Source organism: Aliiroseovarius sp. xm-d-517 (assembly GCF_013283135.1).
In the GTDB taxonomy this organism is placed as follows: Bacteria; Pseudomonadota; Alphaproteobacteria; order Rhodobacterales; family Rhodobacteraceae; genus Aliiroseovarius; species Aliiroseovarius crassostreae.
On sequence record NZ_WBXT01000001.1, the window covers coordinates 2051586 to 2165809 of the forward strand.

Below are 114224 nucleotides of genomic sequence, written 5' to 3' on the forward strand. Positions count from 1 at the left end.
TGTGGAACTGTCCAAAGGGGGCGATGCGCTGAAGGACTGGCTGGGACAGGTTACCAAATACGGCTTTGGCAAGGTCGTGAACGGCCCTGTGGAAAGTGGTGCGCTGTTCAAAGTGGTCGATCTGTTCGGCTTTGTCCGTGACACAAATTACGGCAAGCATTTCGAGGTGCGCACCGAGGTAAACCCGACAAACCTTGCCTTCACCGGGTTGGGTCTGCAAGCCCATACCGATAACCCCTACCGTGATCCCGTACCGTCTGTTCAGGTGCTTTATTGCCTCGAAAGCTCGGCCGCTGGCGGAGAAAACATGGTGGTCGACGGGTTTGCCGCTGCCCTGCGTCTGCGCGACGAAAACGAAGTCTATTTCAACGTTCTGGCGGATCACTGCGCCCGGTTCGAATATGCGGGGGAAGAGGGGGTGTGCCTGACCTCCCGCCGTCCGATGATTGAACTGGCCCCGGATGGGGAGTTGATTGGGGTGCGTTTCAACAACCGCTCGCTCGCCGCTGTGACCGACGTGCCGTTTGAAAAGATGGCCACCTATTACGCCGCCTATCGCCGCCTGGGTGAAATCATCGACGACGAGGCAATGGAGGTGACGTTCCGGCTCGACCCCGGCGAAGGGTTTGTGGTCGACAACACGCGTGTATTGCACGCCCGCAAGGGGTATTCCGGTGAAGGCACCCGCTGGCTGCAGGGCTGCTACTCCGACAAGGACGGGTTGCGCTCGACCTATGATGCGATGGTGCGGTCCGAACAGAAGGAGGCCGCAGAATGAAGCCGGATATCGACCAGCTGACGCCTGAAAATATCGTCGAATTCATCGGTGGGATCTTTGAACGCCGCGGCGGGGAGGAGTATCTTGGCGAACCCGTGACCATGGCCGAGCACATGTTGCAGGGGGCAACGATTGCCGAGCAGAATGGACAATCGGAGGAGATCATCGTGGGCGCCCTTTTGCATGATATCGGGCATTTCACGTCGGAATTTGGCACCTATCATCCGGATGACACCGAGGACCGTCACCACGAAGATGCAGGCGCCGAGGTGCTGGAGCGGTTTTTCCCGAGTGTGATCACAGACTGCGTGCGCTATCACGTGGCGGCCAAACGCTACCTGTGTGCAACCAAGCCTGAATATTTCAAACGCCTGTCGCCTGCTTCCGCCCATACGCTGGAACTGCAGGGCGGGCCGATGAATGAGGAAGAGGTGGCAGAGTTTGCGGCCAACCCGAACCTCAAGGAAATCATCGCAGTGCGCTATCTGGATGAGGCGGGCAAGCGCGACGATATGGAGACGCCGGATTACTGGCATTTTGCGCCGATGGTGCAACGTATGGTCGACCGGCATTGTGGATGAGGCAGGCTGGGGGTTTCACACCCCCAGACCCCCGTGAGGTATTTTTGGCAAGAAAAAAAGGGCGGGGTGTTGTCCCGCCCTTCGTCATTTTTGATGTATGGTCAGGATCAGTCGATCACGCGCACCGCGCCTTTCGCCGCGGAAGACGCCAGCATTGCATAGGCTTTCAGCGCCTTCGAGACCTTGCGCTTGCGCGGCTCGGCGGGTTTCCAGCCCTTGGCATCCTGTTCCTTGCGGCGCGCGGCCATTTCCTCGTCCGAGATGGCGAGATTGATGGTGCGGTTGGGGATGTCGATCTCGATCTTGTCGCCGTCCTGCACCAGACCGATGGCACCGCCTTCAGCGGCCTCTGGCGAGGCGTGGCCGATGGACAGGCCCGAGGTCCCCCCCGAGAAGCGACCATCCGTCAGCAGCGCACAGGCTTTGCCCAGACCTTTCGATTTCAGATAGCTGGTCGGGTAGAGCATTTCCTGCATCCCCGGCCCACCGCGCGGCCCTTCGTAGCGGATGACAACCACGTCGCCTTCCTTGACCTTGCCGGTCAGGATGTTGTTCACGGCGGCGTCCTGGCTTTCGCAGACATGGGCCGTGCCGGTGAAGGTCAGGATGCTTTCATCCACACCGGCGGTTTTCACGATGCAGCCATCTTCGGCGATATTGCCGAACAGAACGGCCAGACCGCCATCTTTCGAGAACGCATGTTCAGCCGAGCGGATCACGCCGGTTTCGCGGTCGGTGTCCAGTTCCTTGAACCGGTTTTCAGTCGAGAACGCCTTGGTGGTGCGCACACCGCCGGGGGCTGCTTTAAAGAGCTGTTCGGCCTCGGGGTTATTGGCGACCTTGATGTCCCATTTGGCAATCGCCTCGCCCATTGTGGAGGAATGCACGGTCGGCACGTCATTGTGCAGCAGCCCAGCGCGCGAGAGTTCACCCAGGATCGAGAAGATGCCACCGGCACGGTGCACGTCTTCCATGTGGACGTTGTGGATGTTCGGCGCAACTTTGCACAGGCAGGGCACTTTGCGCGACAGACGGTCCATGTCGGTCATGTCGAAATCAACCTCGCCTTCGTTGGCGATGGCCAAAAGGTGCAGAACCGTGTTCGTGGACCCGCCCATAGCGATGTCCAGCGACATGGCGTTTTCGAACGCTTCAAAAGTTGCGATTTCGCGCGGCAGCAAGCCTTTTTCTTCACCCTGATAGTGACGCTTGGTGATCTCAACGATCTTGCGGCCCGCTTCCAGAAACAGGCCCTTACGGTCCGCGTGGGTCGCCAGCGTCGAGCCATTACCCGGCAGCGCCAGCCCCAGCGCCTCGGCCAGACAGTTCATCGAGTTTGCGGTGAACATGCCCGAACACGACCCACAGGTCGGGCAGGCGTTTTCTTCGATATGCTGGACCTGCTCATCGGTGAAGCTGTCATCGGCGGCGGCAACCATCGCATCCACAAGGTCGATCTTCTTGGCGTCCAGATCGGCAATGTCGATCTTGCCCGCTTCCATCGGACCACCAGAGACGAAGATCACCGGAATATTCAGGCGCATAGCGGCCATTAGCATTCCGGGGGTGATCTTGTCGCAGTTCGAGATACAGACCATCGCGTCGGCACAGTGCGCGTTGACCATATATTCCACGCTGTCCGCGATCACTTCGCGCGATGGCAGGGAATAGAGCATCCCGTCATGGCCCATGGCAATGCCGTCATCCACCGCAATGGTATTGAATTCCTTGGCCACACCGCCAGCCGCTTCAACCTCGCGCGCAACCATCTGGCCCAGATCCTTGAGGTGGACGTGCCCCGGCACGAACTGGGTAAAGCTGTTCACGATGGCGATGATCGGCTTGCCAAAATCGTCATCCTTCATCCCGGTCGCGCGCCACAATCCGCGGGCACCCGCCATGTTACGACCATGGGTCGACGTTCTGGAACGGTAAGCTGGCATGTTTTCTCGCCTCTTGCAGTCAATTCTTCGGCACAGGGATTAGCACTGATGACCGGATGAGGCCAGCGCGGAGTTGTGGCCTTTGCCTTGTTTTCCAGCGCCAAACTGCCCGATCAGAGGGCCAGCCCCGCACGCCGCCCGTCGTAAAAGGCTGCGGCGGCATTGCGGGGCGCATGGGCGTCCCCGATCAGAACCGGTTCCAACCCCATTGCCCGCAATTCCTGCTTCAGACCCATGCCGACCCGTTCCGCAGTGGCAAGCACAAGGCTGTTGGCTGGGATCCGGCAGGTCTCTCCGGTCAGGATACTGACACAGTCGGCCCCGCAGACAGCCCCAATGACATCCCCCTGATCCGACCAGCCCGTCACCACGGTTTCGGTTACAAAGCGCACGCCAAGCCGGGCCAGTTGCTTGCGTGCCGGAAGATCGGCGGCAGATCGGAGCAACTCTTTGCCCACCACCGGGTCCGGGGTGACAATGGTCACGTCATGACCGTCCTGGGCCAGCTTCCATGCGGTGCCAATACCGCGCCAGTTGCCCCCTTCGTCCAATACGATCACGGCCTTCCCCAGACGGGCATCGCGGGCCATGACATCCTCGGCACTGAACACATTTCCCCGCTCGATACCCGGCAGGGTGCCGACATGTGCCAGCCCCTTCTGAAACCCGTTTCCAGCCGGAACAGAGCCTGTTGCATCGACAATATGGTCCGCGCCGAACGCCGCAACCTCAGCCGCATCCAGATAGGTGTTGTAGCGGATCTCGACACCCAGCGCGGTGAGCTGGCGTTGATACCAATCGATCAGGTCGCTGATCTGCGCGCGCCGTGGTTGCAGCCCTGCCAGCCGAAACTGTCCACCCAGCGCCGGGCCTGCTTCGGCCAAGGTGACCCGGTGCCCGCGTTCCGCCGCCACACGGGCACATTCCAGTCCGGCCGGACCAGCCCCGACCACAAGCACATTGCGTGGGGATTGCACCTTACTGAATCGATCCCCGCCCCATTCATGCTCGCGCCCGACCGACGGGTTGATCAGGCATGAAATCCAGTAATCCCGCCCCCGCCGCCCCCAGCATTGCTGGTTGCACGACAGGCAGCCACGGATATCCTCTGCGCGATCTTCTCCCGCCTTTGCCACCAGATGCGGATCGGCAATCTGCCCGCGCACGATGGAGACAAGGTCCGCCTCGCCCGCGCCCAGAACCGTATTGGCATTTTCCGGGGTTCGGATATGGCTTTCTGCCGTGACCAGCGCGTGTTTGATGACGGATTTCAGCCGGGCTGCCAGATCCACGCCGAGCTTTTCGCCATAGAGAAAAGTGGGCATCAGCTTGTAGAAATCGAAATACCCACCCGACCCGCAGGTGACATAATCCATCAGTTGCTCCGCATCATGCAGCGCGACAATTTCGGCGGTGTCTTCGCGGCTGAGGGCAGCCTCGACATCCGGTTCATCGGCAACAGACAGCCCGATGATGAAATTGTCGCCACAGGCAGACCGGATGCGTTTCAGGATCTCACGCGAAAACCGGGTGCGATTTTCCAGCGACCCGCCCCATTTGTCCTCTCGCTGGTTCGAAAACGGGGTCCAGAACTGGTCAATCAGACAATGATAGGCGGCCCAGACTTCGACCCCGTCGAAACCTGCCTTTTGACACCTGACGGCCGCATCGACGAAAGACTGGATGGTCTCTTCGATCTCAGCTTCGGACATGGCATGGCTGCCATCATTGTCGTGATAGCTTGGCCCGCCCGAAGGTGACCAGTTGGCGTGCCAGGAATTGTCCCAATCCCCATGCGCGCCCACATGGTAAAGCTGCTGGATCATCACCGCGCCATGGGCCTGCCCCACCTCGGTGATCCGCCTGAAATGGGGGATCACCTCATCCGTGGAGGGGCGAAAATTGCCACGGGTCAGCACCGCTGCCGGATGCACCGGCATCGGCTCAACCACAATCATCGCAGCGCCCCCGATGGCGCGTTCGCGGTAATAGGCCAGATGCTGATCCCCGGGCAGGCCGTCTTGGGACATATTGGTGGTATGCGCCCCGAACACCACGCGGTTTTTCAGCGTCTTGTGACGCAGCCGAACCGGTTTGAAGATATGGGGGAAAGGCATTGGCGCACTCCGGTTTCCGCGTCAGAGATCCTTGACCAGCCGCAACGCATCATAAATCGCGGCATGGCAATTGCGTGCGGACACGGCGTCACCGATGCGAAACAGCTGGAACTTGCCCTCCGGGTTGCGCCGGAGCGTCTGCGGGCGCCCTTCGATCAGCGCCTCCTGATCAACCGCCCCCCGGTTCGAGCTTTCCTCGCGCAGTGCGAAATAGAGCTCATCCATCGGCAAGGTGCCATAGTTCACAACAACCTGATCATATTGCGCCGTGCGGGTGAAATCCGAATAATCAGTGCCGATCGTTGCGGTCAGTTTGTTGCCATCCCTGGCCACATCCAACAGGCGGCGGGTGACGGTGAAGGTAACGTCCTTGTCCTGAAGCGCGCGCATATAGGGCACGAGGTTCATCGCCATGATGTCCGGTGCAAAGGTGCGGTCCGGGGTCATCACCTCAACCCTGGACCCGGCATGGGCGGCCATTTCTGCGGCCTGAAGCCCCGGATGATCACCGCTTTCGTCATAGATCAGCACATGCTCTGCGGGTTTCACATCACCCGCGATAATGTCCCATGCGGTGACCACATTGGCTGCGTCTCCACGCTGTTCGAACAGTTCGGTATTGGGCAGACCACCTGTGGCGACAATAACCACATCGGGATCCAGTGCGCGCACATCCTCGGCCTCAGCCCAGCTGTTGAACCGAAACTCCACGTCACGGGCGGCACATTGCGCCATGCGCCAGTCGATGATCGAGATCATCTCGCGACGACGTGGGGAAAGCGCAGCCAGGCGCAGCTGCCCTCCGGGATCCGGCTGCGCTTCGAACACGATGACCTCATGGCCGCGCTCAGCTGCAACCCGCGCGGCCTCCAGACCGCCGGGGCCGGCACCGATGACAACCACTTTCTTTGTCTCATCTGCGGGCGTAACCTCATGCGGCATGGTCAGCTCGCGCCCGGTGGCAGCGTTGTGGATGCACAGGGCCTCACCCGCGCCATAGATCCGGTCCAGACAATAGGTGGCACCGACACAGGGGCGGATGTCATCCTCGCGCCCCTCAATGATTTTGCGCACCACATGCGGATCGGCCATATGCGCGCGGGTCATGCCGACCATATCAAGCTGGCCCGAGGCAATGGCGTGGCGCGCGGTGGCCACATCGGGAATTTTCGACGCGTGAAACACCGGCAGGGTGACCGCCGCCTTGACCCGCCCGGCAAAATCCAGATGCGGGGCATTTTTCATCCCCTGCACCGGGATCATGTCGGTCATGGCCGGGTCGGTATGGATGCGCCCCCGGTTGATATTGAGGTAATCCACATCGCCGTTTGCCTCGAAGATCCGGGCGATCTCCAGCCCCATCTCTTCGTCGACACCACCGGCCTGCGCCTCGTCAGGTGCAAAACGCACGCCGACAACAAAGTCGTCACCCACCCGTTTGCGGACAGAGGCGATGATGTCATTGGTCAGGCGCAGGCGGTTTTCCAGCGTCGCACGCCCGTAAGGACCGTCCAGATCATTGGACAGGGGCGAGATGAACTGATCAAGCAGATGGCCATGGGTCATGATTTCAACCCCGTCCATCCCGCCCGCTTTCATCCGCTCAGCTGCGTCGGTGAAATCAGCGATGACATTCTCAATGTCCCAGTCTTCCGCAAGTTTCGGAAAAGCATGGTGGGCGGGTTCACGGTGTTTGGTCGAGGACACGGCAGGCAGCCAATCCCCCTTGGCCCAATGGGTGCGCCGCCCCAGATGGGTCAGCTGGATCATCACCGCGCAGCCATGTTCATGGCAACCGTCAGTCAGCTGCCGGATCCACGGCACCACTTCGTCCTTATAGGCGAGGATATTGTTGAAAACCGGCGGGCTGTTGCGCGACACCGCCGCCGACCCCGCCGTCATCGCCAGAGCCACCCCAGCCCGGGCGCGTTCTGCGTGATAGGCCGCATAGCGTTGTTTCGGCATCCCGTCCTCGGGGTAGGCCGGTTCATGACTGGTGGTCATGATCCGGTTTTTCAGGGTCAGATGTTTCAGCTGAAAGGGCTGCAGCAGCGGATCTTTGGACATCTGTCTCTCCTCAATACCACATGTCGGCCATCGCGGCCTTTTTGCGCGCCATGAAGTCACACAGCGCGTCGTTCACGGCGTCGTCCAAGGGCGGCGCTTCGTAGTCGTTCAACAGCTGTTTCCAACGCTGGTTGGCGCGGGTTGCAGCATCAATGCCGCCCTGTTCATCCCATGTTTCCCACGGCTGGTTGTCATCCAGCGCACTGTCATAATAGGCGGTCTGATAGTGGCGCAGGGTGTGGGCGGTTGAGAACAGATGCGCCCCCGGCCCGCCTTCGGCCAGCGCCTCAAATCCAAGTGTGTCCTCGTTGACCGCAATCCCGTTCAGGTAGGCGTGCAGCGCACCGCACATATCGGTGTCCATCACGAATTTCTCGTATGACATCGACAACAGCCCATCCAGAAAGCCCGCCGAATGCAGGATGAAATTGGCCCCGCATTGCACAGCGGACATCATGGACATCATGGATTGCTGCATCGCCTGTGCATCCGGCAATTTCGAGGTCGAGAAATTGCCCGCGCAGCGCAGCGGCATGTTCAGGCGCCGCGCCAGTTGCCCCATCACCAGTGACCCCAGTGCCGGCTCCGGTGTTCCAAATGTGGGCGAGCCAGAACGGAGCGACATCGAGCTGAGGAAACTGCCAAGGATCGCAGGCGCGCCTGGCCGCTCCAATTGCGTAAGAGCTGCTGACACCATGGTTTCCGCCAGGCATTGCGCAATCGACCCCGCCATGGTCAGCGGGCTGACCGCGCCCCCCAGAAGGAAGGGCAGGTGGATGGACCCCTGCCCCGCGCGCGCATAGGCCCGGATGCCCTGCGTTGTGACCCCATCCATCACCATCGGTGAGGTGGTGTTGAAATTCCCCATGATCACGCAGTTCTGATCCACGTAATCAGAGCCAAACAGGATGCGGGTCATCTCGATGCTGTCTTCGGCCCGTTCTGGCGCGGTGATCGAACCAAGAAAGGCGCGATCCGAGTATTTGATGTGGCTGTAAACCATATCCAGATGGCGTTTGTTCACCGCGATATCGGTGGGTTCACAGATCGTGCCGCCAGAATGGTGCAGCCAGGGTGAGCTTTGCCCAAGCTTGATCAGGTTCTGAAAATCCTCGATCGTGCCATAGCGCCGCCCCTTGTCCAGATCCATCACGAAGGGCGAGCCATAGGCGGGCGCGAATACCATCGCATCCTCGCCGATCTCGACATTGTTTTTCGGGTTGCGCGCGTGCTGGGTGAATTTGGACGGCGCGGTGGACAGGATCTGGCGGACCATGCCCGGTGCGAATTTCAGGTTCCAGCTCTCGGCGGTAAGCTCTGTCACCTCGGCCCCGGCCCGGCGGAACATCTCTACCGTGTCCGGGTCTTCACGAAACTCGATGCCGATCTCTGACAGGATGCGCTCAGCTGTCTGTTCAATCTCGACCAGCGCCCCCTCTTCCAGAAGGTCATAAGTCGGGATGCCCCGCGTGATGAAGGGCACCTCAAGATGCGGATTCTGGCCGGGTTGGCCGCTGCGTGTTTCGCCCGCACCCCGCTTTCGCCGCCTGCTTCGCACCGGCGCTGCGCTTTGATCAACCATGGCGTCCTCCCATTCGCAAAGGTGTATAGACAGTAGCGTCATTAAAATTGACACCTGTGTCAAGAAATACTAAATTCAGATCATGACAAAGTTGGAAAGCTCCAAGCGCCAGGGGGCAGAAAATGCCTGGCTATCCGCCGCATATGAGGTCCTGACCGAAAGTGGTGTGGAGGCCGTAAAGGTTGGTGTTCTCTCGAAAAAACTGGGACTTACGCGGTCCGGGTTCTATTGGTATTTCAAGGATCGCGAGGCGCTGCTGGACGCGATGATCGCCCGGTGGGACGCAAAAAATACCGGCAACCTGATCCGGCAGACCGAAGCCTATGCCGACACGATCACCGAAGCGATGCTGAACCTGTTCGAGTGTTGGCTAGACGCGGACCTGTTCGATTCCCGGCTGGATCTGGCGATCCGCAACTGGGCCCGCAACGACCCCGACCTGCAACGCAAGATCGAACATTCAGACCGCCTGCGCGCCCGCGCCATTGCCGATATGTATCGTCGGTTCGGATTTTCCGACAAGCAGGCCGAGGTGCGCAGCATGACGGTTCTGTATACCCAGATCGGCTACATTTCGATGCAGGTCAGCGAGGCCCTTGAAGAGCGCATCAATCGGATGCCGGATTATGTAGAGGTATATACGGATAAAAAACCCTCTGACCGTGAATTCGCCCGCTTCAAATCCAAGTATTTCCCAACCTGACCCTAACCTTTTGAGCAATTGCGCCACCGTTTTTTCCCTCCTACGAGCACATGATGAGGAATACAGGGAAAAGATGGCTTTTCCCCGCCACAAAGCTAAGATCAACCCCAAGGCGCTATGGGGTGATGGCTGACGGACAGGACAAACAAACGGGCCAAACAAACAGGGCAGACAAACAGGGCAGGCAACGGGGGATGCGATGCGGAAACTGATACTGGGGATCTGGCTCCTTACCCTCGGGCTGTGCCAAGCGGCGCTGGGGGATACTCCGAAAATGGCGCGCCAGCTGACCATTGATGATGGTCTGTCGCAAAGCACCGTCCACGCGATCTACCCGGCGCATGATGGCCGGATGTGGTTTGCCACCGGGGACGGAATCAGCATTTTTGACGGTGCCCGGTTCAGCTATTTATATCGCAGTGAAACCCCCAATCATGGCTTGCAGACAAACTATATCTTTGGGCTGAAAGAGGATCTTCAGGGGCGTATCTGGGTTGCAACATTGGGCGGTGGCGTCAGCGTCTACTCCCAATCTGCGGAGTTTCTGACCGGGTTTCGCGCCCCGGATGGCGCTGCCCAAACCACCCTTCTGAATGACACCTATGACTTTGCGTTCAAACCGGATGGCGCCGTATGGGTCGCCACCGGGGCGGGTGTTGTGAAACTGCCACCAGATCGGGTCAACGCTGCGCTGAAGGCCGCCCCTCCTTCGGGAATGCTTCCGGTGATTGACGCGGAAGACGTTATTGACCCCAATGCGGCCCTGCGCCTTTTGCACCTTAAGGACGGTCGCCTGCTGGTGGGCACACAGGCTCGGGGATTGCTTCTGATTGATGATGAGGGCGACAATATTCGCCCCATTCGCCGGGACAATTCCGACCTGAGCGGTGATCGGATCATGGCCTTGTTCGCAGATGATCAGGACCAGGTCTGGATCGGCACCGAAGAGGGGGGGCTGAACCTTCTGGACCCGTCCAGCCTGACGGTTAGCCAACCGATCAGCCTGCCCGACAATGATGTGGAAAGCATCAGCCAGGGGCAGGATGGGCGTCTTTGGTTTGGCACCTGGTCACATGGCATCTTTGTGCATGATCCTGTCACCGGCGACACCGTCAATTACCGGGCACATCCGGGTCAGCCCCTTCGCCTTGGAAGCGACACGGTCATTGCCCTGACCGCAGGAAAAATGGGGCGCATCTGGGCGGGAACCTATGACCGCGGCGTCAGCAACCTGTCGCAATACCCGGATCCGTTTGAAACCTATTTCGCCAATCCCGAAGGGGATGCGGGGCCTATCTCTGCCACGATCTGGTCCATGACCGAGGGGGTGGGGAAGTCACTTTGGGTTGGGTCCAAAAAGGGGCTCGACCGGCTGATCCGGGACGAAAAGCGGTTTGAACGCGTGGATCTGGGCAAGGGCGACCAGGATGTGCGCGCCATCCTACCCCTGGGGGATCACCTGCTGCTCGCCCTTCGCCGCCACGGCCTGCACCTTTACGACTGGCGCACGAAAACCCTGACCCCGGTGTCGGAAGAGGGCGGAAACGCGCTGTTCCATGACCGGTTCGTCCGGCTTTTGCTGCGTGATCAGCACGGACAAATCTGGGTCGGCACCCATTCTGGCGTTTTCACGCTGGACGACAACCTGCAACCGATCCGCCACCTCCACAAAGACAATGGCGCCCTGCCCCACAGCCGCACCCGCGGCCTGTACGAGGGCCCAGAGGGCAATATCTGGATCGGCACCAGCGGAGGTCTGACCCGGTTCAACCCGGAAACCGGTGAGACGCAAACCTTTTCGGGGGCGGCCTATTTCGATGACAATGACGTGCGGGCGATCTATTGCCTGCCCGATGGGCGCATGCTGGTTGGCACCCAGGCTGGCATAACCATCCTGTCAAAGGACATGAAGCGTCTGGACCGCATCGGGCGCGCGGATGGGTTGCCGAACGAAACCATCTACAGCCTTTTGCCCGACCAGCAGGGGCAGATCTGGATCACCACCAACAATGGGCTGGCCCGGTATTCCCCGAGCGACGGAGACATTGCGGTTTACAAAAGCCGCGATGGGCTGCAAGGGGCCGAGTTCAATTTCAACGCCTATACCGCTTTACGCGATGGCACCCTGGCGGTTGGCGGTGTGAATGGTCTGTCTCTGTTTCACCCCGACTTGCTGCAGTCCAATCATATGCCGCCACTTGTCAGTTACATCCAACTTGACGAACAGGGTAGGCAGATCACCCCAGCCCCGAATTATGAAAGGGTCTCACCCGCCACGCTTGATATGGCGATTACGGTGGCGCATTACACCGATCCTGTTGCCAACCGGCTGCGCTGGCGCCTGGATCCGGTGGATACCCAGTGGCAGGAGGCCACAGGCTCTGTGCACAAACTGCGCCGTGAAAACCTGCAGCCCGGATCTTATGATCTGCGGTTTCAGGGGATCAGCGCCGGCAATGTCACAGGACCGGAACAGGTTCTGAGCTTTTCGGTCTCGGCCCCCCTTTACCTGCGCTGGTATGCGTGGGTGGCATATTTACTGCTCTTGGTTCCCGCAATCCTGTTCATCCCATGGCTGCGCAACCGGGCCCTTCAGCAACGCACATCCGTGCTGGAAGCCATGGTGCAGGAGAAAACCCGCAAACTGGTTGCCGCCGACAAGGACCGGGCGCAGTTTTACGCCCGTGCTGCCCATGAAATCCGCACCCCGATCTCATTGATCAAAGCCCCCCTTCAGAGCATCGAGAAAACCGCCAAGCTCAGCCCGCAAAACCAGAAACTCCTGACGCTGGTCACCCGCGCCGTGGCCCGGCTGACGCAGCTGAGCGAAGAGATGTCAGAAGGAAGCAGGCAGAACAGGACCGATCCCAGCCAGCATGTCATTGCCAATCTGGATGGGGTGATCGAGCCGATTCTGTCCCTTTACCAAGACAGTGCCGCCCTGCATGGCGTTCGCTTTCAGACAGAGCTGGGCAATCTGGGGGTCGCCACAGTTGACCTCGAGGCGCTTGAACTGATCACCCACAACCTCCTGTCAAATGCAATCCGGCATACGCCAAGAGGGGGCGCCATCGAGGTGCAGATTGCCCTTGAAAACCAGGTATTGAAGATGAAGGTCAGCAATACCGCAAGCCTGTCTGAGGAGTTTATCAAAACCCTTCAGGGGCACCTGCCAGAAGATCAGAACGTGCCAACCCGTGGCGGTGAAATTGTGGGCGCACTGGTGCAGCGCAGCGGAGCTGATATCCTTGCAGCGCCTGATCCGGCGACAATCACTCTGCGGTTTCCTGCGCGCCATACTCGCCCAGCGCATACGCAGGCTCGTAACTCGGATGGACCAGACAGCGAAACGCAGCCCCAGATCCTGATCGTTGAGGATGACCGCGAGCTGCGCCATTACCTGACGGGTGCCCTTGGGGAGCTGGGTAAAATACACAGCGCGGCCTCCTGCAGCACCGCGCGCCGCATGGTGCAGAAATATCCGCTTCACCTTATTATCTGCGATGTCATGCTGCCCGATGGCAGCGGGTTTGACCTGATCCGCGAGATCAAGGAATGCCCGGAGACATCCCATATTCAGGTGCTGTTTCTGACCGCGCTGTCAGGGGACCATTCGATACGCGAGGGTCTGTCGGTCAGTGCCGATGATTATCTGACCAAACCTTTCGACATCGAAACCCTGATCGCGCGGATACGTCTGCGGCTGAACAATTACGACGCAATCCGCACACATGTGCGCGCGCAACACACACAACATGATGCGCCACTTGAGAATGTCGAACTTGCGCCCGCCGACGAAAGATTGCGGGGTCAGATCGAAGCCCATCTGGTCGCCCATCTCGATCAGCCAGATTTCTCTGTGGATGATCTGGCACAGCTGTGCGCCCTCAGCAAACGCAGCTTGCAACGCAAGCTGACCCTCCTGTTCGGGCAAAGTTTTTCTCAGCTTCTGTCCCAGCGCCGGGTTGAACACGCAGCCACCCTGCTGCGCAGAGGCATGGCGGTCAAAGAGGTGTATCAGGCCTGTGGCTACACCCACCCCTCCAGTTTTGCGCGCCGTTTCCGCCAGATCTGGGGGATGCAACCCAGCGAGTTCAAGAAGGGTGGCGACGGAGAAACGCAACAATCCGCGCCAGAAAAGAAACGCAACGCGCCTGATGTTAAACATCCATGAGTTGAACGCTTTCACCGTCGGCCACCATGACCTACCTATACCGTATCGGCGGTTTGCCAATTGGGGATGGACTTGCCCACTCGCATGATGGGCATTGATCGCGAAAGAGCTTCCGGGGTGTGAGTGACCCGGAGTATTTGAGCACCATCTGCCCTGGACCCCTAAAAGATTTCCTATTCGGGTCCAGGGAAATTCTCCTGCCACGGCATTTATATCTTGTGCGGCACTTTCCTGTCTCAGGTGAAAGTCGAAACGTTTTCGCGCCTGAAAACAGCATCTGGACAAAGCCAGTAACACCATGCTTGATGTCGAAATCACGGATCAGCGGCTCGTGGATTTCCGCAAGCAAAGCAAGCCCCATGCACAAGATGCTAGGATTGACATGGCACATCCCTATATTCTGTTTGCCCCAAATGGCGCCCGTCGCACCCACAGCGATCACCCTGCCCTTCCCGTCACATTGGATGAGATCGTTGCCACCTCTGCTGCCTGTCACGCGGTTGGGGCACATGGTGTTCACCTGCATGTCAGGGATAAGGACGGCACCCATTCTCTGGATGCGGGACGTTATCTTGAGACAATCACGGCGATTAAGGACACTGCCCCCGGGCTTGATATCCAGATCACCACCGAGGCTGCGGGCCTGTTTGATGTTGCGGCCCAACTGGCCTGCCTGAAACAGGTTGCGCCAGAATGGGCGTCGATCTCCGTCCGCGAAATTGCCCGCGACCCCAGCCTCGCAGAGCAGGTCTATGGGGCGTGTGCAGCGCAGGGCACACGGGTTCAGCATATCCTCTATGATACCGACGATGCGGCATTGCTGGCGCATTGGCAGGCACAGGGAATTGTGCGCGCCGGGCAGGTTGACCGCCTTTTGGTGCTGGGACGCTATGCAACCGGGCAAATCTCGCGCCCTGCTGATCTGGAACCGTTTCTGACAAATGGCACACCCAAAGACCCCTGGATGGTCTGCGCATTTGGCCCGCAGGAACATGCCTGTCTCACCCGTGCCGCCCATCTTGGCGGCGACCTTCGGGTGGGTTTTGAAAACGGGCTGACCGACGAACACGACACCCCCTGGGCTGACAACGCAGCATCGGTTGCCGCCCTGATATCCCGCCTGAAAGGAGATGTGGCATGAGCCAGAAAAGCCACGTATTTCCCCGCCACACCCAAGCCACCCTTCCCACCGCCATGACCGGGGACGGGGCCTATCTGATTGACGACAAAGGTCAGAAATACCTTGATTGCGGCGACGCCGCCGTGTCCTGTCTGGGGCATTCAAACCCGGCGGTAATCAAGGCGGTTCAGGAGCAGGTAGAGAAAATCGCCTTTGCCCATTCCGGCTTTATGACCTCAGAACCCGCCGAGGCATTGGCAAGGCTGCTGATCCAGCACGCCCCCGGCGCTCTCGATCGGGTCTATTTCGTGTCCGGTGGGTCAGAAGCCACCGAAAGCGCAATCAAGCTGGCCCGGCAGTATTTCCTTGAAATCGGTCAGCCGGAACGGCGCCGGGTCATTGCCCGCAAACAAAGCTATCACGGCAACACGTTGGGCGCCCTGTCTGCGGGGGGCAATGAATGGCGCCGCGCCCAGTTCGCCCCGCTTCTGGTCGAGATGAGCCATATCGCACCCTGTTACGAATATGTGGGCCGGAAGGATGGCGAAAGCAGCTTTGACTATGGGCAGCGTGTCGCCAACGAGCTTGAGAGTGAAATTCTGCGTCTTGGGCCGAATAGCGTGATGGCGTTCATGGCCGAACCGGTGGTCGGCGCCACGCTTGGCGCGGTTCCCTCCGTGGACGGGTATTACAAGCGCATCCGCGAGATCTGTGATCAATATGGTGTGCTGCTGATCCTGGATGAGGTGATGTGTGGCATGGGGCGTACCGGACATCTGTTTGCCTGCGACCATGACGGCATCGCCCCGGATATCCTGTGCATCGCCAAGGGGCTGGGGGCAGGGTATCAGCCAATCGGAGCGATGCTCTGCACCGACAAGATATATGCCGCAATCGAAAACGGATCAGGGTTTTTCCAGCACGGGCACACCTATCTGGGCCATCCGGTCGCCACCGCGGCGGCCCTGGCGGTGGTGACAGAGCTGACCAGCCGTGACCTGCCCGCGCGCGCGGCCACAATGGGCGATAAGCTGCAGGCTGCTCTGGAAGCGCGCTTTGGCCAACACCCGAATGTGGGCGACATCCGGGGGCGCGGATTGTTCCGTGGCCTTGAACTGGTCGCTGACCGTGACACGAAAACCCCGTTTGATCCGGCAATGGGTGTGGCAGGCAAAATCAAGAAAGCGGCCTTTGCCGCTGGATTGATCTGTTACCCGATGTCCGGCACCCGTGACGGGAAACATGGCGACCACATCCTGCTCGCCCCGCCCTTTATCATTACGGAAGAGCAGATTGACGAACTGGTCGAGAAACTTGCGACAGCCTTTGACACGGTGCTGTAAACCTAAACCGGAAACCGTCTCCCACCGGTGAAATACAAAAGTGGGTTCGATTGACCAGGAATGGTTTTGCGCCTTGCGCAACGCCGATCAAGCGGTTAAACGAACCCCGGCTGCCTCAATAGCTCAGCTGGTAGAGCAGGTCCTTCGTAAGGACAAGGTCGGGGGTTCGAGTCCCTCTTGAGGCACCAGTTTTCCAAACATTCCAATCCTGAACGCCCCTTGATGTGTGGCACAGGTGATTAGGTGCGGTCAGGAAATATCCGGGAACACCGCAGTCTTTTTCACCGTCCCGTAAACAAAACTCGTATCAATCGAGGCGATCCCACCGATCGGGTGGATGCGGTTGCGGATAAAATCTTCATAGGCCTGCAGATCCGGCACCAGCACCCGCAGCTGATAGTCCATCGCCCCGGTCATCACGTGGCATTCCAGAACTTCGTCGATCAACCGCACCCGCTTTTCGAAATTCTGCACGTCCGCCTCGTTGTGGCGCTCCAATCGCACCCGCACAAAAACCGTGATTGCCAACCCGTAGGCCGAGGCATCCACATCGGCGCTATACCCCTGGATCACACCGCTGGCCTCAAGGTTGCGCACCCGGCGCAAACAGGGGGACGGCGACAGGTTGACCTTTTCCGCCAGATCCTGATTGGTCATTCGCCCATCACGCTGAAGGGTCCGAATGATTTGTCTATCTTTACGATCCATACACCCTCTCATTGGCAGATAATGCCAATACTATGCCCTTTTTTGGCAATATTTGCAATCCATCACCTGTAGAACAGGCGCATTATAGCTCCAACCCAAAGAGGAGCCAATCATGATCAACACCCCCGGCTTTGCCACCCGCGCCATCCACCACGCTTATGACCCGCAAGAAAATGACGGTGCTCTGACCCCGCCGCTTCATCTGACCTCAACCTTCGCCTTCGAAACAGCGGAAGCCGGAGGGGAGATGTTTGCCGGTGAGCGCCAGGGGCATATCTACAGCCGGATTTCAAACCCGACCTGTGACCTCTTGGAACAACGCATTGCCACACTGGAAGGGGCCGAGGCTGGTCTGGCCCTGTCCTCGGGTATGGGGGCCATCACCGCCGTGCTCTGGACCCTGCTGTCACCCGGAGACGAGGTGATCGTGGACAAGACACTTTACGGCTGCACCTTCGCCTTCATGCAGCACGGGCTGGCGAAATGGGGGGTGACAATCACCCATGTGGACATGACCGACCCGGAAAACCTGCGCGCCGCGATCTCAGAGCAGACCCGCGTCGTCTATTTCGAAACCCCGGCCAACCCGAACATGCGCCTTGTGGACATCGCCGCGATGTCAGAGATCGCCCATGCCAGCGGGGCCAGCGTGGTGGTCGACAACACCTATGCCACCCCCTTCCTGACCCGCCCGATCGAAATGGGCGCCGATATCGTGCTGCACTCGGCGACAAAATACCTCGGCGGACATGGCGATGTGGTGGCCGGGCTGGTTGTCGGCACGCTGGAACAGATCACCGAGATCCGTCTGGTCGGCATGAAGGACATGACCGGAGCCGTGATGGCGCCGTTCAACGCCATGCTGATCCTGCGCGGATTGAAAACATTGGCGCTGCGGATGGAGCGTCACTGCGCGTCGGCGCAGGTTGTGGCGGCGTATCTTGAGGCGCATCCGGCCGTACGCGCTGTGCATTTCCCCGGGCTGGAAAGCTTTGCCCAACATGAGCTCGCCTGTCGCCAGATGGCGCAACCCGGCGCGATGATCGCCTTTGAGATTGACGGCGGCATGACCGGGGGGATTGCCTTTATGAACGGGCTGAAAATGATCCAGCGCGCCGTCTCTCTGGGCGATGCTGAAACGCTGATCCAGCACCCGGCCTCGATGACCCATTCGACCTATACGCCGGAAGAACGCGCTGAGCATGACATCTCGGACGGGCTTATCCGACTATCGGTTGGTCTGGAAGAGGTCGCGGACATCCTGGCGGATCTGGATCAGGCCCTGCCTCCGGCGGTGATGCAGGCGGCGGAGTAATCCGGGTTAAGGCGTGCGCGCATAGCCAGCCTTGACCTGCCTGATCGGGATCGAGGACTGGATCGACGCCACGCCCTCAACCTTGGTCAGGCGCCCCACCAGAAAAGCCTCGAAATCGCGCAATCCGGTGGTCGCGACCCGCATCAGGTAGTCGCGATCCCCGGTCATCAGCCAGCAATCCACCACCTCGGGAAAGCTGGCGAGGGCGGTCTCGAACTTCACCAGCGCCTCATCGATCTGCTTGTCCAGCTGGACCGAAACAAAGACCGAGACATCGAACCCCAGCGCGGCTTCGTCGATCCGGGCACCGTAACCAGTGATGATCCCGACCTGCTCCAACCGCCGGACCCGGCGGGCGGTGGGGGTCGGGCTGAGGCCGATCCCGTCGCTCAGATCCTGAACCGAGATACGGCCATCGGCACTCAGCCGACGCAGGATCTGAATGTCAAACGGGTCAAGCTGAACGGTATCTGCCACGATGGCTCCTGAACTTAGTGATTTCCGCCATGATCGGTGGAAATTGAACCCTAAATCGCCGGGACGCTTCAAAGCAACCCTGTTATCCTGAGACCACCCCATCCAACGCATGTGGCTCAGGCCAAGACCAAAGGACCACGCTATGACCGAGCAAACATCAGCGCGTATTCAGCAGCTCAAAACCATTGAACAGCGCCTTTTGTGGCTGTCCCACTGGATGATCCACCATGCAAATCACATCCGCCCCAAGGCAGATGGGATCAAGGTCGGCGGCCATCAGGCCTCTTCCGCATCGATGGTGTCGATCATGACGGCGCTTTATTTCTCGACCCTGAAGCCCGAGGATCGGGTGGCGGTGAAACCCCATGCCTCGCCTATTTTCCACGCGATGCAATATCTGATGGGGAACCAGACCCGTGAGAAGATGGAGAACTTCCGCGGCTTTGGTGGGGTGCAAAGTTACCCCAGCCGCACCAAGGATATTGATGATGTGGATTTCTCCACCGGTTCCGTTGGTCTTGGCGTGGCGATCACCTCTTTTGCGTCGATCATTCAGGATTACATCACCGCGAAATCCTGGGGGTCGGATGCCCCGATGGGCCGCATGGTGGCCTTGGTGGGGGACGCCGAACTGGACGAAGGCAATATCTATGAGGCCCTGCAGGAAGGGTGGAAAAACGACCTGCGCAACACCTGGTGGATCATCGATTATAACCGCCAGTCGCTGGACGGGATTGTGCGCGAAGGGTTGTTTGAACGGATCGAAAAGATCTTTGACGCCTTCGGCTGGGACGTGGTGCGCATCAAGCATGGCGCCCTGCAGCGCGCAGCCTTTGACGAGCCCGGCGGCGACAAGCTGCGGGATTGGATTGATGCCTGCCCCAACCAGGAATATTCCGCGCTGACTTTCATGGGCGGCGCGGTCTGGCGCAAGCGGCTGATGGACGATCTTGGCGATCAGGGGGATGTCACCGCCTTGATCGACCGGCGCAGCGACGAAGAGCTTGCCGCGCTGATGGAAAACCTCGGTGGCAACTGTGTTGAAACAATGGCCAACACGTTTGCCGCCATCGACCATGACCGTCCCACCTGTTTCCTTGCCTATACAATCAAGGGCTGGGGCACTCCGATTGCGGGTCACAAAGACAATCACGGCGGGTTGATGAACAACACCCAGTTCGAGGCATGGCAAAAGCACATGGGTGTGGCCAAAGGGGAGGAGTGGGAGCCATTTGCAACGGTCGCACAACCGGAAGAGCTGCGTCAGTTCCTGTCAAACGTTCCCTTTTTCGCAAAAGGGATGCGTCGCTATCACGATGACAAACTGCCAGTGCCTTCCATCGGGATCGACACCTCGCGCGAGATCTCAACCCAGATGGCATTCGGCAAGATCCTTGATGATCTGTCCAAAGGGGACAGCCTGCTGGCCGACCGGATCGTCACCACATCCCCCGACGTTACCGGCACAACCAACCTTGGCCCCTGGGTAAACCGCCGCAAGCTGTTTGCCCGCAGCGCACAGGCTGATGCCTTCATCGAAAACCGCATCCCTTCAACCGCCAAGTGGGAGTTCACCCCTGACGGTCAGCATATCGAGCTGGGCATTGCCGAAATGAACCTGATGTTGCTTCTGGGGGCGGCTGGCCTGTCGCATTCGCTGTTTGGCAAACGCCTTATCCCAATTGGCACGGTCTATGATCCGTTTGTGGCGCGTGGCCTCGATGCGTTGAATTACGCCTGCTATCAGGATGCGCGTTTCATTCTGGTCGGCACCCCTTCGGGTGTGACGCTGGCCCCGGAAGGCGGCGCGCACCAGTCGGTTGGATCACCGCTGATCGGCATGTCTCAGGACGGGCTGGCCAGTTTCGAACCCGCCTTCGCCGATGAGCTTGCCGTGATCATGCAATGGGCCTTTGACTATGTTCAACGTGATGGCGAGGGCGATCCCGATGAACGCACATGGCTCAGGGATGAAACAGGCGGGGCGGTCTATCTGCGCCTGACCACAAACCCGATTGAGCAGCCCGGCAAGCGGGTGGACGAGGCGTTCCGCCAAGGCGCGATCGACGGGGCCTATTGGCTGCGCAAGCCGGGTCCGAACTGCGACGTGGTGCTGGCCTATCAGGGGGCGGTTGCACCCGAAGTGATCAAGGCAGCCGGCATGATCGGCGAAACCCGCAGGGATATCGGCGTGCTTGCGGTGACATCTGCCGACCGGTTGAACGCAGGCTGGACCGCCGCCCAGCGCGCTCGGTCGCGCGGCAACCGTGCAGCCCAGTCCCATATCGAAACACTCATGTCCACTTTGCCCGCGCATTGCAAAATCATCACCGCTATTGATGGCCACCCTGCGACCCTGTCCTGGCTTGGGTCCGTCGCCGGACACCAGACCATCCCGATGGGGGTCGAACATTTCGGTCAGACCGGCACGATTGGCGACCTTTACCGCCACCACGGTATTGATGCCGCGGCCATCGTGGAAAAGGTGAATGGGCTGACGGCGGGAAAATATGTAAAGCCCGCCTGATAAATCCTATCGACAAAAAACAGAAAAGGCGCGGGGTCCCGGACCCTGCGCCTTTTCCCTGTCTCAGGTGAACGTCGAAACGCTTTAGAGCGTTTCCACATTCGGCTGAGTTCAAATTCCCTGCCTCTCGCTGCGCTCGAACGGGATTTTGAACACGCATCTGTTTCAACGTCTTGTGGAAACGCTTTAATGAGATTTCTCGGTTGATACGTGATCAGAGGGCGTTGCCACAACCTCCCCCTCCAGGGGCATGTCCGGTGTAGTTTCCTCTGGTTCAGAAGCAACCTCGCTCACCCTCTCCACCTCGAACGGCCCATCTTCACCGACAATCAATGGCATCATGTCCGCACCACCGGACATCTGCCCTTCGGTTTCAGGTGCCTTGCTCCAGGACAGCGTGTCAAACCCGCCGCAATTGCCACAGACCGGCGCCCAGTCAGCATGGATGTGATTACATTTGTCACACACCCATTGCGGGCCGCGCGGCGCGGTCAGCGCACGGGCCAGAAGGGCACGCACGGTCTTGTCTTCGGCGCCTTCCCCGCGCTCAATCGCGGCCAGAAGGGTCAGCACCCGCTGCGTGGGGGCATTCTCTGACAGATTGCCCAGCGCCTTGCGCGCAGCGACATAATCACCGGCGGCCAGGTTCAACTCGGCCACCAGCATCCGTGTTTCCGCATCTCCCTCACGATGTTTGGTCAGGGCGCGGAACCGGTTCAGTCGGGCTTTCGGGCTTTCATCCGGCTCAATCTCGGCAAAGGCGGCGGCAATATCCGGGTGAGGCTGGGCGGTCCAGGCTTTTGTCAGCACACGGGTGGCGTAACGCGGCTTGCCCTGTTCGACATAGGTTCGTGCCGCCATGACAGCCGCGGGCACAAGGTCCGGCGACAGGCGGTTGGCCTCAATCGCAGCCTCACGGGCCTCGACACTTTTGCCCTCAGCCAACACATCTTTTGCCTCGGACAGGGCCAGCACAGCATCCCGTCGCTTATGCACGTCACGCGGCAGGTTTCCGGTTTTCAGCTTTGTGGTCAGGGTTTTGCGCGCACCGCTCCAATCCCCCTCAGCCGCCTGCATCCCCAACAGAGCATCCTGCGTGCCCACGTGGCGCGGCTTCAGCGCCAGCGCCTTTTCCGCAAGCCGCATGGCGGTGGCCGTGTCACCTTCTTCAAGCTTCTGCTTCATCAGCCCGCGCACGCCGACAAACTTGGTGCGTTCATCCGTCAGAAGTTTTTTGTAAACCTGCGTGGCTTTGCGCTTGTCCCCGGCCATTTCCGCCGCCTGCGCGGTAAGAAGGTTGGTCAGTTCCGGTCGGCGCAGATATTTTTCGGCCCGGTTGGCCTTTGCCATCGCGGTGGCACTTTCGCCAGAGGCAAGCGCCATCATGCCATCTGCCAGCGCCTCATAACCTTTCTTTTCGCGAGACCGATCAAAGTAGCGCGAAATCGCGGTTTCATCGCCATTCAGGAACCGCAGCACGGCGCGCAGCAATCCGAAAAGGACAATCACCAGCCAGACCACGACAATCAGCACGCCAAACAGGATCACCGCCTGCAACGGACCAAGGTTGAGCTCAACCCCGGCGACGGCAACCTGAATGCCGCCATCGAGCTCCAGCAACGCCCCTGCCCCAAGGGTCAGGCCTGCAATCGCCACGACGAAAAGGATAATCTTGAAAAGAGACCAAAGCATCGGCGTGTCCTTATTTGCTGTTCACGAGCTGGGCGAGCGCATCACCGGCAGTGAGCGCATCCTTGCGGGTGGTGGCGGCGGCGATCCAATCGCCAAGGGCGGGCTGCCCGGCCTCGGGCATGGTCGCAAGTTCGGCCAGTGCCGCTTCAAGCTGACCAGTTTTCAACGCCGCTTCAGCCCGCGACAGGATCGCGTCGGGGTCTGTCCCCTCTTTTGGCGATAGCGACCGGGTGCCCAATTGAAGGCGGAAGAATGCCGATACACGGTCCATCTCACCGGCGGCGACAGCCGACCGGACCGAGGCATCAAGTGCAGCGCGCGCCGCCTCGGGGAAGGCGGATTGCAACGCCACCAGCGTCGGCACACCTTTTTCCGCCACCCCTGACAGCGCCTCTGGCGCCTCAATCCCGGCCTGCTGGCTCAGGTCAAACAGCGCATCGCCAAAGGGGCGGCCGGTATCCAGCGCCGCCAGCACACGCGCCAGCGCGGCCCGCGCCCCCGCTGCCTTGGCGGCTTCGGCGGCGGTTTGTTCCAACGTTTTTGCATCCGCTCTGGCATCGGTGATTTTCGCCAGCTCCGCATCCAGCATCTGCCGCATCTGCTGAAGCTCCCGCTCATACGCGGTGGCGGCCGCAGCGGCGGCTTCCATCCCGGATCCCTGTGGCAGTTTTTCAACCGTGTGCAGACGATTTTCGAGCTCTGAAAGCTGGCTGCTCATCGCTTCCAGCTGCGTGCGAAGCTGGGCGAATTCGCCCGAGATCTCTCCCCGCGCCACGTCAAGGCTGTTATCTGCCTGAAGAGAGGCCAGGGTCTCTGCCTGTTGGCGGCTTGCCGCTTCCAGTGCCTCAAGCTGCTGTCCCTGCGTCGCCAGGGCGGTGGCCAGCGGGTCTTCGACAGGTCCCATTACAAACGGCCACTGATCCGGGTAGCGCGCCGCGCCGAACCCGATCACGGCCGCAATCGCTCCTCCGAACAGCAAGGGCAGGACGGTGTTGGAGCGGCTCGGTGCGGCAACAGGTGTCTTTTTCTGATCCGAGGGCTGCTGATCCGAGGACGCCTTGGGCTTCTCCACTGCAGATTTCTCATCCTTTTCAGCGGTCGCCTGCGGCATGTTTTTGGCAGGGGAGAGGCCCGAGGGTTTGGCAATGGGTTTGGAAGGAGTGGTGCCCTTTGCCTCATCCGGCTTCGGTGCCACCCGTTCACCCGCAGCCTTCTCGCCGACCGGCTTTTCAACATCATCACTTTTCGAGGATGGTTCCTCGCTGGATGTGGTGGATTTGGCTTGGGGCTTTGTCGGAGTTTTTGACGGGTTGGCGGGTGTTTTCGCACCCTCCGCTGCCTTGGCGCTGCTTTTGGTCTGGGCTTTGGAAGGTCCCGATGAGGTTGTTTTTTCAGGTGTAGCAGATGATTTGACCGTTTCCGCAGCTTTCTCTTCAATCACAACGGCATCTTCGACGGATTTCTTTACTGTCTTGCCCGCTTTGGCATCCGTCGCCTTGGACGCGCCTTTCGCAGGTTTACGGGAATTGGCCAATGTCTGAACCTCTCGAATCTCACATTTCAAATGAAGCAGGATCGCGCTTCATCAGATTAGCCCGCGCCCACCGGACCCTCAAGCAACCTTACTGCCAAGCATAGGGCAATCAAGTGTGACGCAGGGATGCGACAATCCTGCTCACCATCTCTGCCTGTGTCGGAGCGGGGCAAATATCAATCAGGTCGCGGGCACTCCGCCCCTCCTGCCAGGCCTTTGCAACCGCATCACTCATGGCGATCACCGTCACACCGGGTCGGTCCTTGGGTATTTCTTTTGCAACCAAGCGCGCTGAGCGGGGGGAAAAAAGGGGAAGGATCACCCGGCGCTCCCCTCTAATCAGATCCAGAGCGGGTTTGGAAAGGGGGCGGTGCACCTGGTCATAAACCACCCGCTCTTCACATCCGAAATGCGCCGCCAGATCGGTTGAGACATGCGCACCGCGCAGGTAAACCATTGGATATTCTGGATTTAAATCTTTCCGCATCAAGCTGTCGGCATCTGGAGCGATACAGTCCACACGCGCCCCGGACGCCGCAGCAACACGGGCGGTGCGCGACCCGACACAATAGGCCCGTTTATCCGAGAGATCCCCGCGCACGCCATGAACCGACGTCAGCAGGACCGATGCGTATCGGGACAGATCCGGCCAAGACCCCACCGGCACAATCTCCAGAACCGGTGACATCACCGCCGGGATCGCCCCCCCAAACGCGGCTTCACACTCGGCCAAAACCCGCGTATTGCCCGGTTCAGGACGTGTCAGCAGCAAAACGGGAAGGTCGAAGCGGTCTGGCGACATGGCGGGCCTGTTGTCTCCTCTTTGATAGGGTGTTACCCCGACACCAGATTTATCGCAACTCTGCCTGCCAAAAGCCTGTGCAAACGGAAAGATGCCGTGATGACAAAACCGCTGACACTTCTCGGGTTGGAAAGCTCTTGCGATGACACGGCCGCCGCCGTGGTCCGACATGTTCCCGGCGCTTTGCCCGAAATTCTGGCCTCTGTCGTGGCGGGACAGACCGAGCTTCATGCGGATTTCGGAGGGGTTGTGCCAGAGATTGCTGCGCGGGCGCATACCGAAAAACTCGACCTGTGCGTGGAAGACGCCCTGAGGCAAGCCGGGATGAGCCTGGCAGATATGGATGCCATTGCAGTGACCGCCGGACCCGGTCTGATTGGGGGCGTTCTGGCGGGTGTGATGTGTGCAAAAGGTCTGGCAGCCGGATCGGGCCTGCCCCTGGTTGGCGTGAACCACCTTGCCGGACATGCCCTGACCCCACGCCTGACAGACCAGGTGCAGTTTCCCTATCTGATGCTGCTGGTGTCGGGCGGGCATTGCCAGTTTCTGATCGTCAAAGGCCCGGAAGAATTCACCCGCCTCGGCGGCACAATCGACGACGCCCCGGGCGAGGCTTTTGACAAGACCGCCAAACTGCTGGCCCTGCCGCAGCCGGGCGGGCCTTCGGTCGAACGCGAAGCACGGAATGGGGACGAAAAGCGCTTTCGCTTCCCGCGCCCGCTTCTGGATCGACCGGGATGTGATATGAGCTTTTCCGGCCTCAAAACCGCGCTTTTGCGCGAACGTGACCGGCTGGTGGCCGAATGTGGCGGTTTGCGTCGTTCAGATCGCACCGATCTTTGTGCCGGGTTTCAGGCGGCGGTGCGGGACGTTCTGGTAGAAAAGTCGCGTCGGGCCATGGCAGAATATATGACCCTATCCCCCCACACGCCCACTCTTGCCGTCGCGGGGGGCGTTGCCGCCAACAAGACCCTGCGCGCTGGGTTAGAGACTGTTTGTGATGCATTTGGCGCAACATTCCTTGCCCCCCCACTGGCACTTTGCACCGACAATGCGGCAATGATCGCCTGGGCAGGCCTCGAACGGTTTCGCTCCGGTCAAAGCGACGGCATGGCCCTGTCCGCCCGGCCCCGATGGCCGCTTGACCGCTCGGCCCCGGCCATGCTGGGATCAGGCAAGAAAGGAGCAAAGGCATGAGCATCTCTGTTCTTGGCGCGGGGGCCTTTGGCACCGCACTTGCCATATCTCTGGCCAATGAAAACCAGCCTGTCACATTGTGGGCGCGCGATCCCGCCGACATGCAACAGGCCCGCGAGAACAAACGCCGGTTGCCGGGGGTGCAATTTCCCACGCTACTGACGGCCACGGCAGACCTGAACAGGGCCACGGAAGCAGAGATCCTTTTGCTGGCGGTTCCGATGCAAAAACTGTCCTCGTTCCTGCAGGACAATGGGGCGCGTCTGTCTGGTAAAACCCTTGTGGCCTGCTGCAAGGGGATTGATCTTGCAACCGGGCTGGGACCGGCTGAGGTGATCCGCAAGCACATCCCCGATGCCCAGCCAGCCATTCTGTCCGGCCCCAGTTTTGCCGTGGATATTGCCGGGGGGCTGCCCACCGCGCTGACACTTGCAACTGAGAATGGCAAAACGCTGCAACAGGCGCTTTCGACACGCAACTTACGCATCTATCGGTCCTCTGACCTGATCGGCGTCGAAATCGGTGGCGCGTTGAAAAATGTTGTGGCGATAGCCTGTGGAATTGCAATTGGCGCGGGCCTTGGTGAAAGCGCGCGCGCGGCCCTGATGACCCGGGGCTATGCCGAAATGCAACGGTTTGCCGTGGCCCAGGGGGCCCTGCCCGAGACGCTGGCGGGGCTGTCCGGATTTGGCGATCTGGCCCTCACCTGCGCTTCGGAGAAGTCACGTAATTTTGCATTTGGCTTTGCGCTTGGGCGGGCAGAAACCCTTCCGGAGGGCACAACGGTCGAAGGCAAGGCAACCGCCAAGGCAGTGGCGGCCTTGGCACGTGATCAGGGGATCGACATGCCGATCGCTGAGATGATCGTCGCGGTTCTGGACAAACATTTAACAATCAAAGAGGCGGTTGAGGCCCTTTTGGCCCGCCCCCTGAAGGAGGAATAAATCATGCTGGTGGCAGTCATTTGCACAGACAAGGAAGGCGCGATTGAAACGCGCAAAACCAATCGCGACGCCCATGTGGCCTATCTGAAAGAAACCGGCGCGGTTCAGGCCGGTCCGTTTCTGAATGGCGAGGGCATGATGTATGGCTCTCTGATCATCCTCGATGTCGAAGATATGGACGCCGCCCGGGCCTGGGCCGCAAATGACCCCTATGCCAAGGCCGGTCTGTTTTCCGATGTCCGGCTGGAACAGTGGAACAAGGTGATCTGATGCAATACTGGCTGTTCAAATCCGAGGTCTCGACCTGGAGTTGGGACCAGCAGCTTGCCAAGGGGGACGCGGGCGAAGAATGGGATGGTGTGCGCAATTATCAGGCGCGCAACCACATGCGGACCATGAAGATCGGGGATCTCGGGTTCTTTTACCATTCGCAGAAAGACAAGGTGATTGTCGGGATTGTTGAAGTCTGCGCCGAGGCGCATCCCGATAGCTCGACGGATGACCCGCGCTGGGAATGTGTGGACATCAAAGCGGTGCGCACCCTGCCCAGGCCCGTCTCACTGGCGATGTGCAAGGAAGATCCGCGCCTGTCTGACATGGTGCTGGTCAACAACACCCGCCTGTCGGTCCAGCCCGTGACACCCGAGGAATGGGCCATCGTGCTGGAACTTGCCGGAGAGACCCCCTGAGGCCATACTTCCTTTCACGACGCAAACAGGAAGGAAATGCAGATGGGAAGTCTATCCGTTCTGGTGGCCGCCGTGGCGACCTATGCTTTCGGCGCCCTGTGGTACATGGCCCTGGCCAAACCCTGGGTGACGGCATCCGGTGTGGCGATTGGTGAAGATGGCCGCCCGTTGAATGCAGGAGATCCCAAACCCTACATCATCGCCTTTGTCATGGCACTGCTGGTTGCAGGCATGATGCGCCACGTCTTTACGATGGCGGGCATTGAGGGGGCGGGTAAGGGTCTGGTGACCGGTCTTGGGCTGGGGCTGTTCGTGGCTGCCCCGTGGATCGTGAACAATGTGATGTTCTCGGATCGATCCAAGGCACTAATCTGGCTTGATGGCGGATATGCTGCGGGTGGATGCGCTGTCGCGGGCCTTGTCCTCGGCATATTCTGAGGTCTGTTCCGCCCCCACCAAAGCAAAAAACCGGCTTCCGCCGGCCCATAAAAAAAGGAGAGGGACCGCGACCCATCGGACCCTCTCCTTCCACCCCACGTGCTCCCTCAGCACCACACGTGTTCAAAAATCTAAGAGGTCCGACCGTCCTGGTCTTCGTGTATCATCTAGCGGGATTTCTAAGAGAAAATCAATCTCGTTTCACTTCCAAAACTATTCAAAACCAACATGTTATTCGAAGGGTTTGTTAACCCGCCAGCAGATCTCACGACCCGGTTCATGGTCCGGAAAATACGTGACCTCAAAGCTCTGTCCGCGCCCAGCCCCCGCCAACACCCCAGATCCACTCAAAACAGTCAATTTGTGTTATACTCTTCTTTTTTAGAGGAGAAATAACATGTGCGATCTATGTATTATTAACTCCGTCAAGAACCGGATGATTTCACGGAGAGGCTTTTTCAGTTCTGCGGCTGCCCTCGGAGCTGCCGCAGCTGTAGGAGCGTCCCAAACAACACCAGCGATGGCCGAAGGGCACGCATCCGTTCAGGATATGACCTATGAGCTTTCGGAAGAATTTCCGACATATTTCGGGACACCGGGCATATCATCGGAAGCAATGTTCAACTTCGCAGAGCATGGTTTTAACGTGTCGCGCCTGACATTGAACGAGCATACCGGCACTCATATCGACGCACCTCTACACTTCTCGGCGGACGGCGCTGCGGTAAATGAAATCCCGGTTTCTCAACTTATTGCCCCCTTATGTGTCGTGGACATCGCCACGAGGGCCGCTGAAAACGCTGATACAAGTGTGACACCTGACGACATCAAAGCCTGGATTGCTGCACATGGACCCATTCCGGACGGTGCCTGTGTCGCCATGCATTCGGGCTGGGGTACCCATGTCGCAACCGACAAGTATCGAGGAGCCGATGACAGTGGCGTCCAGCATTATCCGGGCTTTCACGTAGAGGCCACACAGATGCTGCTGGAAGAGACCAAAGCAGCCTCACTTGCCTCAGACACATTGTCGATAGATATCGGCGCGTCCACAACATTCGACACGCACTACGCCTGGTTGCCGGCCGGTCGTTTCTGCATCGAAAACATCGCCAACTTGGATCTGGTGCCACCCGCAGGCGCAACGCTTGTTATCGGTGCCCCCACCCATCGCGGCGGATCAGGCGGGCCAGCCCGAATTTTTGCGATGCTGTAAGGTTCGTGTCTCGGGGAAATTGTCCGGGTTCAAAGGCTTGTTAGCGATTAAGGCTACTCGCTTTCGTTAAGCCGGAGGGCCTCAGTGATCAGGAAACAAAAAACGCGGCCCAACTGCTGGACCGCGTGAAAACGTGATATGTGGTGCTCTTAGCTGTAAACCGACTCTTTGCCGAAATGCTTGACCAGCATGTAATAGACCACGGCGCGGTATTTGTTGCGCTCAGAACGCCCATAGGTGTCAATCACCGCATTGATCGCATCCATCAGCTGCGGACCATCGGTCAGGCCCAGCTTTTTGATCAGGAAGTTGTTCTTGACGGTTTCCAACTCGCTTTCCTGCGTGGCTGCGACGGTTGATGCATCGTCATTGTAGATGGCCGGCCCGCACCCGATTGTTACTTTGGTCAGCAGGTCCATATCCGGCGTCAGGCCGCATTTTGCCTTCAGGTCTTCTGCATATTTGGCAATCAGGTCGTCTCTCTTACCCATAATGGCGCTCCTAATAGTTGTTAAAAAGCTTAGCCTCGTCGCCCAAACCTTATGCGGAAAAAACGACAACACAAAGGAAAACATTGCTTGACAGTTCCCCCTATGAATTTGCGCGAATTTCAGCCAGATTTCCCCAAGCCAGTTATTTCAAGGAGGAAAACATGGGCCTGTGGAGTTTTGTGAAGGGCGCAGGTAAAGCGCTGTTCGGGGATGACGAAACGTCAACCGAGGAAACCCTGACCAAGGAAGTGGCTGATCTGGGCATCGACACATCCGGTCTCGACATCAAACTTGATGGCGAAAAAGTCACCGTATCCGGCGGTGAATCTCTGAGCGCGGAAGACCGCGAAAAAGTCATTCTGGCGGTCGGAAACGTCGAAGGCGTGGCCGAAGTGGAAGCGGAGCTCGAGAACGAGCCGGTGTTCCACACGGTCGAAAAAGGGGACACGCTTTGGGCAATTGCCGAGAAGACCCTGGGCAATGGCGCACATTATCAAAAGATCTTCGAAGCCAACCGTCCGATGCTGTCGCATCCTGACAAGATCTATCCGGGTCAAAACCTGCGTATCCCGCAGTAATTTGCCCTCAGGATCCGAAACGCGCGACCGCCCCGCTGGGTCGCGCGTTTTATTTGTCCGGTAATAAAATTACTTCACACATTCAGATGTTGCAATTTTTGCCTTGAGCCTCACGCCATTTCCCTGTCTGATCAGCGCGAATGACCGCAAATACAGAATTCTGACAGGAGATGCTTGCGCATGGGTTATCTGAAATCCACCCCGACCCGCGATGGTTACTTTGGCGAATACGGGGGGGCCATGTTGCCGCCGCCGCTTGAGCCGCATTTCAAGGAAATCCGCGAAGCTTATGACCGCATTTCCAAATCTGCCGACTTCGTCGCTGAACTTCGCCACATCCGTAAACATTTCCAGGGGCGCCCAACGCCGGTGTCCTACCTGAAAAACCTGTCCGACATGTGTGGCGGCGCGCGCATCTACGCCAAGCGCGAAGACCTGAACCACACCGGCGCGCACAAGCTCAACCACTGCATGGGCGAAGGGCTGCTGGCCAAATTCATGGGCAAAACCAAGCTCATGGCCGAAACCGGCGCAGGTCAGCACGGCGTTGCACTCGCCACCGCAGCGGCCTATTTCGGCCTGGAATGCGAAATTCACATGGGCGAGATTGATATCGAGAAAGAAGCCCCCAACGTAACCCGCATGAAGCTTTTGGGCGCCAATGTGGTGCCTGTGGGCTTTGGCGGCCGCTCTCTGAAAGAGGCCGTGGACAGCTGTTTCAACGCCTATGTGCCGCAAGCTGATACCGCCCTTTTCGCCATCGGCTCCGTGGTTGGCCCGCACCCCTTCCCCCTGATCGTACGCGATTTCCAGCATGTGGTTGGCATTGAAGCGCGCGAACAGTTCCTCGAGCTGACGGGCGACCTGCCCGACATGGTCGGCGCCTGCGTCGGTGGCGGCTCCAATGCGATGGGTATTTTCTCGGGCTTCATCGACGACGAAGACGTGGCACTTTACGGTGTGGAGCCGATGGGCACCTCGTCGAAACTGGGCGAACATGCCGCCACCATCACCTATGGCGAAGACGGCGACATTCACGGTTTCCGCACCATGGTGCTGAAGGATGAAAACGGCGAGCCCGCCCCGGTGCACACCGTGGCCTCGGGCCTGGATTACCCCGGCGTCGGCCCGGAACATGCTCATCTCTACCGCACCGGCAAGGCCAACTACACCGCTGCTGACGATAAGGAAGCGCTGAACGCCTTCTACGCCCTGTCGCGCCACGAAGGTATCATTCCCGCCCTGGAAAGCGCCCATGCCGTGGCCTTTGCCATGCGCGAAGCCCCCAAGAACCCGGGGAAATCCATCCTGATCAACCTGTCGGGTCGCGGCGACAAGGACATTGATTATGTCACCGAAACCTTCGGCTTTGGCGATGATCGATAAAGCCTCGGCTCATCCTTTTTTCTTGCAGAAAAATACCTTGGGGTGAGCCTCGAAGAGGCGAGGGGCAAAGCCCCCTCACATAAACCCAAAAAGCAAAGCGCCGCCCCAAGGGGCGGCGCTTTTCCGTTCTAAAACGGCGACGTGATCAATAGCGGTAGTGTTCCGGCTTGAACGGGCCGTCGACGGTGACACCGATATAATCCGCTTGTTCTTTTGACAGTTTCGACAGCTTCACACCGATCCGGTCGAGGTGCAGCTTGGCCACTTTCTCGTCCAGATGCTTGGGCAGGATGTAGACATCATTGTTGTACTCATCGCCTTTGGTCCACAGCTCGATCTGCGCCAGAACCTGGTTGGTGAAGGATGCCGACATCACGAAGGACGGGTGGCCGGTGGCATTGCCAAGGTTCAGCAGGCGACCTTCGGACAACAGGATAATGCGGTTGCCCGAAGGCATCTCGATCATATCCACCTGATCCTTGATATTGGTCCATTTGTGGTTCTTCAGCGCGGCCACCTGAATTTCGTTATCGAAATGGCCGATATTGCCGACAATGGCCATATCCTTCATCGCACGCATATGCTCGATGCGGATGATGTCCTTGTTGCCGGTGGTGGTGATGAACACGTCAGCCGAGGACACAGCGTCTTCCAGCTCCACAACTTCGAACCCGTCCATCGCCGCCTGAAGCGCGCAGATCGGGTCGATCTCGGTCACTTTCACGCGCGCGCCGGCGCCGCGCAGCGAGGCGGCAGAGCCTTTGCCAACGTCACCGTAACCACAGACAACGGCCACTTTGCCGGCCATCATTGTGTCGGTGGCCCGGCGGATCCCGTCAACCAGCGATTCCTTACAGCCATATTTGTTGTCAAATTTCGACTTGGTGACCGAGTCGTTCACGTTGATCGCCGGGAAGGGCAGCTGGCCCTGTTTCACCAGATCATACAGGCGGTGAACCCCGGTTGTGGTCTCTTCCGACACGCCTTTGATTGCATCGCGGGTTTTGGTGAACCAGCCCGGGCTTTCCTTCATGCGTTTGGCAATCTGCTTGTGGATCACCTCTTCCTCTTCCGACCCGGGCACACCCAGATCCTCACCCGCTTCGGCGCGTGCCCCCAGCAGGACATAAAGGGTGGCGTCGCCACCATCATCAAGGATCATGTTCGGCCCTTCGGGGAACATGAACGAGCGATCCAGGTAATCCCAATGCTCTTCCAGCGACTGGCCTTTGATTGCAAAGACCGGCGTGCCACCAGCGGCGATTGCGGCGGCAGCGTGGTCCTGGGTCGAGAAGATGTTGCACGACGCCCAGCGCACATCCGCCCCCAGCGCCACCAGTGTTTCAATCAGAACCGCTGTCTGAATGGTCATGTGGAGCGACCCAACGATGCGGGCCCCCGCCAGAGGCTTTGCCTCGCCATACTCTTCACGCAGTGCCATCAGGCCTGGCATTTCGGTTTCGGCAATATCGAGTTCCTTGCGGCCGAACTCTGCCAGCTTGATGTCTTTTACAATATAATCCTGGGTCACGGGCTATCTCCGGTAACAGTGTTTGGGTCGGCCTACCAACTTATCAGCCAAGTGGCAACAAAACACCGGCACTTCCGGCGTTCACATTGACACAACGCGGTGAAAATGGGATGGCGTCGCTACCTCTATTTCATAAATGTGAGCTAAAAATGACCGGGATCACGGCCAATCGCGCGGCAAATCATCGTCACACAATCCTGATGTGCTGTGACGACAATTACTTTCCCTTTGCCACTTTGCTCGCCAGCCAGATCGCAAAAGCCTATCCCGAGCGCAATTTCGACATCTGCATTCTATACAGCGGCACCTTTCCCGAACATCCGATCATCGAGCAGCTGGATCTGCGCCTTGTGCAGTTCCCGATCCCCGAGGCCTGGCAGGGGCTGGCCACCTCCAAGAAAATCACCCTGGCAGCATATCTGCGGATCATTGCCCCGCGCCTTCTGGCGGATGATTATGACCGGGTTCTGTATCTGGACAGCGACATCTACTATCATCGCGGGGATATTCCCGCCCTTCTGTCCGCTGATCTGGGCGGCCACCCGGTTGCCGCCGTGCGGGACAGTTTTCAGCATCGTGAGATGACGAAACCCATGCGCGAGTTCAAGGCCGCCGGACTGGAACAGACCCGCTATTTCAACTCGGGGATGCTGTTGGTGGATGTGCCTCAATATCTGGCACAGGATATCGACGGGAAAGCCTTTGAATTTGCTGCGATGGACGGCGAAGACATCCGGTTCAAACATGACCAAAGCGCCCTGAATCTCGCCCTGCACAACAATTGGGCCGAACTTTCGCCGGTCTGGAACTGGCCCTGCATTCACCGCACCTACTTCCTGACCCATTTCCTGGACCCCTGCTTTTTCCATTTCCTCAGCGTGCGCAAACCATGGAAAGACAAGACGGGCCTGTATTCCAAGGAACATGTGCGTATTGCGCATGAGCATCTGAGCGCGCATTTCCCGGACCTGGCCAATGCCATGCCTGCCCGCCCAAAACCGGAAACAGCCCTTGGCAAATGGTTGTGGATCTTCATCCGGCAGGTGTGGGACCTACGGCGCATTGCCCCTTATTTCAACCGCTTCGACGGGGATTTCGACATCAAGAAATAACCCCACGCCGGGTCGGTCATCCCCCTGATAATACCCGGCTTGCTGCCCCTCAGCTTGCCACATTGACTCACAACCGTGAAAGTGTGATGCCGGGGCGTAACGCCCCTCTGGGCGAAAGGAGATTTTAATGTCCGGGTTTACCGCCAATCGTCCCGCCGAACATCGCCAGACCATTTTGATGTGCTGCGACGACAATTACTTTCCCTTCGCCACATTGCTGGCGCAGCAGATCTCGGATGCATTTCCGGAACGCCAGTTTGACATCTGCATCCTTTATAGTGGCGATTTCCCGCAACACCCGATCATTGAAACGCTGGGCCTGCGGCTGCTGGAAATCGAAATTCCGGAAAGCTGGCAGGGGCTGGCCACGTCGAAAAAAATCACCCTGGCCGCTTACCTGCGGATCATCGCCCCGCGGCTGCTGGCCGATGAGTACGACCGAATTCTCTATCTCGACAGCGACATGATCTATCAGCGCGGCGATATCGAAAAGCTGATTGCGCTTGATATCGGGGATCACGCGGTTGCCGCCGTGCGTGACAATTACCAGCACCGCGCGCCCAATCGCATTGCCGCGGAATTCAAGGCGAATAACAAAAGCGTCGCCCCCTATTTCAATTCAGGTGTGTTGCTGATTGATGTGCCGAAATTCATTGGGCTGGGCATTGAAGAGAAAAGCTTTGAATGGACCAAAAACCGGGAGAAAGGGCCGCGCGTCAAACATGATCAGCGGGCGTTGAACCTCGCGCTTCATGGTGACTGGGCCGAGCTTTCGCCCGTCTGGAACTGGCCCTGTTTTCACCGCTATTTCTTCCTGACCCATTTCATTGATCCGTGTTTCATCCATTTCCTCAGTTCTCGCAAACCGTGGCGGGATGTGAACGGGATCTATTCGGCGACACATGTCCGGATTATTCACGACCATCTTGCCAAACACTTCCCCGAGGCGGCCAAGGCAATGCCGGAGCGCCCCAAACCGGGGACGGAATTTGGAAAATGGCTGTGGATCTTTGTCCGCCATGCGCTCGATTACCGGCGCATTGCACCTTATCTGAACCGGTTCTCAGGCGATTTTGACGTCAAAACCAAGTAGCCCCTGTTGGCCGAGGGGCGCGTTCCGGGTCCAGGGTCAGAATTTGAGGGCCTTACCCCTCCAGATCAGGCACCTTGGCCTTTTCGGGCGTGACCCCATGCCAGTTGCGTCCAGCGGCAACAATACAGCTTACGCCGTTTGCATTGGTCACGAGGATGGTAAAACTGCCGGTTTCCGGTGAGGACCAGACCTCCAGCAATTCCTTGTGGTTTTGCAACCCACCGCCAACCAGCCCTTCCCTATATTGACCGGACAGCTTTTCAACCAGATCAGGTCTGGGCGCGCAGCTGGGCATGGCATGTGCAGCCGGGATCGGCGGTGCCAGAGAGGCCGCTCCGAAGATCAGGGCCGAGCTTACGAGACGTTTGAACATAACAGTTTCCTTTCCGTATGAACCGGACAAGCTGCACTGTTGTTGATAGTTGTTTACGCCTCTTGGGCAGCCCGCCCATCTGTGGTTTATGTCTGTACTAGATATGGGGATTGCTCCGAAAACCTGCCCGTCGCAGGGCGACACAGTTTCGTGACCTTTCCCTCGCCTGTTTGGAGTATATCAAAAAATGGCTTCAAAACCAAGAGCTTGGCAAAGGATGTTGTCTGGGCGCAGGCTTGACCTGCTGGACCCGACCCCGATGGATATCGAGATTGAGGACATTGCCCATGGGCTGGCATTTGTGGCGCGCTGGAATGGGCAGACCTTGGGGGATTATCCCTATTCGGTCGCGGAACACTCTCTTTTGGTTGAAAAAATCTACGCACGTCTTTATCCGAAGGCCCCCGTCAAATGGCGCCTTGCCGCACTTTTGCATGATGCCCCGGAATATGTCATCGGGGACATGATTTCGCCGGTCAAAGCGGCGGTTGGGGCAGGTTATGGCGATCTGGATGAACGGCTGACCACCGCAATCCACGTGCGGTTTGGTCTGCCCGCGAAAATCCCTGTGACGATCAAGAAAGCAATCAAACGCGCCGACAAAATTTCGGCCTGGCTTGAGGCCACGCAGATTGCAGGGTTTTCGGTGCAGGAGGGCAACCGCCTGTTCGGCACACCAAAGCCAGAAATCATTCATGGGCTGGATATTCAGCTGCGCCCACCCCGCAGCGTGCGTGAGGCTTTCACGGCCCGCCATACGGAATTGTTGCTGCAATTATGATCTCTGTTCGACCCGCCACCCCCGACGATGCCGATGGCATGAGCGCCGTGATCACCCCGATCCTGCGAGGGTGGAACAGCAACCGGCGCGGCGATGCAGAACATATGCTTGAGAACTACATCCAACGTCCTCATTCGATCCGCTGCAGCGTTGCCACCTCCGAGGGGGGACAGATTTTCGGTTTCCAGTCATTGGTCCTCGCCACCAAGGATAACCCTTACGATACACCTGTAGGCTGGGGCATCATCGGCACCTATGTGGCGTTGGATGCCGGGCGGCGTGGAATAGGCCGTGCCTTGTTTTCCGCATCACAATATGCGGCTCTAACCGCTGGATTAGAGACGATTGAGGCCGCAATCGGTGACACCAACGAGCTGGGCCTGGCATATTATGGCGCAATGGGATTCAGGACCTATGCCACCGAACCCGGGCTGATCCGTAAACGGTTTGATCTTTTCTGAAGTCTCTTACGGGGTGCAGATCAGTCCGCTGGAGCGATCCCCGCTCTGCCATCCCACAAACCGTTCGCGGGTGAAGGCCAGAACAAGCGCGCCCCATTGATGCCGCGCGATGACCCCTGACGGGCAACCTTCCAGCAAAAGGGGTTGGTGTGCGCCCAGCTCTCGATCCAGCACCGGGATGACGCCAGATGGCGATCGGCCAAAATCAATGCGTTGCCCCTGTGGCAGAACCAACAGGCCCCCATCATCAGGCACAAGAGTGATCTTCGAAGGGCGGGGCGGAGGCGCAGCCATCTGGCAGGCCGCCAACACTGCAAACATCGCCAGTGCCCATAGGGGGCGCCAGATCACGATCCCTGCGCCGCTTTTTGCGCCTCACGCTCGGCACGCAGAGCACGACGGCGCTGCCGAAGGTATTTGAAATATTCCTTATACCCTTTGCCGTATTCCAACCCGCTTTCTGCCCAGAGCGTCTTTCGCTCCTCCTCGTCCAGATTGACCCAGGACGTGCTGTCGGAAATAAACCCGGCCTCAGCCAGCATCTGCCCCAGTTTGGCAAAATCCGGCTCACCATAGGACAGACGATTCGACTTGGGCTTGTCTTCGGGCACCCATTCCGTGAGCAGCGCATCAAACTTGTGCGAGGTAACCCCGGTGAAACTGTCCACATGCATCTTGAGAAACCCGACTGCGCCATCTTCGCGCCGCAAGATCATGCCGATCTTCTGGTCCTTATGACCAACCATTGCGGCGATGTGAAAGGCGGACCCGTCCAGCCCCAGAATGGTTTTGGCCGCTTTGTATTTTGCCACCTGTTCACGCAGGCTGTGCTGTTCGGGGTAGAACACTTCATACCCTTCATCCCGCATTTTCTGTTCAATGCGGGCCTCGCCCAGCACCCCGCCAAGATGGCTGCGCAAAGCGGTGCGAGAGACATAGAGCTTTTCCGGCCCATCCGGCGCGACATCCTTGGCGAAATGATCATGGATCATGGCCCGCATGGGGGCGGTGCCGTTCGAAATCTCACCCAGGCCGAACCCCTGCCCCGGCACGATCAGCTCTTCCACCTCGGTCGGATCCGAAACGATCCTGATCTCCTTGCGAATACCAAGCAGATCGAAAAAATCGGTCTGAAATCCAACCATTTTCGATTTGTTGCGGGGGCGTTTGGGGATGAAGATGATCCCTTCGATCTCATCTTCAAGCTCGTGATATGGCCAGAGACGACCGGTGCTTTCGACCAGAAAATGGCCAAAATGCATCCACAACACACCGCCCCAGAGCCACTTGCCCTTGAGCTTTTCCTTGGGTTCAGCGGGCGTAGGCTCTTCGGTCAGCGGGCGATAACGCCGCCACAGGGCCCCCTCGGCGACATACTGCCCCCCGGCTTCAAGAATACCTGCGTTCTGGACAAAATTGCTTTCGGTCGCCGGCAGGATCATGGCCTTTTCAACGCGGCGAATTTCGACCGACCAGCCCCCGTCGGGCATGGGCGGCTTCAGTTCAGATTTGCTGCCCATGGACCCTCACATCTTTACTTTGGACTACGCTTTGCAAGTATTCTTTGTAGCGTTCTGCGGTGCATATTCAAGCGCCGTGCGGTTTCAGAAACGTTACGATCGCAAAGTTCATAGACCCGCTGGATGTGTTCCCAGCGCACCCGGTCGGCCGACATCGGGTTTTCCGGCGGCGGCGGCAGCTCGTCTGATTTTGCCAAAAGCGCATTGGTGATGTCATTGGCATCCGCCGGTTTCGACAGGTAATCCGTGGCTCCCAGCTTGACCGCAGCCACGGCGGTGGCAATCGCACCATATCCGGTCAGAACCACCACCCGAGCATCCGGGCGTTTCTCGCGGATCACCTCGACCACGTCCAGACCATTGCCATCCTCAAGCCGAAGATCCACCACCGCATAGGCCGGGGGACGGGCGGTTGCGATGGCCTTGCCAGCCGTGACCGAGCCCGCCATCTCCGGCTCAAACCCGCGTTTTTCCATCGCACGCGCCAGCCGACGCAGGAATGGTTCGTCATCGTCGACCAAAAGCAGCGACTTGTCTTCGCCAATTTCGTAAAGGTCCTGCTCTGACATGGCACCCTCCCTCGGGTCGCTTGCAATCACATGAATTTATGTAGGGGTTTGCTCCGCCGGGGTCAAACTCTCCGCAGCGTTATCAGCTAAGCCGTCAGCGCAATCACCCGTTATTTGGCAGCACCAATGAAACAAGAAACCCGTTTTGCCATGTCCTGAGCGGTATCGTCGCGCTTGAAAAACTCCAAAAACCCATCTTCAGGCGTAACCAGATAGGTGAAGGTTGAGTGGTCCACCAGATAGTATTCCGGATCCCCATCCTGTTTTCGGTAATACGTCTTGTAGGCCTGGCTTGCTGCTTTGACCTGTTCGGGTGTTCCGGTCAGGCCAATCATGTCGGGATGAAGGTAGTCCGTGAAATCACGCACCTCTTCCACGCCGTCACGCTCCGGGTCAATCGAGATGAAAGCCATCTGCGCATCATACCCTTCGGCTTGCAGAAGATCGAGCGCCTCTGCATTGCGGGCATTGTCCAGCGGGCAGACATCCGGACAGAACGTATAGCCGAAATAAACCAGCGTCGGCTTGGTAATCACATCCTTGTCGGTCACCAATTTGCCGTTTTCATCGGTCAGCTCAAACGGCCCGCCGATGGACGCCACCCCGGTGCCCACAGCCGAGGCACGACATTGCGCAAACTTGTCCTCACCCGCCCCGCTGGTCACATACCAGGTTGCCCCCAAAAGAGCGGCCACGGTCACAGCGGCCCCCACTGCATAAACGCGCATCATCGGCCTTCTCCTATCTGCCTGTTCTGCCCCAATCGGCTCGTCACCCCATGCCCCGGAACCGGAAAGCTTCCCCTCCCGTCTCCGATTGCACATTTCAGATACAACACCACATCAAAACGCTTTAACAAGAGTGCAGGATGCCGCAACCCCTTGCCCCAACAAATTTAAGACAGGAGCGCACGCACATGTCTGACCCCTCTCAAACTCCGGGAGTCGCCCCTGTCGGTGGGCAATGGGTTCGCCTGCGCACGCTGATTGTCCTGCGCTGGGCCGCCATTCTGGGCCAGATTGTCGCCATCGTGGTGGCGATCCGGTTTTTCTCACTCGACATCAATCTGCTGCTGGTCGGGATTGCGATCAGCATGGGGGCTTCGGCCAATCTGATTGCATTGGCCTTCTACCCCCGCAATGCCAGGCTGAACGAACAGCAGGCCACGCTCTGGCTGTTGTTCGACACGTTGCAACTGGCCTTCATGGTGTTCCTGACCGGCGGGCTGCACAATCCGTTCATGGTGCTGATCGTGGCCCCGGTGACGGTGGCCGCAACGGCTTTGTCAACACGTTCGACCATGGTTGTAGGGGGCGCGGCCGTGGCGGCGACAACCATCGTGGCCGATTTCAACCTGCCGCTCCAGACCCAGGCCGGCTTTGCCCTGCGTATGCCCGAGATCTTCGTCTTCGGGCTTTGGGTTGCGGTGGTGGTGTCGATCGGCTTCATCGGGCTTTACACCCGCCGCATCTCCTCAGAAATCAAATCCATGTCCGAGGCATTGCTGGCCGCGCAGATGGCCCTGGCCCGTGAACAGAAACTCACCGATCTGGGCGGGGTTGTCGCCGCCGCCGCCCATGAACTTGGCACGCCACTGGCCACGATCAAACTGGTTTCCTCCGAACTGGTTGAAGAACTGGACGGCCACCCCGACCTGATCGAGGACGCCCGCCTGATCAATGAACAGACTGACCGGTGCCGGGACATCCTGCGGTCCATGGGGCGTGCAGGCAAAGACGACATGCATATGCGCTTTGTGCCCCTGTCCGCCCTCATCGAGGCCGCCGCCGAGCCGCATATGGACCGCGGCAAGGAGATCAGCATCTCAATTGAAGGGGAGGAAACGGAACAACCCATTCTGGCCCGCCGCCCCGAGATCATTCACGGGCTGCGCAACCTGATCCAGAACGCGGTGGATTTTGCCTCGACCGCCGTCTGGATCGACCTCAGCTGGACCGACCGCACCATCACAATCCGCGTGATTGATGACGGGCGCGGATATGCCCCGCATTTGATTGACCGGATCGGGGACCCGTTCCTGCGCCGCCGCTCCTCTGATCCGCAGAACCTCCAACGCAGGGAATATGAAGGCATGGGGCTGGGCCTGTTCATCGCCAAGACGCTTTTGGAACGCACCGGGGCGCGGCTGAGCTTTGCAAACGGGGCAGAGCCCTATACCGGGCGGCCACACCCGCGCGAAAAATCCGGGGCCATTGCCCAGGTCAACTGGCGGCGCGGCGATTCGGGTCTTGAACAGAAAGAGAACATGCAGGCCCTTGGCGAAAACCAGCAGTTCCAATAGCGTAAATTCCTTAGAAAAAAGGGGAACGACGCCAAGATTAAACGTTCATTAACCTTCCTCCCGCAAGATTTGGACAGGGTTAACAAACCCCAATCTTGGGACAGGAAAAATGCTGAACTCTCTTATGGCCGCCGCAATGGTGCTGACTGCTTTCTGTGTCGCACTCGCCGCTCTTTATGCTCTTACGCTGACCACCTCAAGGCGACGCAAACCGCTGGGGCAGGTCGCAAATGCGGAGCGTGACACCGCGATTTTCCTGTTTGACGATCAAAAGGTCATCGACGCAACTGAGCGCGGATGGCAGCTGCTTGAATCCACCGAGCGGCCGGGCAATGCAACGGATTGGCAGCAGCTGACATCCCTGTTGCATAGCTACTTCCCTGACCTTGAAACCCGCATGTCCGAACTGGCCGAGTTCGGCGAAGTGGATCTGGCCGCCAAAGATGCCGATTGCCGCCTGCGCGCGCAATGGTGCAACGGACTGGCCCGGATTGAGTTTGTTGAAGAGGCCCATTCCAAAGGTGTGGACTACCATCGCCTGCACGCCTTGAGCGATGAAGTGGCCTGCCTGCGCTCCACGGCAGACAATCTGCCCTTCCTGATTTGGCGCGAAGACGAAAACCGCACGATCACTTGGGCAAATCATCACTATCTGGATCTGGCCGACACCCAGTTTCCGAGCGGGAATGCAAGCTCATGGCCGCCCCGCAAACTGTTTGACCGCCCGCAGCCTGCAGAAGAAATCGACCCGGACCAGCCCCGCCGCATCGCGCTGGCTGACGGGCAAAGCGGACAGCGGAAATGGTATGAGCTGCACGAAACCATTCTGGGCAATGAAACCGTCGTCACCGCCCTGCCGGTTGACCGGCTTGTCAAAGCCGAAAACAGCCTGTCGGATTTCGTCGCCACCCTGACCAAGACATTCGCGCATCTGCCAATTGGGCTGGCCGTGTTTGATCGCAAGCGTCAACTGGCACTGTTCAATCCCGCTTTGACCGATCTCGTCGCCCTGCCGATCGAATTTCTGGTTGGCAAACCCACGCTGTTCAGTTTCCTCGACCATCTGCGCGAAAAGCGGATGATGCCGGAACCAAAAGATTACAAATCCTGGCGCCAGCAAATGTCCGAACTCGAAACAGACGCGGTCAATGGCACCTATGAGGAAACATGGTCCCTGCCCTCTGGTCAGACCTATCGCGTCACCGGACGCCCTCATCCGGAAGGGGCGGTGGCGTTCATGTTTGAAGACATCACTGCCGAGATTTCACTGACCCGCCGGTTCCGGACCGAGCTTGAAATGGGACAGTCAGCACTGGATTGCATCGATGATGCCATCGCCGTGTTTGCCCCCGGCGGCACCCTGGCCATGTCCAACACCGCCTATGCCCGGCTCTGGGGCAATGATCCGGAAACCTCTTTGATGGATGTGACCATTTCGGACGCCTGCATGACCTGGCGCCACAAGTCCCGCCCATCAGATATCTGGGACAGAATCCAGATCGCGGTGTCCAACCATGCCAAGCGCGAAACCCTGGATGGAACATGCCACCTGTTAAATGGGCGCGAAGTGACATGCCGCGTGATGCCCATGGTCCGTGGCGCCACGATGGTCCGGTTTACGCCCTCTGCCAAACTGCCGGCCTCTCCGACGCGCAGCCGCACCCTTCAGCAAAAACACGACACGGCACCACCTTCGCTCACCGCCCCCCGCTCTGCGGTTTGAAACCATAACACCGGGTGAGCCGCCCCCTTGGCGCAATCAGGCTTGCACCCGTTGGGGCACAGACCCATAGTCGCGGCATGAGTATTGCCCACCCGATTGATCACCTTTTCGAAAGTGCCGACCACAGCGCTGCCTTTGCCATCCGCCTTGCCCCGATGCTGCACCCGGGGGATGTGATTTTGCTGCAAGGCGGGATTGGAGCGGGCAAGACGCATTTTGCCCGCAGCCTGATCCAGGCCCGGCTTGATGCCATTGGCATGTGCGAGGATGTCCCCTCGCCCACCTTCACACTGGTTCAGACCTATGAGGACGACCAGACCGAGATCTGGCACGCAGATCTTTACCGCCTCACCCACCCGGATGAGGTTGATGAGCTTGGCCTGATCGACGCTTTTGATGACGCCATTTGCCTGGTGGAATGGCCGGACCGCCTGGGCGATCTGACCCCCGAAAGTGCCTTGCTGATTGACTGGTCCACCACCGATACCGAGGGCGAGCGCCGCGCGCATTTCGCCTGCCCAAGCCCGGATTGGGAAACCCGCATTCGTGAGGCGCTGGCATGACCAGAGACACCCTCAAAGCGGCCTTCCTGAATGAAAACGGGTTGTCGGCCGCGCCCCGCACACCTCTGGCTGGGGATGCATCTTCGCGCCGATACGAACGGGTGACCGACAAGGGCCGTTCTTTGGTGCTGATGGACGATCCCAGTGATACGGGGCAAAGCCTCACGGCGTTTCTTCACATGACCGCCCGCCTGCGCCAGCTCAACCTGTCCGCACCTGAAATCATTGCGGTCGATCTGCCCCACGGGTTCGCCCTGCTTGAGGATCTTGGCGACACGGTTTTTGCCCGAGAAGTCTTGCGAGATCCGACACTCGAATTGCCCCTGTATCTTGCTGCCACAGAGCTGTTTGATCCACTGCATCACACCCCGCCCCCAGAAGGCATCCCCCATTACGGACCGTCCGAAATGGCCCAGGCCACCGACCTCGCCTTTCTGTGGTATCAAGCCGATAAGCAATCGGTCCTGAGCGCGGAAGCAAAGGCGGCAATGTCAAATCTGGAAACGCTGCTTCGTCAGCTTTCTGCCCCAACCGCGCTGTCGCTACGGGATTATCACGCCGAGAATCTGCTGTGGTTACCTGACCGCAAAGGGCCTGCACGGGTGGGACTGCTGGACTATCAGGACGCCGTGGCAACCCATCCGATTTATGACCTGGTGTCCCTGATCCGCGATGCCAGGCGGGATGTGCATCCTGACATCGCCAATCAATGCCTGTCCCATTTTGCCACCATGAAAGACATGTCGACCAAGGACACCCGCTTCGCCGCCGCGCTAATCGCCGTGCAGCGCAACCTGCGTATCCTGGGCATATTTGCACGCCTGTCGCGTCAGATGGGAAAACCGGGATATGTCGATCTGATCCCCCGGGTCTGGCACATGCTGCTGCAAGATCTGGATCATCCCGAATTGTCAGGCCTGAAAACCCAACTGCGCCCGCTGCTCCCTGACCCAACACCCGCATTTCTGACCAGACTGAGAGCCCCATGCCCAACGCCATCATGATTTTTGCTGCTGGATTTGGCACACGCATGGGGACCCTGACCGCGACACGCCCCAAACCAATGATCGAGGTCGCAGGCCGCCCCCTGATTGATCATGCCCTTTCGCTGGCAGAAGGGGCGGGACTTTCGCGCATGGTGGTCAACGTGCATTACCTGCCAGACCAGCTCATCGATCACCTCAGTTCAAAGAATGTTGAGATTTCGGACGAACGGGACGAGATCCTTGAAACCGGCGGGGGACTGCGCAAGGCACTTCCCCTGCTTGGTCAAGGCCCCGTGGTCACGCTGAATTCTGACGCCGTATGGACCGGCCCCAACCCGATCGACACCCTTCTGAGGGCATGGGACCCCAAAAAGATGGATGCCCTTCTGGCGCTTGTCCCCAAGGAGCGCGCCAAAGGGTATACCCGCCCGGGCAACTTTCTGATGCAAGATGACGGGGGCCTGACGCCGGGGGACGGGCTGGTTTATACCGGTTGCCAGATCATTTGCACCGAACGGTTTTCCACCCACCCAAAATCCGCCTTTTCCATGTGGGAGATCTGGAACCAGATGCTTGCCAAGGGCCGCGTCTATGGCGCAATCCACACCGGCGGATGGTGCGACGTCGGGCATCCAGAGGGCATTGAAATTGCAGAAGAATTATTGATCTCAAATGTTTAACCCTTCAGAGTCCCCCCGCCTGTTTGCCCTTCCCCCTGGCGTTGATTTTCCGAAATCCGTGGTCGATGGGTTGCTGGAACGCTGCTCCGGGATGCGCCCGGAAGACATCAGCCGGATCGAGATTTTCGTGAACACGCAGCGCATGCAGCGTCGGGTGCGCAAACTTTTTGCCGATGGAGGAGCACGGCTTCTCCCACGGATTAGGGTGCTCGGCGATATCGGGCGCGAGCTTGATATGGCAGGTCTGCCCCCGGCGGTTTCGCCGCTCCGTCGCCGGTTGGAACTGGCCCAGCTGGTTGGCCGTCTGGTCGAGCAGGAGCCGGATCTGGCCCCTCGCAGCCTGATTTTCGATCTGGCAAACAGCCTGTCCGACCTCATGGATGAGATGCAGGGCGAAGGGGTCAGCCCGGACAAGGTGCACGCCCTCGACGTATCCGACCAATCAGGGCACTGGCAACGCGCGTTGAAATTTGTGTCACTGGTTGAACATTTTCTGGGCGACACCGCAAAGACCTACCCAGACAAGGAAGGCCGCCAAAGACAGGTGATCGAAGCCCTTGTGGCACAATGGTTGGAAACACCCCCTGATCATCCTGTGATCATCGCCGGTTCCACCGGATCACGCGGCGCAACGGCATTATTGATGCGGGCAGTCGCCAAATTGCCCCAAGGGGCGGTGATCCTGCCGGGGTTCGACTTCGACATGCCCGCCTCGGCCTGGGCGCAGCTGGATGATGCGTTGCTTGGCGAAGATCACCCACAATATCGTTTTGCGTCCCTCTTGCAGTCGCTGGACATGTCCGCAGAAGAGGTGCGTTCATGGTCTGCAACTCCGCCGCCCAACCCCACGCGAAACCGGCTCCTGTCCCTTGCTCTGCGCCCCGCACCGGTGACCGATCAGTGGCAGATAGAAGGACCCCGTTTTGGGGATGTTCAAACGGCCACACGCGATCTGACCCTGATAGAGGCCCGATCTCCCCGGCACGAAGCCCTTTCCATCGCATTGGTTATCCGCGAAGCCGTCGAGCGTGACGACCCCATCGCCCTGATCACACCGGATCGCAATCTGACCCGCCAGGTGACAGCTGCGCTGGATCGTTGGGGCATCGAACCGGATGACAGCGCCGGACGCCCCTTGGCCCTGTCCGCACCAGGCCGCCTGCTGCGCCACGTAGGGGATCTGTTTTTGAAGGAGATCACCGGCGATTTGCTCTTGGCAATTCTCAAACATCCTCTGACCCATAGTGATCAGGATCGCGGCAATCACCTGCGCTGGACCCGAGATCTGGAGCTGGAAGTGCTGCGGCGCGGCTTGCCTTACCCCACACCTGACGCTCTGCTCAACTGGGCCACAAAGCGAGAGGCGGATGAAGGCCTGCAGGAATGGGTAAGCTGGATAAATAAGTCTCTACTTCGGCCAATAGACACGAAATCACAGCCGTTAGAGGACTGGGTTGACCATCATATCGCTCTTACAGAAACCATTGCATGCGGCCCCAAAGGTGAAGGCTCAGGAGCACTTTGGGAAAAAGCGGCGGGGCGTGAGGCTCTGAAAAAGGTCACCGAACTGCAGGCCGAAGCCCCCTATGGCGGGGACATGTCCGTGCAGGACTATATCAGCCTGTTTGCCAACCTGATGAACCAGGGCGGAGTGCGTGATCCTGTCACCCCGCACAAGGGGGTTATGTTCTGGGGAACGCTGGAAGCACGGGTGCAGGGCACAAACACCGTGGTGCTGGCCGGGCTGAACGAAGGAAGCTGGCCGGAACCGCCAGCGCCCGACCCGTGGATGAACCGTGTGATGCGCCAGCAAGTGGGACTGTTGCTGCCCGAACGCCGGATTGGGCTGTCTGCACATGATTTTCAGCAGGCGGCCGCCGCAGAAACGGTCTATCTCACCCGCGCCTCGCGGAATGAGGAGAGCGAAACAGTGCCGTCCCGCTGGGTCAACCGTTTGGTCAACCTGCTGGAAGGCATGTCGGAAGACGGGGCAAATGCGCTTGCGGATATGAAGGCACGGGGCGCCAAATGGACATATTGGGCCGAGAAACTGGACACTAAAACAGACCCTATTTCACCACAAAAGCGCCCGTCTCCCCGCCCGCCTGTCAGTGCGCGTCCAACCCGGCTTTCCGTCACTCGCATCTCAAAACTGATCCGGGATCCCTATGCAATCTATGCGGAGCAGGTGCTGAAATTACGACCTCTGCGCCCGCTTCACCAACCCCCGGACGCCCCGCTGCGCGGCACGGTTCTTCACAAGATATTCGAGCGGTTCATTTCTGAACGCCCCGAGGGCGAACACGAAGACGCTGCCAAACAGCGCCTTCTGGCCGTGGCCGAGACCATACTTTCGCAAGAGGCCCCCTGGCCCGCAACGCGCGCGCTGTGGCTTGCCAAGCTCGAGCGGGTTGCCGATTGGTTTGTTCAGGAAGAGGCCAAGCGCCGGGAGGTTTCAAAAAACATCGCCAACGAGGTGAAAGGGCGGATTACCTTGGAGGAACTGGGATTTACCCTCTCCGGCACGGCTGATCGCATTGACCAGAATCTGGACGGGTCACTCAGGATTTATGACTATAAAACCGGCAGCCCCCCCACCGAAAAAGTGCAGAAACACTTTGACAAGCAATTGCTTCTCGAAGCGGTCATGGCGGCTGAGGGTGGCTTTGAAGGCATCGCCAAAACTCCGGTCAGCCACGTTGCTTATATCGGCCTGGGGGCCAAGCCCGGCACCAGTGAAATCCCGCTCAGCCCGCCGGAAATCGAACAGATCCGCGCCGAGTTGGTCACACTTATTAGTGCCTATTACAGCCCAAAACAGGGATATTTGTCCCGCCGCGCGGTTCAGGAGCAGCGTTTTGGCGGCGACTATGACCACCTCGCCCGGTTCGGGGAGTGGGATGACAGCCAGGAAGGCAGTGACGAAGAGGTGAGCCTGTGATGTTCAACGAAGCCACACAGCGCCAGATTGATGCCGCAGATCCCGGCAGCTCCACCTGGCTGTCCGCCAATGCGGGGTCGGGAAAGACACGCGTGCTGACAGACCGGGTTGCGCGTCTACTGCTGGACGGGGTCAGCCCACAGAACATTCTGTGTCTGACCTATACCAAGGCCGCTGCCAGCGAAATGCAGAACCGGCTGTTCAAACGGCTTGGGGAATGGGCGATGAAGGACGATGACGCCCTGCAGAACGCCTTGGCGGAGCTCGGCATCCCCACAGCTGCGCGCGATTTACGCCAGGCCCGTCGACTGTTTGCGCGGGCCATCGAAACCCCTGGCGGTCTGAAAATCCAGACCATCCATGCCTATTGCGCCGGGTTGCTGCGAAAATTCCCGATGGAGGCTGGGGTCTCTCCGCAATTCAAGGAAATGGACGACCGCGCGGCAAAGCTTCTGCGAACGGAAATCATAGACCAAATGGCGCAGGAGCAGCCTGAATTGGTTGCCAATCTCGCTCACTATTATACCGCAGAAGACTTTGATGGTCTTGCCGCGGACATTACCCATAACCGCTCCCATTTCCTGACAAACATATCTGAAAGCGACATTCGGAAATGGTTCGACATTCCCGCCACCCTTACCGAGCAGCAGGTGCTCGATAGGGCGTTCGCACCCGGAGATGGGCTGGTTCTGGAGCGGCTTCTTCCCCTTCTGAACCCGGACAACCGAAATGACGCGGCATCAGCACGGAAATTGGCCGCGATCTTGCCGTTGAAGGCGTCAATTCAGTCTCTCATCCAGCTTGAAACGCTTTTTTTGTCAGAAAAGGGCGCGGGGGCCGGGCGCCCGAAAAAGACCTTTCCCAGTGCCGCCGTCAAGAAGGACACTGGCAAGGATCTGATGCCACATCTGGAGCAGATGATGGAACGGGTTGCAGATACAAAACCTCTCAGATCAGGGCTGTATTCGGCCCTGAAAACAACTGCCCTGCATCAATTCGCCACCCGGTTTGTTGCCCATTACGAATTGGCCAAACAACAACGCGGCTGGCTTGATTTTGATGATCTGATTGTCAAAGCAGGTGATTTGCTGACCGACCCAGCGGTTGCAGCCTGGATCCTCTACCGTCTGGACGGTGGCATTGACCACATCCTGGTGGATGAGGCGCAGGACACCAGCCCGGCCCAATGGCGCGTGATTGACAACCTGTCACGCGAATTCACCAGCGGTCTGGGCGCGCGTGATGACGTCAACCGCACCATTTTCGTGGTCGGAGACCCCAAGCAATCCATCTATTCCTTTCAAGGGGCGCGTCCGGACAAGTTTGAAGAGATGCGGGACAATTTCCGCGACAAGCTTGGGCAGATCGGAAAGCCGTTTCAGGACCTCCCCATGGAGTTTTCCTTCCGCTCTGCCCCGGCCATTTTGCAATTTGTCGACCATGCCCTGCATGATCAGGGTGGGCTGGGGGATGCGTTCAAGCACCGCGCTTTTTTCGACAAACCGGGGCGGGTTGACCTGTGGCCGGTGATCGAACCCGTGAAGTTCGAGGAAACCCGGGACTGGTTCGATCCCATCGACAAGCTGGGGGAAGAAGATCACCGCATTCAATTGGCCCGCAAGATTGCCCGTGAGATCAAAAGGATCATCGAAACAGAGTCTCTTCCCGCGGAAAATGGCGAAACCCGGCCGGTTCATGCGGGGGATTTTCTGGTTCTGCTGCGCAAGCGCAGCGACCTGTTTCATGAAATCATTCGCGCCTGCAAACAGGAAGGATTGCCTATTGCGGGCGCAGATCGGCTGCGTATCGGGGGGGAGCTGGCGGTTAAGGACCTGAAGGCCCTGCTCTCATTTCTTGCCACGCCTGAAGATGATCTTTCCCTGGCCTGTGTGCTGCGCTCACCTCTGGCGGGTCTGAGCGAACAGGACCTGTTCAGGCTGGCACATCCCCGCGGCAAGAACACCTATCTCTGGCGGGCGCTACGGGATCAGCGTGAACACTTTCCGACGCTGGTTCAGATGCTGACAGAGCTGCGGGATGATGCCGACTTTCTACGCCCATATGAACTGATTGAACGGGTGCTGACGCGGTTCAATGGTCGCAGCAAACTTCTGGCGCGTCTGGGGCAGGAGGCCGAGGATGGCATTGATGCGCTGCTTGCACAGGCGCTTGCCTATGAACGTCTGGAAACGCCCAGCCTGACCGGTTTTGTGAACTGGCTTGAGGTGGAAGAGGTCACCATCAAGCGCCAGATGGATACCGTGGATCAACAGATCCGCGTAATGACCGTGCACGGATCGAAGGGGTTGGAAGCCCCGATTGTCATCCTTCCCGATCTTGCCCGCAGTCAGTATCGCAACCGGGACGAGCTGGTTGAGCTGGACGGCGGCCACGCGATCTGGAAACCGTCGACGACAGATCGCACAACAGCGGTTGAGGCCGCCTTGGCGCGCGATCGCCAGGCTCAGGAAGAAGAGGCCACACGCCTGCTTTACGTGGCAATGACCCGCGCGGAGCAGTGGCTTATTCTGGCCGCCACCGGGACAATCGGGAAAGCACCAACCGAGTGGTACAATATCGCCACCGAGGCCATGGAGCGTGCAGGCGGCACGATTGTCGATTTGGGCGAGAACAGTTTCCGCAGGTTCGAACTCGGGCTCTGGCCTGCCCAAGCGGCGGCGCAAACAAAACCAGCACCCCAGATCGAAGTGGCAGACAGCTTGCCGAAATGGGCGACGGAACCCGCAAAGCTTCCCATAGAGGAACTGCCTCTGGTCTCGCCTTCCGATCTGGGGGGAGCGAAAGCCATTTTCGACCCTAATCAGGCGGAACTCGACGAAGAAAGCGCCAAGCAACGCGGTCGGCAAATCCATCTGTTGCTGGAGCATCTGCCGAGTTATGCACCCTCTCTCTGGACCGAATACGCCCAAACCCTTCTGGCCACCGGGGACGACATTGCCCCGCCTGAAGACATTGCAGAAATCCTGAGCGAGGCGCGAGGGGTTTTGACCTCGGCTGAACTGGCACATATTTTCACACCCGACACACTTGCCGAGGTTGAGGTGACCGCCCCGCTGCCCGGATATGACCGGGTGTTGTATGGCATTATCGACCGGTTGATCGTGACCGAGCACACCGTCACCGTGATCGACTTCAAGTCAAACCGGGTGGTACCAGCGTCTGCAGCCGACACGCCCGAAGGGGTATTACGGCAGATGGCAGCCTATCGGGCAGCGCTTTTGCAGATCTATCCACAGCACAGCATTGAGGCCGCGATCCTGTGGACCCATCACGCAAAACTGATGCCGCTTGACCCCAACTTGCTGGAGGAGGCATATCGGCGCCTTGACGTTGGCGGGGCGGCTCCATAGGTTCAGGGCCAACTCGAATTCTCAGGAGATATGACATGGCTACTGTTGCCGTTACCGACGCCACTTTTGACGCAGAAGTGCGCAATTCCGACATCCCCGTTGTGGTGGATTTCTGGGCTGAATGGTGTGGTCCGTGCAAGCAGATCGGTCCGGCACTGGAAGAGCTGTCAGCCGAATATGAAGGCAAGGTGAAAATCGCCAAGGTGAACGTGGACGAAAACCCGAATTCTCCGTCTCAGCTGGGTGTGCGCGGTATTCCGGCCCTGTTCCTGTTCAAGGATGGTCAGGTTGTATCAAACAAAGTGGGCGCCGCACCGAAGGCCGCACTGCAATCCTGGATCGACGAAAGCATCTGATCCAAGTTGATGTCACGTGGAAAGCCCCGCAATTTGCGGGGCTTTTTGTTTTGCGGATCAGGCTGGCACGCCTGCCCCTTCTTTTTGTCCCAGATAGATCTGCACCACCGCACTGATATTCATCATCACGGCATAGAGCAGCCCGGGCACCATCAAGGCAGGTTGGGCCAGAACGGAACCAGCGACAAACATGGCCACGGCCACGTTCTGCAACGACGCCTCGACCATGATGGCGCGCGCCTGCGACCAGCCAAGGTTTGCCGCACGGGCCGCCATCGCAGCCAACGCCAGGGCGCCAAGGTTCAGCGCGACCACGGCCATTCCGACTTCGGCCAGATTGTCCTGCATCGGTCCCCAGTTCTGCACAAAGGTTGCCAGAACCATCGCCGCAAAGATGGCTTTGGCCACCGGCTCCAGCACACGGGCGAAACGCGTCTGCCAAACCCGGGAAACGGCCCCCAATCCCATGCCCAAAAGCATCGGCACAATCGACACTGCCAGCATGGCGCCACTCAGCTTGGCGATACTGGCAATTCCCGAAAATCCAGCCACGTCAAAAAAGGCAAGAACGGCTGGAATAGAGACTGATGCAAGCAGGGTCGTGACAAGTGTCATCCCCGTCGAAAGGGCCAGATCCGCGCGGGCCAGATGGGCAATGTAGTTTGAGGTCACACCGCCGGGCGCCGCCGCCACCAGCACCAGCCCCGCCTGCATGACGGGGGACAGGCCCAACGCCTGGCCAAGCAGATAGGCCAAAACCGGCAAGGTCACCATCTGCACCAGCAATCCGATGCCCAGCGCCTTGGGATTTCGAAAGACCACGGCAAAATCGCGCGGGGACAGGCGCAGACCGACCACCAGCATCAAAAGCGCCAACCCCAAAGGCAAAAGTTTCGCCAGCAGTTCCGTCATCACCCATCCCTTTCTGTGAACATGTTTCGTTTCACTTTACGGGTAAACTGCGCGCCCATCATGACAAATATCAAGGTTTTCGACGGCCTGAACCGCTAATCAGAAACGGAAACTGGAGACCACAATGCAAAACCGCCGTTCCTTTCTTATCACCACATCGCTGGCCTCTCTTGGGCTGAGCCTGCCCGCCCTGGCAGATACCAACCTGCCTGCAGATACCTCTCAGGATGATCAACCTGTGCGCCGTCGCTATCTGATGGAAGACACCTATGGAAACATCGTCAAGGATGAGGATCTTCAGGGTAAGTTCGTGATGATCTATTTCGGGTATATGAGCTGCCCGGATGTCTGCCCGACGTCGCTGTCGACCATCGCCAATGTGATGGAAAAGCTGAGCCCTGAAGATATCGAGGGGCTTGCGGTTCTGTTTGTCACCGTCGATCCGAAACGCGACACCCCCGAGAAACTGCGCGAATACCTCGCCTTTTTCGATGAGCGTATCATCGGTCTGCGCGGCCCCAAAGCCTATACCGATCACATGGTAAAAGCATTCAACGCAAGATATGAGTTCTACGTGCCAGACCCGGAACATCCGGAAGATTACGGTGTTGATCACACCGCCTCGATCGCCTTTGTGGCCCCCGATGGCAGCCTGATCAAACGCTTCCCGCACGGGATGCACGAAGAAAAGATCCAGGCCTATATCGAAGCCGCGATGCGCTCGGCGCGTGAAATGCAATGAAGCTGAGCCGCCGTCATACATTGCTGGGGTTGGCCGCGAGTATGGCCAGCCCGGCCTTTGCGGATAAGGGCGCAGTGGGCACCCCACTGCCCTTCGCAGCAGATCTTGCGCAAACGGTTGAGAACGGCCCCTCCGCCCTTGCCCTGAAAATCAAGGATGAGGACAAACAGCCTGTCGATATTGCCAACTGGCTGGGCAGTTGGACATTGCTGAGCTTCTGGGCGCCCTGGTGCAAGCAATGCCGCAACGAAATGCCCTCAATTGCCCGGATGAACCGGCAGTTGGACCACAAACGCGTGCGCCTTCTTCCCTTGGCGTTCGATTGGCGTGGCCCCTATTTCGTGCGGAAATTCCTTGATGAGATCAACGTGACGGATCTGCCGGTCTACATGGGTGATGGTGAAAACCTTGACGCCACGCTGGGCCTGTCCCGACTGCCCACCACGGCCATTCTGGACCCGGAAGGCGTGTTGCGCTTTACCATTGCAGGTGAGGCGATCTGGGATGATGAAAAGACCCTAACCTGGCTGAACTCGCTTGAAATCTGAGTTTTCAAATTAAAAAAGGGGCGGTTGAGCGCCCCTTTTGACTGTCATTTTGACTGTTGTTTTCCCATGGATGTCAGACCAGGTCTGATCGGCTGAACCGCCAGAAGCCGAGCCCCGCAAAGATCAGCCCCAATGCGGTCGGGTAACTCAGCGCCCAGAGCACATATCCCACCACACCGAAATTATCCAAGATCACGTAACTTGCCGGCCCCAGCAGGATCAGTTGCGGATCAAACAGGATCATGGAAGCGGTGCGGAAACTTTGCAGCGGGTTGGCCAGCGCGATGCCAATCACGAACTCGGGGATAAACTGCGCCTTGATCAGGATCGACAGGAACAGAAGGTCCAAGAGCGCCACCAGCATCAACCAGATCAGAAGGCTTGCACCCAGCGCAATTTCTGTGGATCGCGACAGGGATGACAGCAGGAAACCCAACCCCAGAAAACACGTCGCCAAGGCGGCTGTCAGGCCGGAATAGAGACCAACATGGCGCCAGGGGATCTCATGCCCCTTCATTGCGCCAAACAGGGCTGCAATCACCAGTGCCATCAGGACAGGGACCAGAATAAGCGCCAGCCGGGCCAGAAACCGGCCCCAGAACCATGTGCCCAGACCGATGGGAAAGGCCAACATATACTCAAGATTGCCCGCCTCACGATCCCCGACCATGGAGCGCGCCGTGACCACGATGATAAACAATGGCAACACCGCCATCGTGATCTGAATATAGGTGACCAGCAGGCGGGACAGCCCGGTAAAGCCAAGCACCCGGCTCTCTGACACGCCGGTAAAGATCAGCAGCAGCATAAGACCGATGGTCACAGCGGCGTAGAAATGGAACCAGCGCGACCGCAGGCTTTCCTGGAGCTCAAGCCGAAGCATTTGCCCCAAAGAGGTACGAATGGGTTTTGTCATTATGATGCGATCTCTTCCACAGGCAGGCAACGGCTTGACAGGCCGCGCGCCTTTACCGTTTTCACCATATCCTCAAAACGAACCGCGCCCGGTTCGGCACTTGGAACGGCGGCAAACCCGTAATCCATCGGGCTGACGGTGTCCGGGTGGTAATAAGACGTGCGGGCATCAAGCCAATCTTCGCCGTTATTGCTGTCCATCACCCAAAACTCAACATCAGGTTGGTCTTTCCAGTCCTGCATGTCCAGCCAGTGCACCGCATCGCCAATGTCATCAAACTTGACCAGACGCCGGTCCGGCCCACCGCGCACCTCGGCGCCGTAGCGGGGATCCGAGATGATCATGCCGCAAATCTCACAGGTTTCACGCCCCCAGCGAATGGGCTCCGGCCCCTCGTTCTTTGGCTTGCAGGCAGCGACAACCGGCGTGGCAACAAGCATCGCCAACACGGCTCGTCGGGAATGATTTTGCGAACAACGGCACATGGCGCGGTCCTTTTCCTAGACGTTGTCTGAACCGTCCGTTTCCAGCGACAGACGGTCCACAAGACTTGCATATCGACTGAGCAATCCCAAAAACCGCAGCGTGTCGCCCGCAGGAACCTGCCCCTCGAACAGGGTGTTGTCCGCGGTGACAAACCCCCATTCCGCAAGCGCGCTTGCAAAAGTGGGATGTGGGTCCGCCAGGCCGATACGACAGGAACGGAATTGCCCGGCCTTGAGCCTGTCTACCACACTGTCGTCAAGCACCACTTGACCACGGTCAAGCTCGATCACCCGGTTCACCAGCGGCGCCACCTCTTCCAGCCGGTGGGATGCAATCAGCATCGAGGCATCCCGGCGTTCGGCCAGAAGGTCAATGAACACCGCCCGCGCGGCCGGGTCGAGATTGGCAGCGGGTTCGTCAAAGATCAGCAGATCCGCCGGGCGCGCCAGCGCAATGGTCACAAGGACCTTTTGTTTCTGCCCGCCAGACAGCCGGTAAAACGGGCGCGAAGCGATCTCTTTCAGATCAATGCCCATTTCCCCGGCAATCATATCCATCTTGACCGGGTCCGCCGCCGATCCCTTGGCCGAAAAGGCCAGCAATTCCCCCACCGGCATCCGCAGGGGGGGCGGCATCTGCGGCACAAAAGCGACCCGCGACAGCATATCAAGATCGCGACGCCCCTTGCCTGCGCCATCAAACGCAATCCCGCCAGCAAAGCGGTAATGACCAAGCAGGCACCGAAACAGTGTTGTTTTCCCTGCCCCGTTCGACCCGATAAGCGCAATCCGGTCACCGGCTTTGATCGACAGGGTCAGCTCATCCAGAACAGCCCGTTTCTCGAACCGTTTGGTCAGCTTGTTGATACGAATCATGCCCATGAGGACCTCTCGTTAAAGAATGTTGTCCAAGCCACGCAGCTTGAAGCTCAGCGCACCTTGCGGACAGGCGTCAACGCACAGGCCGCAACGGGTGCAATCCGGCGCAATATATTCCTCGGTGTCCTGCGCATAGCCCATCTTGGTGATGTCCAGCACATGCGGCACGAGGCACACCGCCCGGCATTCCCCTTCATGCACACATTTGTCGAGCTCGTATTTGATCTGGATCGGTGCAGCCGTGCCAATCACCCCATACGTGAGACCCATCGGGCAGGCATACCGACACCAGAACCGGCGCGAGAAAAAGATCTCAATCGACAGCAGGAACACGACCCAGAGGATGGCCAGCGTCGGGCCGTAGATCAGCGCGCGTGATACGATACCAACCGGGTTGATATATTCAAACACGGTATAACCAGACACAAGCGCCAGCCCCATGAACACAAACCACAAGACCACGCGCATTCCGCGATGGAACGGGTGATCCTTGACCCAGCCGCGCTTGGCCAGAAACAGGTGAACCGCCTCGGCCCATTCCGCCAGAAGGTGATAGGGACAGGCCCAGGAACAGAAGGCACGCCCGCCAAAGAACCACCAGATGATCACCACGGTCACCGTGCCGATCAAGAGGTTCAACATCACCTCTTTAAACGCCAGCATGACCTGCATGGCAGCCGTGGGATCAGCCATGTGGAAGCCAAGGAAACGGGACGCGGTCAAGGCCCCTTCGACCAGCTGCACATCCCAGGCAAAGGACACGATGAACATCACATTGATCACGATGATCGAGGTCCAGCGCGCATATTTCCACTTCCGGTTCACCACCGGATATTCCAGCTCATGCGCAATCAGATCTTTGCGGATCTGTGCCTGTTCCGGCGTTTTTTGATGTTTTTTCATCTCCCGCGCGGCGTCAGTCTCTTCGTCTTTGGTGGGGCGGCGGCTTTCAGCCCCAAACATCATGGCGAGCTTATGCAGATACCATTTCATGCTCATGAGACCGCTCCTTTCTGGCGTTCCAGACTCAGCTCCGTATCAATCACGATGGCCGCCGGTTCGGTCGGGCACATCATTTCACAGGTGCCGCAACCGACGCATTTATCCGTAACGATCGGTTGGTGACGCTTTTCATCCGGGGCATCCGAAAGCGGTTCGAGGTAAATGGCATCCTCGATCGGGCATTCACGCACACAAAGGTCGCACAGTTCCAGATCATAGGGGTGGTCGGCCACTTTGATCGGGGTCCAGCGGTCGATCTCGCGATAGCGCAGCAGCCCTTCGAAATCCTGCCCGCGGGCATGACCTTCAAAGCCAAGCCCCTGCATGGCGAGACAGGCGGCGGGATCCGCCAGTCGGGCAAACCCGATCGAGACCTCTTCCTTGGTCGCAATATCATGCGACAGCGCGCCGGTCGGGCAGGCCAGCACACATTGCACAGCGTCACAGCTGAAGTCACAGGCCTGCCCGCGGGCGTCGATATAGGGCACACCAAGACCATAGCCCTCATCGCCATCCGCCAGCTTGATCGCCTCGACCGGGCACACCTGCACGCATTGTCCGCATTTGATACAGGCCGCCAGGAACTCATCCTCGGGGATCGCTCCGGGGGGACGCAGGCGGTCATGCACCTGGGCCGCCACCGGATACCATCCTACAAGACCTGCCGCCACGGCCGCCACACCAGCGGCACCTGACCGCACCAGCATCCGGCGCCGTTCAAGCTCACGACGGGTCAGTCTTTTTTTCGCAGGTTTCTGCGGCTGGGCCTGGGGTGTGTCCTGTGTCATTGCATCAACATCTCCAAAGCGGATTTCGGCTGGGCGTCTTCCGCGGCTTCGGCCAATATCTGGCCAGAGGATTTATCCATCATAGGGACCTGTTCGCGCACCAGAAGGCGCGGTTCGGAAAATGGGGCAAGCCGTTCCACGAAATCCAGCGCCGCCAGGGCCAATCCCCCCCGGAAAAACGACGCATCGGGCACTTCCATCCAGATCCGGTCGGCGTAGTTGTAAATCTCGTAAGGCACGTCACCCCTGGCATCCGCATCCTTGTCGAACCCAGCGTAATCGTCCCAGTAGTTGCCTTCCCAGCCCTCCCGCAGGGCGGTCCCACGCCCGCGCACGGAAACCTGAGTGAAATTCGACATCATCGCGTTGCGCTGGAAGTGATTGCCGGTCCAGTCGGTGTGAAACTCAATTCCGATCCCGTTATAGGCAATCACGTTATCGGTGAAATAGTTGTCCATATCCGGGTCCCAGGGCGACGGGTCCAGATAAATCCCGGTGGCATTGCCGACAATATTGTTGCTGTCGATCTGCGCCCCCGAGCTTTCCTTGAAGCCGACACCAACACCGGAGGCCCCCCAGGCGCGCAGGATCTGATTGTTCCGCACCACCGTGTTATTGGCATACATCAGGAACACGCCGACCACGCAATCCGAGATCTCATTATCTTCGACAATGTTCTTATGCGCATACATGAAATGGATGCCATACCGGCTGTCGCTGATCTTGTTGCGGCGGAAAACATTGCCTTCGGAATACCAGATCACGATATCTCGGGCGTCACTGATCTCGCTGTCTTCCACCTTGTTGTTGTTTGAATAGTAGATCCGCATCGAATCGCCACGCAGCCCCATCGACATGTCCTTGGAGCTGATATGAACCCGGCGGATCACGTTGTTGTTCGCCTGGTTCATGTCGATGCCAAAAAGGGCATTTTCGATGGTCACATCCCGGATCGCATTGAAGCTGCCATTGATGCGAAGGCCGGCGTCAATTTTGTTGTGCAGTCGGCCAGAGTTCTGCAGCTTGAGGTTCTTGAGTGTAACCCCATCGGTTTCGATCGTGACAATGGTGCCGGTTCCGCCACCATCAATCACAACCCCTTCGCGCCCATCGATTGTGATGGGGCGGGTCAGAACGATCTGTTCGGTATATACACCCGCAGGAGGCACAATCTCGGCGCCATCAGGGGCGGCGTCGATCATGTCCTGCAGGGTATTGGCCATGGCAGCGCCCGCCCACAGGGTGAGGGCCAGCACCATCAGCAGTGCCGAAAAAATGTTGCGAACCAAATCAGCGACAGCGTTTGGGTGCGAAACACCGGCAGGGTTTTCAGGCCTTACCGGCGCTTCGGTCTTATACTGAGCGGATTGAGAGCCGAAACGCCTTTGGGAACGGATACGTGGCATTGCTCTTATCCTTATTAAGGTTACATCTTCGCAGCGCCCGGTCCGGCCAGACGCACCTGCTTCAACCGGATCAGGGCCGCCAGCAACAACAAGACGGAGGCCCCCAGCATCAGGAAGAACCCGGTGGCAGGATAGGAATGGGTGGTGAACTGGGCCACTTTACCATCCCCGAACACGGTGGGCATGAAGGGCTTCAGGGTGAACGCCCCCATTTCATTCAGGCTGTGACCATACCACCAGAGCCATCCGGCATATTCCGCCAGGAACCCTACCGGCAATACCATCGGCGCAATGATCAGGATCCAGTGGAAAATGGACCGCACCGACCAGGCTGCCAACACCATCAGGGCCATGAAAGCCATGACAGCAGCATAAAGGATTTGGGCAACACCATCCATGGTGCGCACCAGGGGATCATTACGTTCAGGTTCGTTGAACCAGCGGGCCAGGGATTTTGCGTAATGCCACTTGAACACCTGCATGATCGACCCATTCCACTCTTCACGCTTGTAAGAGGGGATCTTCTTCTGCTCGGTCTCATAGGCATATTTCAGCGTGGCAATCAAAAGCTCGCGCTCATCCCCTTCGGCAATCGCCTGCGCCTCGTCCCGTTCGCTTTCCTCAAGCGATTCTTTCAGCATCTGCACGATGGGCGGCAAATGCGATGAGGACGTGCTGTCGCTGGCATCCTGACCAAGCGAGACCACCATCCCCTCAAGATAGTTGGTTGTCGTCAGCCGGATGCCATTTTCGCCATACATCGCAAGCGTCATCCAGGCGGCCACTGCCCCGAACCCGCCGACGGCAACCACCATACGCGGGATGCGACCGGGGGCCGCAAAGGTCAGGGCCATCACACCAAGCATGGTGAACAGGAAGGGTGAAAATGCTTTTTCAACCGGACCACCCGAGGCAATCGGGTACATGCCGACATAGTGGTTGATCGTGTCCATCTCATGCACACAATCCAGCGCTTCGGTTTCACGCACCTCCTGGCTGTCCCGGATTTCACATCCGTTTTGCACCGAATCCATGTGGAACAGGATGCGGATCCCCTGCGGGAAGGTGGCTTCTGGATAGTTCGGGGCGGTCAGCGAAACCCACCAACCGGGCGAGAAAAAAGACGCGCCAATCAAAGCGACGGCGAGAACGGTAAGCACGCGGTAGACAATACCACGGCGGTCTTTTTGGGTGTTGGTCATCGGTGCGTGCCTTTTGGCATATCTTCAGGAAGGTTCGGGCGAACGCTTGGCCGCCCGTCCGTTTTACTTACCAGTCAAAGTCCGGGTTGACCCAGTCAGGATCACCAACCATCTCTGCAGGCGGCTTCAGACGGCTGACATAGTCCAGAACGGCCTTGGTATCGCGTTCCGTCATCCATTCGATCTGTTTCACCATATCCGGGTTGGCGTTACGACGTTTACCTTCTTTGATCCAGTTGTACTGGCGCACAAGATAGTTGTAGTGCTGGCCGTAAATGGCGGGGTAGAACTTCTCGTTCGAGCCTTCGCCATTGTCGCCGTGACAGCGCACACAGTTTTCTTTGTAAAGCTTCTCACCGTGCTCCAGATCATCCCCTGCGCCCACGCCCGGGTTCGGGTTCATCGGCAGTTTCGAGATATAGGCCGCCACGTCTGCAATCGACTGCGATCCGCCAATTTCCTGCGGCAGGGCAAACGGGTACATGGTCGGGTTGTCACGGTTCAGCGCGCGAATGTCAGCGAGCTGCTTGATGATCACGTTCGGGTGCTGACCCGAGATCTGCGGGAAGGTCCCGTCGGTCAGACCCCAGCCATTCAACTGGTGACAGGCCGAGCAGACCTCATACACATAAAGACCGTTTTCCAGATCCGGTTCCAGACCAAGGGCTTCGTCCTGTTCACCGCCCCCCTGGTTCCAGCCATCTGCCGGGGTGTGGCTTTCATCCGCCATGGCAGCCGTGGCGCCCAGCGCCAGGGCGGCGGCGAAAATTGCTGTAACTGCTTTTTTCATGTCGCGCTTCCTTTCAGGTTATTTGCTTGGGCGTTCATTCTGGCTAAGCCAGGTTGCGATTGCCGCGATATCTTCGTCCGAGGCACGTTTGATCACGCCGAACATCAGTTTGGCTTTGCCAGAGGTACGCACCTTGTCGCGCATCTCGGTCATCTGGCGCACCAGATAGTCACGATCCAAAGCGGCAATGATCGGATAGGCCTTGTTCGAAGCCTTGGTGCCATCCGCACCGTGGCAGGATTTGCAGCCCAGACGTTTATAAGCCGCAGCCCCTTCTTCCAGGGTTGCCGCATCCGGTGCCGGATCCAGAACTTCGGGGGCTGCCGGATCCTGGGCAGCCAGATATTTGGCGACGGCCTTGATGTCATTCTTGTCAAGAAGGTGCATGATATCAGCCATGCCCTTGATGTAAGGGTGCCCGGTGGCTTCGTCGATCGTGCCAACACGACCACCCTCTTTGATGATCTCAAGCTGCGAGATCAGGTATTTTTCGTTTTGGCCAGCCAGGGCTGGGTAAGACATGATCGGTTTGGCACCGTTGCGGCCATGGCAGGCCAGGCATGTCTTGGTCATATAGACCCGTTTGCCGGCTTTAAGGGCATCGTCCTGCGCCAGTGCAGGGGCGGCCATGGTCCCGGCGATGCCAAGGATGAATGCGGAAATAAGAGCGCGCATAACGGTCTATCCTGATGTTGGTTTCGGGGGAATGGGGGCGGCGCAGAACGCCGCCCCCTTGCCTGTCATGGGGTAAAGATCACTCGACCTTCACTGCACCGTTTTCGTCCAGGAAGTTTTTCGCACGCAGACCGATGTCAGCGGCTTTCACCTGATACTGCCACCATTGGCCGGCCCAGAGCGTTGCATCCTGCCAGTCTTCGGCTTTGGCAAGCTCTTCGGCTTTGGCTTGTGCTTCTGCAGCAAAGCCCAGCTGGTCGGTGGCGTCTTCAACAAGCGACACAACTTCGGGGAAGTCTTTGAAGTTGCGGCCAGTGATATAGGCAACCACGCTGTCGATGACGGCTTGGGTTTCCATATTCACAGCGAACTGCTTGTCATAGTCGGCCTGACCATAGGTGGTGCCTTCGGCCAGTTCTGCGTTCTCTTCCACAAAGCCTTCCGGTTTCACAACCAGGTAACCTTGCATTTCGAGGTGCAGAGCCGAACAGAACTCGGTGCAGTAGAAGGAGAACACACCCGGTTTGTCAGCGTGGATCTTCGCAGTTGCGGTTTTACCCGGCTCCAGCGAGAGGTTCACGTCGAAGGTCGAAACCGAGAAACCGTGGGTTTCATCCTGAGCACGCTCAGAGTTGGTGATGATGAACTCAACAGTGTCGCCTTCGTTCACTTCGATGATTTCCGGAGTGAAGTGCGAGCGAATCGCAGTCATGTAGACCTTCACGTTGGTGCCATCACGCTCGATGCGCTCTTGACCCGGACGTACTGCGCCGACGTGCTTGCCGCCGGTGCGGGAGTTGGTGCCGTAGCGGTAGCGAACCAGCGGCTTCAGCTTTTCAGCCGAAATGGCGGTTGCGTAGTGGGGTTCGCCCAGCGGAACCGGCATGTCATAAAGCAGCTCCATCTTGTCGCCGGAGATGTCGATCAGCTGGTGGTTCTGCGGGTGCAGAGGACCAACCGGGTTGAACCGGTCAATTGCCAGCTTGTTCAGCGAGATCAGGTATTTACCCTTCGGGTTAACCGTTTCGCCTTCCATCGCCACAAGGTGACCGATGTTGTAGTGGATCGAGATTTTATCGAGGACTTTACCTTCACAGTAGTCCCATTTCGCAACTTGGCTGTCCACGTAAAGCGAGGTGTAGACAACGCATTCTTTGCTGTCGAACTGGTTGTGCAGCGGGCCAAGACCCAGCGGAACCTGAACGTGAATGGCGTCTTCCATCGCGATGATCGGAATGCCGTAAGGGTCAACGCCTGCGAATTTCTTGGCGTCTACAGCAGCCATGATTTTCTCAAACGAGTAAACCGACGCCTGGGTGTCAAGCTTACCACCAACAACGATGAATTTACCGTCGGGCGACACGTCCACACCGTGCGGCGATTTCGGTTCTGCGATCAGATAGACCAGACCTTCGTCGATGGCAGTTTGCATCGAGATGACCGGGTGGTCGTTGATCATGCCAACTTTACCGGCTTTATAAACCTCTTCGGCTTTTTTCCAGTTGATGACGTGCAGATAGTCGGTGTCGGCTTGCGAACACCCGGCCTCAAACGGCGGGCGGCCCGATTCGATGCCGCCAACATAGCGTTCCGCACAGAACGAGTTGGTGAACGACCAGCCATCCGACACCAGCTTACCGGCGTCTGAAAGGTCTTGCGAATAAGGCGGAAGTTCGATCGAGAAGGATTTGCCTTCGTCGATGCGGCCAGCTTCGCGGTCAAATTTCCAATAGGTGACAGCACCACGGAATTTCTCGTTGAACTGCGACAGCGGCGCAAAACCACGGCCCAGCACACCCGGGTATTGGGCGGCTTCGATCACATACTCCGAATTCGGGGTCACAAAGGTGCCGCCATGCTCGGATTGCAGGATCGGGTTCACAACAATCTGCTGGGTTTCAAAGTCATGCAGCGAAATCACACCCACACGCGGGGCGGATTTGTCGTTGATGAACAGGTATTCCCCGTCCACATCACCGTTGGTTTCGGTAATGGCCGGGTGGTGGGTATCACCCCAGTGAATCTCGCGGCCATCAACTTTGCCGGCTTCTAGAATGGCTTTCGATTCTTCGTCAAATCCATAGCCTTGCCAGGGTTCCGGGGTGAACACGGATACGTATTTGAGAATACGCATCGACGGAACACCATAAACCATCACCTGACCGGACTGACCACCCGAGGAAAATACGATAAACTCGTCGCGCCCCCCGGTCGGCGTATATGTTTTTGCGGCGGCCAACAGGTCTTTTTGTGAAAGACCGCGGCGTTCCATCACCTCGTCCAGAGACTCAGCGGTGACCGCATTGGTCCCCATTGCAAGTCCCAGGGTGACGACGCTCGCTGTGGCGCCAAAGCGCTTGCGAATATTGCTGATCATTTTGCGTCCTCATGTCCGGGCAGTGAGCGCGTGTAGTCGGCACGCCTGAACCGATGCCCGGTGACCGGTCCACCGCCTTTTGATCACGAACCCGCGAGGTCCACCTTGATATATGTTAAGAATAAAAAATGAAATGCGAATACGATTGGGTATACTTTACCCGTGAAACAAAGGACCGTTTCCTATGGATTTCCGCTCGCTGATCGCCGCCTCTGTTGCGGCGTGTTTCGTGATTGCACCCCCTGTTTTTGCCGAAGATGTTGCCACCGACAATCTGGAGATTTCTGGTGGATTCAGCCGCGCCTCTCCTAAGATGGCCAAGGCCGGGGTGGGCTTCATGACCATCACCTCAAAAGGAGCGGCCGATCGCCTGATTGCCTTCACCTCTCCCTCCTGCAACCGCCCGGAGCTGCACACCCATATTCACGACAATGGCGTCATGCGTATGCGTCAGGTCGAAGCAATCGACGTGCCCGCCGGCGGGTCGGTCAAGCTTGAACCGGGCAGCTTTCACCTGATGTGTATCGACCTGAACGGTCAACTGGTGGAAGGCGAGATGCTGGAAGCGACCCTGAGCTTCGAAACGGCTGGAGATGTCGTGGTCAAACTGCCGATCAAAGGTCCCGGCGCCATGATGGCACAGTGACCGGAGACGTTCTCTGAACACCACGCGCGGGCGGGATTATCCGCAAAAGACCCGCCCCGCGACAACCGCCAGCAGCACCAGAAGCTGAAACAGGGCGGTGCCGGGAATCAACCGGTTCAAAGCCGAAGACACCGGCGTTTTCATCATCAGAAATGACAAGATCCCGGCCAACACCACCACCGGCACAAGCGCAATCGTGCAGGGGGCAAAGGCAAACGCACCGAACACGGTCAACGCCAAGAGCATCACATAAGTCGCGCGCGACAGGGCCGGTCCGATCAGAATCGCCAGCGTCCGCCGTCCGGCAAGGTAATCTGTTTCGCGATCCCGATGATTATTGATCAGCAAGATCGCCGCAGCGGGAAGCCCAACCACCGCCCCAAGAAACAGCACGTCCCCCGTGACTGGCTGACCATGCAGATAGGTGGTCCCTGCCACAGCAACAACGCCAAAGAAGGCCACCACCAACAGCTCACCCAACGGGGTGCCGGACAAGGGGCGCGGGCCCATCGAATAGAAAAAGCCCAGCGCAAGCGACATCACACCGATCACCACAATCGGCCAGCCCCCTAATAGCGCGAGGTAAAGCCCCAACAGCCCGGCGATCCCGAAGGCTCCGGCCGCAGCCCGGCGCACCTGCACGGCCTCCAGCAGACCCATCGACGTCAATCTTGGCGGTCCCAGACGATTGGGTCCATCCACACCGCTTGCCGCATCAGCCGCATCATTCCACAGGTTGGTTCCGATCTGGATCGCCGCAGACGCACCACCGGCGGCCAGCGCCACATCCGGGCGCCAGGCCCCGGAACCGGCCGCCATCCAGCTACCGGCCAGGACCGGCACCAAAGACAGGCTCAGAGTTTTTACCCGCGCAGCGATGACCCATAAAAGCGGCCGCGGCAGGGCCTGAAGCCGCGCGACAACAGGGTCTGCGATGGGGGAAACGCTGCTCATCTCACCTCTGCCACATGCATGCGCGCCACGCCAAACATGAACGAGCGCAATTCGGTAACCGCAAAACCTGCCGCCTGCAGCTCACGGGTGATCGCCCCCCCTTCCGGAAAGCGGCGGATCGATTCAACAAGATAGGAATACGCACCTTTGTCGCGCGCCACCAGACTGCCAAGGGCGGGAATGACGTAACGGGAATGGATGCCATAAAGCGGGGCGAACCATCCGGCCGGTTTTGAAAACTCCAGCAAAACCAGACTGCCGCCCGGCTGTAACACGCGGGCGCATTCTTCCAGGGCCTGACGGGGATGGGTCATGTTGCGCAACCCAAACGCCAGGGTGATGCCCGCAATGGAATGATCTTCGAATGGCAGGTTCTCGGCTGGCGCATGCAGATATCCCAGCCGGTCCCCGGCCCGCGCACGGGCCTGTTCGAGCATTCCGGAACTGGCATCAGCCACGATCACGTCGCGATCGGGCGAGGCGTTTTTGACCGCGATTGCAATGTCCCCAGTTCCCCCCGCCAAATCGACCAAGGGGCCGTTGATCCCGGCAAGTTTGCGCAGCGCCACGCGCACCATCACAGCTTTCCACATCCGATGGGTGCCAAAGCTCATCAGGTCATTCATCAGATCGTAGCGCGGGGCGATTCGATCAAAGAGAGAGGTCACCGCATCGCGCCGCCCCTCTTCCGCAACCTCTTGATCTCCGAAGGTTTTACGCAACTCATCCAGGCTTTGAGCCCGCGCTTTCTTGGCGATGCTCATGGGTCAGCCCTCGTCGTCGGAATAGCCTTCGGCCTCGTCAATTTTCGCGCGGAACCAGCGGCCCGTGATCCAGGCCGCAGGGATACCCAGCACAAGTGAAATCAGGATCGACGGGATTGGTGCAATAACGGTTTCCCAACCTGCGGATTGACCGATCAGGCTGGCAAAAAAGACATTGGTTGCCACGGCCCCGACCATGAACGGATAGCTGACCAGCGATAGCAGCCAGACCGGCCAGCGGCCGTCTCCGTTTCCAGAGCTTTCCATGATCACTCCTCGCGCTTGCGGAATACCACTTTCTGCACGGCGTAGAGCGCCACAACCATGGCCACAACCGCCGCCGCAAGCCAAATGGTTGCCCCACCCACAGCATGCGAGTGACCATCAATCACCGCTTCACGCAGGGGGGTTTTATCATGGTGCGCCATTGCCGGTCCTGAAAGGGCCAAAAAAACAAGGGGTGTTCGCGCGAATTTCATGACTTTCCTCCGTCATAATTTCCCTGCAGTTTACCCAACGACCGAAAAATACGGCTTGATCTTCGTCAAAGCGGAGAAAATAAGCTAAGTTGTAGTTAGTGCCAGGTGAGACGTTTTGACCCAACCCGCCAGGAGGCAAGTTTTTGCTGAGCCAAGCCGAACTCAAGATGACCAAGCGATCCGTGCTGTTCGCGAATGTGCCGGACGATATGTTGCAGGGCCTTTTGAAGAAGTGCCACAAGACATCCTGTCCGCGCGGCAACACGCTGTTTGTGCAGGGCGACCCGGCCAACTACATGTATGTGGTTCTGAAAGGGTGCGTGAAACTGACCCGGATCACCCCGGGTGGGGACGAAGTTGTCGTGGCGGTTTATCCCGAAGGCAACAGTTTTGGCGAAGCCATCGCGCTGAAAGGTGGAAAATACCCGGTCACGGTCGAGGCGGTTCAGGACAGCGTCCTGTTGCAGGTCGAGACCCACATCGTATTTGAAACCCTGCGCACCGAACCCGAACTGGCGGTCGCGATGCTCAGCTCGACCTTCAGCCACCTGCACGAACTGGTGATGGAGATCGAGAACCTGAAGGCGCTGACCGGCGCGCAACGTCTGGCCACCTTCCTGATCTCTCTGGCCCCGGTGGACGAAGGACCGTGTTCCTTTGTGCTGCCTTACGACAAGATCCTGATCGCCAAGCGGTTGGGCATGAAACCGGAAAGCCTGTCCCGGTCCTTTGCAAACCTGCGTGCCCACGGGGTCGAGGTGCAACGCGAAGCGGTTCGGGTGAACGAGATCATGCAGCTCAAGACTTTCGTATCAGACGACGAAGACCTGCCGGTCCGGGGGCGTCGCGCCTGACGGACCGCTTTATGCGGCCAGGTAAAGCCCGAACGCCACCAGCAGGAACAGGATCAAAAACGCGTTGAACCCGCGCTGCCAGCTTCCGGCACCGCGAAGGCCAAGGTAATCCAGCAGGATGATCCGCGCTTTCAGCCCGGACAATGCCAGAACCATTGCCACAAAGCCCATCCCCGCCTGCGGGCGGATTTCGGTCAGCAGCACGGTGAGAGCCGATAGGCCCAGCAAGATCAGATAAGCGCGGTTCAGTGCGGAATGGGACATGTCACCTCACCAGATAAATGATCGGGAACAACAGCACCCAGACCAGATCCACCATGTGCCAGAACATGGCGGCCCCTTCCAGATTGCGGGGGTTTGGCCAGCGCATCACAAGGGCAAAGATCACCAGCCCCGCCACCACATGCATCGCGTGAAACCCGGTCAGCAGGTAGTAAAACGTGAAGAACTGGCTGGTTTCAATACCAATACCCAAGGCTGCCTTTGCTGAATATTCCAGATATTTGACCACCAGGAACACCACGCCAAGCAGCATGGCCCCAGAGAGCCAGAGGCGCATCCGATCGGGGCTGGCCACCGCGCGTGCTGCGCAAAACCCGCTGCTGATCAGTACAATTGTGTTCACCGCTCCTGCGACCCGGTTCAGGCTATCCTGATCCTGCGCAAAACCCACGGGATCCATGATCCGCACGCCCAGAAAGGCCAACAGCCCGGCCCCGAACACCAAAAGCTCGCTGACGATCAGGACCCAGATCATCAGATCCCCTGGCAGTTTCTCAAGCGGATGTTCGGTTTCCACCCCCACTGGCATCGAAGCAGGGCTTTGGCTCATGCTACACCCCCGGTGATCTGCCGATAGATCTCAGGCAGGGCAGCGGTCAGGCGATTGGCATCCGGCACGATCGAAAACCCGTCGGAGCCAAAGATCCGGTTCACCCAGGCCTGGCCTTTCTGGTCCACCACAACCCCGTGCACCGCCTGCCCCAGGCGACGCGCCTCGCGCACCGCCATCCGGCTGTCTTCAATCCCGTGTCGCCCCTCGTAATGATCAAGGTCATTGGGCTTGCCATCGGTGATGACCAACAGAAGTTTGCGGGTGTTCGGACGAGCGTCCAATCCTTTTGACGCATGGCGCATCGCAGCCCCAAGGCGGGTGTAGAAGGCCGGGTTTACTCCCGCAATGCGTTGCTCCACCACCGCGCCCATTTTGTCGTCAAAATCTTTGCAACTTTGCACATAGACCCGGCCACGTTTCAGCGACGAGAAGGTGTTGATCGCAAAATCATCACCGCAGGCATCCAGACCCCAGGCAAGGGCGGCAAGCGCCTCTCGCTCCACCTCGATCACGGACCGGTCGCCAATTGCGGCCTCGGTTGAACGCGACACGTCAATCAGGACCGAGATCGCCAGATCCCGGTCCTGAGTGCGGGCCGCACGATACACCCGATCCGAAGCATGACCGGTCGCGCGCAGCTCTACCTGCGCCGCAATCGCGGCTTCCAGATCCAGCTCATCCCCTTCCAGCTGACGCGGCAAGATCACGCGTTTTGGGCGCAGCGCCTCGAACTGGCGTTTCACCGCGCGGATACGACGCTGGGCCGCGGGATCGGTCGAAAACTCGGCCGGTTCCTCACTGATATCCGCCTGGCTGGACAGAACCCGGCAATGATCAGGCAGATAGCAGCATTTGCGGTGGTCCCATTCGTGATACATATGCTCACCCGAGATCCGCTCACGATCGGCATCTTCCGGCGACAGGTCGAGGTGGAATTTCAACCGCGTGGCGGTTTTCTTCGACACCTGTCCCAACGCCAGTTCATCCTGATCATCCGCGGCGCGTTTCGCATTGTCATCCTCGTCGTCTTCAATACGACGGTTCATGTTCATGTTCTCAACCCATGAGAAGATGGCCTCGAACTTGTGCAGGATCAGGCTGTCTTTGCGCTCGGCCAGGTCACTCTCGGACCGGCGCGCCTTTTTCATGCCCTGACTTGCATCCGAACCGCTGCCCTGCTCTTCCGCTTCGGGAAGACGCTCAGATGTCCCACGTTGCGCCAGCGGGCGCAGGTCAGGCCAGAGCGGCACCGGGCGGTAGGGGCGATATCCATGCGGAGCCCCGAGATCGGACAGGTCTGCATCGGGCTGACGCACCCGGGTCAGAAGGTCCCGTCCGGTTTTGCTTTTCGGCTCCGGTCCCCCCAGAAGATGCAAAATCACCTGTTCCAACGCCTCTTCGTAACGCGGAAGCGTGACAGAGGGGCGCATCGTCCGGCAGGCATCAATCAGGGTTTCATAAAACCCCTTGAGGCCGGGACAGTCGCGCAGGGTTTCGCGGGTCATCTCGACCGAGGCGCGCAGCATCAGGATATCCATCCGCAGCGCATCCTCTTCGTGCACAGGTTCCGGCGCATGGGCCACCGAGGCCGCAAGCCAGAAATAAAGTGCGGCATTTGCCTCACGTGCCGGGAAGTCGTTGATCTTCTCAGGCAGGCGCAGCGCCTCGCCATCAAAACTGGGGCGGGCAACACGCTCGCGCCAGGTGCCCAGCGCCCGTTTCACCGACAGGCGGTGATCCGAGGCCATGGGGCTTGCGGTTTTGATCTCGACGGCGAGCCCGCCGCCAAGACCACGGAAAAAGACCCCCAGACGGTTTTCGACCTCGGCCAGCGTGACCGTGGCGGCGTCATGTGTCTCAGGTTCCTGCAACCGGCTGGCATAGGCATGCCAGATCTTGCCGATTGTTTCTTCCGGTTCGAACAGATCGATTTCTGGGTGAGGCATCGATCATTATCCGAAAATTGCCGTGACCAGGTCGAGCAAGCCTTGCTTTACGTCCTGATCATCGGACAGGGGTTCAATCATGGCCGCTTCAATCGCCTGTTCAATCGGTGTGCCTGCCATGATCAGCGTGGCACAATAGATGATCAGACGGGTTGAGACGCCCTCTTCCAGATCCTGCCCCTTGAGGCCGCGCAGCTTGCCGGCCAGGCGCACGAGGTTTTTGGTGCGATCCGCATCAAGGCCACTCTCGCGCATCACGATATCCACCTCACGCTCGGGCAGCGGGAAGTCGAAATCAAGCGAGAGGAAACGTTGCCGGGTCGACGGTTTCAGCGTTTTCAGGATGTTCTGATAGCCGGGGTTATAACTTGCCACGAGCATGAAACCGGGGGCGGCTTCGATCTCTTCTCCGGTCTTGTCCAGCGGCAGAATACGGCGGTCATCCGTGAGTGGGTGCAGGACGACAGTCACGTCCTTGCGGGCTTCGACCACCTCATCAAGGTAACAGATGGCCCCTTCGCGCACGGCGCGCGTCAGGGGGCCGTCAACCCAAACCGTTTCCCCGCCTTTCAGCAGGAAGCGGCCAACAAGGTCCGCGGCCGACAGGTCATCATGACAGGCAACGGTATAAAGCGGGCGGCCCAGACGGGCGGCCATATGGGCAACAAATCGGGTTTTACCGCAGCCGGTTGGGCCTTTGAGCAAAACCGGAAGGTCGTTTTTGAATGCGGTTTCGAACAGCTCACATTCGGAGCCGACCGGGGCATAGAAAGGGACGTCAGCCCCTTCCGTTTTTTCTTGTGGAACGGAAGACATATCTAAGTCCTTTGCAGATATAAGCGTGTCAGGGCAAATTCCGGGATATTCTTGAACTTGTTCATCCTACAACGCTTTGAGCTTTTCAGCTTGCGTAAGGGTCGGCCCCCTCCGGTCGAGGGAAGGGGCCGAGCCGATTTCTTAGGCTTCTTCAGTCGTGCCTTGCTCAATCACCTCACGGCGCGGGGCCAGTTGGGCATAGATGAACAGGAGCGCACCCAGCACCACAGCTGCACCGGATCCCCAGCGCATGAGGTAGAACAGGCCCAGACCTTCTTGCACGTCCATGAAGTTTTCACCCATGACACGTTGCAGGTGGGTTTGAACCGTACCGGCAAAGGTCAGGACGAAGGTCATGAATGCCATGCCGCCGGTCATCAGCCAGAAGCTCACCATGTTCAACACCTGGTTATACGGGTCGCGACCACGCAGGATCGGCATCGCATAGGTGAAGATGGCCAGGTTCATCGCAACATAGGCACCGTAGAAGGCCAGGTGGCCGTGGGCCGCAGTGATCTGGGTCCCGTGGGTATAGTAGTTCACCCCGTGCAGCGTATGCAGGAAGCCCCACACACCAGCACCGAAGAAGGCCACGGTCGAGGCACCCAGCGCCCAAAGCAGAGCTGCTTTGTTCGGGTGATCACGCTTGCCTTTCCAGACCATCACGAAGCTGAACGCCATCATCGCAAAGAACGGAATGACTTCGAGCGACGAGAAGATCGAACCGATCCACTGCCAGTAACCGGGGGTCCCGATCCAGTAGTAGTGGTGACCCGTGCCAAGGATGCCCGAGAACAGGGCGGTGGCCACGATGATATAGAGCCATTTTTCAATGATCTCACGGTCAACACCGGTCATTTTCAGCATCAGGTAGGCCAGGATCGAGGCCATCACCAGTTCCCAGGTACCTTCCACCCACAGGTGAACGATGTACCACCAGAACATTTTGTCCAGCGCCAGGTTGTGCGGGTTGTAGAAGGCAAACAGGAACAGCAGCGCCAGACCCCAGAGGCCCAGAAGCAGCACGTTCGTGATTGCGGTCTTACGACCTTTCAGAACCGTCATGGTCACGTTGTAAAGGAACATCAGCGCCGCAACCACGATGCCCAGCTTGACCCAGACCGGCTGTTCGATGAACTCGCGGCCTTCCATGCCCAGGAACCAGTTGCCGTGGAACAGGTTGAACACATAGGTCACAACCACGCCCAGCGTGCCAACCAGCAGCAGGATCAGCTGCAGATAGGCAATCATCGGGGAATGGATCTCACGCTCGGCTTCTTCCGGGATCAGGAAGTAGGCCGCACCAAAGAACCCAAGCAAGAGCCACACCACCAATGAGTTGGTGTGCAGCATCCGGATGATGTTGAATGGCAGGATTTCCGAAAGGAAATTCGGCTGGACGTAAATCCAACCGGCGATAAGCCCGCCGGACACCTGCACTGCGAAGAGAATCATCGCAGCCAGGAAATACCAGTAGGCAATTTTCTGTGTTTGATATTTCATGATCTTTCCTCCGTGCCTCAGCCTGCCTCATTGGGCGGCCAGCCCTGGGCATCGATCTTGTTCACCCAGAGGAAGAAATTCGCGAGGTCGCGAATCTGTTCTTCGGTCAGGTTGAACTGTGGCATCTGGCGACGGCCTTCGATGCCTGTCGGCATCGCTTCCATCCAACCCTGCAGCGTGTCGAACGCACCTTCAGGATCGTCCTCGACGCCCCAACGTGCCATCACGTTTTGCAGTTCGGGCGCGAAATACGCCCCTTCGCCCATCAACGTATGGCAGTTGATGCACGCATTTTCTTCCCAGACACGCTTGCCCTTGGCTACACTCTCTGTCAGCTCCGCATGAACGGTCGACTTGTTCTTGATGTGGCTGACGGACTGGGCCGACAGGATCAGGAACACGACGATAAAGAACAGAGAGCCGCCATAGAACACATTGCGTGCCATGGTCTTTGTCATGACTTCCCGCATTTTAGTCTCCAAACTCAGCTTCTCCTGATCAAAATAGTCGGGCAGCCCTCACGGAATCTTGACAATTGTTAAGCAAAATACGGTTTGTTTCGCTGTGAAATGTCCGATTTTCCAAACAAAAAACCCCGCCGAAACCGGCGGGGCTTTCAACATGTCGTGGTCTGATCCGTCAGATAATCAAGACCTGCGTGCCGACCTTGGCGCGTGCAAACAGGTCGGCAATATGTTCATTGTAAAGCCCAATACAGCCATTGGATGAACGGCGACCGATCTTGCGCGTATCATGGGTGCCGTGAATGCGATAGTAAGTCCAGCTCAGATAAAGCGCATGGGTGCCCAGTGGATTATCCGGGCCGGGGCCGATGTAATCGGGCCATTCGGGGTTGCGCTCTTTCATCGACGGGGTCGGGCGCCAGCTTGGGCCTTCGACCTTGCGCACAATCTTGGTGCGACCTTTGCGGGTCAGATCCTCGGTCAGCGGCACGGACGATGGGTAGAGCTTATATTCCGACTGATCCTCAGACCAGTAATGCAACGCGCGCGACGTGATATCGACAAGGATCACACCGTTTTTCGTATTCGAAAAATAGGGGCGCCAGTCCAGCGACCGGAAGGACGAGATGTTGCGACGCACGCGCGTGCTGATATCCGCTTCCACCTCGGTGGTCTCTTCCCCGGTCTGCGCAAAAGCAGGCATAGCCACGGCAGAGGCGGCAGCCACGGACGACCCAAGAAACGCACGCCTGCTGAACCCATTTTTCATCCAGTCAGCCATCATCAATCTCCAACACATGCAAGCAGTTCTGGCCTTATATATGGCGCTTAAGCCGCAGTCGCAAATCAAACAGGCGTTATACCGCACAATTCCGCCGGTAGCGTTTGATCCCGGCAACATTCCTATATACAGGGGGACTATTCACGATTTCGGAAGAACCGCATGACACCTCGGATTTTCATCAGCCTGGCCCTCACCCTTCTGGTGGCAGCTTGCTCGACCACGGATGGCACCTATTCGCGCGCGGATGGAACCATCGCCAAGATCTATCGGATCAGCGAAAGGCAGCATTCGAAGATCCAGTATGGCATGCTGGATTCTGTCAACACATTACGTCAGGCGGCTGGCCTCGGCCCTGTGACCCTGAATGCCCAGCTGAACGCAGCGGCCGCCACCCATTCCCGGGATATGTCGGTCCAGAACCGTCCATGGCACTTCGGATCTGACGGCTCCTCTCCGATTGATCGGGTGGCACGCACCGGGTATCCGGGGCTGATGCTGGGGGAAGCCATTTCAGAAACCTATGAAACCGAGCTGGAAACTCTGTCCGCCTGGATGGATGAACCGGGGACACGGGACGTCATTCTGGCACCTGCCGCGCAAAATCTGGGTTTTGCCTGGCACCAGGAGCCAAGCGGCAAGATCTGGTGGACGCTGCTCATGGGCAGCTGACCGGCTTTCCGGTTTCGACGTCAGACCACATCACCTTGCGCAGGATTTGAACGCGGCATCAAACGGCGCCCAATCTGCAAGCTCAAGACGAACCGGCACCGTCAGGATGCGTCGCCGGAACGAAGATGGCAGCCGCACTGCGTCCTTTTCAGTGGTCACAAGCTGCGCCCCAAGGGCTGCAGCCTCAAGCTCAAGACGCTTCATAAGGGCATCCGTCAGCGGTTGGTGATCCGCCAGGGCTTCTGACCGCAGCAGATTGGCCCCCATCCCCTGCAAGGTTGCAAAGAACTTATCCGGGTGCCCGATGCCGGCAAAGGCCATCACATCCATCCCCTCAAAATCCATCCCCATCTGCAACGGCTCCAACCTGCCCGTCATATGCGGCAGGTGGATCTGCGCGCCCCAAGCCTCGGCAAAGCGTTTTTGGGCTCTATCATGGCCGATAGACAGCAAAAGATCCGCGCGTTTCAGTCCCTCCTGCACCGGTTCCCGCAGCGGACCTGCCGGAATGCAGCGCGCATTGCCAAACCCTTTCACCGCATCCACCACCACAATGGACAGGCTTTTTTCAACGTCAGGGTTCTGGAACCCATCATCCATCAAAATGACATCTGCCCCGGCGTTTTCCGCCGCACGAACACCCGCGGCCCGATCCTTGGCAACCCATGTGCGGGTGAAAGCGGCCATCAGCAATGGCTCATCCCCAACCTCGTCGGCTTGATGTCGGCGCTCGTCAACCTGCACGGGGCCTTCCAGACTGCCCCGGTGCCCACGCGAAACGATATGGACCAAAAGCCCCTTGGCCATCAGATACTGCGCCACGGCAATGGTGGTTGGTGTCTTGCCGGTTCCGCCCGCATTGATATTGCCAATACAGATGACCGGCACCTGGGCCCGATATCCGCGGGCCTGCACCCGGCGCGCTGTGCCCATGCCATAAAGCCAGCCCAGGGGGGCAAGCAATCTTGCCCGCCAATGCGGACGGTCCGGCGGGGTAAACCAGAAAGACGGAGTTTTCATAGCAACCTTCCCTAAAGACCGTTTTTATCAAGCAGATCCAGAACCATTTCCTCGACCATACCTGACAACTCGGCACCGCTGGTGATAATTTCCCATGCCGCCATGGCCATCTGCGCTGCATGTTCTGGCTGCAACAGGTATTCGATCTCTTGTGCAAGATGTTCGCGGCTTGCCACCCGGCGCGCAGCGCCCGCCGCCTCCAGACGCTCAAACGCGTCGGTATCCTGACCCAAAGCAGCGCCAAACACCACGGCAGAGCCAAGAGATGCCGCCGCGTTGGGTGACAGGCACTCCCCTCCGCTCAGCGTGTGACCGATAAAGGTGATTGGCGACAGGTGCATCCAAAGCCCCTCTTCCTCGGGCAGGTCGGCAATGTAGATATGCGCCTCGGGTGTGGGGGTCTGATCTTCGGAACGCAATGCCACAACCCAGCCGTCCTGCTCCAGCCTGCGCACCAGAACAGGCGCGCGCGCGGGATCATCCGGCACGATGACCAACAGCAAGCGGTGTGACTTTCGCATGACCTGCCGATGCGCCTCAACAAGCACGGCCTCCTCCTCTGCCGCCGTGTTGAGCGCCAACCAAAGCGGCCGGGCCCCCAGCACCTGCGCCATGTCGTCCCGTTCGGCCATGTTGCAGCTTGGGGGGTGCGTCTGACGCTGCAACGCCCCGACCACGCGAATTTTTCCCGTCGATACCCCCAGTCGGGACAGCACCGACGCCGCGGCCTCGCTTTCAGCAAGAATAGTGTCGAATCCTGAGGCCAAGACGCGCATTGTCCCACGCCACCAAGGCAGCGCCCCCCCGCTTGAAACAGGCGCACGCGCATTGATCCAGAGCGCCGGGATGCTGCGCTGATGCACAAGGCCCAGCAGGGGCGGGTCCAGCTTCTGATCCATCCACAGAACCAGATCCGGGCGCATGATATCCAGAAACTGTTTGGCCGATTTCAGGCCGCCATCAGGAAGCGCGCAGGAAAGCAGCACGTCCCCAAGGTCTTCCGGGGGGTCCCAAGGCGCGTGTCCGCTCGGCAGAGTAATCAGGAAGCAAAGATCATCCCGGGTGCGAACAACCTGCCGGATGAAATCCTCCAATGCGGGCAGCTCTCCGCCATCCCCAACCTGACACCAGATCAACGGGCCGCCTTCGGGGCGGCTCAGCCCAGCACAAACCTCGCCCTCGGACCTGCGTCCGACGAAATGATGCATCAGTTGATGCAGATAAATTCCCGGAGGCAACATGGCCTGCCCTTCTGCCCGTCTTTCGCGCGATCTCTGACTGGATCCTGCACGCCAATCTAAGCCAGCACGGGGCGGGGGAAAAGGTTAGAACGGCCATTTTCCCTGCGAAAATGCAGTCAACACGGCGATAATCCGGTCAAAACTCCGCCCGGCGCGCGCCACGCTGGTGCGGGCACGCAGATAGCCATGCACCAGCCCCTCCTCTTCACGCCAAACGGCACGCCCGCCCGCATCGCGGACCGCATCGCAATACGCCCGCCCATCATCCGAAAGCGGATCACATTGCGCCGTTACGACATAGGTCGGCGGCAGATCGGCAAAGTCCCGGTCCCGCAGCGGGGATGCGGTGGGATCATCGGGGAAATCCTGTGCCCCGTGGCGCAGCTTCGCGTAAAATTTCACATCCTCAAGCGTCAGCATCGGGGCGTTTGCATGCGCCAGATAGGACCCTTGTGTCATATCCCCACCAAGTCCGGGATAGATCATCACCAAACCGGCCAGCGGGACCTCCCGGCGCAGGGTATGGGCGACGGCTGCTGCAAGGTTTCCACCCGCACTATCCCCGGCAAGAACAGTCACTCCGGGCCATGTTAGAGACACATATCTCGCTACAGACAGTGCATCTTCATAGGCTGCCGGATGGGTATGTTCCGGGCATAGCCGGTAATCCGCAGAGACGACACGCAACCCGGTCCGGGCGCAGATTTCAGCGCAGACATCATCGTGGCTTTCCAACCCACCGACCACAAACCCGCCGCCATGGTAATAAACCACGGTTCCCGAGGGAGCTCCCCCTTCGTAGATTCGAACCGGCACATCACCAGCCATTGCATCATGCGCCGAGATCCCCTCCGGGTAGCCCTCAAAAAAGGCCCGGCACATGCGGTCATAGATGGATCTCTGTTCCGCAATCGTCAGGTCAATCGCATCCGGCGGATAATAGTCTTCCGTCTTGCGTATGAACGCCCAGGTCTCGGCATCAATGATGTTTTCGTAATCCATGGCGAAACGGTAGGAGCACCTGACAGGTTTGGCAATACATGCCCGACGCCGGATCACACAACATGTTCAGATCAGGCAAAAAGATTGACACTGGTCCTATTTCCGATTTCCATCTGGCCCTACACTGAGCGGGGTCCTGCTGGTTGGGTTCAGAACCGACGGCAAAGCGGGTCAGACAGTTGACGCTCGCGAAACCCGAAACTGATCATACCAGCCAGCGACAGGACAGTATGCCCAAGCTCGACCAACCCCAGATCGACACCTCACCTGCCGTATCCGATGAGGTGCGCAAGACCACCTGTTACATGTGCGCCTGCCGGTGTGGCATCAATGTGCACATGAAAAACGGCCAGGTCGCCTATATCGAAGGGAACCGGGACCACCCTGTCAATCAGGGCGTTCTGTGCGGCAAGGGATCTTCGGGGATCATGCAGCATTACGCCCCCTCACGCCTGCGCGCGCCCTTAAAGCGCGTGGGGGAACGCGGGGCTGGAGAGTTCGAGGAGATCAGCTGGGAAGAGGCGCTTGAAATCGCGGCTGGCTGGTTGGCCCCGCTGCGCGAAAAAGACCCTTCGAAACTGGCGTTTTTCACCGGGCGCGATCAGTCACAAAGCTTTACGTCCTGGTTTGCCCAGGCCTATGGCACCCCGAACTACGCGGCCCATGGCGGGTTTTGTTCGGTCAATATGGCCGCGGCCGGCATCTACACAATGGGTGGCGCCTTCTGGGAATTCGGCCAGCCCGACTGGGAACGCACCCGGCTGTTCATGCTGTTTGGCGTGGCAGAAGATCACGACAGCAACCCGATCAAGATCGGGCTGGGCAAGCTGAAAGACCGCGGCGCCAAGGTGATTGGCGTGAACCCGATCCGCTCAGGCTATAACGCGGTGGCGGATGAATGGGTGGGTATCACGCCGGGCACGGATGGGCTGTTCATCATGGCCCTTATGCACGAATTGCTGCGTGCAGGTCAGGTCGATCTGGCCTATCTGGCACGCTACACCAATGCGGGTTTTATCATTGATGAAGACCCTAGCTCGCCTGAAAAGGGGCTGTTTGTCCGGGGATCCAGCGGCAAGCCACAGGTGATCTGCCGCGACACCGGCAAGTTGATGGACTATGACTGCCCAGGCGTCACCCCCAATCTTGCCGCGCAGATGGTCGAGGGTGACATCACCCATCGCACCGTGTTCCAATTGATTGCGGAACGGTATCTGAGCGCAGAATATGCGCCCGAAGCCGTGGCGGAGCGGACCGGCATTGACGCCGCTAAAATCAGATCTATTGCCGCCGAACTGGCCCGCGTCGCCTTTGAGGAAGAGATCGTGCTCGATCAGCCATGGACGGACTGGAAGGGGCAAAAACACGACAAGATGATTGGCCGCCCGGTGGCGTTCCATGCGATGCGCGGTATTTCAGCCCATTCAAACGGTTTCCAGACCTGTCGCGCGCTGCACCTGCTGCAAATTCTGCTGGGGTCGGTTGAGGTGCCCGGCGGGTTCCGTTTCAAACCGCCCTACCCCAAACCGCCAGAAGCACACCCAAAGCCACATGCGGGCGTCACCCCGGGACAGCCGCTTGACGGCCCCCATCTGGGCTATCCTCTGGGGCCGGAACACCTCCTGCTGGATGAGGACGGCAACGCCAAGCGCATCGACAAGGCGTTCACTTGGGAAAACCCGCTTTCGGCGCATGGCCTGATGCATATGGTGATTTCAAACGCCCATGCCGGTGATCCATACAAGATCGACACGCTGTTCATGTATATGGCGAATATGGCGTGGAACTCGTCCATGAACTCATCCGAGGTGATGCGGATGCTCACCGACAAGGATGAAAACGGCGATTATGTGATCCCGCGCATCATCTATTCCGATGCCTATAGCTCGGAAATGGTGGCCTATGCGGATCTGATCCTGCCGGACACGACCTATCTGGAGCGCCATGACTGCATTTCACTGCTCGATCGCCCCATCTGCGAGGCCGATGGTGCGGCGGATGCCATTCGCTGGCCGGTGGTCGAACCCGACCGGGATGTGCGCGGGTTTCAGACCGCGTTGATCCAGCTGGGCGCCAAGCTCGGCCTGCCCGGGTTTGTGGATGAAGACGGCGGCGCAAAATACAAAGATTACGCCGATTACATCGTGAACCATGAACGCCGTCCGGGCGTTGGCCCGCTGGCCGGGTTCCGGGGCAAAAACGGCGATGGCGACGGGCGAGGAGAGCCTAATCCGGCCCAAATCGACAAATATATCGAAAATGGTGGCTTCTGGGTTGCGCATATCCCGGACGAAGCGGCGTTCTATAAACCCTGGAACAAAGCCTATCAGGAATGGGCCGTCGCCCGCGGCATTTTTGATGCCGAAGCGCCTTATGTGTTCAACCTGTATGTCGAACCGATGCGTAAATTTCAGATTGCCGCCGAGGGGCATGGTGACATCCAGCCGCCAGAGCATCTGCGCACAAGGGTCCGCCAGACCATGGACCCGCTGCCGATCTGGTATGAACCGTTTGAGGATGGCAATGTGGACATTGAGGAATACCCGATCCACGCCCTGACCCAGCGCCCGATGCACATGTATCACTCATGGGGCACGCAAAATGCGTGGCTGCGGCAGATCACCGGCAAGAACTACCTGTATCTGCCCACCAAGATCTGGGAGGCCAACGGGTTCAAAGAGGGCGACTACGCCGAGGTCAGCTCGGTCAATGGCACCATAACGGTCCCGGTGGCCCATCACGCCGCCCTCAATGAAAACACGGTCTGGACCTGGAACGCGATCGGCAAACGCAAAGGGACCTGGGCGCTGGATGAAAAGGCCCCGGAGGCCCGCGAAGGCTTTCTGCTCAATCACCTCATTCACGAACTTCAGCCCCCCAAAGGGGACGGGATGAGATGGGCCAATTCAGACCCTATTACAGGGCAAGCTGCCTGGTTTGACCTGCGGGTGAAGATCCGCAAGGCCGACCCGAAGCCGGCCGAAGCGCAGCCTGCTCATCCGCCGATCAAATCCCCGGTGGGCAAGGGCCCGCATGTTGTTGCGAGGAAGATCTGATGACCTGTTTGCCCACCACCACTCAGAAAAAGCTGGGTCTGGTCATTGATCTTGACACCTGCGTGGGATGTCACGGCTGCGTCACCGCCTGCAAAGGCTGGAACACGCAGAATTATGGCGCGCCGCTTTCAGATGTCGATGCCTATGGCGCCGATCCGTCAGGCACGTTTCTGAACCGCGTTTTCAGCTATGAGGTTCAACCCGAAAAGGGCGCCGCCCAGACCGTGCATTTCCCCAAATCCTGCCTGCATTGCGAAGATGCCCCCTGTGTGACGGTCTGCCCGACCGGGGCCAGCTATAAACGCGCCGAGGATGGCATTGTGCTGGTCAACGAAGACCGCTGCATCGGCTGCGGTCTTTGCGCCTGGTCCTGTGCTTACGGTGCGCGCGAGCTGGATCAAGACGCCGGGATCATGAAGAAATGCACCCTCTGCGTGGATCGGATCTACAATGAAAACCTGCCGGAAGAGGACCGGGTGCCCGCCTGTGTGCGCACCTGCCCGGCAGGCGCGCGGCATTTCGGTGATCTGGGGGATCCTACATCCGACGTCTCGAAACTGGTGGCTGAGCGCGGCGGGTTTGACCTGATGCCGGATCAGGGCAACAAACCGGTGAACAAATACCTGCCACCGCGCCTGAAAGACCGGCTGGACACACCAGCCCTTGCCCCCGTGACCGAAGACGAACCCAAGGGCTTCCTTGGCTGGCTCGACAAAGCTTTGGAGCGTATCTGATGCATCCCGCACCCAGCGTTATCCTTTTCACCACCCTGTCCGGTCTGGGCTTTGGCCTTCTTGCCTTTCTGGGGCTGGACATTCCTTCCGTTCGGGGGGGCACGGCCCTGGCCTTTTTTGTGCTGGCTTATGCGCTGTCGGTGGGCGGGTTGCTGGCCTCGACCTTTCACCTCGGCAACAAGAAAAACGCTATCTATGCTTTCAGCCAGTGGCGAAGCAGCTGGCTGTCACGCGAGGGGTGCGCCGCCGTCCTGACACTGCTCCTGTTTGCGCCAGTGGGGTTTGGCCGTGTTTTCCTTGAGACCAACCTGGGCCCGCTTGGTGCTATCGGGTCGCTCTCGGCACTGGTCACGGTGTTCACCACGTCGATGATCTATGCCCAGCTGCGCACGATCCCGCGCTGGCATCAGCCGATCGTGCCGGTGATGTTTCTGTTGCACGCACTTGCCGGCGGGGCGCTTTTGGCGGGACAGAGCCTGCTTGCGGGCCTCCTTCTGCTGGCGTTGACGGGTGTGATGATCTGGATGTGGCGCGAGGGGGACCGGCGCGAAGCAGACGGGGCGGACACGATGGAAAGCGCCACCGGTCTGGGCGCCATCGGCAAGGTCCGGATGTATGAAAGCGCCCACACCGCCCGCAACTATGTCATGGATGAAATGATCCACCGGGTTGGCCGCAAGCATGCAGAGAAGCTGCGCAAGATCGCCGCAGTTCTGATCGGCATTCTGCCCGCAATCGCGCTGCTGGCCCTGCCTGCCGGGCATCTGGTCAGCGCGGCGGCCTTCCTGCTGCACCTTGTGGGGATTGCGGTTGGGCGCTGGCTGTTCTTTGCCGAGGCCCGCCATGTGGTTGGCCTCTACTACGGAAAATAACCCCGCTTTCCCCCTTTCACTCCTCCCCCAAAAACCGCTAGGTAGGACAGGTGTTTTCTTGGGCATTTGAGGGCTGACATGACCAACACGCTTTACAAACGTGACCTGCCGGATGGGCTGGATCTTGGGCCGGTGGTGGCCATCGACTGTGAAACCATGGGGCTGAACCCGCACCGCGACCGGCTGTGTGTGGTGCAGATGTCCGGGGGGGATGGCAATGCGCACCTGGTTCAGATCGAGAAGGGTCAGACCTCTGCCCCCAATCTGGAACGCATGCTGACCGACCCCAATGTGCTGAAAATCTTTCATTTCGGCCGGTTTGACATCGCCGCCATGCTGAATGCCTTTGGCGTGGTCACGGCCCCTGTCTATTGCACCAAGATCGCCTCGAAACTGGTGCGCACCTATACGGATCGGCACGGGCTGAAAAACCTTCTGGATCAGCTGCTGAAGGTGGACATTTCCAAACAGCAGCAGATGAGCGACTGGGGCGCGGAAGAGCTGAGCAACGCGCAGCTCGACTATGCTGCCTCGGACGTGCTTTACCTGCACCGTCTGAAAGAAGAGCTGGACGCGCGCCTGGCACGCGAAGGGCGCACCGAGATGGCTCAGGCCTGCTTTGATTTTCTGCCGATGCGCGCGCAACTTGATCTGGCAGGTTGGCCGGAACAGGACATCTTCGCCCATTAGACCCGGCCGGGGCGACACGCCCTTCTTGATAATCTTGCTGGAAAAAGCCTCGCCGGTGAGGCTTTGTTAACCCTTTTCTGCCCTACTGCTTTCATGTGACAGTTACAGGGATTTTCCTCATGACGCAGATTGCAGCTCTCGCAATGCCGAAACCCAGGACCAAACCCGGAAGACGCACCATCGGGGATCGCCGCCTGATCTCGGGCTGGTGGATCCTGCCGGTGGCCGCCCTGGCAATCCCCATGTGGATTGTGCTGCTCCGCATCTTTCTGTCGCTGTTCTAGGGCACACCGCCCCGCGGGTCTGTTTCATCAAATGAAACCGACAGAAAGCGCGGCGGAATGCAGCCATGACCTTGGCAACGGGCGTGAAGTTGCTAGATAGGAGGGGAAAGGACGTGGAATGCCCTCTTATAACAACAGTTATTCACGCATGGTTGCCTGGCTGAAAGTTCTTCTGCCACTGATTGCGCTTGGGCTGCTCTCCACCATCTTCCTGATCTCGAAATCCATCGACCCGACCAAGTCGCTGAGCTATGCGCGCATAGATCTGGACGCGATCATGCGAGAGGAAAAAATCGCCGAGCCAACGTTTTCCTCGGTCACCCGAGATGGGGCCGCCATCACCTTTTCCGCAAAAAGCGCCATCCCGGAAAGTGAGAACACCTTCTCCGCCCAGGAGATGAAAGCGCGGATCGAAACGCCGGATGGCGCCAATGTGAAAATTGACGCACAGCACGCATTGATCAACGGCGCTGAAAATCTTATCGACCTCAGCGGCGGCGTAACCCTTTTGACATCAACGGATTACACCATCCACACCGATGCGCTGACCGCGTCAATCGACGCAACCGATATTCGTTCAACAACACCGGTTTCCGCCGAGGGGCCGTTTGGAACGCTCACCGCCGGGCAGGCCCGAATTTCACAACAGGGCCGTCAATCCGGAAGCTATCTTCTGGTATTTCAAGATGGCGTAAAACTGATATATCATCCCCCAGAAAAGGGAGTTGAATAGTGCTGAATTTGGTTAAGTCACTTACCGTCCTGATGTCGCTGCTGGCGGCGGGGCATGCGATGGCGCAATCGCAGATCGCGTTTGGCGGCCTCAAACATGACAGCTCGCTCCCGATCGAAGTCTCCGCAGACCAGCTTGAGGTAAACCAGGCTGATGGCACGGCCATTTTCAAGGGCAATGTCAAAGTTGGCCAGGGCGACATGCGCCTGTCTGCCAGTCAGGTGCGTGTGGAATATGCGACCGGCGCGAACAGCACCGGAGAGATTTCCCGACTGTTTGCCAGCGGAAATGTGATCCTGGTCAATGGCGCTGAGGCGGCAGAGGCCAATCAGGCCACCTATACAATCGACAGCGGGCGGGTTGTGATGACCGGGAACGTCCTGCTGACCCAGGGCAACAATGCCCTTTCCTCAGACACACTGACCGTTGATCTGAACACCGGCACCGGCATCATGGATGGCAATGTGAAGTCCATCATTCAGACCGGGGGCAACTGATGCCGGAACTTGCGGTAGATAATGGCACCCAAGCGGACAAGCCGGACGATCAGCAGGGGTTGCGCGTCACCGGGCTGCGCAAAAGCTATCGCAAGAAAACCGTGATCCGCGATGTGACCCTTGAACTGAACCGGGGGGAAGTGGTTGCCCTGCTCGGGCCAAATGGCTGCGGCAAGACCACCACATTTTATTCCATTGCCGGGCTGGTCACGCCAGAGGCCGGCCAGGTGACCATTGACGGGCGCGATGTCACGCTGCTGCCGATGTATCGCCGTGCCAAATACGGGATCGGATACCTGCCGCAGGAAATGTCGATTTTTCGCGGCATGAATGTCGAAGACAATATCATGTCGATCCTCGAAATCTCGACCCAGGGGCAACACAAGCGACGCGAGCGTCTGGAAGAGCTTTTGAACGAGTTCTCGATAAGCCATCTGCGTCAGGCCCCTGCCCTTGCCCTGTCCGGGGGCGAACGTCGTCGGGTGGAAATCGCCCGCCTTCTGGCCGCCAATCCAAAATACCTTTTGCTCGATGAGCCTTTTGCCGGTGTGGATCCCATTGCCGTTGGCGAGATTCGCAGCCTTGTGCATGACCTGAAAGATCGCGGCATCGGGGTGCTGATCACGGATCACAATGTCCGCGAAACGCTTGAAATCGTCGATCGCGCCTACATCCTGCATGATGGCCATATGCTGATGAATGGCACCACAGATGAGGTGGTGCAGGATGAAAACGTCAAGCGTGTTTACCTCGGGCATAATTTTTCAATCAATTGACCGAATACCTGACAAAATTCCAGCGATCTGCTTGACACCCCCGACGATGTGGCATCGAATGGTGGGGATGAAAGACAATACGACTCTTCGTCGTGCCGCCTTGAAAACAGGGCATGCACCCAGACTGGCACCGCAAAACGGCGCCCCATTTTCTGCAAAAAATATGAATTTCCGCCCTGTCCCATCCGGGGGCCGGGCCAGTTGTAACCTGCAAATACCATAGGAGGTAGGATGCAATATCAAATCAGCGGTAAGCAAATCGACATCGGCGATGCCCTGCAAGTTCACGTGAAAGATGAGCTGGGCGGTGTTGTTCAGAAATATGCTGAACGCCCGACTGACGCTCAGGTGGTTTTCTCGAAAAGCGCACATGAATTTGTATGCGAAACCACCGTCCACCTCTCCACCGGCCTGACCGCACAAGCCAAGGGGCACGCAACGGAAATCTACTCCGCTTTCGATCAATGCACCGAGAAAATGGAGAAGCAACTGCGCCGCTACAAGCGCCGGTTGAAAGATCATCACCGTGACCGCGTGGACCCGGTTGAAGTTTTCGGTGGCTCCTCTTATATCCTTGCATCAGAGGAAGGTCCGGAAGAAGCCGACAACGCTCAACTCGAGCCCATGATCATCGCCGAAATGGAAACACGGATCCCGTCGTTGTCCGTTGGCGAAGCAGTCATGCAGATGGAGTTGGCGCATGCCCCGGTTCTGGTGTTCCGAAATGAGAAAACCGAAGGGGTGAACGTGGTCTATCGCCGTGATGACGGCAATATTGGCTGGGTCGACCCACAAAACAACGCGTAAACCGCCCGCATTCTTGACGGGCGGGGAGTAAAATTGATGGAGCTTTCGAGCATACTTCAACCCTCGGCCGTCAAGGTCCTGACGAATCTGTCTTCAAAAAAGCGCTTATTTCAAGAGCTTGGAGAGATCGCAGCCTCGAATTACCAGATCGACGCCAGTGGTGCTTTTTCCGCGTTGCAGGAACGCGAAACGCTTGGGCCAACCGGCGTGGGCCATGGCGTTGCCCTGCCGCATGCCCGGATGACCGGCCTTGAACGCGTGGTCGGCTGCTTTATCCGCGTTGAAAAACCGTTTGATTTTGACTCTGTCGACAAGCAGCCGGTGGACCTGATTTTTGCGCTGTTTGCACCCGAAGACAGCGGCGTGGATCATCTCAAGGCACTGGCACTTGTGTCGCGCACCCTGCGCGATCAATCTATCTGCGCAAAGCTGCGCGCCAACAACGATTCGGCAACGCTGCACGCGCTATTGACCGACAGCCTGTCCAACAAGGCCGCATAAGGCAGGATTTCAGGGAAGTTCGGCAAGATCATGCAGGCCCGCAACCCTGCGGACCCTGTTCCCTTTGGGTCATTTCCCCCAGGGCTTGAAGCCGAACATCATATAGTCGCGCTGGTAGGTTTTGCGCAGTTTCTGTTCCAGATCCGTGTCATAAACCTGCGCCAGAGCAAAAGGCTGGTCAACCTGTTCCGGCTCGGGAAAAGGGCTGTCGCCAATGCCCAATTCATCTTTCAGACCGCGCAAACCTTGCGTCAGCTGGTCCTCTCGTAGCAGGTGATCCGGCAGGGCAAACCCCGCAAACCCCTGCACCACCGCCGTCTGCGATGCCCAGGCCGCGTCCACCCGGATACCGGTTTGCCCCTTCAGGTTCCGGTCGACAAAATCAATGAACTGGGAAAACACCCGTTTGTGCTCTTCCAGCGTCCAACGCTCATCAGGCGCCCCATCCGGCAGATCAACCCCATAGCTCTGCCGGAGAGCCGCCTTGATCTCGTGATATGTCTCCGGCCCCTCAGCAACAAGATGCCGGCAGAACACCGTATGCAGCCGCGCAACCGGGTGGCGCAAAACGGTGAACGTCCTGTGGCCCTTATGCTGGCGCTTCCATTGCCGTAACGCTTTTTGGGTAAAATCCGTGGATGTGTCGCCAAAGCTGTTCATCCAATGCACGATGCTTGCCGCTGGCGCGCCCTTGATCGGCATGAAAACCGCCCGCATGGCGTCAGATGACACATAGGTGGTCACCGCGGGCGGCCGCCCGGTTTCAAAATTCGGGATACGGTACAGATCAAAAATATCTATCCGCTGAACGGTCTGCTCAACCATATCAAAGTTGGTGACCTTCTCTTCGATGGTCTCGGGGTTTTGTTTCTTGAACTTCCCGGAAAAGGCGGACAGCTGATGCTCTTCCCCCAGATAGCGCGCAAGCCCGTTGACCACATCCAGATCCTGCGCGTCATTATAGTCGATATAGAACGCAGTCTGGCCGCTGCGCTGCAACCGGCCCTTGATGGTCAGCTGGAAATCCTTCATCCGGTAATACAGCCGCTCAAACTCCCACCCGAGAAAGCGCGCGCGTTTCTTGATCACATCATTCACGTTATTGAGCTGCCACTGATCGGTTTCATTGGCAATTCGGCGCGACACATAGCTTTCCACGTGATTTCGGGTCAGCACAACCTTGGCACAACGTGGGTCATCAATCAGCGCCTCAAATACACGGGGGTCATGGTCGTGGAAAAACCGAAATCCGGGGATGCCCTCCGTGCCCTCTTTCATCGCCTCCAGAAGCCTCATCGGATCGCGATCGCGTTCACGGGTGGAGACCCCAAACAGGCTGTCCGTCTTGGGCGAGACCATGAAATAGGGGTTGAATGCCTCACCATAACATTTCAGGCCGGGATATTGATCCAGATTGCTTTCCAGGAAATTGGATCCGGTGCGCATTTCTGCAAAAATAATGAAGCAATCGAAGTTTCGTGCCATCTGCCTGCCCGTTCAACCCGCTTGGGTTACTTAATCAAATAGGGTTTCCGTGTGTCCCGTGTCGGGGTCTGCGGGTCCGCGCCAGAAGGATAGTCGCCCATCAGGTAAGGTTGCATCCCCTGGTTTTTGAGATTTTGCAAAAACTGCCCAAAGCCATCAAGCCGTTTGAGGTTCGGCACTTCGGTCAGGCGAGTATTCATGCGCCCTCCGATCTCGTCCAGGATCAGCTGCAAGGGTTCCATCGGGTTTTGCACGAACTCTGCCAAGGTCCAGATCCGCACCCGCGCGCGCGCATATCCCGAGCGCAGGATGTCGATGTGATCGCTTTCGATCTTTTGCAATCGGGCAGCTTCGCGCCGAATATCGGTGAAATTGCGGGACGAATGAAACAAAGGCACAGCCCAGGCGCCGGAAATCACGCTGATATAGGCGTTGGGGTCCTTGGCCACATCCCAACTGATGGCCTGATTGTCCGCCGGTCCGAACTGAAAGCTCTGCCGCTCGCCCCGGGTGGACCAGACAAGATTGGTCAGGAACGCCCGGGGGTTATAATCGCGCAGCGTCGCGCTGTCGGTCAGAGCACCGCTGAAATCCCGTTGCCCTTCGGAAAACTGGACCCTTTCCTTGTCATACAGATGCCCATGCACCCGCCCACCTATGGTGCGCTCAAGCCAGGGTTCAAACTCTTCGAACACCTCAGTAAAGCCCTCAAAGATCGCATAAGGCGTTCCGGTCAAACCGTTTTCAAACCCCATTCGCGGGAAACGGCTCTGCATGAATAGGCCGGGGCGGCCCCGGGTGCGCCGCTCCACCGCCTTGGAGAAGATCCGGTCAATCTTACCCGGGTTTGGTTCGGCCCCGGTCATGATGGCCGCCGCATCCGACAGAAAACTGTCATAAAGCTTTTCTGCCTTAGGCCAGATTTTGCGGGCAACAAAACAGTCTGACCGGCGTAAAAGCTGCAGGTGGTCATCGTAAAAGATATGCGGCTTGCCCTGATAGTCGAATTTCGAAAGGGTCAGGGACCGGCTTTCGATATCGGTCGAATGCAGGCGCACCAAAGTCTGGTAGTAGCTTTCATCGGGGATCCAGACCTTCTTGAAATACCGGTCATATGTTTCCCGATCCGGGTCATTCAGGATCTCGGACAGGGTCCTTCGCGTGAGGCACCACCATTGGCTGCCAAGATGAGGGACCAGCCCGTCCGGGATCTTGCGTTTGAATCTCAACTTGCGCTGCAGGGCGACATACCGATCAAACAGCCAGCGGTGACGTTTCCAAGAGAAGGGAAACCGCAAGGTGAACCGTTCATGGTCGAGCCCCCCAACCGTCCACGGAACATCCTCGGTGGTGACACTTTCAATGAAATTGGTGCGCGGCCGGGCTTCGAGATAGCGCAGCATCTCCGGAACCGGACGCAGCGGCAGACAGGATCCCGAGGCCAGAAACACATGGCTGACATCCGGGAAACTTTTCAACATCAGCTCAGACGCGGTCTGACTGGCGCCCACCAGTGACCAGGTGCCCCATTCGCATTTGTGCCGCCCACAGAACCGCACATTTTCCAGATCCCGCACCGCATTGACAAACCCGGCATAGGTGCGGCGCTTGACGCGTTTATCCACGTGGATCACAACCGGACAGCCATGGGCAGACCAGTGGCGCACCAGCTGCTCGGCGCGGTCCAGCGTGTCGTGCACCAGCATGACAACCCCAAGCTTCATGCCCAGTTCCCCTTCGACATGATCCCGAGAATTTCCAGCTGCCGCCAGTTGATATATTTCTCACTCCACTTGCACCACAAATCCGGGTTGTCCTTCATGTGCTGGTGATACGCGCGGTATTCATGCCCACCGGCGTAATGCTGGCGGCGCTTGAGCTCCTCTTCGGCCTTTGCGCTGAACGTGTCGAGAAACTTGGCATGCAGCAAGCAGCCCGACGCCTTTTCCCCGCCCCATTCGTCATAAACCTGATTAAGACCGCGTGGCAGAATTGTATGGGTCGAACTGAGATAGGCGTAGGCGCGATCCCATTTCACCAACGGGATCTTGTTCAGGGCCGGCGCATTGGCCGGATCATCGCGGAAAAAGGCACGGGTGCGCGCGCCCCCCTGGATCCAGAGGTTCCCGTAATAGGGATTTTTCTTGATCATGTAGTTGCCGCTGTCAAACCAGCAGGCAATTTCAAACGGATCCTGCCCCGCACGGTAAGGCTGCGCATCCAGCTGCCCTTTTGGATACATATCCAGCAGCATCGCCCCAAAAGATCGCACACCGGAACTGTCGAGCCAATCCGTCAGCGCGCGCAGGGGGCGGGTGTCGCAGAAGGGATACACCAGAAACTCATCCGGATCGACAACCAGCGTCCAATGGCCATGACCATATTTCCACTGCAACCAGTTCAGCCAATCCACCCCGAAATGGGATTTCTTGTAGCTGGCATCGGTGCTCCAGATCGAAACATCTTCCTGTTCGGCCAGGTATTCTCGCCCACCATCATCCGACCCGTTATCCACGATCAGAAAGTGACTGACGCCGAGGTCACGGTAATATTTCAGAAAATAGGGCAGACGGATGCGTTCATTCCGCAGGGTGGAAAAAACAAGAATATCGTCGGGACGAATGGCCCGTGTGCGGTTCTCAACCTCACTCAGCTCGCGTCTCTTGCGAAATGCACGCAGCTTTCGATGCTTACGCTTCAACCGCAGGCGATATGATGTCCAGACGCCCAATCCCGTATCCTGCCTATTTTATCCCGCCACACATCCCATGAAACCACGCTGGTTTCGGGACAACAGATACCGCTATCCTACCCATATTGATCGCATTTCACGAACAATGCCTTAAAATAATCCATACATGTGACAGATCTGACGGTAAACTCTTTAGAACACATCGTTTTTGCCGGGGTCCCAGTTTCCGGATGACATCAGCCCCAGCGCCACCAATTGCTGCCAGCCCTGATACCGTATGGAGCGATCACACCACAGGTCCGGGGCGGCGACCACCTGATTGTAATAGGCGTCAAACTGGTCGGGTTGGCCGAAATGTTCCTTGCGCCCCTTCTCCTCAGATGAACGATCAAGCACGCCGGGAAGGAATTTCGTGTGCAACAACACCCCGGACAAACGGGAATCGCCGGACACACTTTCAGGTCCATCCCATTGCAGGTTCATCTGCGGTGGCAGCAAGGAATGCGAAGAATTGGCATAGGCATAGCGTCGGTTCCATTTGACCAGAGGCAGCTTGTTCAACGTCGGACCTCGCGCTGGCTGCGTCGCAAAAAACACCCGTTCACGCGCGCCCCCCTGCACCCAGAGGTTCTGCATTCTGGGCTGGCGCTGACAGCGATACGGTCCCGGATCAAACCACTCGATCACCTCGGTCGGATCCTGCCCCGGACGGTATTCGCCCTGCCCGATGGCCCCCTTGGGATACAGATCCAGCATCAGCGCCCCCAGCGCCACTGCCCCTGTCTGGTCCAGATGATGGGTCAGGTCCTTAAGGCCATGCGAGTCCCAGTGGGGGTAGATCAACAGCTCATCCGCATCCGCCGTCAGGCACCAATGCCCGTGGCCGTGGCGAAACTGCAGCCAGGTCAGCCAGTCAACGCCAAACCGCGCCGCCTTGTAGCTGCTATCCGTCTGCCAGAGAGACACATCTGGTTGATCCGCCAGAAAGGCGACACTGCCATCAGCACAGTCATTCGCGACGATCAGAAAATGATCGACCCCCATCTTGCGATAATGGGACAGGAAAAAGGGCAGGCGGGCGATTTCATTGCGCAACGTGGTGAAAGACAGGATGTGTCCGGGCCGGATCTGCCCTGTCCGATCCGCGACAGGCGTCAGCTGCCGACGGGATCGGAGGGAGCGAAACAACAGGCGACGGCGCTTGAGGCGCATCCGGTAGGCAGACCACAGGCTAGATGCGCCACCTGCCATTCAAACTCACTCAGCCGCTTTTTGCTGGGCAACCAGATCGCTCAGATACCCCGAAAATTCCTCGCGCAGCTCTTCACGGGCCAGACCAAAGGCAACGGTCGCCTGCAGGAACCCGGCCTTGGAGCCGCAATCATATCGCTGCCCCCGGAACCGGTAGCCGAAGACATCCCGTTTCTGGTTCAGTTCTTCTGCAATGGCGTCGGTCAGCTGGATTTCCCCGCCTGCGCCACTTTTCATCTTGTTCAGGCTGCGCAGCACATCTGGGGTCAGGATATAACGGCCAATCACCGCCAGGTTGGAAGGCGCATCTTCCATCGCCGGCTTCTCTACCATCCCGCGGGTCGAGACGAGGCTGCCGTGATCTTCCTTGATATCAAGCACACCATAAGAAGAGGTTTTTTCAGGCGGCACTTCCATCGCTGCAACCATGCAGCCGCCGGTTTCCTCATAGGCTTCAACCATCTGCTGCAAACAGGGTTTTTCGGCCGCGATCACGTCATCGGGCAGGATGACGGCAAAAGGTTCATTGGCAATCAGGCGACGCGCGCACCAGACCGCATGGCCAAGGCCTAGCGCCTTGTGCTGACGAATATAAGCAATCGCACCGCTGTCCATATTGGTGTCTTTCAGCACCTCAAGCAGCTCATCCTTGTTTTTCTTGCGCAGCTCCTGCTCAAGCACGGGCGAAATGTCGAAATAGTCTTCCAAGGCCCCTTTGCCGCGTGACGTGACAAAGATGAATTCCTTGATCCCGGCGGCCCTGGCTTCGTCAATGGCGTATTGGATCAGCGGTCGATCCACCAAAGTCATGATTTCCTTCGGAATGGATTTCGTTGCGGGCAGGAAGCGCGTCCCCAAGCCTGCGACTGGAAAAATGGCCTTCGTGACTTTCCGTTTCATAGCTGTCCCACTCATTTTACACCTGTGCATGTCGATCTGCCCGCCAGGCTTTCCAACCCGTTTAACAGTCGCGATACACTAAACCGCATTTTCATTAACAATAACCTTCACCCGCTTGATTTGTAACCTGTTGTTTACGCCTGTGTCATACTTACCCGGCAGAATGGCGGCATTTGCAACAGTTGGCGCGGAAACACTGTATGCGACACCCTTCGTACCCTATCCAGGGGGGAGTTGGGCAAGTATTCCCCCTGACGTCCTATTCGACCCCCATCGCCTTCAGGATCCGTTCAATACGCGGAACATCTTCCGGGTTGTTCAGTTCCCAGAACTCTCGCCCACGCGCCTGCATTTCAACACATTGAACCGTGTGTTCGCGTTCCAGAAAACGCAGCTGCTCCAACCCCTCCAGCATTTCCAGCGGACCGGGTGCCCAGCGCGGATAGGCGGCCAGCGCCGACGGGCGATAGGCATAGACCCCCACATGGTGAAACACAGGCGTTGGCGCATCTGCGGCAATCTCGGTTCCGTCAGTATGGGGGATCACTTCTTTCGAGAAATAAAGCGCCTTGCCCTCGGCGCCGAACACAGCGGTTGTGCCACCCACCCGACCCGCGCGGCGGTCTTCCAGAAAACCCGCAAGCGCCCGCCCGTCTGCACGCAGAACCGGGGTGGCCACCTCGGCGGCCGGGTGATCCACCATGGCCTGCACCAGGTCTTCGACGAACCAATGCGGGGTCAGCGGCGCATCCCCTTGCAGGTTGACCACCACATCATATCCCCCCCCCCAGCGCATCCAGCGCCTCGGCGCAGCGCTCGGTTCCGTTCCGACAGTCAGACGAGGTCATCACCACCTCGGCGCCGAACCCCTTGGCCACATCCGAAATCCGACAATCATCGGTCGCCACAACCACCCGATCAATCCCCGCCACGGCCTGCGCCGCATCCCATGCTCTTTGAACCAGAGGCCGGGTCAGCCCGCTCGCCCCGCGCAAGGGGGCAAGCGCCTTGCCCGGATAACGGGTGGAGGCATAGCGGGCCGGGATGACAATCAGGGTTTTCACAGGGCTGCGCTTTCTTGGGTCAGGGCCGTCAGGCCGACTTCAGATCCACGCCGTTGGCGTAGGCGATGAAAAACGGGTTTTCGTAGATCGGCTTGCCATAGGTCAGCGGCGTATGATCGTCAAAACGCACCACCGCGCCACCGGCCCCGTTCAGGACAGCATGGCCCGCAGCAGTGTCCCATTCCATCGTGCGCCCGACCCGCGGGTAAAGGTCCGCCTCGCCGGTTGCCACCAGACAGAACTTGAGGCTGGAACCTGCTGATTTGCTGTCTTTCACATTGTATTTATTGATGTAATCATCCGTAGCCTGATCACGATGCGATTTTGAAGCCACCACCATCAGCGCGTCATTGTCAGGGGTGGAGACATGGATTTCTTTCACATCCCCCTGGCTTTCCTTGCGAAACGGGCCAAGCTCTTCGACACTTTGACCATCCGCACGGGTAAAGAACATCCGGTCACGGGCAGGGGCATAGACCACGCCGCGAATGGGGGTGCCGTCCTTGACATACGCAATGTTCACGGTGAAGTCACCGCGACGGTGGATGAACTCCTTGGTGCCATCCAGCGGATCCACGATCAGGAATTCATCCGCCTGCTGGCCATGGCTGTCGGCCTGTTCTTCGGTGACCAGAAGCACATCCGGGAAGGCCGCGCGCAGACCTTTGGAAATCAGCGCATCCGCGGCTTCATCCGCTGCGGTGACCGGGCTGTCATCCGATTTCGATTTCACCTCGAAATCATCCGAGTTGTAGATCTCCATGATCACATCCCCGGCTTCCAGCGCCAGCCTGCGCATCACTTCTTCCAAACGATCAAAATCCAAAGACCTGCTCCTTTTCACGCGCCAATTCAGCGAAATCGGCGTTGTTGCCATGATTTTCTTCCTCACTTATGGTTTCAAGGTAAAGGAACAGCAAGAATTCCCCGGTAAATTAATGTGTAACCGAGGCAAAAAGGTCATCTGATGTTTCAGAATACCAAGCAGAACTCATCGCGCCTGCAAGCGGCGCTTTCCATGGCTGAAGTCATCTATGTGGCCACGGTGCGTTCTGTGCGTGCCACCCATTCAAACGCGCTTGTCGGCCTGCTGATCAACATGTTCCAGACAATGTTGCTGGTGGCCGTATTTTACCTGATGTTTTCGGTCATTGGCCGCACCGCCCGCATTCAAGGCGATTTCCTGCTCTATATCATGTCCGGGATCTTTCTTTACATGACACATGTGAAATCCATGGGGGCGGTTGCGGGCTCTGCCGGCCCTACGACCGCGATGATGCTGCATGCGCCGATGAACACTTTCATCTCCATCGCCTCTTCGGCCCTCAGCGCGCTATATATCCAGTTCCTGTCGGTGGTGGTCGTGCTGGGTGTTTATGAGCTCTGGACCGGGAATGTAGAGTTTTATGATGTCAAAGGGGTCTTTGGCATGTTCATCCTGGCATGGTTTTCCGGGGTCTGTGTCGGTATGGTGTTCCTCGCCCTGAAACCATGGTTCCCACAATTCACGTCGATCTCGTCTCAAATCTATTCGCGCGCCAATATGCTGGCATCCGGCAAGATGTTCCTGGCCAATACACTGCCGTTTTACCTGCTGGTCATGTTTACGTGGAACCCGCTGTTTCACATCATTGACCAGGCCCGCGGCTTTACCTTTGTGAATTATAATCCGCATTATTCCAGCATCTCATACCCCGTCATCGTATCGCTGGTCTTGCTGATGATCGGGATGCTTGGGGAAAATTACACCCGCAAACACGCATCTGCCAGTTGGGGAGCACGTCATTGAAACTGAAATGGATTATCCTGCTGATGATTGGATGGGGGCCCCTGCCCGCAACCGCCAATCCCTTGCCCGCCCTGTTTGACGTGGTGGACGTCACTTCAGATGACGTTCTGAATGTGCGCGCCATGCCGGATACCGGATCAGAGATCATCGGAACACTCGCCCCTGATCAGACCGGGATCGAAGTCACGACAGTTTCCGAGGATCTGAAATGGGGACAGGTGAATACCAGTGAACAGGCGGGATGGGTCTCTCTGCGCTATTTGATGCGCCAGCCGGGGCAGGACTGGGGGCAAATGCCCTGGCCGCTGTCCTGTTATGGGACCGAACCGTTCTGGGATCTTTTCACAGATGGCGAAAACGAACTTGTGCTTGAGCATATGGACGCAGACACAACGCGTTTTCTCATCACCATGACCACCGGCGTTGTTGGGCGTGCGGATCGTTTCTGGATCCGTGGCGAAAACGAGGCGGGTGAGGCCTTGCTGACCCTGCGCCGTGAAGAATGTCATGACGGCATGTCTGACCGGGCCTATGGGCTGAGCCTGGACAGCCTGATCGACCATGAAAACGGACCATACGCCCTGTCCGGCTGCTGTTCGGTCCTGCCGCGCTAAGTGTCATCTGAGTGTCATCGCACCACGCGCAAGGTCAGGTTGATCCGCCCGTGGTCGCGCAAAAGATCACTTGAACCGAAACGCAACCGGTCTATCCCGTGATAGGCCAGCCGGGCCGCGCCTGCCAGCACAAGCACGTCCCCGGAATTTAACCAGACCGATTGCGTCCGGCCACCCCGCGTCTCGCCCCCAATACGAAACAGGGCGTCATCCCCTAGGCTGATCGACACAACGGGGTACGAGAAATCCCCCTCGTCCCGATCCTGATGCATCCCCATCCTGGCCCCCTCTCCATAGAAATTCACAAGACAGCTGTCCGGGGGCACATCACAGCCCGAGACCTTACGCCAGATCGCCAGCACCTCGTCCGGGATTGGCGGCCAAGCCACACCTGACGGGTGGCGAGGATCGTAACGATAGCCCCGCCGGTCACTCACCCAGCCCAACCGCCCGCAAGAGGTCATCCGCACCGACATCTGCTTGCCGGATGCCGTGACCGGGTGGAACAGTGGCGCGCAGGCCACAACAGCGCGGACCCCATCCGCAAGGCGCGCCTGCTGGTCACCATCCAGCATCCCTTTGAAAATCTTCGCTCCCCCCAGATCCATTCCTGCCATTCCTTACGCTTTCCTTTCCAAAACCCTGATAATGACTCGTTTTTTTGCGCCAATCCCCCGCTTTGGACGCTTGCAGCACCCAATCAGCCTACTTATATACGCTTCGACGCTGGGAACGGACGATCCGTTACCGGCTTGAAATTTGGGATCAGGGGCCGATGCTTTGCAAGGTCGGTTCCTACAACATCGCCTGGAAGAGGATAGAAGCATGGCTAAAGTCATTGGTATTGACCTCGGGACCACCAACTCCTGTGTCGCCATCATGGACGGCTCGCAGCCGCGGGTCATCGAAAATTCCGAGGGTGCGCGCACGACCCCCTCGATTGTTGCCTTCAAAGACGACGAGCGCCTTGTGGGCCAACCGGCCAAACGTCAGGCCGTGACCAACCCGGACAACACCGTGTTCGCCGTGAAACGCCTGATCGGCCGCAACATGAACGACCCGGCTGTCGAGAAAGACAAAAAGCTGGTGCCCTATGCCATCGTTGACGGCGGCAATGGCGACGCATGGGTGGAAGCTGCCGGGCAGAAATATTCGCCCTCGCAGATCTCGGCCTTCATTCTGGGCAAGATGAAAGAAACGGCAGAAAGCTATCTGGGTGAAGACGTCACTCAGGCCGTGATCACCGTGCCCGCATATTTCAACGACGCTCAGCGTCAGGCCACCAAAGACGCCGGCAAGATCGCCGGTCTGGAAGTGCTGCGCATCATCAACGAACCGACCGCAGCCGCTCTGGCCTATGGTCTGGACAAAGCCGAAACCCAAACCATCGCGGTCTATGACCTTGGTGGCGGGACCTTCGACGTGACCATCCTGGAAATCGACGACGGCCTGTTCGAAGTGAAATCGACCAACGGCGACACGTTCCTTGGCGGTGAAGACTTCGACATGCGCATCGTTCAGTATCTGGTCGATGAGTTCAAAAAGGAAAACCAGGTTGATCTGTCGAAAGACAAGATGGCCCTGCAGCGCCTGAAAGAAGCCGCTGAGAAAGCCAAGATCGAACTGTCGTCGGCCTCGCAGACCGAGATCAACCAGCCGTTCATCTCGATGGGTTCGGACGGTGCGCCGCTGCACATGGTCATGAAACTGACCCGCGCCAAGCTGGAAAGCCTCGTGTCGGACCTGATCAAGCGTTCGATCAAGCCCTGTCAGGCCGCACTGAAAGACGCAGGTCTCTCGACCGGCGACATCGACGAGGTGGTTCTGGTCGGCGGTATGACCCGGATGCCGAAAGTGATCGAAGAGGTCACCAAATTCTTCGGCAAAGAGCCGCACAAAGGTGTGAACCCGGACGAAGTGGTTGCCATGGGTGCCGCCATTCAGGCCGGTGTTCTGCAGGGCGACGTGAAGGACGTTGTGCTGCTCGACGTGACCCCGCTGTCGCTGGGCATCGAGACGCTGGGTGGCGTGTTCACCCGCCTGATCGACCGCAACACCACGATCCCGACCAAGAAGTCGCAGGTCTTCTCGACTGCGGAAGACAACCAGAACGCCGTGACCCTGCGCGTGTTCCAAGGTGAGCGTGAAATGGCTGCCGACAACAAGATCCTCGGCCAGTTCAACCTGGAAGACATCCCGCCGGCTCCGCGCGGCCTGCCGCAGATCGAAGTGACCTTCGACATCGACGCCAACGGCATCGTGGAAGTGGGCGCCAAGGACAAAGGCACCGGCAAAGAGCAGAAAATCACCATCCAGGCCTCGGGTGGTCTCTCGGATGACGACATCGAAGCCATGGTGAAAGACGCCGAAGCCAATGCCGAGGCCGATAAAGAGCGCAAGGAGCTTGTCGAAGCCCGCAACCAGGCCGAAAGCCTGATCCACTCGACCGAAAAGTCGATGGAAGAGCACGCTGACAAGGTGGATCCGACCACGATCGAGGCGATCGAACTGGCCATTGCTGCGCTGAAAGACGACCTCGAGAAAGAGGATGTCACCGCCGAGAAACTGAAATCGGGCGTTCAGAACGTGACCGAAGCCGCCATGAAGCTGGGCGAAGCGATCTACAAATCGCAACAGGCCGAAGCAGAAGGCGAAGAGGCACCGGAAGAAGCCGACGGCCCGCGGGCTGCGGATGACGATATCGTCGACGCTGATTTCGAAGATCTGGACAACGACAAACGGTCGTAAGTCTCCTTAGGTAACGGGCAGGTCCGCCCCCGGCGGGCCGCCCCCTCCTCAAAGGAGTAGCTATGTCAAAACGTGATTATTACGAGGTGCTGGGGGCCGCAAAAGGCGCGTCCGCAGATGAGCTCAAGAAAGCCTATCGCAAGAAGGCAAAAGAGCTGCACCCCGACCGCAATTCCGACAATCCCAACGCCGAGGCCCAGTTCAAGGAAGTGAACGAAGCCTATGACGTTCTGAAGGACGCCGACAAGAAGGCGGCCTATGACCGCTATGGTCATGCAGCCTTTGAAGGCGGCATGGGGGGTGGTCGTCCCGGTGGCGGCTATGGCCAGCAGGGTGATTTCGCCAGCGCGTTCTCAGACGTGTTTGACGACCTGTTTGGGGACTTCATGGGTGGCCAGCGTGGCGGCGGCCGGTCACGGGCGCAACGCGGCTCTGACCTGCGCTACAACCTGCGTGTTTCGCTGGAAGATGCCTTCACCGGCCTGCAGAAAACCATCAATGTGCCCACCTCGGTCAGCTGTGACGAATGTGACGGCACCGGTGCGGAAAGCGGCGCGGAACCCACCATGTGCCCAACCTGTTCCGGCATGGGGAAAGTGCGTGCGCAGCAGGGGTTCTTTACCGTTGAACGCACCTGTCCGACCTGTCAGGGCATGGGGCAGATGATCAAGAACCCGTGCAAATCCTGCGGCGGGGCTGGGCGTAAGGAAAAAGAACGTTCGCTTTCCGTGAACATCCCGGCAGGTGTTGAAACCGGCACCCGCATTCGCCTTGCCGGCGAAGGCGAAGCCGGTCTGCGCGGCGGTCCGGCGGGCGATCTTTATATCTTTATCGAGGTCACGCCGCACGCGATCTTTGATCGTGAAGGCAATCATCTGCACTGCCGTGTGCCCGTATCGATGACCTCTGCCGCACTGGGCGGGGACATCGAGGTGCCCACCATCGACGGTGGTCGGTCGCGGGTGAAGATCCCATCCGGCAGCCAGTCCGGTCGCCAGATGCGTCTGCGCGGCAAGGGTATGCCCGGTCTGCGCGGCGGCCCCACCGGCGATATGTATATCGAACTGTCGGTGGAAACCCCGGTCAACCTGACCTCGAAACAGAAAGAGCTGTTGCGGGAGTTCGAAAAACTGTCCGAGGAAAACAACCCGGAAAGCAGCAATTTCTTCTCGAAAGTGCGCAGCTTCTGGGACGGGATGACCTCCTAAAGTATAGGGTTCCAATTAACCTTTGCTTTACCAAAACCATGTGAGGGTTGGTGCATGACGCACCGACCCTCTTCTTTTGGCCCCTCTTCTTTTGGCGAAATGCCCCAAACGCTTTTTGACAGCGATGAGGCCCTCCCCGTTCCGGTCAAACCGGAAAAAGGACGCCTGCCGTCCTATATCAAGGACCACCGCAAACGCCTGCGGGACCGGTTCATGAAAGGCGGGGCCGCCGCCCTGCCCGATTACGAAATGCTGGAACTGGTTTTGTTTCGCGCCATCCCGCGTCAGGATGTCAAACCGCTGGCACGACGCCTGCTGGATCGATTTGGGGATTTCAACGGTGTCATCTCGGCCCCTGCTTCCCGGCTTCAGGAAATGCACGGGGTTGGGGCCGCCGTGGTTCAGGAACTGAAGATCGTAGAGGCGGCTGCCCACCGGCTGGCCCGATCACGCATCCTGCAGCGCCATATCATTTCTTCCTGGGATAGCCTGATTGATTATTGCCACACCACCATGGCACATCGGGAAACCGAACAGTTCCGGGTGCTCTATCTCGACAAGAAAAACGTGGTGATTGCGGATGAGGAACAGGCGCAAGGCACGGTGGACCACGTGCCGGTTTATCCGCGCGAAGTGGTGAAACGGGCGCTTGAGCTCAACGCTTCGGCCCTTATCCTGGTGCATAACCATCCCTCCGGGGACCCAACCCCGTCAGACAGCGACATGCAGATGACCCGTCAGGTGGAACAGGCCGCATCTGCCCTGGGGATCACGCTGCATGACCATCTTGTGGTCGGAAAATCGGATCAGCTCAGCTTTCGGGCGCATGGCTATCTGTAAGTCATTTCCAGTTACGGCTGTGATCCAACACGAACCGGAACGCGTCAGAGCGTTTCCACATTCGGCTGAGTTCAAATTCCCTGCCTCTCGCTGCGCTCGAACGGGATTTTGAACACACATCTGTTTCAACGTCTTGTGGAAACGCTTTAAGATAGCGCGACATGCGGGCTGTTTCGCAATCCAACCTCACTTGACCCAGATTTCCACCCGACGGTTCACACCGCGCCCCCACGCCGTTTCGTCACATGCCATCGGCAGGGCCTCTCCGAAAGCTTCCACCAGCGTCTCCACCCTTGTGGGATCCAGAGTTTCGGCTTCCGCCAGCACGGCCTGACGCACCGCCTCCGCGCGCTTGCGGGCAAGCGAAAGATTTTGCGCCGCAGCCCCCTGCCCGTCCGAGAAACCAACAAAGCTCAGGCGCCGACCATCAAAACGCCCTGCCTCCAAGCTCCGGGCCAGAAGCTGAACATTGGAACGCGACGGTGCATCCAGAAGCGTTGACCCGCCTTCAAATCGAAACGTCAGGGACAGGCGGCTTTGCCGGGTGACAAAACCGGAAAGGCGTTGCAGCTCTTCCAACGTCACCTCTTCCCCAGCCATTGCAATGGCATTTGCCAGCCGGTCGCCCTGATGAGACAGCGGCACCACGGACATTGCCTGATCCACAAACCCCGCCCGACGGATCACCAGCTGACCTGCATCACTGCGCAGATAGCTCAGAAACTCCCGCCCGACCTGCGGCAGGCGGCGTTCGGGCAGGTAAAGATACATTGGCGTGGTCAGGGGGTAATCTTCGGCCTTGATGGCCAGTTCACTGGCATCGACGCCAAAACCGCACCTCCCGGAGAGCTGCACAATCTCATTGCTGCCGGGATTGGTGAAGGCGGCGATCCCGATCCCGAACGGGTCACGGGCAACCGCATCCAGAACGGCCCGGTCGCTTCCCAGTGACACAACGCGTTCGGACATCTGGCTTCCCTGTGCCGAAATCACTTTGCGCGCAAAAACTGGTGTGAACCCGGCACCCCGCGCCCGCAAATAGGGTGTGATTGGCGCATCTTCCCCGCCAACCTCCTTCCAGTTGTTAATCTTGCCCGCGTAAATCGCGGCAAGCTGCGCCATGGACAGGCGGCGCACGGGATTGCCCGGCGATACGATCGGAACCAGGGCATTCAGCGCCAGCACACGTTCCTGTCGGCGGCTTGTCAGGTCACCAAGCCCGGCCTCATAGGCCATGACACGCTCCCGCGAGGTCACTTCACGCTGGGACAACACCATATCCGCTTCATGCCCCAACAGATCGGCAAACCCTTCATCGGACGAGGTTGCCCGGATCGCGATCCGCGCCGCTTCCTGATTGGTATCGCCTTCATAAAGCGTGTAGCGCAGGGCGGTTTCCGGCAGCTCTTCTCGGGTCAACGCATAACCCTGACGCAGCGCAAACCCCTCAACCAGAGCCGGGCTCAGAACCGATGCCATTTCATGGGCGCCAGAGATCACGAGATCAGCAACATAAGGGCCCAGATTGGGGCATCCCGGCCCTTCGCAGCGCACACCGGACCCGTCAACTGTCAGGATCCCATATTCGGTTTCGATCCGGTAAAACGCGCCATCATACCCAACAAGATTCCCGGACAGCGTCATCGCCCCATCCCGTGCAATCAACGAGATGTCGTTAGCACCAGCCTGCCCAGCCTGCATGGCGAGAAAAAGTGCGGCACCAATGGCCGCACGCAGATATGTCATGATGTGCCCCTGAGCGATCCGGTTCAACTGGGGCGAAGTATGCCGCAACTGTTTCGGGGGCAACAGGCCCCAGAAGTGGCGAGGTGCAGCCTGTTGCCAAGCTGCACTTTCCGCGTCAGTTCAGAGCGATTGTCAATTCTTGCGCCATGTCGCTGAACACCAGGTATTCGCCAACACTGTCACAGCCGGGAGCTGCGATCCGGACCGGCATTTCCCTGGGGTGGTCCTTACCATTGGCACGCAGGAAGACCCCTTCGATTTCGCTGTTGCAGGTGGTTTCCAGAACATGTGCCTCGATCGACATTTCAGGACCAGACAACGAGCGCATCATATAGGCCGGGAAGGTATAGATATCCGCCGCATAGCCCTGCGCGACCGAGCCCAGCACGGTGACAAAGCCACCCTGCCCACCCATGGTGCGGGTCAACCCACCGGGATGGTCCGCCCAAAGATGGCCTTCGTCCCCATAATCTGCCCCCTCCTCAAACGCATGAAGCTGAAGCCCCGTGGCGCCCTGCCAAACCAGAGCCGCCCGGCGATATTGCGCCGCCTCAGGAACGGTCAATTCAAGATGCGCCGCGGAGGTCTCGGCGAGGTAGGCAGAAACCTTGGCGTCACGCGTCAGCGCGGGCACAGTGACCTCAACGCGCCCCTCCTCGTCCAGATATTCGGTAAAGCGAAGCCCCTCATGCGAAAATTCCACCTCTGCATTGGCATTGCACGGCGCCTCTACCGTCAGCGTCATCATCGCCAGATCCTCAACCCGCCCGGTCAGGGACGGGGTGCAGTGATCGGTTGCCAGTGGCACGGGTTCCGCAACAACAGGTTCGGCACTTGGCGAGAGATCCAGCGCGGCGACATCGAAGCTTTCCTCAGGCTGCGGCGCCACCTTCGGCAGGGTTTCGGCAACAGCGTTTGGTTCCGGCTGCACAAGTGCGGGCGTCACCTCATGGTCTGGATCAGGAAGATCCTCGGCCAGGTCAACCTCAGCAACTTGCGGCAGAGGGTCAGCCTCGGGCGCCAATGCCTCAACCTGTGCTTCGGCCTGCGCCTCAACTGCCGGGGTTGGCAGAACTGAAGCGGTTTGCACCGGCTGAGGCTGCACAACTGGGCCCGCAACCTGCGATTGGGATTGGGATTGTCCGTTCTGCATATAATACCCAGCCCCCAGCGCAATCACCAAAGTGGCTGCTGCCGTTCCAAGGCGTTTTTTTGTCGATCCCCTGAAGGTCGATCTTTTTCAGTCCCTGAAAATCAATGCTTTTCAGGTCAATCTCTTTCAGCTGGCCCAAAAGCTCTCGCATGATGGCCTCCCATGAGTTTTGTTCAGCCTAAAGATGTCAGGGGATTGTGCCGGTTTTTGGGAGGTTCTGAGGAGTTTTAAGATTTTCTGAACGGATTTTTTGCTTTATTTTCACAACACTAAACAATCACGTCTTATTTTTGCCAGATCTGAAACAAAAACACGCCCCAGCGCGGGAAGGCACCGGGGCGTGTCATGAAACGGTTATGGAAAGCTCAGAGTTTGCCGTGGCAATGCTTGAACTCTTTTGGTGAACGCTAAGTCACTGTTTTTATTGTTTTATTAGTAACCACAAACATAACGCATAACATCTGTGTAACACTCAACCCATTGATAACATTGAACAAAAATACACGAAAATTCGCTGTCTCACTGTCACCCTAACTCGTACATTAAGGTGACAGTACAGTACACATAAGCTTACTTAAGGATTGGCTTAGTCAAACCCACTTGCTGCTCAAGTACTGCGTCAAGCTCACCAGCAAGCACAGCCAATAACAACTTGCGTAGCGTACCTTCAACTTCGTCAGTGCTCTTTAATACAATCGCATTCTTACCTTTGGCTAACTCCAACGGTTTTGCACCGTAACGCACTGTCAACTGTACGCTACCGTCCGCTGCTTCCAACCACCAACGTTTGATACGCTTGGGCTGTTCAACTTTGTGTTCTGTACTGTCTGCACCTTTGCTCCAAACAATCTTAGTTGGACGATAGGAACTGTCTATTGCGAGCTTGATTTGCTCTTCAATTTTCGCAGCAAGCTTGGTTCTGCGACGTACTACAGGACTACGCACTGCGTCTGGTTTGTACACTGCAAGCGTAACGGATTGGATAAAGCTCATAGTAACCTCCATCTGTGTTACTATGTGTGCAGTCAAATTTTCAGTATTCCTACCAAAATCTAAGGAAAAATTCCCTTACCTACGTTCCTCACCATACGCTTCGCTGCTCCATAATCGCGTGATACAAGTGTAGAAATTCTGCGTGTGTAATCACCAACAGTTTCTTCATCCTGTTTGTCAGACTTAAGCCGTAACCGTTTGAACGCTTCAAAATTCGAAATATCTGGTTGGCTTTCTTTAAGTTCGAAAATGCGGAAATATCTAGCTAACGCTTCTACCTGAACAGGTTTACTCAAGCTATAACGTGCATTGCTGCGTTTTGGATTCTTAACGTTTCTTCCCTTCTCAAAGCTAGCGTACTTACGCAGTATCCTGTCAATACCTGCATCAATAAATTTTCTTTGCTCATTGACATTGATGCTAATGAGAATGTTTGAATTCCCCTGCAAAGCATCCTCAGCTTGCGAAACACTTTCCACAACATGAGTCTTTGCACCAGTCAACGGCTCAGCAAAGAGGAACTCACCTCGTCTTTCCACTTTTGACACTCGTTCCGTCCACCATTGAGTGAAAGCGATATGCTTATCAACACCGCGTTCAACTTGTCCAAAATCCTTTAGCACATCCTCGTCAATGACACCAAACCTTGCACGATTTTCCGCCGCGTACGAAAGAGCCAACCACCAAAAATAATATGGTGACTGTTCAACCTTCCAATGAACTGGAGCTTTGTAACTTCCAAAGCGTGGTGCGTGGCTAATGAAGTAGCGTTTCATTTGTCTGACAACCATCAAAGTTTCTGATGTAGGTTGGACTACAAAGAGCAAAAAGCAAGGTAAAAAAATACATGTTCAAACAAAGGAGTAAACGAACATGTATCAACTCAAATTTAGCAATATACTCAACGAAACCACTGTGCAAACATTTGAAAACAGCACTGAGGCAGTAAATGTGGCAGTACACCTGCAAGTAATGGACGGTGGTTACAACACAAGCACTGACTGGTGGTACGAAGTAACAGACAGTGACGGCAACACTGTATACGCTGACGAGTGTCTGCGAAACTTTGAATAAAACTATGACATTAAAAACAGCAGCTTAACGGCTGCTGTTTTTTTGTCGATTTGTCTGACACACATCAAACACACCAAAGCTCGTTGGAATAATGATTCAGTAGTCATTGGTAAATTATCTCCATTAGCAACGCACAGAAAATGGAGATGATATGTACGCTAAGCACAACTTTAACATTGAGCACGAACAGAAAGTCAATTTTCGAAAAGCGGCTTCAGCACGTGATATTGAAGCTGCTTACAAAATGGGAAAAAATTGGTATAAAGACTACATTGCAGCAGGTGATTTTGCTTTAGATTACGCAAGTATAAGTGACTTAGAGGATGCGGCAAAAGACGGTGAGTTAGTAATAGCCATAAGTGATAATAAGTACGCAGGTTTTGCAGAGTTAAAACGTTGCAATGGAAAGGTTGTCATCAATGTCGTATACGTGTTGCCTAAGTTCAGAAGAATGGGCATCGCTAAGGCACTCTATCAACATCTTATCAACCAGTGTGAGGCGACTGAAATTGAGCTGACATTTAAGCGAGTTTTAGACAGAATTGACTATTGGAAATCACTTGGCTTTGCGAGTGTAAAGAGTTTAGAAGGGTATTATCGTCTACGTGATTTGTGTCGTCTGTCTACAAGCGGGTTTGAAAGTCGTTTGCTTTCTGTTGCTCCTAATAAATCAGACATTCAAAATTATCGTAACACACAGGGAAGAACGGTAAGTTTAGATGTAAAGCCTAGACTTTCTAAAGTTCACAAATTTTTAGGTATCCAAAAAAGCTTGCACTACGGTGCAGGCTTTTTTCATTACTCTTCCTCTCTATTCAAAAAACGTTCCACCCGTTCGCTAAGCGTTTCGCCGTCCTTCATCCAATATGCCCAGCCATTTGCCTGTTGCCACTTGTACCCTTGCCTATGAAGCATGGTTAAAGCAGCCTTGCTCAAGCTGGTAACTTCACCTTCAAACTCAATCTTCTTTTCAGCTACTACAGTTGCAGTTACACTCTCATCTCGTGCATAGACTAGTACATCGCCAACGGATATCCGTGCATCTGCAAATGAGTATGACTTTCGTTTGGCGACAGTTCGCTCTAACGCTTCGATTCCTTCAGCATCTTCAGCAATATCTTCACGCGGTGTAACATCACGCCCAGCTGTCAGCTGTAGAGCAGATATAATACGCTGTGCGTCTATCTCAAAAAACTCGCGTGTTGTACGTACACGTACATCTGCAAAGGCTTGGTGAACAAGGCGTTCAACTCTAACATCGTCCTCAACTTCGATAGCGAACACACAGCGGAAGGGCAAAGGCACACTTGTATTGTCCAGCTGTTTCAATCGTTGTTCCAAGTCAATGGTTCGCCCAACTTTCACATAGCTGTCAAAGGCAGGGTTAGTTAGAACGTAAACGATGCCCATTAGTTTCTTCCTATGCTGTAAATCGCCTGCTCAACGACGCTTAACTTCACTGCTTGTTTGCTTTGAATACGGCTATCTTCACGCAAACGGTCGTGACTGCGAGAAGTTACGAGACGTGGTAAAGATACTATATCTGCACCAATGCCATCTTCAGCATCAAAGCTAATGTATCTGTCAAACCACGTTTGAAGATATGGATTAACGTGCAAAATTTCGTGCAGTATTTCTATAGCCTGTTCACAGCATGTCTCACTCTTTGAGTAGAAACGCTTCGCAGTGCTGTGCTTGCCCTTGTTACTGTATCCTTCAGCACGATTGTAGTTGAACGTTGCTTGACGTAATTTCTCTTCATAACGGCTTAGTTCAACTGGCTTGTCTTTGAGTTCTTGTCGCAGCTCAAGTTGTTCCGTCCATTGCACCGCTATCTGTGCATATTCATCTTCACTCAGCCATGTTTTTAGTTGGCGATTTTGCACGTTTTCTCCACGCTTAAGCTTATCAGCTATCGCTTGCAGCTTGTTCAAACGTTTGGCTTCTTCATATGTGAGCGTTTCTCTACGTGGGTTAGTTCGCTCAATACGTTCTTGCAGCAGCTTACGAATATCGCTGCTTGGCTTCTTTTGGCTATCATACCATTCGCTCAACTAGCTGCTCCCAGTCAACTTGCATACAAGTGCTGCTGAAAGTCTACGAACGTCTTTTGTATGTCTTGCACAGTGCCCAACGCTTGCTGTGCAGCATGAATGCTACCGTACTTGGCTGTGAGCACAGTACTCAGCTTACCCACATCAAGTTCGTCAACGCCTATGTTCACATAGTTGCGTAGCACGTACTGAACAAATTCACGCTGCTGTAGGTTAAGCAGATTGTAGATGTTGTCTTTGTTGGTTTCTACACGTGCAGCACGGCTCACTGGTGCTTTAGCGTATGCTATGTACTCCAACACATCGAACAAGTCGCTATCTCGTGCGTTGATAAGTTCTTGCAACTTCTCCAAGTCGTCTTTGTGGCAACCTGCACTTTCCAGCTTCTTCAACAGTTCCCTACGTGTCATTGGATTTGCCCAAAGTCTACGCAGCTGCTCTTCACTGCCCAACAACTGTGGCAGTTTAAGCGTGTCAAACAGGCGTTTGAGAAACTCTTCGGCACTTATGGGTTTGCCATCTACATAGAAATAAGTGCTGCTCATACTCTGCAATTCACGTACTTTGCCGTCACTGAGTTTGATACGCAGCTTGGGTACAGCTGGCGGTTCATCTTCGCCGCCGTCAGTTCCACCCTCAATGCCAGGTGTTGGTGGTTTTGGTGTACGTGGTTCTTTGGGTTCTGGCTCTACAGGTTCACCGTCCCACTCAGCGTCATTAAACAGGTGATAAGCGTTCACAAAATCTACGATTGTAAAGAAATGTTTGCCCTCAAACAGCCGCGTACCACGCCCAATAATCTGCTTGAATTCAATCATGCTGTTCACAGGACGTAGCAGTACGATGTTTCGAACGTTTCTAGCATCTACACCAGTTGTCAGCTTCTGGCTTGTGGTAAGGATGGTTGGGATTGACTTATCGTTGTCTTGAAACTGCTTTAGGTAAGTATCACCAATCGCACCGTCGTTGGCAGTGACACGCACACAGTAGTCTACGCTGTTGCTCTTAGCTTCTTGATTAATCAAGTTACGCACCAAGCCAGCGTGTGCTTGGTTCGCACAAAACACGATAGTTTTTTCGTTCTTGTTGATAGCAGCAAGCATATCCTGCACACGCTTGCGTTCGCGTTCTTCAATAATGATACGACGATTGAAGTCTGCTTCTGTGTACACGTGTCCTTCGTCTACTTCGCCTTCAAGCACTTCGTCGTCACTGGTGTACACATATTCGTCTATGGTTGTTTGGATACGCTTGACTTTGAACGGTGTTAAGAAACCGTCCTGTATCCCTTCTTTAAGACTGTAGGTGAACACAGGCTCGCCAAAGTAGTCATAGGTATCAGCGTTGTCTGTTCGCTTAGGTGTTGCTGTCAGCCCTAAATGTACCGCACTGCTGAAGTAATCCAATATGCCACGCCAGCTGCTTTCGTCGTTGGCACCACCTCTATGACATTCGTCTATAATCACAATGTCAAAGAAGTCAGGCTCATACTCACCAAAGTACGGCTTACCTTCTTCACCACTCATAAAAGTTTGGAAGATGGTGAAGAACACGCTGCCGTTCTTTGGCACTTCACCACGTTTGGCAATGTCACTGGGATTTATACGTACTAGTGCAGCTGCATCAAACGCCCCAAAATCCAAGTATGCTTGGTTAGCAAGGATGTTTCTGTCAGCTAAGAACAGAATACGTGGCTGCCTTTTACCGTCTTTCTGTTGCGTCCAGCGGCTTTTGAACAGCTTCCAAGCAATTTGAAATGCAATAAAAGTCTTGCCTGTGCCCGTTGCCAACGTCAGCAGCACACGCTGTTTGTCTTTGGCAATCGCTTCAACAGCACGGTTAACTGCAAGCTCTTGGTAGTAACGTGCTTGCTTCATTCCGTTCATGTTTTCAAACGGAACAGCGTTAAAGCGTTCTAGCCACTCGTTAGCTTCACCAAAGGTACGTTCCCAAAGCTGCTGTGGCGTTGGAAACTGTTCTACCTTACCTTCGGTTCTTGCTTTGTGATTTATTTCGTAGATTTCTTTGCCGTTGGCGGCGAAGCTGGTATGTAAGCGTAACTTTTGTGCGTAGAGCTTTGCTTGTGCCACACCCTCACTGACATCAAGTTCGTTGCTCTTAGCCTCAACAACAGCCAGTTTGATGTTCTTGTACTCAAGCACGTAGTCAGCTTTGAGCATACCTGTGCGAATACCACTGGCACGGATTTCGCCAGCGTTAATGTTGTACTCACGCCTAACACGCACACCAGTCTCTGCACTGGTTATCCAACCAGCTGCCTCAAGCTGTTTGTCAATCAGTTCTGCACGTGTATCACTCTCGTTCATGCAGCCTCACTTCGTTGCAGCTCTTGTGCTAGGATTGCTGCTTTCAGATGACTTAAATTCTCAATCTTCTCAATGGATACACGTGAAAGCTCCTTCACACTGGGCTCAACCGTCTGCATAAGCTTTACAGCAGCATTTTGTAACTCGATTGACGGCACATAGAAATTCAATTCTCTTTGCCGTGTAATTCCGATGTATGCACGAGTGGTTCCAATACCAGCAATCTCTCTGAGCTGCTTCTGAAAATACTCGCTGCGAAATTGGTAGTACAAAAATTCTCGAGACAATTTTTGTGCGTCAAGCACACGATACGCAGTTACTTGAGGAGTGAGCATTACATAGTCACAGTTACAGGACAGAATTGCCACTTCCCCAATTGTACCTTTATGAGTAAGGAGTACGTCTTTATCCTCTGCGAAGCCCTTCCTAAGGGTGTCCGCTAATGCTCTCGAGAGGAACTTGCAATTCTCTAAATCAACGTTACCGTGTCGTATATCAGAAGCCATCAAAAAAGGAACGCCAGAACTTACATAATCTTTTGCCTTTGGATGTATTTCTCCATGGTTACCATCAAATGGAGCCTGAAGCCATCCATGTTCTATGGCTTTATTGATGGTTAGGATATCGTATTGCGAAGCGTTTTCTGCCAACCAACCAGACATAGCTTGTGCTTCAAGTGCTTTGCCTGCGGAATATTTCTGGTATTGTACCTCAATCGCCCTATCAATCTCCGCAAACGCAGCATCTAGCTTGGCAACGATGCGTTGTTGTTCTACGAGTGGGGGGAGTCGTACTTCTACTGGCGCTAAAGACTTTCGCGTAATCTGTGGTTGTGCAGTTCCACTTATTACCGCGTTGGTTATGTGCCTTTGTAGAAGAAAGTAGTGCAAGTACTCTTTCATAACCACATCTTTGGGCTGGATAACCATCGCATTGCCAGTTATCCAACACTTTCCCTGCGTTACGTTGACTTCCCCACAGCTTCCTCGACAGCCAATCACAAGCTGAGAGTCCTCGTGGTTGTAGCTATGGTACTTACCTATTACGCCATTAGCTCCGTAAACTGGATATTCACCGTCTTCAGACATCTCCTTTTTGGTGATGGTTTTGGGCTGATAGAGGTTGGCAATATCACCAAGCTTTACTGTCTTCCACATCACAGCAACTCCTTAATCGCTTGCAATGCTAGTGCAGCCTGTGCGTCAAGTTCTTCAATCTCTGCAATGATTTCTTGCGGTGTTCGCGTATCAACTGTTTCAACGCGGTTGGGATTGTTCACAGTCAAATCCCAAGTGCTTGTGTTCAGTTTTTCTACGTCTACGCACCAGCTGTTTTCACCCAGCTCTTGCGTCTTAGCCAAGTCCACAAATTCAGCCAAGTCACGCTCGTTAAGTGGGTTTGTCTTACCCATGTTTCTACCCGCATTGAGTTGGTAGTACCAAACACGTTCAGTTGGTTTGCCCTTCTCAAAGAAAAGTACAACAGTCTTAACGCCCGTTCCCAAAAACGCTCCGCCAGGCAAATCCAGCACAGCGAACAGGTTACACTCTTCAAGCAGCTGCTTGCGTAGTGCTACGCTTGCGTTGTCTGTGTTGCTGAGGAACGTGTTTTTGATAACCACACCACATCGTCCACCAGTCTTAAGAATTTTGATAAAGTGCTGTAGGAACAGATAAGCTGTTTCACTGGTTTTGATTGGAAAGTTCTGCTGTATCTCAGCACGTTCTTTGCCACCAAAAGGCGGGTTCGCTAGTACTACGTCCACCCTGTCTTTTTGCTGAATGTCTGCGATGTTCTCAGCCAGCGTGTTGGCGTGTACGATGTTAGGTGCTTCTACGCCATGCAGTATCATGTTCATAATACCAATAACGTA

General features: G+C 57.5%; 109 protein-coding genes, 1 tRNA gene and 1 pseudogene (2 of these 111 cut by a window edge). 52 read left to right on the top strand and 59 right to left on the bottom strand.

The annotated features are described in order from the left end of the window. Both XMD517_RS09925 and XMD517_RS09930 read left to right on the top strand, forming a co-directional pair. On the top strand, positions 1 to 778 hold the 3' portion of the coding sequence (locus XMD517_RS09925; RefSeq protein WP_173486136.1) for a TauD/TfdA family dioxygenase. 368 nt of this gene lie to the left of the window's left edge; 778 of the gene's 1146 nt are visible here — the last part of the coding sequence; its start codon lies beyond the left edge, outside the window; it ends in the stop codon at positions 776 to 778. Beyond that, a complete protein-coding gene (locus XMD517_RS09930) occupies positions 775 to 1359 on the top strand; it encodes an HD domain-containing protein (protein WP_173486137.1) in 585 nt (194 codons plus the stop codon). Before XMD517_RS09925 ends, XMD517_RS09930 begins: the two co-directional genes overlap by 4 nt. A gap of 107 nt (positions 1360 to 1466) precedes the next feature. Here the strand turns inward: XMD517_RS09930 and ilvD are convergent, their stop codons facing one another. The 4 genes from ilvD to XMD517_RS09950 all read right to left on the bottom strand — a co-directional run bounded on the left by ilvD (position 1467) and on the right by XMD517_RS09950 (position 9068). Further along, a complete protein-coding gene (gene ilvD, locus XMD517_RS09935) occupies positions 1467 to 3302 on the bottom strand; it encodes a dihydroxy-acid dehydratase (RefSeq protein ID WP_173486138.1) in 1836 nt (611 codons plus the stop codon). A 113-nt stretch (positions 3303 to 3415) separates the two neighbouring features. Then, positions 3416 to 5419 carry an FAD-dependent oxidoreductase gene (locus XMD517_RS09940; RefSeq protein ID WP_173486139.1) on the bottom strand — a complete coding sequence of 668 codons (2004 nt, stop codon included), beginning with the start codon at positions 5417 to 5419 and terminating at the stop codon, positions 3416 to 3418. A gap of 21 nt (positions 5420 to 5440) precedes the next feature. Beyond that, positions 5441 to 7486 (bottom strand): NADH:flavin oxidoreductase, encoded by a 2046-nt coding sequence (locus XMD517_RS09945; protein WP_173486140.1) that lies wholly within the window; start codon positions 7484 to 7486, stop codon positions 5441 to 5443. A gap of 10 nt (positions 7487 to 7496) precedes the next feature. Continuing rightward, positions 7497 to 9068, bottom strand: coding sequence for a trimethylamine methyltransferase family protein (locus tag XMD517_RS09950; protein WP_173486141.1), 1572 nt, complete (start codon positions 9066 to 9068; stop codon positions 7497 to 7499). Between the two features lie 82 nt (positions 9069 to 9150). Between XMD517_RS09950 and XMD517_RS09955 the strand changes: the two genes are divergently transcribed. The 5 genes from XMD517_RS09955 to XMD517_RS09975 all read left to right on the top strand — a co-directional run bounded on the left by XMD517_RS09955 (position 9151) and on the right by XMD517_RS09975 (position 16596). Next, positions 9151 to 9771 carry a TetR/AcrR family transcriptional regulator gene (locus tag XMD517_RS09955; protein WP_173486142.1) on the top strand — a complete coding sequence of 207 codons (621 nt, stop codon included), beginning with the start codon at positions 9151 to 9153 and terminating at the stop codon, positions 9769 to 9771. A gap of 199 nt (positions 9772 to 9970) precedes the next feature. After that, positions 9971 to 13945 carry a two-component regulator propeller domain-containing protein gene (locus tag XMD517_RS09960; protein ID WP_173486143.1) on the top strand — a complete coding sequence of 1325 codons (3975 nt, stop codon included), beginning with the start codon at positions 9971 to 9973 and terminating at the stop codon, positions 13943 to 13945. Between the two features lie 298 nt (positions 13946 to 14243). Further along, positions 14244 to 15086, top strand: a complete 843-nt coding sequence (locus XMD517_RS09965; protein ID WP_371734349.1) for a 3-keto-5-aminohexanoate cleavage protein — start codon at positions 14244 to 14246, stop codon at positions 15084 to 15086. Next, entirely contained in the window at positions 15083 to 16408 is a 1326-nt protein-coding gene (locus XMD517_RS09970; RefSeq protein WP_173486144.1) for an aspartate aminotransferase family protein, read from the top strand. The genes XMD517_RS09965 and XMD517_RS09970 overlap by 4 nt, the downstream gene beginning before the upstream one ends. Positions 16409 to 16520: 112 nt before the next feature. Beyond that, positions 16521 to 16596, top strand: a tRNA-Thr gene (locus XMD517_RS09975). Between the two features lie 61 nt (positions 16597 to 16657). Here the strand turns inward: XMD517_RS09975 and XMD517_RS09980 are convergent. After that, a complete protein-coding gene (locus tag XMD517_RS09980) occupies positions 16658 to 17116 on the bottom strand; it encodes an Lrp/AsnC family transcriptional regulator (protein ID WP_173486145.1) in 459 nt (152 codons plus the stop codon). A gap of 112 nt (positions 17117 to 17228) precedes the next feature. Between XMD517_RS09980 and XMD517_RS09985 the strand changes: the two genes are divergently transcribed. Beyond that, positions 17229 to 18431, top strand: a complete 1203-nt coding sequence (locus XMD517_RS09985; RefSeq protein ID WP_173486146.1) for a methionine gamma-lyase — start codon at positions 17229 to 17231, stop codon at positions 18429 to 18431. 6 nt (positions 18432 to 18437) lie between these two features. Here the strand turns inward: XMD517_RS09985 and XMD517_RS09990 are convergent, their stop codons facing one another. Further along, entirely contained in the window at positions 18438 to 18911 is a 474-nt protein-coding gene (locus XMD517_RS09990; RefSeq protein ID WP_371732399.1) for an Lrp/AsnC family transcriptional regulator, read from the bottom strand. Between the two features lie 139 nt (positions 18912 to 19050). Between XMD517_RS09990 and XMD517_RS09995 the strand changes: the two genes are divergently transcribed. Next, the gene (locus XMD517_RS09995; RefSeq protein ID WP_173486148.1) at positions 19051 to 21435 is read left to right on the top strand and encodes a 1-deoxy-D-xylulose-5-phosphate synthase N-terminal domain-containing protein; all 2385 of its coding nucleotides are present in this window, start codon (positions 19051 to 19053) and stop codon (positions 21433 to 21435) included. A 186-nt stretch (positions 21436 to 21621) separates the two neighbouring features. On the opposite strand, the gene XMD517_RS10000 is transcribed toward XMD517_RS09995, so the two are convergent. Together XMD517_RS10000 and XMD517_RS10005 are read right to left on the bottom strand one after the other, a co-directional pair. Continuing rightward, positions 21622 to 23127, bottom strand: a complete 1506-nt coding sequence (locus XMD517_RS10000) for a heme biosynthesis protein HemY (protein ID WP_173486149.1) — start codon at positions 23125 to 23127, stop codon at positions 21622 to 21624. Positions 23128 to 23137: 10 nt separating this feature from the next. After that, entirely contained in the window at positions 23138 to 24199 is a 1062-nt protein-coding gene (locus XMD517_RS10005; RefSeq protein WP_173487883.1) for a COG4223 family protein, read from the bottom strand. Between XMD517_RS10005 and XMD517_RS15630 the strand changes: the two genes are divergently transcribed. Next, on the top strand, positions 24186 to 24668 hold the full coding sequence (locus XMD517_RS15630) for a hypothetical protein (protein WP_173487882.1): 483 nt from the start codon (positions 24186 to 24188) through the stop codon (positions 24666 to 24668). The two genes, XMD517_RS10005 and XMD517_RS15630, sit on opposite strands and share 14 nt — an antisense overlap. Positions 24669 to 24770: 102 nt before the next feature. Here XMD517_RS15630 and XMD517_RS10010 read toward each other — a convergent pair whose 3' ends face one another. Further along, on the bottom strand, positions 24771 to 25463 hold the full coding sequence (locus XMD517_RS10010) for a uroporphyrinogen-III synthase (RefSeq protein ID WP_173486152.1): 693 nt from the start codon (positions 25461 to 25463) through the stop codon (positions 24771 to 24773). Between the two features lie 99 nt (positions 25464 to 25562). Between XMD517_RS10010 and tsaD the strand changes: the two genes are divergently transcribed. The 6 genes from tsaD to XMD517_RS10040 all read left to right on the top strand — a co-directional run bounded on the left by tsaD (position 25563) and on the right by XMD517_RS10040 (position 29947). After that, on the top strand, positions 25563 to 26660 hold the full coding sequence (gene tsaD, locus XMD517_RS10015) for a tRNA (adenosine(37)-N6)-threonylcarbamoyltransferase complex transferase subunit TsaD (protein WP_173486153.1): 1098 nt from the start codon (positions 25563 to 25565) through the stop codon (positions 26658 to 26660). After that, complete coding sequence (locus tag XMD517_RS10020; protein ID WP_173486154.1) at positions 26657 to 27604, top strand: NAD(P)H-dependent glycerol-3-phosphate dehydrogenase; 948 nt, start codon at positions 26657 to 26659, stop codon at positions 27602 to 27604. The genes tsaD and XMD517_RS10020 overlap by 4 nt, the downstream gene beginning before the upstream one ends. Positions 27605 to 27607: 3 nt before the next feature. Continuing rightward, complete coding sequence (locus XMD517_RS10025) at positions 27608 to 27874, top strand: YciI family protein (protein ID WP_173486155.1); 267 nt, start codon at positions 27608 to 27610, stop codon at positions 27872 to 27874. After that, the gene (locus XMD517_RS10030) at positions 27874 to 28293 is read left to right on the top strand and encodes an EVE domain-containing protein (protein ID WP_173486156.1); all 420 of its coding nucleotides are present in this window, start codon (positions 27874 to 27876) and stop codon (positions 28291 to 28293) included. The genes XMD517_RS10025 and XMD517_RS10030 overlap by 1 nt, the downstream gene beginning before the upstream one ends. Positions 28294 to 28335: 42 nt before the next feature. Then, positions 28336 to 28731: a DUF1761 domain-containing protein gene (locus XMD517_RS10035; protein ID WP_173486157.1), complete on the top strand. Its 396-nt coding sequence runs from the start codon at positions 28336 to 28338 to the stop codon at positions 28729 to 28731. Positions 28732 to 29128: 397 nt separating this feature from the next. Next, the gene (locus XMD517_RS10040) at positions 29129 to 29947 is read left to right on the top strand and encodes a cyclase family protein (RefSeq protein WP_173486158.1); all 819 of its coding nucleotides are present in this window, start codon (positions 29129 to 29131) and stop codon (positions 29945 to 29947) included. A gap of 149 nt (positions 29948 to 30096) precedes the next feature. Here the strand turns inward: XMD517_RS10040 and XMD517_RS10045 are convergent, their stop codons facing one another. Then, entirely contained in the window at positions 30097 to 30438 is a 342-nt protein-coding gene (locus XMD517_RS10045; protein ID WP_173486159.1) for a DUF2853 family protein, read from the bottom strand. A 161-nt stretch (positions 30439 to 30599) separates the two neighbouring features. On the opposite strand from XMD517_RS10045, the gene lysM reads away from it, so the two are divergent. Next, positions 30600 to 31016 carry a peptidoglycan-binding protein LysM gene (gene lysM / locus XMD517_RS10050; protein WP_055191266.1) on the top strand — a complete coding sequence of 139 codons (417 nt, stop codon included), beginning with the start codon at positions 30600 to 30602 and terminating at the stop codon, positions 31014 to 31016. Positions 31017 to 31196: 180 nt separating this feature from the next. After that, complete coding sequence (gene trpB, locus XMD517_RS10055; protein ID WP_173486160.1) at positions 31197 to 32402, top strand: tryptophan synthase subunit beta; 1206 nt, start codon at positions 31197 to 31199, stop codon at positions 32400 to 32402. 145 nt (positions 32403 to 32547) lie between these two features. Here the strand turns inward: trpB and ahcY are convergent, their stop codons facing one another. Next, complete coding sequence (gene ahcY, locus XMD517_RS10060; RefSeq protein WP_173486161.1) at positions 32548 to 33933, bottom strand: adenosylhomocysteinase; 1386 nt, start codon at positions 33931 to 33933, stop codon at positions 32548 to 32550. 149 nt (positions 33934 to 34082) lie between these two features. Here ahcY and XMD517_RS10065 point away from each other — a divergent pair, with 149 nt between their 5' ends. Together XMD517_RS10065 and XMD517_RS10070 are read left to right on the top strand one after the other, a co-directional pair. Then, a complete protein-coding gene (locus XMD517_RS10065; protein WP_173486162.1) occupies positions 34083 to 35045 on the top strand; it encodes a glycosyltransferase family 8 protein in 963 nt (320 codons plus the stop codon). A 127-nt stretch (positions 35046 to 35172) separates the two neighbouring features. Continuing rightward, the gene (locus XMD517_RS10070; protein WP_173486163.1) at positions 35173 to 36138 is read left to right on the top strand and encodes a glycosyltransferase family 8 protein; all 966 of its coding nucleotides are present in this window, start codon (positions 35173 to 35175) and stop codon (positions 36136 to 36138) included. Positions 36139 to 36190: 52 nt separating this feature from the next. Here XMD517_RS10070 and XMD517_RS10075 read toward each other — a convergent pair whose 3' ends face one another. After that, on the bottom strand, positions 36191 to 36511 hold the full coding sequence (locus XMD517_RS10075; RefSeq protein ID WP_173486164.1) for a hypothetical protein: 321 nt from the start codon (positions 36509 to 36511) through the stop codon (positions 36191 to 36193). Positions 36512 to 36698: 187 nt separating this feature from the next. Between XMD517_RS10075 and XMD517_RS10080 the strand changes: the two genes are divergently transcribed. Both XMD517_RS10080 and XMD517_RS10085 read left to right on the top strand, forming a co-directional pair. After that, on the top strand, positions 36699 to 37292 hold the full coding sequence (locus XMD517_RS10080) for an HD domain-containing protein (RefSeq protein ID WP_173486165.1): 594 nt from the start codon (positions 36699 to 36701) through the stop codon (positions 37290 to 37292). Then, complete coding sequence (locus tag XMD517_RS10085) at positions 37289 to 37753, top strand: GNAT family N-acetyltransferase (protein WP_173486166.1); 465 nt, start codon at positions 37289 to 37291, stop codon at positions 37751 to 37753. The genes XMD517_RS10080 and XMD517_RS10085 overlap by 4 nt, the downstream gene beginning before the upstream one ends. A gap of 6 nt (positions 37754 to 37759) precedes the next feature. Here XMD517_RS10085 and XMD517_RS10090 read toward each other — a convergent pair whose 3' ends face one another. The 4 genes from XMD517_RS10090 to XMD517_RS10105 all read right to left on the bottom strand — a co-directional run bounded on the left by XMD517_RS10090 (position 37760) and on the right by XMD517_RS10105 (position 40573). Further along, on the bottom strand, positions 37760 to 38074 hold the full coding sequence (locus XMD517_RS10090) for a hypothetical protein (RefSeq protein ID WP_173487881.1): 315 nt from the start codon (positions 38072 to 38074) through the stop codon (positions 37760 to 37762). Between the two features lie 26 nt (positions 38075 to 38100). Beyond that, positions 38101 to 39273: a DUF563 domain-containing protein gene (locus XMD517_RS10095; protein ID WP_173486168.1), complete on the bottom strand. Its 1173-nt coding sequence runs from the start codon at positions 39271 to 39273 to the stop codon at positions 38101 to 38103. 14 nt (positions 39274 to 39287) lie between these two features. After that, positions 39288 to 39842 (bottom strand): ActR/PrrA/RegA family redox response regulator transcription factor, encoded by a 555-nt coding sequence (locus XMD517_RS10100; protein ID WP_173486169.1) that lies wholly within the window; start codon positions 39840 to 39842, stop codon positions 39288 to 39290. 110 nt (positions 39843 to 39952) lie between these two features. Then, positions 39953 to 40573, bottom strand: coding sequence for an SCO family protein (locus XMD517_RS10105; protein WP_173487880.1), 621 nt, complete (start codon positions 40571 to 40573; stop codon positions 39953 to 39955). Between the two features lie 185 nt (positions 40574 to 40758). Between XMD517_RS10105 and regB the strand changes: the two genes are divergently transcribed. The 8 genes from regB to trxA all read left to right on the top strand — a co-directional run bounded on the left by regB (position 40759) and on the right by trxA (position 52764). Then, entirely contained in the window at positions 40759 to 42144 is a 1386-nt protein-coding gene (regB, locus tag XMD517_RS10110) for a sensor histidine kinase RegB (RefSeq protein WP_173486171.1), read from the top strand. A 109-nt stretch (positions 42145 to 42253) separates the two neighbouring features. Next, on the top strand, positions 42254 to 43867 hold the full coding sequence (locus tag XMD517_RS10115) for a PAS-domain containing protein (RefSeq protein ID WP_173486172.1): 1614 nt from the start codon (positions 42254 to 42256) through the stop codon (positions 43865 to 43867). A 77-nt stretch (positions 43868 to 43944) separates the two neighbouring features. Then, entirely contained in the window at positions 43945 to 44430 is a 486-nt protein-coding gene (gene tsaE / locus XMD517_RS10120; RefSeq protein ID WP_173486173.1) for a tRNA (adenosine(37)-N6)-threonylcarbamoyltransferase complex ATPase subunit type 1 TsaE, read from the top strand. Next, positions 44427 to 45434, top strand: a complete 1008-nt coding sequence (locus tag XMD517_RS10125) for an aminoglycoside phosphotransferase family protein (RefSeq protein ID WP_173486174.1) — start codon at positions 44427 to 44429, stop codon at positions 45432 to 45434. Before tsaE ends, XMD517_RS10125 begins: the two co-directional genes overlap by 4 nt. Further along, positions 45416 to 46096 carry a nucleotidyltransferase family protein gene (locus XMD517_RS10130; protein WP_173486175.1) on the top strand — a complete coding sequence of 227 codons (681 nt, stop codon included), beginning with the start codon at positions 45416 to 45418 and terminating at the stop codon, positions 46094 to 46096. The genes XMD517_RS10125 and XMD517_RS10130 overlap by 19 nt, the downstream gene beginning before the upstream one ends. Further along, positions 46089 to 49037: a double-strand break repair protein AddB gene (gene addB, locus XMD517_RS10135; RefSeq protein ID WP_173486176.1), complete on the top strand. Its 2949-nt coding sequence runs from the start codon at positions 46089 to 46091 to the stop codon at positions 49035 to 49037. The genes XMD517_RS10130 and addB overlap by 8 nt, the downstream gene beginning before the upstream one ends. After that, positions 49037 to 52408 carry a double-strand break repair helicase AddA gene (gene addA / locus XMD517_RS10140; protein ID WP_173486177.1) on the top strand — a complete coding sequence of 1124 codons (3372 nt, stop codon included), beginning with the start codon at positions 49037 to 49039 and terminating at the stop codon, positions 52406 to 52408. The genes addB and addA overlap by 1 nt, the downstream gene beginning before the upstream one ends. A 35-nt stretch (positions 52409 to 52443) precedes the next feature. Further along, positions 52444 to 52764 carry a thioredoxin gene (gene trxA, locus XMD517_RS10145; RefSeq protein WP_173486178.1) on the top strand — a complete coding sequence of 107 codons (321 nt, stop codon included), beginning with the start codon at positions 52444 to 52446 and terminating at the stop codon, positions 52762 to 52764. Positions 52765 to 52821: 57 nt separating this feature from the next. Here the strand turns inward: trxA and XMD517_RS10150 are convergent, their stop codons facing one another. Beyond that, positions 52822 to 53676: a bile acid:sodium symporter family protein gene (locus tag XMD517_RS10150; RefSeq protein WP_173486179.1), complete on the bottom strand. Its 855-nt coding sequence runs from the start codon at positions 53674 to 53676 to the stop codon at positions 52822 to 52824. A 124-nt stretch (positions 53677 to 53800) separates the two neighbouring features. On the opposite strand from XMD517_RS10150, the gene XMD517_RS10155 reads away from it, so the two are divergent. Then, on the top strand, positions 53801 to 54418 hold the full coding sequence (locus tag XMD517_RS10155; protein ID WP_173486180.1) for an SCO family protein: 618 nt from the start codon (positions 53801 to 53803) through the stop codon (positions 54416 to 54418). After that, a complete protein-coding gene (locus XMD517_RS10160; protein ID WP_173486181.1) occupies positions 54415 to 54966 on the top strand; it encodes a TlpA disulfide reductase family protein in 552 nt (183 codons plus the stop codon). Before XMD517_RS10155 ends, XMD517_RS10160 begins: the two co-directional genes overlap by 4 nt. Before the next feature lie 73 nt (positions 54967 to 55039). Here the strand turns inward: XMD517_RS10160 and XMD517_RS10165 are convergent, their stop codons facing one another. From XMD517_RS10165 to nosZ, 10 genes are all read right to left on the bottom strand, one after another. Next, positions 55040 to 55882: an ABC transporter permease gene (locus tag XMD517_RS10165; protein ID WP_217360451.1), complete on the bottom strand. Its 843-nt coding sequence runs from the start codon at positions 55880 to 55882 to the stop codon at positions 55040 to 55042. Next, positions 55882 to 56328, bottom strand: a complete 447-nt coding sequence (locus XMD517_RS10170) for a hypothetical protein (RefSeq protein ID WP_173486182.1) — start codon at positions 56326 to 56328, stop codon at positions 55882 to 55884. The genes XMD517_RS10165 and XMD517_RS10170 overlap by 1 nt, the downstream gene beginning before the upstream one ends. A gap of 54 nt (positions 56329 to 56382) precedes the next feature. Continuing rightward, positions 56383 to 57249, bottom strand: coding sequence for an ATP-binding cassette domain-containing protein (locus XMD517_RS10175; RefSeq protein ID WP_217360452.1), 867 nt, complete (start codon positions 57247 to 57249; stop codon positions 56383 to 56385). Positions 57250 to 57261: 12 nt separating this feature from the next. Beyond that, complete coding sequence (locus XMD517_RS10180; RefSeq protein WP_217360453.1) at positions 57262 to 58245, bottom strand: NapH/MauN family ferredoxin-type protein; 984 nt, start codon at positions 58243 to 58245, stop codon at positions 57262 to 57264. Next, the gene (locus XMD517_RS10185; RefSeq protein WP_173486184.1) at positions 58242 to 59036 is read right to left on the bottom strand and encodes a 4Fe-4S dicluster domain-containing protein; all 795 of its coding nucleotides are present in this window, start codon (positions 59034 to 59036) and stop codon (positions 58242 to 58244) included. Before XMD517_RS10185 ends, XMD517_RS10180 begins: the two co-directional genes overlap by 4 nt. Further along, positions 59033 to 60442, bottom strand: a complete 1410-nt coding sequence (nosD, locus tag XMD517_RS10190; RefSeq protein ID WP_173486185.1) for a nitrous oxide reductase family maturation protein NosD — start codon at positions 60440 to 60442, stop codon at positions 59033 to 59035. Before nosD ends, XMD517_RS10185 begins: the two co-directional genes overlap by 4 nt. 20 nt (positions 60443 to 60462) lie before the next feature. After that, a complete protein-coding gene (locus tag XMD517_RS10195) occupies positions 60463 to 61644 on the bottom strand; it encodes a hypothetical protein (RefSeq protein WP_217360454.1) in 1182 nt (393 codons plus the stop codon). A 67-nt stretch (positions 61645 to 61711) separates the two neighbouring features. Further along, positions 61712 to 62434: a c-type cytochrome gene (locus XMD517_RS10200; RefSeq protein WP_173486186.1), complete on the bottom strand. Its 723-nt coding sequence runs from the start codon at positions 62432 to 62434 to the stop codon at positions 61712 to 61714. Between the two features lie 18 nt (positions 62435 to 62452). Beyond that, the gene (locus XMD517_RS10205) at positions 62453 to 63109 is read right to left on the bottom strand and encodes a c-type cytochrome (RefSeq protein WP_173486187.1); all 657 of its coding nucleotides are present in this window, start codon (positions 63107 to 63109) and stop codon (positions 62453 to 62455) included. A gap of 79 nt (positions 63110 to 63188) precedes the next feature. Further along, complete coding sequence (gene nosZ, locus XMD517_RS10210) at positions 63189 to 65486, bottom strand: Sec-dependent nitrous-oxide reductase (RefSeq protein WP_217360559.1); 2298 nt, start codon at positions 65484 to 65486, stop codon at positions 63189 to 63191. 184 nt (positions 65487 to 65670) lie between these two features. On the opposite strand from nosZ, the gene XMD517_RS10215 reads away from it, so the two are divergent. Beyond that, the gene (locus XMD517_RS10215; RefSeq protein ID WP_173486188.1) at positions 65671 to 66132 is read left to right on the top strand and encodes a copper chaperone PCu(A)C; all 462 of its coding nucleotides are present in this window, start codon (positions 65671 to 65673) and stop codon (positions 66130 to 66132) included. A gap of 36 nt (positions 66133 to 66168) precedes the next feature. On the opposite strand, the gene menA is transcribed toward XMD517_RS10215, so the two are convergent. The 4 genes from menA to XMD517_RS10235 are packed head-to-tail and all read right to left on the bottom strand — an operon-like array spanning position 66169 to position 68278. Then, entirely contained in the window at positions 66169 to 67086 is a 918-nt protein-coding gene (menA, locus tag XMD517_RS10220; RefSeq protein ID WP_173486189.1) for a 1,4-dihydroxy-2-naphthoate octaprenyltransferase, read from the bottom strand. Then, positions 67083 to 67850: a ubiquinone/menaquinone biosynthesis methyltransferase gene (locus XMD517_RS10225; RefSeq protein WP_173486190.1), complete on the bottom strand. Its 768-nt coding sequence runs from the start codon at positions 67848 to 67850 to the stop codon at positions 67083 to 67085. Before XMD517_RS10225 ends, menA begins: the two co-directional genes overlap by 4 nt. Positions 67851 to 67853: 3 nt before the next feature. Next, positions 67854 to 68117, bottom strand: coding sequence for a hypothetical protein (locus tag XMD517_RS10230; RefSeq protein ID WP_173486191.1), 264 nt, complete (start codon positions 68115 to 68117; stop codon positions 67854 to 67856). Between the two features lie 2 nt (positions 68118 to 68119). Next, the gene (locus XMD517_RS10235) at positions 68120 to 68278 is read right to left on the bottom strand and encodes a hypothetical protein (RefSeq protein ID WP_173486192.1); all 159 of its coding nucleotides are present in this window, start codon (positions 68276 to 68278) and stop codon (positions 68120 to 68122) included. Positions 68279 to 68496: 218 nt separating this feature from the next. Between XMD517_RS10235 and XMD517_RS10240 the strand changes: the two genes are divergently transcribed. Next, the gene (locus XMD517_RS10240) at positions 68497 to 69183 is read left to right on the top strand and encodes a Crp/Fnr family transcriptional regulator (protein ID WP_173487879.1); all 687 of its coding nucleotides are present in this window, start codon (positions 68497 to 68499) and stop codon (positions 69181 to 69183) included. Between the two features lie 9 nt (positions 69184 to 69192). Here XMD517_RS10240 and XMD517_RS10245 read toward each other — a convergent pair whose 3' ends face one another. From XMD517_RS10245 to XMD517_RS10275, 7 genes are all read right to left on the bottom strand, one after another. Further along, entirely contained in the window at positions 69193 to 69447 is a 255-nt protein-coding gene (locus XMD517_RS10245) for a cytochrome C oxidase subunit IV family protein (RefSeq protein WP_173486194.1), read from the bottom strand. A 1-nt stretch (position 69448) separates the two neighbouring features. Continuing rightward, complete coding sequence (locus XMD517_RS10250) at positions 69449 to 70015, bottom strand: cytochrome c oxidase subunit 3 family protein (RefSeq protein ID WP_254449803.1); 567 nt, start codon at positions 70013 to 70015, stop codon at positions 69449 to 69451. Next, positions 70012 to 71964 (bottom strand): nitric oxide reductase activation protein NorD, encoded by a 1953-nt coding sequence (locus tag XMD517_RS10255; protein ID WP_173486195.1) that lies wholly within the window; start codon positions 71962 to 71964, stop codon positions 70012 to 70014. The genes XMD517_RS10250 and XMD517_RS10255 overlap by 4 nt, the downstream gene beginning before the upstream one ends. Positions 71965 to 71970: 6 nt before the next feature. Next, positions 71971 to 72780 (bottom strand): CbbQ/NirQ/NorQ/GpvN family protein, encoded by an 810-nt coding sequence (locus XMD517_RS10260; RefSeq protein ID WP_173486196.1) that lies wholly within the window; start codon positions 72778 to 72780, stop codon positions 71971 to 71973. Positions 72781 to 72921: 141 nt separating this feature from the next. After that, a complete protein-coding gene (locus XMD517_RS10265; RefSeq protein WP_173486197.1) occupies positions 72922 to 74283 on the bottom strand; it encodes a cbb3-type cytochrome c oxidase subunit I in 1362 nt (453 codons plus the stop codon). 17 nt (positions 74284 to 74300) lie between these two features. After that, positions 74301 to 74753, bottom strand: coding sequence for a cytochrome c (locus XMD517_RS10270; protein ID WP_173486198.1), 453 nt, complete (start codon positions 74751 to 74753; stop codon positions 74301 to 74303). Between the two features lie 169 nt (positions 74754 to 74922). Then, positions 74923 to 75528, bottom strand: a complete 606-nt coding sequence (locus XMD517_RS10275) for a L,D-transpeptidase (protein ID WP_173486199.1) — start codon at positions 75526 to 75528, stop codon at positions 74923 to 74925. Between the two features lie 162 nt (positions 75529 to 75690). Between XMD517_RS10275 and XMD517_RS10280 the strand changes: the two genes are divergently transcribed. Further along, positions 75691 to 76200, top strand: coding sequence for a CAP domain-containing protein (locus XMD517_RS10280; protein ID WP_173486200.1), 510 nt, complete (start codon positions 75691 to 75693; stop codon positions 76198 to 76200). A 30-nt stretch (positions 76201 to 76230) separates the two neighbouring features. On the opposite strand, the gene lpxK is transcribed toward XMD517_RS10280, so the two are convergent. The 3 genes from lpxK to XMD517_RS10295 form a co-directional block, all read right to left on the bottom strand. Next, positions 76231 to 77220 carry a tetraacyldisaccharide 4'-kinase gene (gene lpxK / locus XMD517_RS10285; protein ID WP_173486201.1) on the bottom strand — a complete coding sequence of 330 codons (990 nt, stop codon included), beginning with the start codon at positions 77218 to 77220 and terminating at the stop codon, positions 76231 to 76233. 11 nt (positions 77221 to 77231) lie between these two features. After that, complete coding sequence (locus XMD517_RS10290; protein WP_173486202.1) at positions 77232 to 78461, bottom strand: 3-deoxy-D-manno-octulosonic acid transferase; 1230 nt, start codon at positions 78459 to 78461, stop codon at positions 77232 to 77234. Positions 78462 to 78545: 84 nt separating this feature from the next. Further along, complete coding sequence (locus XMD517_RS10295) at positions 78546 to 79463, bottom strand: alpha/beta hydrolase (protein ID WP_173486203.1); 918 nt, start codon at positions 79461 to 79463, stop codon at positions 78546 to 78548. A 230-nt stretch (positions 79464 to 79693) separates the two neighbouring features. Between XMD517_RS10295 and XMD517_RS10300 the strand changes: the two genes are divergently transcribed. The 10 genes from XMD517_RS10300 to XMD517_RS10345 all read left to right on the top strand — a co-directional run bounded on the left by XMD517_RS10300 (position 79694) and on the right by XMD517_RS10345 (position 88413). After that, entirely contained in the window at positions 79694 to 82519 is a 2826-nt protein-coding gene (locus XMD517_RS10300; protein ID WP_173486204.1) for a molybdopterin oxidoreductase family protein, read from the top strand. Next, a complete protein-coding gene (locus XMD517_RS10305) occupies positions 82519 to 83253 on the top strand; it encodes a 4Fe-4S dicluster domain-containing protein (protein ID WP_173486205.1) in 735 nt (244 codons plus the stop codon). The genes XMD517_RS10300 and XMD517_RS10305 overlap by 1 nt, the downstream gene beginning before the upstream one ends. Continuing rightward, positions 83253 to 84125 (top strand): DmsC/YnfH family molybdoenzyme membrane anchor subunit, encoded by an 873-nt coding sequence (locus tag XMD517_RS10310; protein WP_173486206.1) that lies wholly within the window; start codon positions 83253 to 83255, stop codon positions 84123 to 84125. Before XMD517_RS10305 ends, XMD517_RS10310 begins: the two co-directional genes overlap by 1 nt. Before the next feature lie 78 nt (positions 84126 to 84203). Then, positions 84204 to 84815 (top strand): ribonuclease D, encoded by a 612-nt coding sequence (locus XMD517_RS10315; protein ID WP_173486207.1) that lies wholly within the window; start codon positions 84204 to 84206, stop codon positions 84813 to 84815. A gap of 119 nt (positions 84816 to 84934) precedes the next feature. Then, positions 84935 to 85099: a hypothetical protein gene (locus XMD517_RS10320; RefSeq protein ID WP_173486208.1), complete on the top strand. Its 165-nt coding sequence runs from the start codon at positions 84935 to 84937 to the stop codon at positions 85097 to 85099. 118 nt (positions 85100 to 85217) lie between these two features. Further along, the gene (lptC, locus tag XMD517_RS10325) at positions 85218 to 85832 is read left to right on the top strand and encodes an LPS export ABC transporter periplasmic protein LptC (protein WP_173486209.1); all 615 of its coding nucleotides are present in this window, start codon (positions 85218 to 85220) and stop codon (positions 85830 to 85832) included. A 32-nt stretch (positions 85833 to 85864) separates the two neighbouring features. Further along, a complete protein-coding gene (locus XMD517_RS10330; RefSeq protein ID WP_173486364.1) occupies positions 85865 to 86329 on the top strand; it encodes an LptA/OstA family protein in 465 nt (154 codons plus the stop codon). Next, on the top strand, positions 86329 to 87105 hold the full coding sequence (gene lptB, locus XMD517_RS10335) for an LPS export ABC transporter ATP-binding protein (RefSeq protein ID WP_173486210.1): 777 nt from the start codon (positions 86329 to 86331) through the stop codon (positions 87103 to 87105). The genes XMD517_RS10330 and lptB overlap by 1 nt, the downstream gene beginning before the upstream one ends. Before the next feature lie 231 nt (positions 87106 to 87336). After that, positions 87337 to 87912: a ribosome hibernation-promoting factor, HPF/YfiA family gene (gene hpf / locus XMD517_RS10340; RefSeq protein WP_173486211.1), complete on the top strand. Its 576-nt coding sequence runs from the start codon at positions 87337 to 87339 to the stop codon at positions 87910 to 87912. Between the two features lie 36 nt (positions 87913 to 87948). Next, complete coding sequence (locus XMD517_RS10345) at positions 87949 to 88413, top strand: PTS sugar transporter subunit IIA (protein ID WP_173486212.1); 465 nt, start codon at positions 87949 to 87951, stop codon at positions 88411 to 88413. 69 nt (positions 88414 to 88482) lie between these two features. Here XMD517_RS10345 and XMD517_RS10350 read toward each other — a convergent pair whose 3' ends face one another. From XMD517_RS10350 to cysQ, 7 genes and pseudogenes are all read right to left on the bottom strand, one after another. Then, the gene (locus XMD517_RS10350; RefSeq protein ID WP_173486213.1) at positions 88483 to 89898 is read right to left on the bottom strand and encodes a sulfotransferase family 2 domain-containing protein; all 1416 of its coding nucleotides are present in this window, start codon (positions 89896 to 89898) and stop codon (positions 88483 to 88485) included. A 26-nt stretch (positions 89899 to 89924) separates the two neighbouring features. Beyond that, positions 89925 to 91622 (bottom strand): beta-1,6-N-acetylglucosaminyltransferase, encoded by a 1698-nt coding sequence (locus XMD517_RS10355; protein ID WP_173486214.1) that lies wholly within the window; start codon positions 91620 to 91622, stop codon positions 89925 to 89927. Continuing rightward, complete coding sequence (locus XMD517_RS10360; RefSeq protein ID WP_254449804.1) at positions 91619 to 92629, bottom strand: glycosyltransferase family 2 protein; 1011 nt, start codon at positions 92627 to 92629, stop codon at positions 91619 to 91621. The genes XMD517_RS10355 and XMD517_RS10360 overlap by 4 nt, the downstream gene beginning before the upstream one ends. Positions 92630 to 92782: 153 nt before the next feature. Further along, positions 92783 to 93841: a glycosyltransferase family 2 protein gene (locus XMD517_RS10365; RefSeq protein ID WP_173486215.1), complete on the bottom strand. Its 1059-nt coding sequence runs from the start codon at positions 93839 to 93841 to the stop codon at positions 92783 to 92785. A gap of 6 nt (positions 93842 to 93847) precedes the next feature. Next, complete coding sequence (gene galU, locus XMD517_RS10370; protein ID WP_173486366.1) at positions 93848 to 94741, bottom strand: UTP--glucose-1-phosphate uridylyltransferase GalU; 894 nt, start codon at positions 94739 to 94741, stop codon at positions 93848 to 93850. Positions 94742 to 95000: 259 nt separating this feature from the next. Beyond that, positions 95001 to 95805, bottom strand: a pseudogene (locus XMD517_RS10375) (3-deoxy-manno-octulosonate cytidylyltransferase). A 28-nt stretch (positions 95806 to 95833) separates the two neighbouring features. Then, a complete protein-coding gene (gene cysQ / locus XMD517_RS10380) occupies positions 95834 to 96631 on the bottom strand; it encodes a 3'(2'),5'-bisphosphate nucleotidase CysQ (RefSeq protein WP_173486216.1) in 798 nt (265 codons plus the stop codon). 141 nt (positions 96632 to 96772) lie between these two features. Between cysQ and XMD517_RS10385 the strand changes: the two genes are divergently transcribed. Beyond that, the gene (locus XMD517_RS10385; RefSeq protein WP_173486217.1) at positions 96773 to 97594 is read left to right on the top strand and encodes an ABC transporter permease; all 822 of its coding nucleotides are present in this window, start codon (positions 96773 to 96775) and stop codon (positions 97592 to 97594) included. After that, positions 97591 to 98208: an SH3 domain-containing protein gene (locus XMD517_RS10390; RefSeq protein WP_173486218.1), complete on the top strand. Its 618-nt coding sequence runs from the start codon at positions 97591 to 97593 to the stop codon at positions 98206 to 98208. The genes XMD517_RS10385 and XMD517_RS10390 overlap by 4 nt, the downstream gene beginning before the upstream one ends. A 14-nt stretch (positions 98209 to 98222) precedes the next feature. Here the strand turns inward: XMD517_RS10390 and XMD517_RS10395 are convergent, their stop codons facing one another. Further along, positions 98223 to 98825, bottom strand: a complete 603-nt coding sequence (locus XMD517_RS10395) for an alpha-ketoglutarate-dependent dioxygenase AlkB (RefSeq protein ID WP_173486219.1) — start codon at positions 98823 to 98825, stop codon at positions 98223 to 98225. A 208-nt stretch (positions 98826 to 99033) separates the two neighbouring features. Between XMD517_RS10395 and dnaK the strand changes: the two genes are divergently transcribed. The 3 genes from dnaK (at position 99034) to radC (ending at position 103004) form a co-directional block, all read left to right on the top strand. Continuing rightward, positions 99034 to 100956, top strand: a complete 1923-nt coding sequence (gene dnaK / locus XMD517_RS10400; protein ID WP_173486220.1) for a molecular chaperone DnaK — start codon at positions 99034 to 99036, stop codon at positions 100954 to 100956. A gap of 62 nt (positions 100957 to 101018) precedes the next feature. Further along, positions 101019 to 102164, top strand: a complete 1146-nt coding sequence (gene dnaJ / locus XMD517_RS10405) for a molecular chaperone DnaJ (RefSeq protein WP_055187192.1) — start codon at positions 101019 to 101021, stop codon at positions 102162 to 102164. Positions 102165 to 102218: 54 nt separating this feature from the next. Then, complete coding sequence (gene radC, locus XMD517_RS10410) at positions 102219 to 103004, top strand: DNA repair protein RadC (protein ID WP_173486221.1); 786 nt, start codon at positions 102219 to 102221, stop codon at positions 103002 to 103004. Positions 103005 to 103190: 186 nt separating this feature from the next. Here the strand turns inward: radC and XMD517_RS10415 are convergent, their stop codons facing one another. The 5 genes from XMD517_RS10415 to XMD517_RS10435 form a co-directional block, all read right to left on the bottom strand. Further along, positions 103191 to 104750, bottom strand: coding sequence for a phosphate ABC transporter substrate-binding/OmpA family protein (locus XMD517_RS10415; RefSeq protein ID WP_173486222.1), 1560 nt, complete (start codon positions 104748 to 104750; stop codon positions 103191 to 103193). A gap of 115 nt (positions 104751 to 104865) precedes the next feature. Continuing rightward, positions 104866 to 105840, bottom strand: coding sequence for a hypothetical protein (locus XMD517_RS10420; protein ID WP_173486223.1), 975 nt, complete (start codon positions 105838 to 105840; stop codon positions 104866 to 104868). Next, on the bottom strand, positions 105803 to 106054 hold the full coding sequence (locus XMD517_RS10425; RefSeq protein ID WP_173486224.1) for a hypothetical protein: 252 nt from the start codon (positions 106052 to 106054) through the stop codon (positions 105803 to 105805). The genes XMD517_RS10420 and XMD517_RS10425 overlap by 38 nt, the downstream gene beginning before the upstream one ends. 419 nt (positions 106055 to 106473) lie before the next feature. Continuing rightward, complete coding sequence (locus XMD517_RS10430; RefSeq protein ID WP_173487878.1) at positions 106474 to 106896, bottom strand: DUF6641 family protein; 423 nt, start codon at positions 106894 to 106896, stop codon at positions 106474 to 106476. A gap of 59 nt (positions 106897 to 106955) precedes the next feature. Then, positions 106956 to 107672, bottom strand: coding sequence for a hypothetical protein (locus tag XMD517_RS10435; protein ID WP_173487877.1), 717 nt, complete (start codon positions 107670 to 107672; stop codon positions 106956 to 106958). A gap of 97 nt (positions 107673 to 107769) precedes the next feature. Between XMD517_RS10435 and XMD517_RS10440 the strand changes: the two genes are divergently transcribed. Together XMD517_RS10440 and XMD517_RS10445 are read left to right on the top strand one after the other, a co-directional pair. Continuing rightward, entirely contained in the window at positions 107770 to 107970 is a 201-nt protein-coding gene (locus XMD517_RS10440) for a hypothetical protein (RefSeq protein WP_173487876.1), read from the top strand. A 151-nt stretch (positions 107971 to 108121) separates the two neighbouring features. After that, a complete protein-coding gene (locus tag XMD517_RS10445; protein ID WP_173487875.1) occupies positions 108122 to 108880 on the top strand; it encodes a GNAT family N-acetyltransferase in 759 nt (252 codons plus the stop codon). Here XMD517_RS10445 and XMD517_RS10450 read toward each other — a convergent pair. The 5 genes in view from XMD517_RS10450 to XMD517_RS10470 are tightly spaced (at most 14 nt apart) and all read right to left on the bottom strand, a layout consistent with a single transcriptional unit that may run on beyond the window. Beyond that, positions 108769 to 109380, bottom strand: a complete 612-nt coding sequence (locus XMD517_RS10450) for a GIY-YIG nuclease family protein (protein ID WP_173487874.1) — start codon at positions 109378 to 109380, stop codon at positions 108769 to 108771. The genes XMD517_RS10445 and XMD517_RS10450 overlap by 112 nt on opposite strands. After that, a complete protein-coding gene (locus XMD517_RS10455; protein ID WP_173487873.1) occupies positions 109380 to 110024 on the bottom strand; it encodes a hypothetical protein in 645 nt (214 codons plus the stop codon). The genes XMD517_RS10450 and XMD517_RS10455 overlap by 1 nt, the downstream gene beginning before the upstream one ends. 14 nt (positions 110025 to 110038) lie before the next feature. After that, entirely contained in the window at positions 110039 to 112351 is a 2313-nt protein-coding gene (gene hsdR, locus XMD517_RS10460; protein WP_173487872.1) for an EcoAI/FtnUII family type I restriction enzme subunit R, read from the bottom strand. Further along, positions 112348 to 113508 (bottom strand): restriction endonuclease subunit S, encoded by a 1161-nt coding sequence (locus XMD517_RS10465; protein ID WP_173487871.1) that lies wholly within the window; start codon positions 113506 to 113508, stop codon positions 112348 to 112350. The genes hsdR and XMD517_RS10465 overlap by 4 nt, the downstream gene beginning before the upstream one ends. Next, positions 113508 to 114224 carry the final stretch of a type I restriction-modification system subunit M gene (locus tag XMD517_RS10470; RefSeq protein ID WP_173487870.1) on the bottom strand. The gene runs 738 nt beyond the window's last position, so only the last 717 of its 1455 coding nucleotides appear in the window; its start codon lies off the right edge, out of view — the gene reads right to left on this strand; its stop codon occupies positions 113508 to 113510. Before XMD517_RS10470 ends, XMD517_RS10465 begins: the two co-directional genes overlap by 1 nt.

Excerpts from the sequence above, each read along its gene's own strand:
- XMD517_RS09930 (WP_173486137.1), top strand. The coding sequence starts at position 775 with ATGAAGCCGGATATCGACCAGCTGACGCCTGAAAATATCGTCGAATTC.
- ilvD (WP_173486138.1), bottom strand. The coding sequence starts at position 3,302 with ATGCCAGCTTACCGTTCCAGAACGTCGACCCATGGTCGTAACATGGCG.
- XMD517_RS09940 (WP_173486139.1), bottom strand. The coding sequence starts at position 5,419 with ATGCCTTTCCCCCATATCTTCAAACCGGTTCGGCTGCGTCACAAGACG.
- XMD517_RS09945 (WP_173486140.1), bottom strand. The coding sequence starts at position 7,486 with ATGTCCAAAGATCCGCTGCTGCAGCCCTTTCAGCTGAAACATCTGACC.
- XMD517_RS09950 (WP_173486141.1), bottom strand. The coding sequence starts at position 9,068 with ATGGTTGATCAAAGCGCAGCGCCGGTGCGAAGCAGGCGGCGAAAGCGG.
- XMD517_RS09955 (WP_173486142.1), top strand. The coding sequence starts at position 9,151 with ATGACAAAGTTGGAAAGCTCCAAGCGCCAGGGGGCAGAAAATGCCTGG.
- XMD517_RS09960 (WP_173486143.1), top strand. The coding sequence starts at position 9,971 with ATGCGGAAACTGATACTGGGGATCTGGCTCCTTACCCTCGGGCTGTGC.
- XMD517_RS09965 (WP_371734349.1), top strand. The coding sequence starts at position 14,244 with ATGCTTGATGTCGAAATCACGGATCAGCGGCTCGTGGATTTCCGCAAG.
- XMD517_RS09970 (WP_173486144.1), top strand. The coding sequence starts at position 15,083 with ATGAGCCAGAAAAGCCACGTATTTCCCCGCCACACCCAAGCCACCCTT.
- XMD517_RS09980 (WP_173486145.1), bottom strand. The coding sequence starts at position 17,116 with ATGGATCGTAAAGATAGACAAATCATTCGGACCCTTCAGCGTGATGGG.
- XMD517_RS09985 (WP_173486146.1), top strand. The coding sequence starts at position 17,229 with ATGATCAACACCCCCGGCTTTGCCACCCGCGCCATCCACCACGCTTAT.
- XMD517_RS09995 (WP_173486148.1), top strand. The coding sequence starts at position 19,051 with ATGACCGAGCAAACATCAGCGCGTATTCAGCAGCTCAAAACCATTGAA.
- XMD517_RS10000 (WP_173486149.1), bottom strand. The coding sequence starts at position 23,127 with ATGCTTTGGTCTCTTTTCAAGATTATCCTTTTCGTCGTGGCGATTGCA.
- XMD517_RS10010 (WP_173486152.1), bottom strand. The coding sequence starts at position 25,463 with ATGTCGCCAGACCGCTTCGACCTTCCCGTTTTGCTGCTGACACGTCCT.
- tsaD (WP_173486153.1), top strand. The coding sequence starts at position 25,563 with ATGACAAAACCGCTGACACTTCTCGGGTTGGAAAGCTCTTGCGATGAC.
- XMD517_RS10020 (WP_173486154.1), top strand. The coding sequence starts at position 26,657 with ATGAGCATCTCTGTTCTTGGCGCGGGGGCCTTTGGCACCGCACTTGCC.
- XMD517_RS10025 (WP_173486155.1), top strand. The coding sequence starts at position 27,608 with ATGCTGGTGGCAGTCATTTGCACAGACAAGGAAGGCGCGATTGAAACG.
- XMD517_RS10030 (WP_173486156.1), top strand. The coding sequence starts at position 27,874 with ATGCAATACTGGCTGTTCAAATCCGAGGTCTCGACCTGGAGTTGGGAC.
- XMD517_RS10035 (WP_173486157.1), top strand. The coding sequence starts at position 28,336 with ATGGGAAGTCTATCCGTTCTGGTGGCCGCCGTGGCGACCTATGCTTTC.
- XMD517_RS10040 (WP_173486158.1), top strand. The coding sequence starts at position 29,129 with ATGTGCGATCTATGTATTATTAACTCCGTCAAGAACCGGATGATTTCA.
- XMD517_RS10045 (WP_173486159.1), bottom strand. The coding sequence starts at position 30,438 with ATGGGTAAGAGAGACGACCTGATTGCCAAATATGCAGAAGACCTGAAG.
- lysM (WP_055191266.1), top strand. The coding sequence starts at position 30,600 with ATGGGCCTGTGGAGTTTTGTGAAGGGCGCAGGTAAAGCGCTGTTCGGG.
- trpB (WP_173486160.1), top strand. The coding sequence starts at position 31,197 with ATGGGTTATCTGAAATCCACCCCGACCCGCGATGGTTACTTTGGCGAA.
- XMD517_RS10065 (WP_173486162.1), top strand. The coding sequence starts at position 34,083 with ATGACCGGGATCACGGCCAATCGCGCGGCAAATCATCGTCACACAATC.
- XMD517_RS10070 (WP_173486163.1), top strand. The coding sequence starts at position 35,173 with ATGTCCGGGTTTACCGCCAATCGTCCCGCCGAACATCGCCAGACCATT.
- XMD517_RS10075 (WP_173486164.1), bottom strand. The coding sequence starts at position 36,511 with ATGTTCAAACGTCTCGTAAGCTCGGCCCTGATCTTCGGAGCGGCCTCT.
- XMD517_RS10080 (WP_173486165.1), top strand. The coding sequence starts at position 36,699 with ATGGCTTCAAAACCAAGAGCTTGGCAAAGGATGTTGTCTGGGCGCAGG.
- XMD517_RS10085 (WP_173486166.1), top strand. The coding sequence starts at position 37,289 with ATGATCTCTGTTCGACCCGCCACCCCCGACGATGCCGATGGCATGAGC.
- XMD517_RS10090 (WP_173487881.1), bottom strand. The coding sequence starts at position 38,074 with ATGTTTGCAGTGTTGGCGGCCTGCCAGATGGCTGCGCCTCCGCCCCGC.
- XMD517_RS10095 (WP_173486168.1), bottom strand. The coding sequence starts at position 39,273 with ATGGGCAGCAAATCTGAACTGAAGCCGCCCATGCCCGACGGGGGCTGG.
- XMD517_RS10100 (WP_173486169.1), bottom strand. The coding sequence starts at position 39,842 with ATGTCAGAGCAGGACCTTTACGAAATTGGCGAAGACAAGTCGCTGCTT.
- XMD517_RS10105 (WP_173487880.1), bottom strand. The coding sequence starts at position 40,573 with ATGATGCGCGTTTATGCAGTGGGGGCCGCTGTGACCGTGGCCGCTCTT.
- regB (WP_173486171.1), top strand. The coding sequence starts at position 40,759 with ATGTCTGACCCCTCTCAAACTCCGGGAGTCGCCCCTGTCGGTGGGCAA.
- XMD517_RS10115 (WP_173486172.1), top strand. The coding sequence starts at position 42,254 with ATGCTGAACTCTCTTATGGCCGCCGCAATGGTGCTGACTGCTTTCTGT.
- tsaE (WP_173486173.1), top strand. The coding sequence starts at position 43,945 with ATGAGTATTGCCCACCCGATTGATCACCTTTTCGAAAGTGCCGACCAC.
- XMD517_RS10125 (WP_173486174.1), top strand. The coding sequence starts at position 44,427 with ATGACCAGAGACACCCTCAAAGCGGCCTTCCTGAATGAAAACGGGTTG.
- XMD517_RS10130 (WP_173486175.1), top strand. The coding sequence starts at position 45,416 with ATGCCCAACGCCATCATGATTTTTGCTGCTGGATTTGGCACACGCATG.
- addB (WP_173486176.1), top strand. The coding sequence starts at position 46,089 with ATGTTTAACCCTTCAGAGTCCCCCCGCCTGTTTGCCCTTCCCCCTGGC.
- addA (WP_173486177.1), top strand. The coding sequence starts at position 49,037 with ATGTTCAACGAAGCCACACAGCGCCAGATTGATGCCGCAGATCCCGGC.
- trxA (WP_173486178.1), top strand. The coding sequence starts at position 52,444 with ATGGCTACTGTTGCCGTTACCGACGCCACTTTTGACGCAGAAGTGCGC.
- XMD517_RS10150 (WP_173486179.1), bottom strand. The coding sequence starts at position 53,676 with ATGACGGAACTGCTGGCGAAACTTTTGCCTTTGGGGTTGGCGCTTTTG.
- XMD517_RS10155 (WP_173486180.1), top strand. The coding sequence starts at position 53,801 with ATGCAAAACCGCCGTTCCTTTCTTATCACCACATCGCTGGCCTCTCTT.
- XMD517_RS10160 (WP_173486181.1), top strand. The coding sequence starts at position 54,415 with ATGAAGCTGAGCCGCCGTCATACATTGCTGGGGTTGGCCGCGAGTATG.
- XMD517_RS10165 (WP_217360451.1), bottom strand. The coding sequence starts at position 55,882 with ATGACAAAACCCATTCGTACCTCTTTGGGGCAAATGCTTCGGCTTGAG.
- XMD517_RS10175 (WP_217360452.1), bottom strand. The coding sequence starts at position 57,249 with ATGGGCATGATTCGTATCAACAAGCTGACCAAACGGTTCGAGAAACGG.
- XMD517_RS10180 (WP_217360453.1), bottom strand. The coding sequence starts at position 58,245 with ATGAGCATGAAATGGTATCTGCATAAGCTCGCCATGATGTTTGGGGCT.
- XMD517_RS10185 (WP_173486184.1), bottom strand. The coding sequence starts at position 59,036 with ATGACACAGGACACACCCCAGGCCCAGCCGCAGAAACCTGCGAAAAAA.
- nosD (WP_173486185.1), bottom strand. The coding sequence starts at position 60,442 with ATGCCACGTATCCGTTCCCAAAGGCGTTTCGGCTCTCAATCCGCTCAG.
- XMD517_RS10195 (WP_217360454.1), bottom strand. The coding sequence starts at position 61,644 with ATGACCAACACCCAAAAAGACCGCCGTGGTATTGTCTACCGCGTGCTT.
- XMD517_RS10200 (WP_173486186.1), bottom strand. The coding sequence starts at position 62,434 with ATGAAAAAAGCAGTTACAGCAATTTTCGCCGCCGCCCTGGCGCTGGGC.
- XMD517_RS10205 (WP_173486187.1), bottom strand. The coding sequence starts at position 63,109 with ATGCGCGCTCTTATTTCCGCATTCATCCTTGGCATCGCCGGGACCATG.
- nosZ (WP_217360559.1), bottom strand. The coding sequence starts at position 65,486 with ATGATCAGCAATATTCGCAAGCGCTTTGGCGCCACAGCGAGCGTCGTC.
- XMD517_RS10215 (WP_173486188.1), top strand. The coding sequence starts at position 65,671 with ATGGATTTCCGCTCGCTGATCGCCGCCTCTGTTGCGGCGTGTTTCGTG.
- menA (WP_173486189.1), bottom strand. The coding sequence starts at position 67,086 with ATGAGCAGCGTTTCCCCCATCGCAGACCCTGTTGTCGCGCGGCTTCAG.
- XMD517_RS10225 (WP_173486190.1), bottom strand. The coding sequence starts at position 67,850 with ATGAGCATCGCCAAGAAAGCGCGGGCTCAAAGCCTGGATGAGTTGCGT.
- XMD517_RS10230 (WP_173486191.1), bottom strand. The coding sequence starts at position 68,117 with ATGGAAAGCTCTGGAAACGGAGACGGCCGCTGGCCGGTCTGGCTGCTA.
- XMD517_RS10235 (WP_173486192.1), bottom strand. The coding sequence starts at position 68,278 with ATGGCGCACCATGATAAAACCCCCCTGCGTGAAGCGGTGATTGATGGT.
- XMD517_RS10240 (WP_173487879.1), top strand. The coding sequence starts at position 68,497 with ATGACCAAGCGATCCGTGCTGTTCGCGAATGTGCCGGACGATATGTTG.
- XMD517_RS10245 (WP_173486194.1), bottom strand. The coding sequence starts at position 69,447 with ATGTCCCATTCCGCACTGAACCGCGCTTATCTGATCTTGCTGGGCCTA.
- XMD517_RS10250 (WP_254449803.1), bottom strand. The coding sequence starts at position 70,015 with ATGAGCCAAAGCCCTGCTTCGATGCCAGTGGGGGTGGAAACCGAACAT.
- XMD517_RS10255 (WP_173486195.1), bottom strand. The coding sequence starts at position 71,964 with ATGCCTCACCCAGAAATCGATCTGTTCGAACCGGAAGAAACAATCGGC.
- XMD517_RS10260 (WP_173486196.1), bottom strand. The coding sequence starts at position 72,780 with ATGTCTTCCGTTCCACAAGAAAAAACGGAAGGGGCTGACGTCCCTTTC.
- XMD517_RS10265 (WP_173486197.1), bottom strand. The coding sequence starts at position 74,283 with ATGAAATATCAAACACAGAAAATTGCCTACTGGTATTTCCTGGCTGCG.
- XMD517_RS10270 (WP_173486198.1), bottom strand. The coding sequence starts at position 74,753 with ATGCGGGAAGTCATGACAAAGACCATGGCACGCAATGTGTTCTATGGC.
- XMD517_RS10275 (WP_173486199.1), bottom strand. The coding sequence starts at position 75,528 with ATGGCTGACTGGATGAAAAATGGGTTCAGCAGGCGTGCGTTTCTTGGG.
- XMD517_RS10280 (WP_173486200.1), top strand. The coding sequence starts at position 75,691 with ATGACACCTCGGATTTTCATCAGCCTGGCCCTCACCCTTCTGGTGGCA.
- lpxK (WP_173486201.1), bottom strand. The coding sequence starts at position 77,220 with ATGAAAACTCCGTCTTTCTGGTTTACCCCGCCGGACCGTCCGCATTGG.
- XMD517_RS10290 (WP_173486202.1), bottom strand. The coding sequence starts at position 78,461 with ATGTTGCCTCCGGGAATTTATCTGCATCAACTGATGCATCATTTCGTC.
- XMD517_RS10295 (WP_173486203.1), bottom strand. The coding sequence starts at position 79,463 with ATGGATTACGAAAACATCATTGATGCCGAGACCTGGGCGTTCATACGC.
- XMD517_RS10300 (WP_173486204.1), top strand. The coding sequence starts at position 79,694 with ATGCCCAAGCTCGACCAACCCCAGATCGACACCTCACCTGCCGTATCC.
- XMD517_RS10305 (WP_173486205.1), top strand. The coding sequence starts at position 82,519 with ATGACCTGTTTGCCCACCACCACTCAGAAAAAGCTGGGTCTGGTCATT.
- XMD517_RS10310 (WP_173486206.1), top strand. The coding sequence starts at position 83,253 with ATGCATCCCGCACCCAGCGTTATCCTTTTCACCACCCTGTCCGGTCTG.
- XMD517_RS10315 (WP_173486207.1), top strand. The coding sequence starts at position 84,204 with ATGACCAACACGCTTTACAAACGTGACCTGCCGGATGGGCTGGATCTT.
- XMD517_RS10320 (WP_173486208.1), top strand. The coding sequence starts at position 84,935 with ATGACGCAGATTGCAGCTCTCGCAATGCCGAAACCCAGGACCAAACCC.
- lptC (WP_173486209.1), top strand. The coding sequence starts at position 85,218 with ATGCCCTCTTATAACAACAGTTATTCACGCATGGTTGCCTGGCTGAAA.
- XMD517_RS10330 (WP_173486364.1), top strand. The coding sequence starts at position 85,865 with ATGTCGCTGCTGGCGGCGGGGCATGCGATGGCGCAATCGCAGATCGCG.
- lptB (WP_173486210.1), top strand. The coding sequence starts at position 86,329 with ATGCCGGAACTTGCGGTAGATAATGGCACCCAAGCGGACAAGCCGGAC.
- hpf (WP_173486211.1), top strand. The coding sequence starts at position 87,337 with ATGCAATATCAAATCAGCGGTAAGCAAATCGACATCGGCGATGCCCTG.
- XMD517_RS10345 (WP_173486212.1), top strand. The coding sequence starts at position 87,949 with ATGGAGCTTTCGAGCATACTTCAACCCTCGGCCGTCAAGGTCCTGACG.
- XMD517_RS10350 (WP_173486213.1), bottom strand. The coding sequence starts at position 89,898 with ATGGCACGAAACTTCGATTGCTTCATTATTTTTGCAGAAATGCGCACC.
- XMD517_RS10355 (WP_173486214.1), bottom strand. The coding sequence starts at position 91,622 with ATGAAGCTTGGGGTTGTCATGCTGGTGCACGACACGCTGGACCGCGCC.
- XMD517_RS10365 (WP_173486215.1), bottom strand. The coding sequence starts at position 93,841 with ATGGCAGGTGGCGCATCTAGCCTGTGGTCTGCCTACCGGATGCGCCTC.
- galU (WP_173486366.1), bottom strand. The coding sequence starts at position 94,741 with ATGAAACGGAAAGTCACGAAGGCCATTTTTCCAGTCGCAGGCTTGGGG.
- XMD517_RS10385 (WP_173486217.1), top strand. The coding sequence starts at position 96,773 with ATGTTTCAGAATACCAAGCAGAACTCATCGCGCCTGCAAGCGGCGCTT.
- XMD517_RS10395 (WP_173486219.1), bottom strand. The coding sequence starts at position 98,825 with ATGGCAGGAATGGATCTGGGGGGAGCGAAGATTTTCAAAGGGATGCTG.
- dnaK (WP_173486220.1), top strand. The coding sequence starts at position 99,034 with ATGGCTAAAGTCATTGGTATTGACCTCGGGACCACCAACTCCTGTGTC.
- dnaJ (WP_055187192.1), top strand. The coding sequence starts at position 101,019 with ATGTCAAAACGTGATTATTACGAGGTGCTGGGGGCCGCAAAAGGCGCG.
- radC (WP_173486221.1), top strand. The coding sequence starts at position 102,219 with ATGACGCACCGACCCTCTTCTTTTGGCCCCTCTTCTTTTGGCGAAATG.
- XMD517_RS10415 (WP_173486222.1), bottom strand. The coding sequence starts at position 104,750 with ATGACATATCTGCGTGCGGCCATTGGTGCCGCACTTTTTCTCGCCATG.
- XMD517_RS10425 (WP_173486224.1), bottom strand. The coding sequence starts at position 106,054 with ATGCGAGAGCTTTTGGGCCAGCTGAAAGAGATTGACCTGAAAAGCATT.
- XMD517_RS10430 (WP_173487878.1), bottom strand. The coding sequence starts at position 106,896 with ATGAGCTTTATCCAATCCGTTACGCTTGCAGTGTACAAACCAGACGCA.
- XMD517_RS10435 (WP_173487877.1), bottom strand. The coding sequence starts at position 107,672 with ATGAAACGCTACTTCATTAGCCACGCACCACGCTTTGGAAGTTACAAA.
- XMD517_RS10440 (WP_173487876.1), top strand. The coding sequence starts at position 107,770 with ATGTATCAACTCAAATTTAGCAATATACTCAACGAAACCACTGTGCAA.
- XMD517_RS10445 (WP_173487875.1), top strand. The coding sequence starts at position 108,122 with ATGTACGCTAAGCACAACTTTAACATTGAGCACGAACAGAAAGTCAAT.
- XMD517_RS10450 (WP_173487874.1), bottom strand. The coding sequence starts at position 109,380 with ATGGGCATCGTTTACGTTCTAACTAACCCTGCCTTTGACAGCTATGTG.
- hsdR (WP_173487872.1), bottom strand. The coding sequence starts at position 112,351 with ATGAACGAGAGTGATACACGTGCAGAACTGATTGACAAACAGCTTGAG.
- XMD517_RS10465 (WP_173487871.1), bottom strand. The coding sequence starts at position 113,508 with ATGTGGAAGACAGTAAAGCTTGGTGATATTGCCAACCTCTATCAGCCC.